Here is a 113,445-nt window from a genome sequence, read left to right on the forward strand (position 1 = left end):
GGCGAACGGCACCAGCGCACCGGCCTGCACGTTCTGGTTACGATACTTGGCGCGCGTGTAGCTGCCGTTGATCAGGAAGCCCATCTCGCCGATGCCGGTTTCCCAGCGATCGCTGACCAGCAGCGCCACGTTGGGATTAAACTTGTCGGCCAGTTCGCTGTAGACGCCGCGGGCGAGGCCCGAGATCGTGAAACCGTCGAAGTCGAACGGACGGCGCGTGGCGACGTCGATCTGGCCGGCAAGGCCGAATTCGAGCTGGTCGGCCGAACGCGTCTTGTAGACGTCGATCTTGCGCACGAGGTTCGAGGAAATGTCCTGCAGCGCAAACGAGGTTCCCGCCGCCGTGAAGATGTTGCGACCGTTCCAGGTGGTGACAGGATCGGACAGGCCGCGGATCGTGATCGTGCCGGTTTCACCGCCCGCACGGTCGGTCACCTGGATGCCGGTCACGCGCTGGAGCGCCTCGACGACGTTGTTGTCGGGCAGCTTGCCCACGTCTTCGGCCACGATCGAATCGACGATCTGGATGTTGTTCTTGCGGCTATTGAGCGCGCCGACGATCGACGCGCGCACGCCGGTCACGATGATGTCTTCGGTGCTGGGTGCAGCGGCATCGTCGGCAACGGCCTGCGGTGCGGTGTCCTGAGCCTGGGCAACGCTGGCGAGGCCGAGCGCGAGAACGGATGCCGTGCAGAAAGCAAATGGCTTGAGCGCCATGGATCAACCCTCCCATGTGGGGCTGGCCCATACCATGCCCCTTAGATTACTCAGACTAATTATTAGTCGGACTAATCTCACGCAAGCGGAAAAGCAAAAACGCTGCAAAAATGATGAAATAAGTGTGGCACATTTAACGCACATGGCCCGGAGCAACCACAGAAAAGCCCCGCGCGGCGGCTGCCGGGCGGGGCTCTCGTTTGCTTCTGGTCTGAGTTTATGACGCGCTTTCAGCGCGTCAGTCGACCTTCCATGCGCTCGCGGCATCCTGGCCCGGCGCCAGCCGCAGACCGTCCGGTGCCACCGTCAGGGCCTTGGCCGGATCGCTCGCCGAAACGAATCGCACCGCGCCCCCGCCTGCCGCCACGCGGCGGAACTTCTGCCCGGGCGCGGCCGAGCGCGGCGCCACGGCAACGCCGCCATCGTCCGACGCGGTAAGGCAATGATCGGACAGGAGGATCGGCGAGAGCGTCACCGTGCCCTCACCCGCATCTTCCACACGGAACTGGGTCTGCGGCAGCGCCACCCTGGCGCTGGTCATGCGGGTGCCCTCGTGCGCCATGTAGGTGCCCGGGCGGGCGACCGAGACGAAGCGGTCCGGCATCGCGCCATTGCCCACCGGCACGCCGAAATCGGGCATGCCCTTGTCGTCGAAATAGAGGCGCTGGACGCGGGTGTGGCGGTCCGGGTTGAACAGCGGATCGCCCTGGATCGCCTCGTAGTCGCGGCCATGGTAGACCAGCAGGGGACGGCCCTGCTCGTCTTCGGTGAAGCTGTTGTGGCCGGGGCCGTAGACCGAGGTTTCGCGGCAGGTCACGAAGACCGGCTCGGGCGACTTGGTCCAGGCCTTGGCGTCCATCAGGTTCGCCTCGGCATCGATCGACAGCAGGCCGAGGCAGTAACGCGCATCGGTGGCACTGGCCGAGTAGGTCATGAACAGCTTGCCGGCGTGCTCGATCACCGCCGGGGCCTCGTTGACCTTGTAGCCGCGGATTTCCCAGTCGAGCGTCGGCACCGAAAGCCGCGTCGGCGCGGCCGAGAGCGTCAGCGCGTCCTTCATCGGGGCGATGTAGAGGTTCGAGTTGGTCTCGATGCCCGGCTCACGCTGCGCCCACGAGAAGTAGCGCACGCCGCGATGGATGAAGCTGGTCGAATCGAGGTTGAAGCTGTCCCAAGGCGCCTTGAACTCGCCCAGAACGCTCCAGTTGCCGGTCATCGGGTCGGGACCGTCGCAGACCACGGCAAAGGTGCGGATGCGGAACACGTCCTCGCCGCCGCCGCTCGGTCCGGCGGCGAAGTACATGACCCAGCGGTTGTCGATCAGGTGCAGTTCGGGCGCCCAGAGGAAGCCGGACATCGGGCCGGTCTTCTCATGGCGCCACAGCACGCGTTCCTCGGCGGTGGCGAGACCGGCGACGGTCTTGGAACGGCGCAGCACGAGGCGGTCGTACTCGGGCACCGAGCCGGTCAGGTAATAGTTGCCGTCGTGATGACGGAAGACCTGCGCGTCGGCGCGCTGGCGGACCAGCGGATTGACGGGGACGGGCGTAGCCGAGGGCGCCGCGCTCGATCCGAGCGCGCCCTTTCCGGCAGAAGTGCAGGCCATCGGCAGCATCGCGGCTCCGGCAGCGAAGGCGCGGCGCGAAAGGGGCAAATTCATGACGGTCCTCTTCCGTTATCGGGTTTCATTCTGGTGTCCCGGATCGCTCCGGGGAAAAGGACACCCCGGCACAGGGGCCGGGGTGTCAGCTGGTGGGTCTCAGTATTGCGCCGCAGGCCAGCCGTCGGCGCCCCAGACGATCGGCGCGATGCGCAGCGTCGGGCGGCCTTCGGCTTCCTTGTCGTAGGCGTGGTAGACGAGGTAGGTCGTACCGTCCTTGTCGGTGAAGGCGCCCGCGTGGCCGGGGCCGCGGAAGCGCTGCTTCTCCTCCAGATCGGCGCGCAGCAGGATGGTGCCGCCGCCCTGCATCATGTCGCTGCCGTCCTTGCCCTTGTAGGGGCCGGTGATCTTCTTCGCGCGCGAGACGACCGTGTAATAGGTGCTGTTCACGCCCTTGCAGCAATAGTCGTAGCTGGCGATCAGGTAGTACCAGCCGCCGTGCGGGATGATGAACGGCGCCTCGATCGGGGCCGGGCCACCTGCCGGAGCGGGGCGGCGGGCGATCGCGTAGGGTTCGGTGCCGGGCGCCACCTTGCCGGTCTTCGGATCGAGCGGGAACAGCTTGATCCCGCTCCAGAAGCTGCCGAGCGAGAGCCACTGGCGGCCCTGATCGTCCTGCACGAAGTTCGGGTCGATGGCGTTGAAGTCATCGTCATGGGTGGACATGACGACCAGCCCCTGATCCTTCCAGCCATAGCCCTTGGCCTTGGGATCGAGCGTCTTGCTGGTCGCAAGGCCGATCGCCGAACGGTTCGAGCCGAAAGTCGAAACCGAGTAATAGAGCCGGTATTCGCCGTTCACGTAAGAAATGTCCGGCGCCCAGATGCCTTCGGTGCCGGGCACGGCCTGCCTGGCCCATGCCGGAATCTCGGCAAAGACGGAGCCTGCATCCTTCCAGGTCTTGAGGTCCTTGGAAGTCTTGATGCCGACGTAGCGGCCCACCGTGGAGAAGACGTAGTAGGTGTCGCCCTCGCGGATGATGACCGGATCGTGGACCACGAGGTCCCCGGACATCTGCGCGTTCAGCGTCGGCGCGCCATCGGCCTGCGTCGGCCGTTCTTGGGCACCGACGCTACCGGTCAGGCCCAGCGCGGCGAGACCGAGCAGGAACGAAAACTTGCGGATCATGCTCAGCCCCCGGCCGCGTTCCATGCAGCGACCAGTTCGGCCGCCTTGGCGCCGACCGTCGCGGCATCGAAGCCGGGCTTGTAGAGGCTGCCGCCGACGCCGATGCCGTAGACGCCCGCCGCGCGGTATTCCGCGACATTGGCCGCGCCCACGCCGCCGACCGCCCAGACGCGGCTGGTCTTGGGGAGCACTTCGCGGATCGCCTTGATGTAGCTGCTGCCCAGCACCGAGCCGGGGAACAGCTTGAGGTCGCGGGCGCCTGCCGCCACGGCGGCAAACGCCTCGGTCGGGGTCAGGAAGCCGGGCAGGACGTCCATGCCGAGTTCGATCGAACGCGTGATGACGGCCGGATCGACATTGGGGGAGACCATGAACGTGCCGCCCACGCCCGCCAGCGTCTCGGCCAGATCGGTGCCGATCACGGTGCCGCCGCCGATCGCCGCGCGGTCGCCCAGCGCCTCTACCATGGCGCCGATCGAGCCCGCCGGATCGGGCGAGTTGAACGGCACTTCGATGATGCGCACACCGGCTTCCACCAGCGCTTCGCCGATTTCGACCGCCTCATGGGTCTGGATGCCGCGCAGGATCGCCACAACGGGTGCATGGCCTGCGGCCAGAACGTCTTCGATCTTCATGCCTTCTGTCCTTTCGCGATGGCGAGCCCGGCGAGAACCGCCGCATCGCCATCGATCTTGCGCGAGGTGCAGCCACGGGCCGCCAGCGCGCGATCATAATGCGCCACAAGCGCCTGGTCGCCGATCAGCACCACCGAAATGCCTTCCGGCACTTGCGCGGCGACTTCGCCGCCGATCAGCAGACCGGAGATATAGCCGCGCGACCAGTCTTTCGAGCGTCCATCGAGCATGCGCGCGGCGCGGGCCTCGAACAGGGCGCCGGTCAGCGGTTCCTCGCAGCGTTCGACGCCGCGCGCGAAACCGTCGTCGAAGCTCCCCTGCCCCGGCGTATCCGGTCCGGTCAGCGTCGACTGGCCGGCCAGCAGCGCAAACAGTTCGCCGGTCGGATGGGTACGGAAGCCGACGATCGTGCCGTTCACCACCGAGACCCACTTGCAGTGGGTGCCGGGCAGCGCGATCAGATGCTCGCCCACCGCCAGTTCGGGATGGAGCGCGAGGGCGCCGAAGACTTGCGCCTCCTCGCCCCGCATCACTTCGGGCACGCCCTCGGAATCCTTGCAGCTCAGCCCCGGCAGCACCGAGACCGGGATGCCGGCCACTTCCAGCCGCGTGCGCGAGGACAGCCAGTGGGCCGCGTCCGCCGGGCAGGCCGCGTAGCCTGCCGCGACGAGCGCACCCGGAGCGCCGGCCATGCCGCAAAGCACGACTTCGGACAGCGCCCCTTCCGCCTTCCAGACGTCCAGCCTTTCGGCCAGCGCGCCCTCGGCATCGCCGGCGAGCGCGCCCGGCCCATCGAGCCGGGCGTCGACATCGCCGCCGTCCATACGGAACAACCTCAGGCGCGTGGTGCCCCAGTCTCCGACGACGTGCTTCACGCTCATTGCAGTTCGAGCACCACGACCGACTTGGCCGGCAGGGTGACGACAAGGTTGCCGCCCTGCACCACGGCGCCCGAGAACGCCTCCGGCTTCACCACGCCGGGTGCGTCGAAAGTGTTGTGCGAATTGATCGCCGGGGCCGTCAGGATCTTGCCGGTGACAGCGCCCGCCGTAGCGCCGTCGAGCTTGATCGTCACGGTGTTGGGCTGGTTGGGATCGAGGTTCGACAGGCCGACATGGATCTTGCCGTCCTTGGCCTTCACCGCCGAGCCACTGACGGCCGGCATCGTGAACTGGTCCTTCGAGTACCACGGCGACTTGATCTCGATCGGCAGCACCGTCGCGTCCTGCCACGGCTTGTACATGTCGAAGACCCAGTAGGTCGGCGTCAGCACCATCTTGTTGCCGTCGGTCAGGATCATCGCCTGCAGCACGTTCACCATCTGGGCGATGGCGGTCATGCGCACGCGGTCGGCATGCTTGGCGAAGATGTCGAGGTTGATCGAGGCGATCAGCGCATCGCGCAGGGTGTTCTGCTGGCGCAGGAACCCGGGATGGGTGCCCGGATCCTGAGCGTACCACGAGCCCCACTCGTCGACCGCGAGGAAGACCTTCTTCTCGGGATCGTACTTGTCCATGATCGCCGAGTGCTTGGTGATCAGTTCGTCCATCCGGCGCGCTTCGTTCAGCGTATCGGCCCAGCCGTGCTCGTCGAAGTTGACCGGATCGGCCTTGGGCGGCCAGCCGCCTTCGGGCAGGGTATAGTAGTGGAGCGAGAGGCCGTCGACGTTGCCGCCGGCGACGCGCATCATCGTCTCGGTCCAGTTGTAGTCGTCGACGTTGGCACCCGAGGCGACCTTGAGGATCTTGGTACCGGCAGGCGCCTTCACGAAGGTCGCATAACGGCGCGTTTCGTCCGCCGCGAACTCGGGACGCATGTTGCCGCCGCAGCCCCACAGCTCGTTGCCGACGCCGAAGTAGGCCACCTTCCACGGCTCCTTGTGGCCGTTGCGGGCGCGTTCGTCGGCCAGCGAACCGGCGGGCGCGGTCATGTATTCGACCCATTCGGCCATTTCGCGCGGGGTGCCGTCACCGACGTTGCCGGCGATATAGGCTTCCGCGCCGACCTGACGCAGCAGTTCGAAGAATTCGTGGGTGCCTACCGCGTTGGGTTCGGTCACGCCGCCCCAGTGGGTGTTGACCTTGACCGGGCGCTTGGCAGGCGCGCCGATGCCTTCACGCCAGTGGTATTCGTCGGCAAAGCAGCCGCCGGGCCAGCGGATCACCGGCACCTGCAGTTCGCGCAGCGCCGAGACGACGTCGTTGCGGAAACCGTTGGTGTTCGGAATCTTGCTGTTCTTGCCGACCCACAGGCCGCCGTAGATACCCGTGCCGAGGTGCTCGGCGAACTGGGTGAAGACTTCCTTGTGGTAGACCGGGCCGGGCTTGCCGGCTTCGATCGTCGCGGTGGTCGGCTGGCCGTTGGTGTCGGCCTGAGCCGTGCCTGCGAGCGCGGTGGCGCTCAGCAGGACGGCTGCGGTGGTGAGGCGAAGCGCCTTCAACATTTCTTGTCCTCTCCCGGAAATATCAGTCGTGGAATTCTTCGACCAGCGCACGCTTGCCGCGCAGGAAGGCGTCGGCCACGAGGCGCAGCGGGGCGATGTCGACATCGCTGCGGCCGCCCCGGATCAGGTTGGCGAAGCGCGCGTAGAGGCCCGGATATTCCATGTCCTCGTTGTGCTCGGTGCCGCTGGGCAGGGTGAGCACGGCGCCGCCATTGGCGAGCTTGAGCGTTCCGGCATCGGTCTCGACGATGATGTCCCACGACTGCGGGCCGGTCTGGCGCCAGTCGAGGTCCATGTGGATCTCGGCCCCGGCGGTGTCGCAGAACTCGATGTCGGCGGCGATCGGCGCGGCGCGGTTGGCGGGCAGGCTGAGCGTCGCTTCCTTGAGGAAGAACGGGCGCGGCATGATGTGGGTGGCGATCGAGAGGGCATTGATGCCCGGATCGAACACGCCAAGGCCGCCCGGCTCCCAGATCCAGTCCTGGCCCGGATGCCAGACGCGCACGTCCTCGCGCCAGACGATCTTGGCGCTGAGGATGGTACGCTCGGCCAGCCAGGCACGGGCAGGCGCGACACCGGCGGCGTAGCGCGAGTGCCACGAGGCGAACAGGGTGACGCCCACCTTCTCGGCGCGGCTTTCCAGCGCGGCCACTTCGGCGAGCGTCGCGCCCGGCGGCTTTTCGAGGAACACGTGCATGCCCTTCGACAGCGCCAGCGCGGCCAGGTCGTAACGGACCTGCGGCGGGGTGCAGAGCGCCACCGCGTCGATCGCCGGACCTTTCTCGATCAGCTCTTCAAGGCTGCTGAAGTGCGGGATGCCTTCGGGGCCGCGATGGTTGGGGCTGACGGTGGCGCCGATGCTGAAGTTCGGGTTGCCCTCGATCGCGGGGATGTGCTGGTCGCGGGCGATCTTGCCCACGCCAACGATGGCAATGCGGATCGGATCCATGGCTCAGAGTGCCTTCACGGTCATGGTCGCCGCAGCCGGAGCGGCAGCGCGGGCGAGCGGGTTGGCGACCGGCAGGGTGAACGGCGCGGCCGAGATCTCGAACACGTCGCCTTCCTGGGTGGTCACGCCGTCGCTGAACGAGAGCGTGGCGGTGCCGAAGAAGTGGACATGCACGTCGCCGGCGCGGCGGAACAGGTCGTACTTGAAGTGGTGGTGCTCAAGGTTGGCGAACGTGTGCGACATGTTCGCCTCGCCCGAGAGGAAGGGCTTTTCCCAGATCGTTTCGCCATCGCGGACGATCTTGCTGGTGCCCTCGATCTTCTCCGGCGGGGTGCCGAGCAGCAGTTCCGGGCCAAGCGCAGCCTGGCGCAGCTTCGAGTGGGCAAGCCAGAGGTAGTTGTGACGCTCGGTCACGTGGTCCGAGAACTCGTTGGCGAGCGCGAGGCCGAGGCGGTACACGGTGCCGTCTTCACCGACGATGTAGATGCCGGCGAGTTCCGGCTCTTCGCCGCCGTCCTTGGCGAACGCAGGCATGGTCAGCGCTTCGCCGGGGCCGACGAGCAGCTGGCCATCGCCCTTGTAGAACCATTCCGGCTGCTGGCCTTCGGTGCCGGCCGCGGGCTTGCCGCCTTCGAGACCCTCAAGGAACATGCGCATGGAATCGGTGACGTTCTCACCCGAGGCGGCGGCGGCGTGCATCTTGTTGCGGCCTTCGGCCGAACCGAGGTGCGTGAGGCCGGTGCCGGTCAGCAGCAGATGGGCGGAATCGTCGTGGTCGATCGGGGCCAGCAGGGTGCCGGCGGCGAATTCGGCGGCAATGTCGACCGCTTCGCCCGCGGTGCAAGCCTTGGCAGCCTCGGACAGCGTCACACCGTCGGCAATGGCGCGCAGCGCGAGTTCGCGGGTGGTGGTGACGCCCTGCAGGAAGTGGGCGGCATCGCCCTCGGCAAGGATGACGGAGCGCACGCCGTCGGGCGCGCGATGCTGGAGCAGGCGAAGGTAGGTCATGGAGATCTCTCCCGGATCCGCGGCGCGCCTTCTTGGGGGAGCGCGCCGCGGCAGTTGGGTTGGCAGATTAGAGGGTAAGCGTGCCGTCGATCAGGCGCGGCGCGCCGTCACCGTAGGCGGCGTCGCGCAGTTCCGCCGGAAGCAGGCCCTGCGCGAAGTTCTGGTAGCTGACCGGACGCAGGAAGCGGTCGATCGCCAGGCTGCCGACCGACGTGGTGCGCGGGTCGGTGGTCGAGGGGAACGGGCCGCCGTGCACCATCGCGTGGCACACTTCGACGCCGGTCGGCCAACCGTTGACGAGGATACGGCCAACCTTGCGCTCCAGCACCGGCAGCAGGCGCGAAGCAGCGGCTTCGTCGGCCTCGTCCATGTGCAGGGTGGCGGTCAGCTGCCCTTCCAGGCCTTCGAGCAGGCCGGCGAGTTCGGCTTCGTCCTTGCAGACGACGACGATCGACGCGGCGCCGAACACTTCGTGGCCGATCGCCTTGTCGGCGAGGAACTGGGCGGCCGTGGTCTGGAACAGGATCGCACCGCCGGTGGTCTTGCTGCCTTCCTCGCCCTTGGCGATGGTCTCGACGCCCGCGTTGCCTTCAAGCGCTTCGACGCCCTTGGCATAAGCGGCGGCGATGCCGGTGGTCAGCATGGTCTGCGGCTTGGCTTCGGCAACACCGCCGGTGGCGGCAGCGACGAAGGCGTCCAGGCCTTCACCCTCGACGGCCAGGATCAGGCCGGGGTTGGTGCAGAACTGGCCGGCACCCATCGTCAGCGAACCGACGAAAGCGCTGCCAAGGGCTTCACCGCGCGCCTTGAGCGCTTCGGGGAGCAGCAGCACCGGGTTGATGCTCGACATTTCGGCATAGACCGGGATCGGCACTTCGCGGGCCGCGGCCAGCTTGGCCAGGGCAAGACCGCCACCGCGCGAACCGGTGAAGCCAACCGCCATGATGCGCGGGTCCTGGACGAGCGCGGCGCCGAGTTCGTTCGACGGACCGACGAGGTGCTGGAACACGCCTTCGGGCAGACCGGCATCCTTGACCGCCTTGGCGATCGCACCGGCAATCAGGCCACCGGTGATCGGGTGGGCCGGGTGGCCCTTGACCACGACCGGGCAACCGGCGGCGAGCGCCGAAGCGGTGTCACCGCCCGCGGTCGAGAAGGCGAGCGGGAAGTTCGAGGCGCCGAACACGGCGACCGGACCGACCGGGATCATGCGCAGGCGCAGGTCGGGACGGGGCAGCGGAGCGCGGTCCGGCATGGCCGGATCGATGCGCAGCTGCTGCCACTGGCCCTTGCGCACGACATCCGCGAACAGGCGCAGCTGGCCCATGGTGCGGCCACGCTCACCTTCACCACGGCCGCGCGGCAGACCGCTCTCGGCCATGTAGGCCTCGATCAGCGGCTCGCCGATGGCGAGGATCTCGTCGGCGATTCGCTCCAGGAACGACGCGCGGGTTTCACGATCGGTGGCGCGGTAGGTATCGAAGGCCGCGGCGGCTGCGGCGCAAGCGGCAGCGACATCGGCAGTGCCGTTCACGGCCAGCGGTTCACCCTGGGGTTCGCCGGTTGCGGCCACGATGGAACGGAATTCGGTCATTTGGGGTCTCCCTATTTACTCCGACATATTCCGAGCGAACGCGAAACGCAATGTTTGTCGTTCCTTCGCGCGGAAAGGGCTGTTAGGTTCCTGAGGGGAGGTGCCATTAACAGTGTCAGAAGCCAATTTCGTGAACGAAGAAGAAAGTGCAAGGCCGGCCGACGAGGCCCGGGGTCCGGGCCGCCGCCTGCACGGCGCCATCGCCCATAAACTGGGAACGGCCATCTTGTCCGGCAAATATGCACCCGGAGACATTCTTTCTGGTGAAGTGGCCTTCGCCGAGGAGCTGCAAGTCTCGCGCAGCGCCTATCGCGAGGCCATTCAGGTGCTCACCGCGAAGGGTCTGGTGGCAAGCCGCCCCAAGGCCGGCACGCGCGTGCTGCCCCGCGACCGGTGGAACCTGCTCGATCCCGAAGTGCTCGGCTGGGCCTTCGCGGGGGAGCCGGACATCGAGTTCGTGCGCAGCCTGTTCGAACTGCGCGCCATCGTCGAACCGGCAGCCGCCCGCCTTGCCGCGCAGCGCCGCGACAAGGACGACCTCAAGGCGATGAAGGAAGCGTTGACGGCGATGCGCCGCCACACCCTCACCACCGAGGCCGGACGGGCGGCGGACCGCGACTTCCACAATGCGATCCTGCAGGCGACCCGCAACGACGCCCTGCTGGTGCTCAGCGCCTCGATCGGCGCGGCGGTGAACTGGACCACCCAGTTCAAGCAGCGCGCCCGCGCCCTGCCCCGCAACCCGATCCCGGACCACGTGCGCGTCTACGACGCCATCGCCGCCGGGGACGCGGCGGGCGCGGCAGAGGCCATGAACGTACTGGTCGACCTGGCGCTCGAGGATACCCGCACCGCGATGGGGCAGCCGGACGGGGTGTGACCGCCCCTCCTGCAGACGCATAAGAAAAAGGCCCCGGCGATCGCTCGCCGGGGCCTTTTTCGTTATGGCTCGAAGCCCGTGTTACCCGGCCGCTTCGGGAACCAGGTCCGGCTCCGCATGCGTGGTCTTGCTGCCCCAGAGCGCATAGAACAGCACATAGAGTTCGCAGATCGCGGTGAGCAGGAACGAGGTCTGGAGACCGTAGGTATCGGCCAGCCAGCCCTGCACCACCACCAGCGCGCCGCCGGCAATCGCCATCACGAGCAGGCCCGAGGCTTCCTCGGTCAGCGGGCCAAGGCCCTTGATGCCGAGCGTGAAGATGGTCGGGAACATGATCGAGTGGAACAGGCCGACGAGGATCAGCGACCACATGGCAACCGGGCCATGCGCAAAGACGGTGATCATCATGACCGCGAAGGCGCCGACCGAGAAGAACGCCAGAACCTTGCCCGCATCGAAGCGCTGCATGATCGCCGAGCCCGCGAAACGGCCCACCATCATGCCGCCCCACAGGAAGCTGAGGTACTTGCCTGCCTGCTCGTGCGTCAGGTTGGCAATGTCGGGCTGGCTGACGAAGTTCACGAAGAGGTTGGCAACGCCGATTTCCGCGATCAGGTAGATGAAGATCGCAGGAATGCCGAAGACCAGGTTGCGGTGCTTGAACAGCTCCGGATTGATCAGGCCCGAACGCTTCGCCTTGTCGGCGGGCGAGGCGGACTTCATCGCCGGCAGCGGGAACTTGGCGATGACGACGGCCAGGATCACCAGCACCACCGCAACGAGTGCGTAAGGCAGGATCACCGAGTGCGCGTCAGCCAGACGATCGGCCTCGCTCAGCACGGTTCCCGCAGCGGCCGTGCCGCTCTTCGAACGGCCGAGAATGAGGTAGGCGCCGAACATCGGGGCGAGCATGGTGCCCATCGAGTTGAGCGCCTGCACCAGATTGAGGCGCGAGGAAGCGGTCTCGGGCTTGCCGACGACGGCGACGTAAGGGTTGGCGGCGACCTGCAGCAGGGTGATGCCGCTGGCGATCACGAAGAGCATCACCAGAGTCACGCCGTAGGACGGAATGCTGGCGGCGGCCATCATGCCCACGGCGCCGGCCGCCATGATCAGCAGGCCGATCACCAGCGACTTCTGGTAGCCGATCTTCTCGATCAGCTTGGCCGAGGGAATCGAGGCGAAGAAGTAAGCGATGAACCAGACCGATTCGATCAGCGTCGTCTGCGTGTAGGACAGCTCGAACACGCTGCGCAGGTGCGGCAGCAGCGTGTTATTGATGACGGTGATGAAGCCCCACATGAAGAAAAGGCTGGCAAGCAGCGCCAGCGCGGGGCCGTAGCGGACACCCGCCTGCGGCGTGTGCGCCACGGGGGCATCGGCAGATGATACCACTGGGGGCATGTCTATCCTCTCGTAACAAAGCTGCCGGACCGCGATTATCCAATCTGGGGCAAACCGGCTTGCGCTCTTTCTATTTGTCGGACTATATGCGCGAAACGGCCTCGTCAATGCCTTGTGCATGGGGCGACAGCCACGCCCACAACGAGATTCGTCCTCACACAGAAATCAAAATGGGAGCTACGGGAATGAGGATTCTGCGCAAGGCTTTTGTGACTTCCACCGCACTTTCTCTTGCCTGCGTGATTCCGGGTGCCGCTCTGGCTGCCGACGCTTCGCAGGCCCCTGCCGGCACGCTGTCGAACGGCAGCCCGGTCACCGCCGTGACGCTGAAGGCCGCCAACGGCGTTTCCGCCACCATCCTGAGCTTCGGCGCCACCTTGTGGAAGCTCGACGTGCCCGACCGCGACGGCAAGGTCGCCGACGTGCTGCTCGGCTATGACGACATCGCCAGCTACGAGAAGCGCCCGAACTACTGGGGCGCCACCATCGGCCGCTACGGCAACCGCATCGCGAACGGCCAGTTCAGCCTCGATGGCAAGACCTACCAGCTTCCCCAGAACGACCACGGCCAGTCGCTGCACGGCGGCGGCAAGGGCTGGGACGTGCAGAACTGGAAGGTCGAGCAGGTCAAGTCCGGCCCCGTCGCCACCGCCGTGTTCACGCTGGTCAGCCCCGACGGCGATTCGGGCTACCCCGGCACCGTGAAGACCAAGGTCACCTACTCGCTCGACGAGAAGGGCAATCTGCAGATCGTCTTCGAGGCGACCACCGACAAGCCGACGGTCATCAACATGACCAACCACGCCATCTTCAACATGGCGGGTGAAGGCGCGCCCCGCGACGCAATCCAGGAACTGCTGACGATCCCGGCGGGCCACTACACCCCGGTGAACGACAAGCTGATCCCGACCGGCGAACTGCGCGACGTGACCGGCACCGCGTTCGACTTCCGCAAGCCCCGCGTGGTTGCCGAAGGCATCCGCGACGGCAAGGACGAGCAGATCGTCATGGGCCGCGGCTACGACCACAACTTCGCGCTCGACAAGGGCGTGACCAAGACGCCGGAGCTTGCCGCGCGTCTTGAAGATCCCGTTTCGGGTCGCGTCCTCGAACTGCTGACGACCGAACCCGGCGTCCAGTTCTATGCCGGCAACTTCCTCGATGGCACCTTCATCGGCAAGAACGGCCACCTCTATCGCATGGGCGACGGAATCGCGCTGGAACCGCAGAAGTTCCCGGATTCGCCGAACCATGCAAACTTCCCGTCCACCCGCGTCGATCCCGGCAAGCCCTACAAGCATGTCATGATCTACCGCGTGTCCACCTCTTCGCGCTGACAGAACGAAACGAACGCCCCATGACCGAAAAGACTGCACCCAAGCTGCGTTCGCGCGCCTGGTTCGACAATCCCGACAACATCGACATGACCTCGCTCTATCTGGAGCGATACCTGAACTTCGGTCTCAGCCTGGAAGAGCTTCGCTCGGGCAAGCCGATCATCGGTATCGCCCAGACCGGCAGCGACCTGTCGCCGTGCAACCGCCACCACCTGGTGCTGGCCGAGCGCATCCGCGAAGGCATCCGCGAGGCCGGTGGCATCGCCATCGAGTTCCCGGTGCACCCGATCCAGGAAACCGGCAAGCGCCCGACCGCAGGTCTTGACCGCAACCTCGCCTACCTCGGCCTCGTCGAGGCGATCTACGGCTACCCGCTCGACGGCGTGGTGCTGACCACCGGCTGCGACAAGACCACCCCGGCGCTGCTGATGGCGGCCGCTACCGTGAACATCCCGGCGATCGCCCTGTCGGTCGGCCCGATGCTCAACGGCTGGCACAAGGGCGAGCGTACCGGCTCGGGCACGATCGTGTGGAAGGGCCGCCAGATGCTGGCGGCGGGCGAGATCGACGACGAGGGCTTCATCAAGCTCGTCGCCTCGTCGGCCCCCTCGACCGGCTACTGCAACACCATGGGCACGGCGACCACGATGAACTCGCTCGCCGAAGCGCTCGGCATGATGCTGCCCGGTTCGGCCGCGATCCCCGCGCCCTACCGTGACCGCCAGGAATGCGCCTATTACACCGGCAAGCGCATCGTCGACATGGTGCACGAGGATCTCAAGCCCTCGGACATCCTGACGCTGGAAGCGTTCCACAACGCCATCGCCGTCAATGCCGCCATCGGCGGTTCGACCAACGCCCCGATCCACCTTGCCGCCATCGCCCGCCACATCGGCGTGGAACTGCCGCTCAAGGACTGGGAAACCGTCGGCCACAAGATCCCGCTGCTGGTGAACCTGCAGCCCGCCGGCGAGTACCTCGGCGAAGACTACTACCGTGCCGGCGGCGTGCCCGCCGTGGTCGCCCAGCTGATCAAGCAGGGCCTGATCCACGAGGGCGCGATGACCGTCAATGGCAAGACCATGGGCGACAACTGCCGCGATGCCACGATCGAGGACGAGCGCGTCATCAAGACCTTCGACACCCCGCTGGTCGAGGAAGCGGGCTTCCTGGTGCTGTCGGGCAACCTGTTCGACGCCGCGATCATGAAGACCAGCGTGATCTCCAAGGAGTTCCGCGACCGCTACCTGTCGAACCCGGCGGACCCGGATGCCTTCGAAGGCCCGGCCGTGGTGTTCGACGGTCCCGAGGACTACCACCACCGCATCGACGATCCGGCCACCGGCATCACCCCCGACACCCTGCTGTTCATGCGCGGCGCCGGCCCGATCGGCTATCCGGGCGCGGCGGAAGTCGTCAACATGCGTCCGCCGGCCTACCTCATCACCGAAGGCGTCACTGCGCTTCCCTGCATCGGTGACGGCCGCCAGTCCGGCACTTCGGGCAGCCCCTCGATCCTCAACGCCAGCCCCGAAGCGGCGGCGATGGGCGGTCTGGCCCTGCTCGAAACCGGCGACCGCGTGCGCATGGACCTCAAGAAGGGCCGCGTGGACGTGCTCATTTCCGACGAGGAACTGACCGCCCGCCGCGAAGCTCTCGAAGCCAAGGGCGGCTATGCCTACCCGGCCTCGCAGACCCCCTGGCAGGAAATCCAGCGCTCGGTCGTGGGCCAGATGGACACCGGCGCAATCCTCGAAGGCGCCGAGAAGTACCAGCGCATCGCCCAGACCAAGGGTCTGCCGCGCGACAACCACTAAGCTCTGTTCCGGGCCGAAGCGTTTGTTTCGGCCCGGACATTGCACCGAATTGCCCGGGTTTCCGGGCGGGTCCCGGCCCACTCTCCCACTGGTCCTGCCACCGAGTCTGCATAAGGCAGGGGGCTGGTGGAAGAGTGGGCCGGAACCGTATCCATCACCGCGAACCGACGATTTGGGAGACTTGGGATGACACTCTGGCGCAAGATCGATCGCGACGTCCGCGACACGCTGGGCGAAGGCGCCTTGTGGTGCGCACGGGATAACGCCTTCTACTGGGTGGACATTCTTGCCCCCGCGCTCAACCGCCTGAGCCTGGCCGACGGCACCGTCAGCCGCTGGGACATGCCCGCCCGCCTCGGCTGGGTCGCCGAGCATGCGCAAGGCGGCCTCGTCGGCGGCTTCCAGGACGGCGTCGCGCGCATCACGCTCGACCCGCTGACCATCTCCGAGCGCAACGATCCCGAACCCCACCTGCCCGGCAACCGCATGAACGACGGCAAGGCCGACCGCCATGGCGCGATCTGGTGCGGCACCCTGGAAATGGCCGAGGAGAACGCCATCGGCACGCTCTACCGGCTGTCGCCGTCCGGCGAATGGCAGGTCGTCGATTCGGGCTATGTCGTGCCCAACGGCCCGGCCTTCTCACCCTGCGGCGAGTGGCTCTACCACACCGATTCGGCGCTGAGGACGATCTACCGCTTCAAGCTGGGTGCCGACGGCGCGCCCGACAGCGCGCATGACCGCGAGGTCTTCATCCGCTTCACCGAGGAGGACGGCTACCCGGACGGCATGACCACCGATGCCGAGGGCTTCCTCTGGGTCGCCCACTGGGACGGCGGCCGGATCACCCGCTTCGCCCCCGACGGCACCCGCGTCCGGTCGATCGAACTGCCCGCCCGGCGCATCACCAACATCGCCTTCGCGGGTGAAAACCTCGAACGCATGTTCGTGACCTCTGCCGCCAAGGACCTGCCGGATTCGGAATTCGACGGCGCGCTGTTCGAGGTGGAAGCGGGCGTGACCGGCAACCCCGCCGGCATCTACCACGGCTGACATCGAGGAAAGGGGCGGGGGCGGGCGCGGTCGCCCGCCCCTTTTCGGCCCTCTCACAGAATATCCGCCACCCCTTCCAGACTCTCCCGCAACTTGCCGAGTGCCTGCGCCTTCAACTGGTGCACGCGCGGGATCGAGACCTGCAGCACCCCCGCGATCTCGGCGAGGTTGAGTTCCTCGACAAAATAGAGCTGCACGATCAGCCGCAACCGCTCCGGCAGATCGGAAATCGCCGCCACCACCGCCCGCCGCTGCTCCTCGCTGGCAAGCAGTTCAAGACTGTCCGGACCGGCATCGGCAAAGGCCATGCTCTGGTCCGAATAGGTCTCCTCGATCGAATCGAAGCGCAGCGGATGGCTGGAATCGCGCAAGGCGGCGAGGTCCGCCTCGTCGATGCCCATGGCCGCGGCCAGTTCGTGCGGCAGCGCCTCCCGGCCGAGATCGCCGCGCAGTTCCTGCTCCTTGAGCGCCAGTTGCCGCCGCCGCTCGCTTGCCCCGCGCGACATCGGCACGGTGCGGCGGATGAGGTCCACCATCGCCCCGCGCACCCGCATCTTGGCATAAGCCGCAAAGCCGTCCTCGCCCGGCCCCTGGTGTTTCTGCGCGCACTCGGTCAGCGCCACCAGCCCGGCCTGGATGAGATCCTCCACCTCGATCCCCGGCCGCCCGGAGCCATGGACATGCCAGGCCAGGCGCCGCACCATCGGCAGGAAACGCCGCACCCGGTCGGCGATGTCGCCCTGATAGGCGCCCGCGACGCGGCTGGCGTAGGCTGCGGCTACGAAGGCCCTCTGGTCCTGTTTCATGCGGCCATGCTTTCGGCTGGATCGTTGTCGGAATCGGGCTGGGGAAGACCGGGCACCGCCTGCTCGGCCAGCGGCGCGCCGACCACGTCGACCACCTCGATCGGCTGGGTCGGCGGCAGTTCGGAGATCGAGAGCACCAGGCAATGGGGCGCCCGCAGCCGCAGCAAGGCCGCCAGCGCCCGCCGCGCCCGCGGCTGGACCACCAGCGTCAGCGGCACCGCGCCGCTCCCGCGTTCGGCCCCCAGCGCGGCAATGCGCTCGCCGATCATGCGGGCAAGGTCCGGCTCGATCACCGGCTGGCCGCTGGCCGGATCGACCATGCCCTGGATGATCGCCGTCTCGAGGGCGACATCGAGGGTGACGACCGGCAGCCGCTCGTGCGGCGGGCAGATGCGCCCGACGATCAGCGCACCGAGATCGGCCCGCAGCAGGTCCACCAGCCGTTCGTGGTCGAGCGTCTGCTGCACCGCGCGGCCGATACTGGCAAAGATCGGCAACGGGTGGGCGATCGGGATGCCGTCCTCCAGCAGGGCCCGCAGCAGGCGGGTGAGCGCCGCCAGCGACAGCGGCTGGGGATGCACCGTCTCGATCAGCCCGGCCGAATGGATCTTCAGCGCATCGACCAGCGCCTTGACCTGGTCCGGCCCGAGCAGGTCCTGCGCGCGTTCGGTCAGGAGCTGGTTGAGGTGGGTGGCGATGACCGTACCGGCATCGACGGTGAGGAACCCTTCGGCGATGGCATGATCGCGCGCGGCGGGATCGATCCACAGCGCCGGGCAGCCGAAGCTGGGATCGTGGGTCGCCTCGCCGCGCAGGGTATGGCCGGGACGCGCCTCGCCCGCGTCGATGGCGAGGATCCGATCGGCCCGCACGACCGCCCCGCCGAGATTCACGCCCCCCAGGAGCACCCGGTACTCGTGCGGCGGCATGTCGAGCGCGTCGCGCACGCGGAACTGCGGAACGATGAAGCCGAACGTCTGGCTGAGCTGCTTGCGCACCCCGGTCACCCGGCTGACCAGCGGCGAGCCGCGCCGTTCGTCGACCAGCTGGACCAGCCCGTAACCCAGCTCGATGGTCACCAGCGTGTGGTCGGATACGTCCTCCAGGTCGATCCGCGCGGGGTCGACCTCGGGCGGCGCCTCCACCACCGGCACGGCGGCAAGCGCCTGGCGCCTGCGCATCGTGCGCCAGATCCACAGGGCCAGTCCGGCGGCGGGCAGGAACACCGACTGCGGCATCGCCGGGATCAGGCCGATGGCGGCCAGCACCACCCCCACCGGCAGCCAGGTGGACGGCGCCGCGAACTGGCCGCCGATCTGCGCGGCAAGGTCGCGCCCCTCGCCCTGGCGGTCGTCGGCGACGCGGGTGACGATCACCGCGGCGGCAATCGAGAGCAGCAGCGCGGGCACTTGCGCCACCAGCGCATCGCCGATCGCCAGCGTGATGTAGGTCTGCGCCGCGGCGCCCGCCGAAAGCCCGTGGCTGATCATGCCAAGGCAGAAACCGGCCACGATGTTGACCCCCAGGATCAGCAGCGCGGCGATCGCGTCGCCCTTCACGAACTTGGAAGAGCCGTCCATCGACCCGTAGAAGTCCGCCTCGGTCGCCACCTCGCGGCGGCGCGCCTTGGCCTCGTCGGCGGTCAGGAGACCGGCGGCGAGGTCGGCGTCGATCGCCATCTGCTTGCCCGGCAAGGCATCCAGCGTGAAGCGCGCGGAGACTTCCGAAACGCGCCCGGCACCCTTGGTCACCACCACCAGGTTGATGATGATGAGGATCAGGAAGACAAAGATCCCGACCGCGAAATTGCCCCCGATCAGGAACCTGCCGAAGCTTTCGATCACCTTGCCGGCGGCTTCCTCGCCCTCGTGGCCATGCACCAGCACGACGCGGGTGGAGGCGACGTTAAGCGCCAGGCGCAGCAGCGTGGCGAACAGCAGGACGGAGGGGAACGAGGAGAAGTCGAGCGGCTTGCGGGCATTCATCGCCGCCATCAGCACCGCCAGCGACAGCGCGATATTGAGCACGAACGAGACGTCGAGCACAAAGGCCGGCACCGGCACGATCATCAGCACAATCAGCGTGAGGATCCCCCCCGGCAGCGCCGCCGCCGCCGGATTGCCGAGGCGGGCGAGGAGGGGGGCGCGGGCTCCGGCGGTCACAGACCCAGCCCCGCAAGCCGGGCATAGGCGGCGCGGACATTGGCCGGTGCGGCAACCCCGCTGGCGCTGAACATGCTCTGCAGCGTATCCGCCATCGACGCGCCGCTCCCGCCCGCTGCCGACGCGGGCTGCGCGGCGCGGGCATGAAAGGCGCGGGCGACCGGCCCGCCCGCCGTGGCGGCGCCCGCCGAATCGCCCGCCGTGGCCACGCCCCCCATGGCGACGCCAGACGATTCGGCGGCGACCGCCTCGTAGCCGATGCGCGGTGACGCCGACGCGGCCAGGGCACCGGGAGACGGGATGGCCTCCCACTCCCCTTCCCCCTGCCGCATCGCGCCGTTCACCTTGCCGCGCATCAGCGCCATGACCCCTTCGAGGCTGCGCGCCCCGCCATCGGCGTAGAAGATCGCCGGGTTGGCGGCAGCGGCGCGCGGCAGCACCGAGGCGGCGCTGCGGGTAGGGTCGCGCGACAGCGCCGAGAGGAACTGGCCGGCACCGCCGATGCCGAGGAAATGGGCGAGGTAGAGTTCGGTCGAATCGGGTTCGCGGCCAAGCTGGGCAGTCAGCCCGGCCTTGTTGTCGCTGGCAAGTTCGGCGGCCATCAGCGCCGAGGCATCGGCATCGTAGCGCAGCCCCAGGACTTGCGCGCGCATGGCCGGATCGCCGCCGGCAATGGCCTGCTGCACCCAGGCCATGCCGTGGTCGCCGCCGTGCCGCCCGAGGGTCTGGAGCCAGGTGCCGTCGGTGAACTGGAAAAGGCCGGTCGCACTCGATGTGGCGGCACGGGCGGAGGGGTCGAGGCTGGATTCGAGCCTGGCCTGCGCCAGAAGGTAGTTGAAATCGACGCCGGTGGCCTGCGCCGCCCGGGCGATCGCCGCCTGGACCGCGCTTCCCTTCGCCGGATTCCCGGCCGTGACGGTGGCGCCGACGCCCCCCGTGCCATTCGCGCCGGTAACTTGTCCTGAGCTCAACGCCTCGCTCCCGATCCGGATGGTTCCGGGAGCGTTTCAGCAAGAGCCGTGCCAGACGGGGCAGCGGAGCCGGTCTCGTCCTGCCCTCCCGCCGAGGCTGGCGCGCTCCGCCCCGCGTTCAACCGCGCCCGGTGACGATGGCCGCACCGGCCAGCGTGTAGCTCGCCCCGGCGCGATAGAGCCGGGAACTGCCGGTCAGCACGTCCAGGCGCTTGGCGACATTGGCCGCGATGATGTTGCGCACCTGCCGGTTCACCTCGTTGAGCCGCCGCGCGGTTTCGAGCATGCCCCGGCATTCCTCGTCGAGCTCTACGATCCCGGCGCTGTCCAGGGTGCCGCAGAGCCGGTCCTTCGCCTGGGTCACGCCAACGATGGCATCGAGGTCGAGGCCGGCAAGCGCCTGCCGCTCGCATTCCAGAACGGCAAGCATTTGCCGCAGGGCTTCGTGCAGTTCCGGCGGCGGGGCCAGGCTGATGTCGGACTGGGTCATCCCTCGTGGCTCCACAGCAGCACCTGGGCTGCGATCATGGCATCGGCGATCTGGGTCGGGATGACCGGGTAGGTCCCCGCCTGGACGGCCTTGCGGATCAGTTCGACCCGGTCGGTGTCGACCGGGATCTGTCCCGGATCGAGCGCCGCGCTGGCTTCGACCGCGGTGCTGGCCGCAGGCGCGGTCGCCCGCGCGGCGCTGGCTTCCGAACTGACGGTGACGCCGTTTGCGCCAGACGATGATTCACCGGCCGCCGTGCGGGCAAGCCGTGCACTGGCGGCGCCGACCGCGCCCGCAGGTCCCACTTCGATAGGTGGCATGGTGCCGCTCCTTCACAAATTCCACAGCGAAGAACGGTGCGGCGCACAAAGTTTTAAGTCCCCCGCCCGCAGCGGCTCCGGGTATCTGCGCAGAGGCGGCGAAAGGGGTGCCATTTCAGGGAATTGGCAGCGAGACCGTGCCGGGCGAAGTGATTTGCGCCCGCAGTTCCTGGCCGCGCCCCGCCGCACTCGCCGCCGCCAGCGGCCGCACCCGGATCCAGTCCCCCGGCCCGCCCGCTTCCAGGGCCATGCCGGGCTGGGTCACGGTGAACCCTTCGCCGGCAACCGCAATGGCCACCGCATCGCCGCGCCGGATCAGCGGCGCGATCGGGACATCGGCAGGCGCCGCCGCCAGACGGCGCACCGGCACGAACAGCCGCCAGCCTCCGACATCGCCGCATTGCACGACCACGCTGTCCTGCCCGCCATCGCGCGCGCTTCCCCGCCACGACAGCGCCATGCCGCTATGGCAGGGTGCCAGCCGCAAGCGGCGGTCGACCGGCCCGAGGGCGCCGCCGATCTCGCCGATCGGCATGCCGGTAAAGGCCGCGACCTGGCGGTCGATCGCATCGAGATCGGCAAAACCGCCCGAGGCGGCAGCGGCAAGGGCAAGCATGGCAAGGGTCATCGTGGCGGGCGTCCGTGGCTGGTCTGCTCTCCGGCGCGACGCAAACTTCGTGCCACCCCTGGCCGCGCCTCCATAGGAGGCGATTGTCCCGATTGCGCCTCCACAGGAGGCGCATCGAAGGCGAGTGCCGCGCGCAAGGGCGCCACCCCAAGCCCCGGGCCCGGTTCGATGACGATGCGCGCCGAAGCCAGGGAACCGCCCTGCTCCCGCACCAGCGCCGCAGCCGTTTCCAGCGCCTTCGCCTCGGCCCCGGGACCATAGGCCAGGGTCACGGTCAATTGCTGGCGGGGATCGCGCGGCTGGCTCTCCAGCCAGCGCGCCAGCGGCGGCGCCCCCGGCGCGGCGATATAGAGCGCCAGAGGCTCGCCCTGCGCGGATGGCGCCTGGGGGTGGGCGGTATCGGGGCGAGCGGTTTGGGTTTTCGCTTCCGTGCGCGGCGGCACCGGCCGATGCGCCAGCGCCGCCGCCATCAGCATGAACAGGATCAGCGAGAGATCGGCCAGCGAGGTCTGCCAGCTCGTCGCGGTGCGCGCGCTCACCAAGGCCATTCTCCGCCCGGCCGGCTTTCCTCGCCGTCCTCCAGTTCCACCTCGGCGGCCGGTTCGGGCGCACCGTCCGGCACGGCCTCCATCGCCGCTGTGCCCTGCGAAGCCCGGGCGGGCCGCGCGCTGCTGGGCAGCGCGTCGATCACCTGTGCCTCCAGCCAGTCGAGCACGCGCTGACGCTCGTGCTCTTCCTCCACCGCCCGGCGCGCAACCATCCGGGCCAGCGGGGCAAACACGATATTGCCCAGCAGCAAGCCGTAGAGCGTGGTCAGCACCGCCAGCGAGATCGCCCCGGTGAAGTCCCCCTCCGCCGCCGCGCCCGTCGGCAACTGGCTGAGCGAGACCAGCGTCCCCGCCAGCCCGAACACCGGTGAAAGATCCGCCGCCTGATTGAGCGAACGCACCGCCCGCTGGGTCGCTTCGACGCGGCGCTGCTTGTGAAGCGCATGGGCGACATGCAGCGCCTCGATCGAGCGCTTGCCGATCAGCAGGCTGGTCGCCTCGTCGAACTCGGCATCGCCGGTCCGGTAGGGCTCGGTGCGGATCACCCCGTCGCGCTGCATCTCCTGGATGTGGACGGCGAGGCCGGTCCGCGCCCGCGCCGCCGAGAAACGGCGCCGGAACAGCCCGCGCAGCGCCCTGCAGGCGGCCAGGCTATCGGCAATCCCGCACCGCAATACGGTCGCCAGCACGGTGCCGCCGACAACGATCACCGCGCTGGTGGTGTCGAGCAGGTCCTGCGGATCGATCACGCGCCCATTCTCCCTTCGAGGCAAAGAACGGCACGCCCCGGCAGATTTCAGGCGGAGGCGGCGATTTGCCGGAACCGGCAAGCGCTTGCCGCCCCGCCGCCGGGCACGCGCCTCGGCCGCTGCCGGAATCCCCCGATCCGGCAACTGGCACAGCCCTTGCTGGGAACGGGGCCCATGCCTTGAGGAGCCAGTCACGATGCCGCAGGACCTGTTCGGGATTCATGCCGAGGCGCTGGAGCTACGCTCCCGACGCATGGGCCTGATCGCCTCGAACATCGCCAATGCCGCCACGCCCGGCTACAAGGCGAAGGACATCGACTTCACCGCCGCGCTGAAGTCCGCCGAAACCGGCAGCGACCTCGACGTGGCCGCCGGACGCGCCACGCAGTTCCGCGTCCCGGTCATGCCCTCGCTCGACGGCAACACGGTGGAACTGCAGAACGAGCAGATCGCCTTTTCCGAAAACGCGGTGGGCTATTCGGCCACGTTGCAATTCATCCGCGCCCGCGTCGACACCGTGACGCGCGCCTTGAGGGGTGACTGACGGTGGCGGGCGACCAGCAGCCGATGACGATGTTCTCGCTCGCGCAGCGGGCGATGTCGGCCCAGCTCGTGCGCATGAACGCGGCGGCCTCCAACCTTGCCAACGCCGGTTCCATCGCGGCCAGCGAACAGGGCGCCTACAAGCCGATCCGCGCCGTCTTTGCCGAAGACCTCGACAGCGCCAGCGGGCTGGCCTCGGTCGACGTCCAGGCCGTCCAGCGCGAACAGGCCGCCGCGGTGCGCCAGCACAGCCCCAGCCACCCGCTGGCCGATGCCAATGGCGACGTCTGGGTCGCCCCCGTCGACGAGAACGCCGAGATGGTCGAGATGCTCGAAGCCTCTCGCCAGTACCAGAACCTGGTCGAGGCCCTCTCGACCGCCAAGCAGCTCATGCTCGACACCGTGAGGATGAAATGACCGTCACCACCATCACCACCACCAGTTCGGCCGCCTCGACCGCGAAGGCAAAGACCTCGCTCGCCGATCTCGATCAGGGCGATTTCCTGAAGCTGATGATGACCCAGATGCAGCAGCAGGATCCGTTCAACCCGATGGACCAGACCGAGATGCTGGCGCAGATGGCGCAGTTCTCCTCGCTCGCCTCCACCACGACGATGGCGGACACGCTGAGCACGATCTCGTCCAAGCTCGACGCCCTGGTCTCCGCCCAGACCGCATCGCAGGACTCGCTGGCCGACCTGGTCAGCGCGGTGACCGGAAGCGGAGACGCCGGCCCTGCCGAGAGCACGTCCGCCGATACGGCTTCGCCCACGGCCTGATCCCCCTCATTCCAGGAGACCTCGATGTCCTTCTACACCTCCCTCACCGGGCTCAAGAACGCCCAGACCGACCTCAGCGTCATCGCCCACAACATCGCCAACTCGGAGACCGACGGTTTCAAGAAGAGCAATGCCTCGTTCTCCGACATCGTCTCGGCCTCGATCCTGACCGACCCGGCGCTGACCGTGGGCATCGGTGCCCGCGTATCCTCGATCAAGCAGGAGTTCTCGCTCGGGCCGATCGAGCAGACCGGATCGGCGCTCGATGTCGCGATCAACGGCGAGGGCTTCTTCACCGTGGTTTCGCCCACTTCGGGCCAGACCGAATATACCCGCGCCGGCTCGTTCTCGGTGGACGGCAACGGCTACATCAAGAACGCCCAGGGCGCGCGGCTGCAGGTGTTCCCCGTCGATTCCACCGGTGCGATCACCTCGACCACGCTGCAAAGCGCGCAGATCCCCTCCACCAATGCCTCGGGATCGGAATTCGCCGGGGTGACGATCAGTTCCACCGGCGATGTCGTGGCGACCTATGCCGATGGTTCGAACACCTCCATCGGCGTGCTCGCGCTGGCCTCGTTCATTGCCCCCACCGGGCTCAAGCAGCTGGGCGATGCCAGTTGGAAGGCCACCGGCATCTCCGGGGCGGCAAGCTACGGCCAGCCGGGCTCGGGACTCTACGGCTCGCTGCTGGCAGGATCGCTCGAACGCTCGAACGTCGATCTTGCCGAGGAGCTGGTCTCGCTCATCACCGCGCAGCGCGATTTCCAGGCCAATGCCAAGGCCGTCGATACCGCCACCCAGATCTCCCAGACGATCATCAACTTGCGCACCTGACGCGGGGCCGCTGAACCATGGACCGCCTGATATATACCGCCGTCTCCGGTCTCAACGCCTCGCTCAACCGCGAGCGGGTGACCGCCAGCAACATGGCCAACGCGCAGACCATCGGCTTCAAGTCGGAGATCCTGCAGGCAACGCCGATGACGCTGGAGGGCCCGCAACTGGAAGTGCGCGCGCTGTCCGGCACCGCCGTCACCGGGGCCTCGATGAAGCAGGGCGAGATCAACCGCACCGGCCATCCGCTCGACGTCGCACTGCAGGGCGAGGCACTGCTGGCGGTACAGGCCAGCGACGGTCAGGAAGTCTACACCCGCCGCGGCGACCTCTCGATCACCGCCACCGGGGTGCTGCAGAACGGCGACGGCCTGCCGGTCATCGGCGATGCCGGGCCGATCTCGATCCCCCCCGGCGGCGAAGTGACGATTGCCGAGGACGGCGGCATTCTCGTCGCCGATCCGGCCACCCCCGACCAGCCGCCGCAGCGGGTGGACCGGCTGAAGCTGGTGAGCCCCACCGGCAGCCAGATCGCCAAGGACCTCGACGGCAATTTCCGCGTGATCGGCGGCGCCGGAACCACCGGCGGCGCCCTGCCGCTTGACGAGAACGCCCAGGTAATTCCCGGGGCCCTCGAACAGTCCAACGTCAACCCTTCGGAGGTACTCGTCGACATGATCTCGGCGCAGCGCCTCTTCGAAATGCGCACCAAGCTGGTCGAGACCGCCCGTCAGGTCGACGAGGGCGGTGTCCGGCTCATGCGCATCGACAGCTGAGGATAAGTAAGCCATGCCCAGTTCCGCACTTCAGGTCGCCCGTACCGGTCTCGAGGCCCAGGACACGCGCATGCGCGTGATCGCCAACAACCTCGCCAACGTCTCGACCACCTCGTTCAAGCGCGATCGCGCCAACTTCGCGACGCTCGCCTACCAGAACGCGCGTGTCGCCGGCGCCCAGTCGTCGACCGAGACGGTCTATGCCACCGGGCTCAACCTCGGCACCGGCGTCGCCGTGCAGTCGACCTCGCGGATCGACACGCAAGGCTCGCTGCAGACCACCAACAACACCTTCGACCTTGCGCTCGACGGGGACGGCTACTTCCAGATCAGCCTGCCCGGCGGCCAGCTCGCCTATACCCGCGCCGGCAATTTCACCCGCTCCTCCGAAGGCCAGCTGGTGACGACGCAGGGCTATGTGGTCCAGCCGCCGATCACCGTCCCCGAGGGCGCGACGTCGGTCACCGTCTCGCAGGACGGCACCGTCTCGGCGCAGCTCGCCGGACAGAGCGATCCCAGCCAGCTCGGCCAGATCACCATCGCCAGCTTCACCAACCCGGCAGCGCTCCAGGCCGCCTCGGACAACTTCCTGCTCGAGACCGCCGCCAGCGGCCCGGTCCAGCTGGGCATCGCCGGGCAGGACGGGCGCGGCCAGATCCGCCAGGGCATGCTGGAAGCCTCGAACGTCAACGTCGTCGAGGAACTGGTCGACATGATCGAGACGCAGCGCGCCTACGAGATCAACTCGAAGATGATCTCGGCGGTCGACGAGATGCTGCGCAACGCCAACCAGACGCTGTGACGATGGCCGCGCGCGCCCTCCTGCTGGCCGCATCGGCGCTGGCCCTGCTGGCCGCTCCGCCCGCCCTTGCCCGCAAGAAGCCCAGGCCGAGCGGATTCGAAGCGACCCTGCCGCCCGCCACTCTGCCGGCCTCCGCGCTGCCCTCGGCCATGCCCGGCGAGGCGAGCGGCGGCATCTTCAACGTCTCTGCCGGCTACGCCCCGCTCTACAGCGGCACCCGCGCCGCGCGCATCGGCGATCCGGTAACAATCCTGCTGGTGGAGACGACCACCGCCGCCAAGACCGTCAGTTCCAAGAGCCAGAAAGGCGGCAGCGCGGCGATCACCCCGCCGACCGCGGGGCCCTTGTCCTTCCTCAATCCCAACGCGCTTAACGCCGCCTCCACCTCGTCGTTCAATGGTCAGGGCAATGCCGCGCAGACCAGTACGCTGGTCGCCACGCTGTCCGTCACCATCGCCGAAGTGCGTGCCAACGGCACCGCCCTCGTCAAAGGAGAGAAGAAGATGCTGGTCAGCCAGGGCAACGAATGGGTCCGCTTCTCGGGCATCGTGCGCCTCGCCGACATCGACGCGGACAACCAGGTTGCCTCGACCCGGGTGGCCGACGCGCAGATCGAATATACCGGCAAGGGCGCGATCATGCGCGCCGGGCGGCAGGGCTGGCTCGGCCAGTTCTTCAACATGATCTCGCCGTTCTGATGCTCCACGATCCCGATCTCCCCCCGATCCCGCCCAGCCGGCTGGTCACCGTGTCGGTGCCGGTGCTGCTGCTGCTCGGCATGATCGCGCTGATCGCCTTCCTCGCCCCCGTCCACGCCCATGCCGAGCGGGTGCGCGACCTCGGCCAGTTCCAGGGCGTGCGCCAGAACCAGCTGACCGGCTACGGCATCGTGGTCGGCCTGCCCGGCTCGGGAGACGACAATCTCGAATACCTGACGCAGGCGATGAAGGGCGTGTCGGGCCGCATGGGCCTGACCCTGCCCGCCGGTGTCTCGCCCGGCCTCAAGAACGCCGCCGCCGTCATGGTCACCGCCGACCTGCCCGCCTTCGCCAAGCCGGGCCAGCGCATCGACGTGACCGTCTCGACCATCGGCAAGGCCAAGTCGCTGCGCGGCGGCGCGCTGATCATGACCCCGCTCTACGGGGCCGACGGCCAGATCTACGCGATGGCGCAAGGCAACCTCGCGGTGGGCGGGCTCGGCATCTCGGGCAAGGACGGCTCCAACGTCACCGTCAACATCCCGACCGTGGGCCGCATCGCCGAGGGTGCCAGCGTGGAGCGTGCGGTGGCCACCGGGTTCGACAGCAATGCGGTGCTGCGCTGGAACCTGTTCGATGCCGACTTCCTCACCGCCGCGCGGGTGCGCGATGCGATCAACCGCCGCCTGCCGGGCACGGCCTCGGTCGAGGACGGGGTGACTCTGGCCCTGCGCCTGCCCCCCGAACCCGACACCCGCGCCAGCGTCATGGCCGCGATCGAGATGATCGACGTCGACCCCGCCGAGACCCCGGCGCGAGTTGTCGTCAACAGCCGCACCGGCACGGTCGTCATCAATTCCGCCGTTCGGCTGTCGCCTGCCGCGATCAGCCACGGCAAGCTCACCGTCCGGGTCGAGGAACGCCCCACCGTCGTCCAGCCCGCGCCCTTCAGCCAGGGCAAGACGGCGGTGGAACAGAACTCCACGCTCTCGGTCGACGAGGAAAAGCGCGCGGTCATGCTGTTCAAGGGCGGCGCCTCGCTGGCCAAGGTGGTCGATGCGCTGAACCTGCTCGGCGTCACCCCGTCCGACCTCGTGGCGATCCTCGAAGCGCTCAAGCAGGCGGGCGCGCTCAAGGCGGAGATGGTGGTGATATGAGCATGATCGCGGCCCCGCTTTCCGGTCTCACACCGCCTCCTGCCGCCAGCGACCGCGACACGCTGGCCGCCACGGCGAAGCAGTTCGAGGCGATGTTCGTGCGCCAGATGCTGGCCGCCGCGCGCAAGGCCGATTTCGGCGGCGACGACCTGTTCGGCAGCCAGGCGCTCGACACCTTCCGCCAGATGCAGGACGAGCATTTCGCCGACGTCACCGCGCAGAGCGGCACGCTGGGCCTCGCCGCCATTCTCGAGGCGCAGATGGCGCGGTTCCTGCCCGCCACGGAGAACGGCGCCGCCCCCATCACCCCATCCCCATCCACCGGAGAGGGAGCCGCATAAGCCATGGCCGCCAACCTCATCTCCATCGCCAACTCGGGCGCCCGCGCCGCCCGGGCGGCACTCGACATCACCGCGCAGAACATCTCGAACGCCTCGTCCGACGGTTATGTCCGGCGCAGCGTCTCGCTCGCCGAACTGGCGGTCAATTCGGTCAGCGCCGCGCCCACCGCGATCAACCTGGCGGGGGTGCGGGTTGCCGGCATCGTGCGCAACGCCGACATGTTCCGCCAGTCGGAAGTGCGCCGCACCGGCGCCGATGCCGCCCGCGCCGATGCCGAAGTGCAGGGGCTGGAGAACGTCGAGGCCGCGGTCGAGCAGACCGGGGTCTATACCTCGATCGTCGATTTCGAGGCGGCGCTGAAGCAATTGCTGTCCGATCCGGTCGACGGTTCGCTGCGCGCCTCCGCGCTGGAACAGGGGCGCACCCTGGCCCAGACCATCAACACGGCCGCCTCCAGCCTCGATGCCGCCGGCGACGGGCTGCGGTTCGAGGCGCAGGACGGGGTCGACCAGGTCAATACGCTGGCCGCCGAACTCGCCCGCGTGAACTTGCGCCTCTCGCGCGCGTCGGATTCGTCGAGCGACCAGTCGAGCCTGCTCGACCAGCGCGATTCGCTGCTCGAGAAGATCAGCACTTACGTCGATACCTCGACGACTTTTGCCAGCGACGGCACCGTCGTGCTGCACCTGGGCGGCAGCAGCGGTCCCGACCTCGTCAACGGCGGCACCGCCACCAGCCTGGCCATGGCGACGGCCAGCGACGGCACCCTGACCTTCACGCTCGGCGGGACAGCGGCGGGTATCGCTTCGGGTTCGATCGCCGGCAAGAACCAGGCTCTGGCCGAACTCGCCAATGTGCGCGGCCAGCTCGACACCATCGCCGCCGGCATCATCACCGCCGTCAACGGCGCGCAAGCCTCGGGCGTGGACCTGAGCGGCAATGCCGGCCAACCGTTGTTCTCCGGCAGCGATGCCGCCAGCATGGCCATCGCCCTCGCCAGCGGCAGCCAGATCGCCACCGCCCCGGCCGGCGCCGGCGCCAACAGCCGCGATGCATCCAACCTCGAGGCCATGCGCAGCGCCCTCGACAGCGCCGACCCCGCGGGCGGCATGAACACGCTGCTGTTCGGCATTTCCAGCGCGGTTGCCGGGCGCAGCGTCACCCGCGATGCGCTCCAGTCGATCGCCGGCAGCGCCAAGGTCGCGCTGGAAGCGCAGTCCGGCGTCGATCTCGACCAGGAAGCGGTCAACCTCACCCGCTTCCAGCAGGCCTACCAGGCCAATGGCCGGGTCATGCAGGTGGCCTCCGACATCTTCGATTCCATCCTCTCGATCCGCTAGCCCGACCGGAGCCCGTGCCATGTTGTTCACGTCATGACGATCGTCTCGACCAGCACCGCCGCCTTCTTCGAAAGGTCGCGCCGCGACATCAAGGACTTGCGCACCCAGGCCGAGAACTACCAGTCGCAGCTGTCGAGCGGGCAGAAGATCGATCGCTCCTCGGACAACCCGGTCGCCGCCTCGCGGCTGCGCACGCTGTCGCGGCTGGAGGCGCTCTCGACCATCGACCAGAGCAATGCCCAGCGCGCCAATGCCGACCTCTCGCTGGCCGATTCGGCGATGTCGGACATGTCGGACGCGCTGATCCGCGCCCAGGAACTGGCGACCCAGGCTTCGAACTCCACTCTGTCGGACGACCAGCGCGCCTCGATCGGTGCCGAACTCGACCAGATCTTCAGCAACCTTCTCGCGCTCGCCAATGCCCGCGATTCCAACGGCCATGCCCTGTTCGGCGGCGCCAGTTCGGGCGATGCCTACTCGCTCGATGCCGCCGGCAACGCGGTCTATGTCGGCACCGCCAGCTCCGGCACCCTGCCGCTGGGCGAAGGGCAGAGCGTCACCCGCTCGATGACCGGGCCGGAATTCCTCTCCTTCACCGGCTCCGCCGGCAGCCCGACCGACCTGCTCGCGGTGGTCAGGAACCTCGCCGACGCGCTCCAGGGCGCCGCGAGCGATCCGACCGGCGCAGCCAGCGCCGCGCTCACCGACCTCAAGACCGGGCTCGATTCGCTGACCACGGGGCAGACCGTGGTCGGTACCCGTCTCGCCTGGATCGAGGTGACCGGCGATCGCCGCACCGACTTGTCGGCGCTGCGATCGACAGAGGAATCCGACATCGGTTCGGCGGACCTCGCCACCACCATTGCCCAGTTGCAGGAAACCATGACCGTGCTCGAGGCCTCGCAATCCACGTTCGGCAAGCTCGCCTCGCTCAATCTCTTCAGCCAGCTCGGCTGATCTCACGACCCGGCCAGCGGGGATGGCCGGGTTTCCTTTCGGGGGGACACGTTAACCATGTTTGCAATCATCGGCGTCGTCATCCTGCTGGTGATGGTCTTCGGCGGCTTTGCCATCACCGGCGGCGCGCTCGGCCCGGTCATGGAGGCGATCCCGCACGAGATGCTGATCATCGGCGGCGCCGCCATCGGCGCGATCGTCACCGGCAACTCGATGCACGAGATCAAGGCGCTGGGCGGGGGCCTGGGCAAAGTGTTCAAGGGCCCGCGCCACAACAAGCAGGACCATGTCGACGCCATCATCCTCACCGTCAGGCTGATGAAGCTGCTGCGCTCGGAAGGTCCGGTCGCGCTCGAAAGCCATGTCAACGAACCGCAAAGCTCCACGCTTTTCGCCGAGTTTCCCCGGCTGCTGGCGAACGACGCGCTGGTCCACCTGATCTGCGACACGCTGACCCTGATCGTCGTCTCCTCGGGCACGCTGGAAGTCCACGCGGTCGAGGATGTCATGGACAATGCGATGAAGACCCATTTCCACGAGCATCACGAGCCGCAGCACGCCTTGCAGAACCTGGCGGATTCGCTGCCCGCGCTCGGCATCGTCGCGGCCGTGCTGGGCGTGGTGAAGACGATGGGCTCGATCGACAAGCCGCCCTCGATCCTGGGCGGAATGATCGGCTCGGCGCTGGTCGGCACGTTCATGGGCGTGCTGCTGGCCTATGGCATCGTCGCGCCGATGGCGGGCCGCCTCAAGCAGATCAACGAGCAGGACGAGCAGATCTTCCACGCCGTGAAGCAGGTCATCATCGCCAGCCTCCACGGCTGGCCGCAGCCGCTGGTGGTGGAATCGGCGCGCTCGGGGCTGGGACATGCGTTCCGCCCGGGCCTGTCCGAACTGCTCGACGCCATGCGCGGGCGCTGAGAACACGAGATGGCCAGCAAGAAACCCAAGGAAGCCCCCAAGCCGATCATCGTCAAGAAAGTGACGGTGGTGGCCGGCGGCCATCACGGCGGCGCCTGGAAGGTCGCCTATGCCGACTTCGTGACCGCGATGATGGCATTTTTCCTGCTGCTGTGGATCGTCGGCGCCACCACCGAAAAGCAGCGCAAGGGCATTGCCGACTATTTTTCGCCGACGCTGGTGAAAACCAAGCAGGGCAGCGCGGGTTCGGGCAACGGCCTGCTCGGCGGCTCGTCGCTGACCGAGAAGGACAACCTGCCCCATGCCGGGGGCACCGGCACCAAGACCATCACCGTCCCGCGCGACACCACCGGCGGCAACCGCGAGGGCGGCACCAAGATCAAGCGGGTCTCGCGCGCCAAGGAGGCGCTGTCGCGCAAGCTCCAGTCGACCGAGGCCCTGCGCCGTCTCGCCAAGAACCTGCGCATGGTCGACACCACCGAGGGCGTACGGATCGACATGGTCGACGATGCCGACTTCTCGATGTTCCGGCTCGGCACGACGATCCTGACCCCGCAGGCGCTCGAACTGCTGACCGCGATCAGCGAGGCGGTGGGTCCGGACGGCGGCGCCCTGACGATCCGCGGCCATACCGATGCAATCCCCTATCGCGACGGTGTACCGGGCAACAACTGGTCCCTCTCGGCCGGGCGCGCGGAAGCCACCCGCCAGCAGCTCATCCGGGACGGCGTGCCGGCGGACCGTTTCAAGCGCATTGAAGGGGTCGCCGACCAGGAACTGCTGATCCCGCAGGACCCCCACGACCCGCGCAACCGCCGCATCTCGATCACGCTGGCCAATTGAGGCACACGAGCGGACGAAGGCTAGAGCGTTTTCCGATCTGATTGAATCAGATCGGGCTCTCCAGATTCTTTGTTCTCCGCGTTTTTCCGAGTCACTGCGTGTTCCACTCCGTTCGAAAAACGCTCTAGACCGCTTCCAGCACCATGTTGAACGGCCCTTCCGTCGCCCGGCGCACGCTGCCGAAGCCCGCCTCGCGCATGAGCGCGGCGATGCGCGCCTCACCCGCCTGCGCGCCCAGCCCCTCGCCCACTTCCTGATCGAGCGAGGTCGGCACGCAGATCATCGTCGAGGCATTGTAGTAGAGCCGCCCGACCGGGTTGAGGTTCTGCTCCGGGCTGTCCCCGGCGATCGGCTCCACCACCATCCAGTGCCCGCCCGGCGCCAGCATGCCGCGCACGTGCTGCGCGCAGCCGCGCGGATCGCCCATGTCGTGCAGGCAATCGTACATGGTGACGAGATCGAACCCGCTTTCGGCGATTTCCTTGGCCGGCGCCACCTCGAAGCGGACGCGGTCCTCCATGCCGTGCGAACGGGCATGGCGCCGCGCCTCGGCGATCGAAGGTTCGTGAAAATCGAAGCCGACGAACCGGCTCTGCGGCCAGGCCTCGGCCATGAGCAGGGTGGAGAAACCGACCCCGCAGCCGACGTCCGCCACTTTGGCCCCGGCCTGCAGCCGCGCCTCCACCCCGTCGAGCGCCGGAATCCAGTTCTGGACGATATTGTTGACATAGCCGGGGCGGAAGAAGGCCCCGGTCGCGCAGAACAGGCACCCGGCATGGTCGCCCCAGCGCACCCCGCGCCCGTCCCGGAAGCACTGTTCGACGCGCGGTTCGGCCTCGATCATCGCCGCGACCAGTTCAAAGGCTCCGGCAAGGTAGACCGGGCTGTCCTTGGCGACAAAGACCATCGCCTGTTCGCTCGAGAGACTGAAGCGCTCGCTCGCGGGATCGTAGTCGACATAGCCGCCCGCCGCCTGGGCCAGCGCCCATTCGCGCACGTAACGCGGATGCAGCCCACCTGCGCGTTCGGCCAGTTCCTGCGCAGTGGCGGGCGATCCGGCCAGGGCCTCGAACAGGCCGAGCCTGATGCCGATTCGCACGGTCGGCACGCTCATCGCACCGCCAAGGTCGCCAAGCATCTTGCCGATGAAGGCGTGCAGCTTCGCTTCGTCGATCCCGTCAGACATGGTGGTTTCCCTCTCGCTTGCGGTTTTCACCGAGGCCCACCCCACGCCCGCGAGAGTACCACGGGATCGCCGCCGCCGCGAATCGCCCGAAAGGGCCCGGCGGCAGGGGAACGCCCGCCGGGCCCTGGGCAGGCCGGTCCGCGGGGACCGGCCCGGTTCGCGAAGGCTTAACGCAGCAGCGAGAGCACGTTCTGCTGACTCTGGTTGGCCTGCGCGATCATCGCCGTCGAGGCCTGACTGAGGATCTGCGCCTTGGCCATCTGCGTGGTTTCGCTCGAATAGTCGGCATCCTCGATTCGCGACCGTGCGTCCGACAGGTTCGTCACGTTGTTGGTGAGATTGTTGATCGCCGATTCGAGACGGTTCTGACCGGCACCGAGCGAGGCGCGGGTGGCGTTGACGTCGGCCAGCGCCGCATCGACGTTGTCGATCGTCGTCGAGGCGGCCGAGGCGCTGGTGACATCGAGCGCGGTGGCATCGAGATTGGTCCCGTCGATCGCCGAGGAGGTCAGCGTGATCGTCTCGCCCGAATTCGCACCGGTCTGGATGTCGAACGTCACATCGCTGCCCGAAGTGGTCGAAAACAGCGCGTTGCCGTTGAACTTGGTCTGCGAGAGGACATCGCTGATCTGGTTGGTGAGCGCGGTGACTTCCGACTGCATCGCCGTGCGGTCCGAGGACTGGTAGGTGCCCGAAGACGACTGGACCGCCAGTTCACGCACGCGCTGGAGCATGTTCGAGACTTCGGAAAGCCCGCCTTCCGCGGTCTGCGCCAGCGAGATGCCGTCATTGGCGTTGCGGATGCCCTGGCTCATGCCGCGAACCTGCGCGGTCATCGAGGTGGCAATCGCCAGACCGGCGGCATCGTCCTTGGCGGAGTTGATTCGCTTGCCGGTCGACAGGCGCTCCATCGCGGTACCCAGCATCTTGTTGGCCGAGTTGGATGCGTTCGACGCCTTGATGGCGCTGATATTCGTATTGATAACAGACATGTAGATGCTCCCGTTGCGTGTCCCGAAGTTTGAAACAGCCCTGATGCCGGCCCATCCGGCACGGCTGTCGGACCCTAGACCGGCAAGCGACCGGCAAAATTAAGCCGCCTGCTTGCCGATGCTTGCCGCAGGCCGGCAAAAAGACCGGCGATCCCGCCGCTTCGCGGGGCAAAACTACGGGGGGCTACGGGGACTTAAATTTTCGAAGGGTTCGCCGTTTGGGACCCATACCATCCCTTGGAAGAACATTAATTCCATGGGGAAACCGGAGACATGGCCGAACAGGCTTTCGACACCGAATTCGAGCGTCGCCACGGCCCTCTGGCACGCCGTGCGGCGATCATCACGGCCTCGCTGCTGGACCCTGCCGGGGTTGTCCTGAGCGACGCCGCGACAGGAACCGGGCAGCGCGAGGCGGCGACAGTCCCCGGCGCCCGCCAAGTCCGCCTGACACGGGGACAGGCCCCCGCCTTGTCGCGCGCGGCATCCGGCGCCATCGCCGTGACGTATGCCGACCCGGTGAGCGAGGCCTCGCTGGCGATGCTGCTGGCGGCGATGTCCGGCCCCGACGAGCCGATCGCCGCCGATCCGGCCAGCCTTTCGATCTTTGCCCTCGCCAGCCGCCTGGCGGCGAGCGACATCCCGGTGCTCATCAACGGTCCCACCGGCACCGGCAAGGAAGTACTCAGCCGCTTCATCCATGCCCGCAGCAGCCGTGCGGGCGGGCCGTTCATCGCGGTCAACTGCGCGGCGATGCCCGAATCGATGCTGGAGGCCATGCTGTTCGGCCACCAGAAGGGCGCCTTCACCGGCGCCACCCAGTCGAGCGAGGGCTTCATGCGCGCGGCCGACGGCGGCACCCTGCTGCTCGACGAGATCGCCGAGATGCCACTGCCGCTCCAGGCCAAGCTGCTGCGCGCGCTGCAGGAACAGGAAGTGGTGCCGATCGGGTCGACCCGGCCGATCAAGGTCGACATCCGGGTGATCGCCTGCGCCAACCGCGACCTGCCCACCGAAGTGGCCGAAGGGCGCTTCCGCGCCGACCTCTACTACCGGCTCAACGTCTTCCCGCTGATGCTCGATTCGCTGCGCGAGCGGCCCGACGACATTGCCCCGCTCGCCTTCGCGATGGCGCTGCGCCATGCCCCCGATCCGGCGCGGGTGCCGTGCCTGTCCGACTGCGCGATCGCGATGCTCAAGCTCCATGCCTGGCCCGGCAACGTGCGCGAACTGGAAAACGTCATGCGCCGCGCGCTGCTGCTCGCCCACGGACGGCCGATGATCACCCCCGAACACATCGTGTTCGACTGTCCGGCCCGCCTGCTCGGCCCCGCCCTGCACGGCGCATCCATCCCCGGGGGGCCCATCCCCGGCGTGCCGCTCATCGCCGACGACGGCGAGGGCCCGCGCCGCCTCTCCAGCATCGTCCAGATCTCCGAGGCCCGCGCCATCGTCGAGACGCTGGAAGCCTGCGGCGGCAGCCGCATACGTGCCGCCCGCGCGCTGGGCATTTCCGAACGCACCTTGCGCTATCGGCTGGCCTCGCTGCGCGAGGCCGGCATCGAGATCGGCCGCGGCGTGGTGACACCGCTGTCCGGCGTGATCGCCAGCCGCGCCGCCGGAGGCGGCAGATGAGCGCGATCTCCGGCCTCGTCGGCGCGGCCACCGGCAATGCCGGCGGCATCCAGCAGATCATGGCGATGCGCCAGCAGATCATCCAGCGCAGCGACCTGCTGCAACAGATCCACGCCGCGCAGGAAAGCACCCAGACCGGCACCGCCAGCGGTTCCATCCCGCTCGACAGCCCCGCCAACGGCTTTGCCCAGAGCCTGCACAACGCGCTCGACGGCGTGAACGGCGTGCAGTCCAGGGCCGAGGCCCTGACCGACGCCTACCAGAAAGGCGAAGTGACCGACGTCGCCAAGGTCATGCTGGCACGCCAGGAGGCCGGGGTCGCCTTCGAGGCCACGCTGCAAGTCCGCAACAAGCTGCTGTCCGCCTACCAGGACATCATGCGACTGGGGGTCTGACTGAACCATGGCCGATCCCGCCGTTCCCGACATCTCCGGCGCCGCGGGCGGGCCTGCGACTTCCGGGCAGCTGCCGGCTCCGCAATCGCTGTTTGCCCCCTTCGCCGATCCCCAGGGCGGGCCGGTGCTGACCCGCATCGGCTCGTTCACCGCCCAGCCGGCGGTACGGCGGATCATGCCCGCCTTCGTCGCGCTGGCGGCGGTCGGCGGCGCCCTGCTGACCTGGGACGCGATGGCCCCCTCACCCCAGCGGATCCTCTATTCCCAGCTTGGCGATGCCGACCGGGCCGGCGTCGCCGCCGCGCTCGACCAGGCGGGCATCGGCTACCGCATCGAAAACGAGACCGGCGCGCTGACCGTAGCCGAGGGCGATTATTACCGCGCCCGCATGCTGGTCGCCTCGGACGGGGCACTGGCCACGCCGGAAAGCGGCGACCAGTTGCTCGACAAGCTGCCGATGGGGGCCAGCCGCACGCTGGAGGGCGAACGCCTGCGCGCCGCACGCGAACACGACCTGCAACTGACCATCGCCGAGATCGACGGCGTCGAAGGCGTGCGCGTGCATATCGCCGAAGCCGAGAAATCGGTCTTCGTGCGCGACAACGTGGCGCCCTCGGCCTCGGTCATGGTGCGGCTGAAGCCGGGACGGCAATTGGCGGACAGCCAGGTCTCGGCGATCATCAACCTCGTCGCCGGATCGATCCCCGGCCTGTCGCCCGACGCGGTGCGGGTGGTGGACCAGCATGGCCGGTTGCTGTCGCAAGGTGGCGGCGCCGATTCCGACCGGCTCGACCTGCAATCACGCATGGAGGCAAAGCTGCGCGAGCAGGTCAGCCAGTTGCTGACCCCGATGCTGGGCGAGCCCAACTTCACCACCCAGGCCCAGGTCGAACTCGACATGGCCGACGTGACCCAGGCGCGCGAGAGCTACGACAAGAACGGCGTCGTGCGCTCCGAAACCCAGCAACAGTCGCAGCAGACCGGCTCCGGCCCCGCCGCCGGCGTACCCGGCGTGCTGTCCAACACCCCGCCGCCGCCCACCCAGGCCCGGCCGGGCGCCCCCCAGGGCAATGCCCCTGCACCGGCCGCCTCGGCCACGCCGCCGACCAACGGCGAGAGCTCCTCCAGCCGCATGTACGAACTGGGGCGCGAGGTCTCGGTGTCGAACTCGCGGCCCGGCGGGGTGAAGCGGATCTCGGTCGCGGTCGCGATCAGCGCCGCCGTGCTCAAGAGCGCCAAGCCGCAGGACATCCAGGACATCCAGGCGCTGGTCAGCGCCGCGGTCGGTGCCGATCCGCAGCGCGGCGATCAGGTCAAGGTCGTCATCCGCGCCTTCGATGCCGCCGCCCCCGCCGACAAGCTGGCCTTCTACGAGACCCCGTGGTTCGCGATGCTGGTGCGCAACGGCGCCGCCGTGCTGGCGGTACTGCTGGTCCTGCTGATCGGGGTACGGCCGATGGTGCGGGCACTGCGCGGCGAGCGCGCGGGCGGCGCCAAAGGCAAGCGCAAAGGCAAAGCCGCCAAGGGCAAAGCCGCCGACGACGACGAGGATGACGACGGCGAGGTCGACATTCTCCCGCCCATCGAAGGGGCCCGCCCGCTCGGCCGGCAGGCGATCCCCGAAGCCGGGGTGATCGACATGGACAGCGACCTGTCGCGTTCCGACCTGCTGGCCCGGCAGGTCGACCTCGCGCAGCGCCTCGTCGCCGAAAAGCCCGACAGTGCGGTGGCCGCCTTGCGCCAGATGATCAACGATCCCGGCGGCGAAGAGCCCAAGGCCGCCTGATGAACGAGCCCTCCTCCCTGCTGCCCGCCGACAATGCCGCGGTGATGATGATGCTGCTCAACGACGAGCAGACCTCGCACATCCTCGCCGAGCTAGACCCTGACGAACTGCGCCGCCTGGGCGAGAAGATGTGCGCGCTGGGCGAGATCGGCCCCGAGCTGATCGCCGAGGCCATTGCCGGTTTCATCGAGAAGACCGAGGCGCTCGGCCTCGTCGCCCACGACCGGGTCGGACAGGTTCGCACGATGATCACCCGCGCGGTCGGCGAGGTGAAGGCCGAGAACCTGATGAGCCGCATCGTCCCCGAGGCGCCGCGCCACTCCAGCCTCGAACTGGCGCGCTGGCTGACGGCGGATTCGCTGATCCCGCTGGTGCGCGACGAGCATCCCCAGGCGCTGGCGGTGCTGCTGGTCCAGCTCGACCCGGACATCGCCGCCGCCGTGCTCCATGCCCAGCCCGAACCGGCCCAGTCCGAGATCGTCCACCGCATCGCCACGCTCGGCCCGATTTCGCCGCAGGCGCTGGTCATGCTGGAGGAACTGCTGGCGCGGCGGATCACCGAGTGCCACGGTCAGCGCCCCTTCGAGGTCGGCGGCGTGCGCGAGGCGGCGGGCATCGTCAACGGCGTCGGCAAAGTCGTCGAGAAGCGGGTCATGGGCGAACTGGTCCGCCGCGACAAGGTGCTGGCCCGCCAGATCGAGGACGAGATGTTCAAGTTCGAACACCTCTTCGTGCTCGATCCCAAGTCGATGGGCACCCTGCTGCGCGACGTGCCCAGCGAAGTGCTGATCGATTCGCTCAAGGGCATCAGCGAGGAAGAGCGCGACGTCTTCTTCCGCGCCATGTCCTCGCGCGCGGCGGACGGCGTGCGCGACGAGATCGCCGCGCGCGGCCGCACCAGGCTGGCCGACGTGGTGATCGCGCAGAAGGAAGTCGTGACGATCGCCCGCAAGCTCGCCGCCGACGGCGCGATCGTGTTCGGTTCGGGTGACGACGACTATGTCTGACCTCGGCTTCTCGCTGAAAGGGTTTCCCGGCGCGGACGAGGCGCGCACCGCAGGCTCGGTCGCGCAGCTCTTCGCGGCGCTGGCCCGGCCGGCCGCCTTCCGTCCCGATGCCCGCTTTGGCCCGACTGGCCCGGGCGCCCCGGAACCCGCCGCGCCGGAACCTGCCGCCGAACCGGAAGCTGACCGGCCCGACCCCGTCGCCGAGGCCTTTGCCCAAGGTTTTGCCGAGGGCCACCGCCAGGCCAGCCTCGAGGCCGGGCAACGCGCCGAGATCGACGCCCGCGCGCGGGCGGATCTGTCCCTTGCCTTCGCGCGGATCGACAGCGAGCTGGAAGAGGACTTGCGCCTGCGCCTGCGCGACACCGTGATCGCGCTGTGCGAGGCCGCGATTGCCCCGCTCGCGCTCGACGCCGAGGCGCTGGCCCGCCGGGTCAGGACTGCCGTGGCCATGCTGGCGCGCGCCGACGACGAGCGGGTGATCCACCTCCATCCCGACGATCTGGCCGCCATCGCTCCCCGGCTCCAGGCCGACTGGACGGTCGTGCCCGACCCGGCGCTCGAACGTGGCACCGTGCGCATCGAAACCGCCAGCGGCGGGGTCGAGGATGGCCCGGCGACCTGGCGCCGCGCCATTGCCGAAGCGCTCGACCAGTGCTGAGACTGTTCGATTCCATCCTCTCCGACCTTGCTGCAGAGCCGGTGGACCTGGCGCCGCGCCGGTTCGGGCTGGTTGCCGCCTGCGACGGCGGATTGCTCGAAGTGAGCGGGCTCTCGGTGCCGGTCGGGGCGATGTGCCGGGTCTCGCATGGCCCCCGCGCCTCGCTGGCCGCCGAAGTGATCGGCTTTCGCAACGGGCGGACGATGATGATGCTGCTGGGCGATACCATCCTGCTGCGTCCCGGCGCGCGGGTCTGGGCCGAGGGACGGCCCGGGCTGCTGCCGGTCGGCGAGGCGTTCCTCGGCCGCGCGGTCGATGGCGAGGGGCTGCCGATCGACGGCGGCTATCCGATCCACACCCGCAAGGAATGGCCCGCCGGCGGCGTGCGCACTTCCGCGCTGGACCGCAGCCCGGTCCGCCTGCCCTTCGATACCGGCGTGCGCGCGCTCAACGCGCTGACCACCTTCGGCGTCGGCCAGAGGATCGGCATCATGGCGGGATCGGGGGTCGGCAAGTCGGTGCTGATCGACATGATCGCGCGCGGCGCGGCCCGCACCGGCGGCGCAGACGTGGTGATCGTCGGCCTGATCGGCGAGCGCGCGCGCGAAGTGTCGGACTTCGTCGAGCGGCACATGCATGCCGAGAAGAAGGAGCGTACCGTGGTCGTGGCGGTTCCCGCCGACCATGCGCCGAACCTCAGGCTGCGCGGCGCCCTGCTGGCGACCGCGATGGCCGAGCATTTCCGCGCCAAGGGCCTTCGGGTGCTGCTGATCATGGACAGCCTGACCCGCGTCGCCCACGCCGCGCGCGAGATCGGCCTGCTGTTGGGCGAACCCGGCGCGGCCCGCGGCTATCCGCCCTCGGCGCTCGCCACGATCACCAAGCTGGTCGAGCGCGCGGGCAATTCGGCCGCGAGCGGCGGCTCGGTGACCGGGCTCTACACGGTGCTGGCCGACGGCGACAACCAGGACGACCCCGTCGTCGACACCGCCCGCTCGATCCTCGACGGGCACATCGTGCTGTCGCGCGATCTTGCCCAGCGCGGGCAATATCCTGCGGTCGACATCGCCGCCTCGCTGAGCCGGGTGATGAACGACATCGTCCCACCCGACCATCAGGCGCTGGCCCGCCAGTTCCGGGCGTTGTCGGCGAGCTACGAGGCCAATCGCGACCTCGTGCTGATGGGCGCCTACCGCGCCGGGGCCGACCCGCAGCTGGACCGCGCGATCGCCATGCACGGCGCGCTCAGCGGTTTCCTCGGCCAGCCCGCCGGGGACGTCGTCGACCTGCGCGCCAGCACCGCGCAGCTTGCCCATCTGCTGGCGGCATGAACGCCGAGCGCCAGCGTCTGCTGCGCCTGCGGCGACTCGAGAAGATCCGGGCCATCGCCAGGCAGAATGCCGCGCTGGAGGCCGCACAGGCTGAAAGCACGCTGACGCAGCTGCGCGGGCTCTGCGAACGCACCCGGCGACTGGCCGAGGACTACGGCCAGCGCCGCGAGATGGCCGACGGCGCCGCGCTGCACCAGGTCGGGCGCTTCGCCAGCGGGCTGGCGGCGATCTCGCGCAGCACCCAGGGCGACGCGCAGCGTGCGCAATCGATTGCGGACGCCAAGCAACTGCAACTGGCCGAGGCCGAACGGCGCCGCGCCGCCATCGAGGAACGCGCCGCCTTGCAGGAACGGATGATCGCCAAAGCCGGTCAGGTTCCCTCGCTGGCGGCGCGTCGCCCATCTGGCACGGGACTTGAATAGTCCCCGGCAGCGCATCCGCTCGCGCGACTGGAGGACTTTACCGGCATGACCCCGCTTTCCGCCCCTACCGCTTCCGGCGGCGCCACCGCCAGCCTCGGCACGCGTGCCGGACCGGCCCCCGAAAGTGGCGGTTTTGCAGCCATTCTGGGCGGCGCGCAGGCCAGCCGGGAGGCGATCGGAGGCCAGGCGACAGCGGGAGATCCGCAAGCCGGAGCCGGCGCGGTTAGCGGCATCGGGGGCGGCATCGAGGGCGGCAAGCCGACCGGCAAGGATTTGCCGGTCCTGCCAGCAAAAGCGGCTGCAAGAGGGACCGCAAACGACGACACCCTGGCGCCAGGCGAGGAACCCGGCGCGCGGGAAAGCGGCGCGGTGCAAGACACGCTCCGCCCCGAACCGCTACCTTCCGATCCGGTGGCCACCGATCCATCCCCGCTGGCGGCCGTGATCGCCGCGCTGGCCCTGGTGCCGAACCTTGCCGCGACCGGCGCTTCCACGGCCCCGCAAGGCAACGACGCGGGCGCGATCTCGCCCTCGCCCTCGCCCACGCCCTCGCCCGAGTCCCGGCCTGTCGCCGCACTGGCAGTGCCCTCGCTGCCTGCCGCCGTGCCTGCCGGGACACCGTCGTTGAACAACCCGGCGCTTGCCCCGGCAACGGGCGAGAGCGCCTCGGCAACGGGTAGACCCGCCCCGGTCGAACCGAAGGATGTGGCCCTCGCGGCGATCGCACTGGTTCCCATCGATGCGGCTGCGGACGATCCGGCCGCCGCCCATCCGGCAATGGGCAAACCCACCGCACCGCCAGATGTCCTGGATGAGGCCGCCTTGCCGGCGGACAAGGCCCCGGTGGCCGCCCCGAGTCCGGGCATGAACGCCCGGATAGTGCCTGCTCTGCGCCCCTTGCCCCTTGCCGGACAGGCCTCCGGCAGCATCGGCGCCAGTGCCTCCGCCGATCGCGCGCCGGCATCGCTTTCCCTGGCGGCAGACCCGGCCGCGCCCGCCGCGGGCGATGCCGGCACTCCCGCCTTGGCGCCGCCCCCGGATTTCGGCGCCCGGGTGGCCGAGGCCCGCCGCTGCGCCGCAAATCCCTCTGGCGATCCCTCTGGCGATCCGCTGGCAGATCAACCCGCGCTCCCGGCCGCGCCGGTGACACTGGCGCTCAGTGCCCCGGACACCATCGCCATCGGCGCCTCCGGCAGCAGCGCGGCCGCCCCTCCCACGTCCGTATTTACGGCCCCTGCCGGCGGCACCGGCGAAACCGCGCAAGGCCCGCAGGACTTCGCCACACTGGTGAGCAAGCTCGGCGAGGCGCGCGAGGCGGCCAGCCCCCATCTCGTGCGCACGGCGATCACCCATGGCGAATTCGGCCCGGTATCGCTGCAGTTCCGGCATGAGGGCGGCGCCCTCAGCGTCACCATGGCCAATGCCGATCCGGCTTTTGCCAGCGCGGTCCAGACCGGCCTCGCCGCCACGCTGGCGTCGGGCGCCGGCAATGGCGCCCAAGCGGACGGCAACGGTGACGGCGCCCGCGGCGAGGCCCGGCAGGCCTGGCAACAGGCGTCCGCCAGCCATGCCGGGCCGGGGGCGACTGGATCGTTCGGGGCGGATTCGCGCCAGAATCACGATCGAGCCGCTGCGCAGCCCGGGGCAAGGGACGAGGAGCGCGCCCGCCAGGGCAGCCCGGCGCCCCTCGTCCAGGCCTCCGGCGAGGCCAGCGGGAGCACCCAGCCCCCGGCCGCCAGACCCGGCCGCAGCGGCATCTACGCCTGATCCGACCAGCGACGAGGGGCAACCATTGTGAGCAAAAAGGCAGCAAGCGAGGGCGAAGGCGACAAGAAATCCAAGGGCAAGCTCGGCTTGATCCTGGTCGCCGTAGGCATGCTGGCAGTGGGCGGCGGCGGCGCCTTTGCGCTTTTCGCCACCGGCGTGATCGGCGGCGGCAAGGCCGAAGTGAAGGAGGACAACCGCCCGAAACTGGTGCGCAAGGGTGAGGCCGACCCCTTCATGCCCAAGCAGGAAGGCGGCGAAGGCGAAGGAGGCGGCAGCGAGGAAGCCGAGGGCGACGGCGGCGATCCCTATCGCACCGCCTACTACACCTTCACCGACGACTTCACCTCGAACCTCAAGGAATCCGACGCCCTGCTGCAGCTGAGCCTGGCCTGCTCGACCCGCTACGACGGGCGCGTGCTGCAGTGGATCAAGAAGCACGAACTGGCGATCCGCTCGGCGCTGCTGGCGATCATGGCCGATACGCCCGAGGACGACATCTACACGATCGAAGGCAAGGGCCGCCTGCAGAAGCGGATGACCGATGCGATCAACCGGGTGCTGCTCCAGAAGGAAGGCTTCGGCGGGGTCGACAACGTCTATTTCCGCAACTTCATCATCCAGTGACCACAGCCATGGCCTCTTCCGCAATCACCGGCATGTCAGACGCTTACCGCAAGGCCGCGCATTGCACCGAGCTGCTTGGCAAGCCGCCGAGCCTGTCCGAGCTGGTGCCCGCGCTGTCGCTGGTCGGCGAGCGACTGAGCCGCACGCTGGCCGCGGCGCTGGCCGGGCTTGCGGGCGGCGATCCGCCGGTGGTCTCGGCCGGCATGCCGATGGACGGCACCCTGGCCAGCCTGCAGGGCGACCTCGAGGGGCTCGCCGCGCATACGCTCATGGTGCTTGAACCCGGCGGCTTGCCGGTGCTGGCGACGTTCGAGGCCGAGACCGTGTTCCGTCTGGTGGACCGCACCTTCGGCGGCCGCGGCGCGCTGCCGGACCCGATCCCCGAGGCCTTCCCGCTCTCCGCCCTGCTGCTGATCGACCAGATCGAGACGTGCCTGGGCCAGGCGCTTGGCGCGGCGCTGGAAGGGCCCGCCCCCTATCTTGCCCGCAGTCTGCGCCGCGACACCAGCCTGCGCCAGCTCGATCCCTTCCCGCGCGGGGAGGAGCTGCTCATGCTGACCCTCGAGGTCGAGGAACCCGGCTTTTCCCCCTGGTCGCTGCGGCTCTCCTTTCCGGTCGCGACGCTGGCCGCGGTGACCATGCCGCCGCGCCGCCCCGCCGCCCGCAAGTCCCGCTCCCATGGCCGGGTGCCTGCGCGCCCGGATGCCCGCCGCGAGCCGTTTGCCTCGATCCCGGTCGAGGTCACCGCGCTGCTGGTCGACATGACGATGCCGATGGCGCGCCTCTCCGCGCTCAGCCCCGGCGACGTGCTGCCGGTGGCGGTGGCCCGCAGCGTGCCGCTGCAACTGGGCGGGCGCACTTTCGCAACCGGAGCGGTCGGCGAACTCGACGACCGTGTCGCCGTCCAGATTCAGATCGCGTTCTAGAACGGAAAGCCAAGCCCCATGAACATCCATCCCCGCAGTCTGGACTTCCTGCGCGACGTCGATGTCCGCCTATCGGTGGAACTCGGGCGGACCCACCTGACACTGCGCGAAGTGCTGGCGCTGGGGCCCGAGAGCCTGGTCGTGCTCGACCGCATGACCGACGAACTGCTCGACGTCATGGTCAACGGCAAGGCGATCGCCAAGGGCGAGGTGATCGCCCACAATGGCCGTTTCGGCCTCAGGATCGTCGAGATGACCGGGCACGAAAGCGACGGCGCGGCGGCAGGCGGTGGCCATTCGGGCGGCGCAACGGGCGATGCCGTGCTGCCCGATCCCGCCGCCTCGGATGCGGAGTAGGCAGCGATGGTCTGGTATCTGCTCAAGCTGATCCTGCTGCTGCCGCTGATCGGCGCCATGGCCTGGGGCTGCCTGTGGCTGGCCCGGCGCCTGCAGGAGCGGGCCGGTAGTCCCGCCGCCGGGCGCTCGCTGCGGGTGGTGGAGACGCTGATGCTCTCGCCGACGCTGCGGCTGGCGGTGATCGAGTTCCATGGCCGCGAGATCCTCGTCTCCGCCTCGCGCCAGGGGCTGACCACGCTGGCCGAGGCCCCCGCCCGCCCTGCGCCCGCCCCGGAAGTTGCCACAGGAGTTGCCGCAAGGGTTGCCGCCGGGTGTGCGGCAGAGGTCGCGCCATGAAGCGGATCGCGGTCCTGTGCGCGGCGCTTGCGGCGCTGCTGCTGCCGCTGGCGGTCCAGGCCCAATCCGCCGTGCAGTCCGCGGTTCCTTCTGCCGTTCCGGGCGCGCTCGACCGTGCCCTGGGCGCCATCGGCGGAACCGGCTCCGGCCCCGGCGGCCCGGGCATGAGTCTCTCGCTCCAGCTCCTGCTGATCATGGGGCTGCTGACCCTGCTGCCCACGCTGGTGCTGATGATGACCAGCTTCACCCGCATCCTCGTGGTGCTGGCGATCCTGCGGCAGGCGATCGGGCTCCAGCAATCGCCGCCCAACCAGGTGCTGATCGGGCTGTCGCTGTTCCTCTCGCTGTTCGTCATGTCGCCCACGCTGGAACGGGTCAACACCGCCGCCATCGCCCCTTATGCCGCCGACCGGATCAATGCCCAGCAGGCGATCGCGGCGGCGGGGCGCGAATTCCACGCCTTCATGATCCGCCAGACCCGTGAGCGCGACCTCACCATGTTTGCCGACATGGCGCACAGCACCAGCGCGAACCCCGCCGGTCCCGGCGGCGGCCCGCGCTTTGCCAGCACCGCCGAAGTGCCGTTCTCGATCCTGCTGCCCGCCTTTGTCACCAGCGAGCTGAAGACCGCCTTCCAGATCGGCTTCATGCTGTTCCTGCCGTTCCTGGTGATCGACCTCGTCGTCTCCTCGGTGCTGATGAGCCTTGGCATGATGATGATGAGCCCAATGGTGGTCTCGCTGCCGTTCAAGCTGCTGCTCTTCGTGATGGTCGATGGCTGGGCCTTGCTGATGGGCTCGCTGGCGGCCAGCTTCGGCTAGCGGGGAGAGCGGCCATGGAAGACATCAGCGCCCTGCTCGACCTTGCCGACAAGATGCTCTGGGTGACCGCGCTGGTCGCCGCGCCGGTGCTGCTCGCCTCGCTGGCGGTGGGGCTGGTGGTGGGGGTGGTGCAGGCGGCGACCTCGGTCAACGAACAGACGCTGACGTTCGTGCCCAAGCTGGCGGTGACCGCGCTGGTGCTGGTCGTGCTGGGCGGTTCGATGATGACGCTGATCGGTGACTTCACGCAGGAGGTCTTTGCCCAGGTCGCCCGCACCGGGCAGGCCGAGCAGGTTTCCCCGTGATCGCCCTCGACTTCGGGTTCGGCCCGCTCGAGGGCGAATTCTGGCGCCTGCTCTTCGTGATGACGCGGATCGGCGCCGCCCTCGTCGCCGCACCGATGTTCGGCATTGCCGGGGTGCCCGCGCAAGTGCGGGTGATCGTCGCCGGGGCGGTGGCGGTGCTGGTCTGCGCCTGGAGCCCGGTCGCCGCGCCCCCGGCGCTGCTGTCGCTGCCCGGGCTGCTGGCGGTCGGCGGCGAGGTCTCGGTCGGGCTGGCACTGGGGTTCGTGCTACAACTGGCCTTTGCCGCGCCGATCCTCGCCGCCGAAGTGGTGGGCGGATCGATGGGCATGAACATGGCGGTCGCGGTCGATCCCAATTCCGGCACCCAGTCCCCCGCGCTCGGCCAGTATTTCGCGGTGGTCATGACCATGGTGTTCCTGGCGCTGGGCGCCCACCTGCAATGGTTCGCGCTCCTGGTCGACAGCTACCGCGCCTTCCCGCCCGGCCAGACCTGGCTGGGGCCGGAACGCTTTGCCCTCGTCGCCTCCTTTGCCGCACGCACGTTCGTGACCGGCGCCGCCATCGCCCTGCCCGCCTGCCTCGTGCTGATGGTGGTGCAGGTCGTCACCGGAGTGCTCGGCCGCTCGGCCCCGGCGCTCAATCTCTTCGCGCTCGGCCTGCCGGCCGGCGTGCTGGGCGGCCTTGCCGCGCTGCTGGTGAGCGCCCCGGTGCTCACCGACCTTGTCGCCCGCCTCTCCGCCATGGCCATCGACCAGGCCGCCCTCGTGCTGCAGCCATGAGCGACGATGGCGGCGAGAAGAGCTTTGCCCCCACCGCCAAGCGGCGAAAGGACGCCGCCGAGAAGGGCGACGTCATCCGCTCGCGCGAGATGGCGACGGCGGCGGGCATGGCGGTGGGCGGGGCCTGGCTGCTGCTCGCCGGTCCCTGGGTGCTCGACCGGCTGCTGCGCGCCTTGCGGGCGGGTTTCACCTGGAGCCGCGCCGACCTCGATGACTTCACCCCCGGCCAGCGCCTGCTCGACGTGCTGCTGGCGCTGCTGCCGCCGGTGCTGGTGCTGGGGCTCGGCGTCATGCTGGTCTCGCTGATCTCGCAGCTCGGGTTCGGCGAGGGGCGCTGGGTCGGCGGCAACATGCTGCCCAAGGCCTCGCGCATCAATCCGCTCTCCGGCCTCAAGCGCATGTTCGGGCCGACCGGGGCCATCGAGATGGCCAAGGGGCTGGCCAAAGTGTCGCTGCTGGCGGTGATCACCTGGTTCTGGGCGCGCGGCGAACTGGCCACCCTGGTCCAGCTTGGCCGCGGCGAACTGATCGGCGAGGCGGCGCGGGCCTGGGGCACGATCACCCACCTGCTGTTCTGGCTGGCCGGCGGGCTATTCGTGATCGCGATGTTCGACCTGCCGGTACAGATCGTGCGGCGGATCATGCGCCTGCGCATGACGCTGCAGGAACTGCGCGACGAGAACAAGGATGCCGAAGGCGCGCCGGAAAAGAAGGCCGCGATCAAGGACCGCCAGCGCCGCATCGCCATGGGCGGGCTGGTGCCGGCAATGCAGGAAGCGCAGTTCGTCATCACCAACCCGACCCATTTCGCGGTCGCGCTCGCCTACGATCCGGGCAAGGCGCCCGCCCCGATCGTGCTCGCCAAGGGGCGCGGCGACAAGGCGCTGGCCATGCGCGAACTGGCGGCCGAACACGCGGTGCCGGTGCTGTCCTACCCCGCGCTGGCCCGCTCGGTATTCTACACCACCCGCGAGAAGCGCATGATCCGCGAGGAGCACTATGTCGCCGTCGCCGCGATCCTGGCCTTCGTGCTCTCGCTCAAGCGCGGCGAGCGGCGCGCGGCGCCGGAAATCTCGGTGCCGGTCACCGTGCGCTTCGACGCCGATGGCCGTCCCGACCCTTCAAGCCTGTAGGCGGACTTGCCATTTTTGACGTGAATCATGGCGCAGATCGCATGTGCCCTGCACCGCTTGCGCTCCTATCTTCCAAGCCCCGGACAAATCGATGGAGCCCCGCGCGATGACCCATGACCTGATAATCGTCGGCGGCGGACCGGCCGGTCTGGCGCTGGCGGCCGCGCTCGCCGACACCGCCCTGCGGATCGCCATCGTCGAGCGTCAGCCGCTCGAGACGCTGATCGAACCGGCGGTCGACGGCCGCGAGATCGCGCTCACCCATCGCTCCGTCCGCGCGCTGCAAACGCTCGGCGCCTGGGGCTGGATCGACCCGCGGCAGGTCTCGCCGCTGCGCGAGGCGCGCGTGCTCAACGGCGGTTCGCCCTTCGCCCTCTCGTTCGGCGCCGACGGCAGCGGCGAGGACCGGCTGGGCTGCCTCGTCTCCAACCACCGCATCCGCCGCGCGCTGTTCGCCGCCTGCGAGGCGCAGGGCAATCTCGAGATCCTTGCCGGGCAGGCGGTCTCCGCGCTCGGCACCGACCGCGAGCGGGCCGAGGTCGAACTGGCCGACGGCACCCGGCTGACCGGCCGCCTGCTGGTCGGCGCGGATTCGCGCTTCTCCTTCGTGCGCGAGGAACTGGGCATCGGCGCCCAAGTGAACCGCACCGGCCGCGCCATGATGGTCTGCCGCATGGCCCACGATCTCGATCACGAGGGTGTCGCTACCGAATGGTTCGACCATGGCCAGACGATCGCCATGCTGCCGCTCGGCGGCCGGGAGTCCTCCGCCGTGCTGACCCTTGCCGCGCCCGAGATCGAGCGGCTGGCCGCGCTCGATGCCGACCGCCTCGCCGCCGAGATCACCCGCCGCTACGAGGGACGGCTCGGGCGCATGAGCCTGATCGGCAAGGCCCATGTCTACCCGCTCGCCACGACCTACGCGCGCCACTTCGCCGCGCGCCGCGCCGCCCTCATCGGCGATGCCGCGGTCGGCATGCACCCGGTGACCGCGCATGGCTTCAACCTCGGCCTTGCCAGCGCCTGCACGCTGGGGCGGCTGATGGCCGAAGCCCATCGCGGCGGCCGCAGCGATGCCATCGCCTCCTCGCTGCTGCTGCGCCGCTACGAGGCCGCGCACCGCCTTGCCAGCCGGCCGATCTATACCGCCACCAACATGATCGTCGGCCTCTACACCGCCGAGCGCCCCGCCGCCCGCGCCGCCCGCCACCTCGGCCTGCGCGCCGCCGCACGGATTCCGCTGCTCTCGCGCAATGTCAGCCGCATGCTGATGCAGACCTGAGAGCCTGTCTGGAAAATGCCCGAATGGGCGGTCGGGGGACTTAAACAAGCGCCCGCGCTGCCGTTCTCCCCGCCCATGGTTACCAGCACCGCCTCGACGACCAGCACCGCGTCCACGCTCACCACCAGTTCGCTGGTGACCGCGCTCGGCGGCGGCAGCGGCGTCGATATGACGGCGCTGGCCAACAACCTCGCCGTGGCCCAGTTCGCCAGCCGCAACGACCGGCTGACCACCAAGGCGGAAAAGCTCAACACCCAGATCTCCACCGCCTCGAACATCAAGTCGATGCTGCTGGCGATCGATACCTCGCTCGGCACGCTGGTGCGCAGCGGCGACCTCGCCCGCACCCCCAGCATCGCCAACAGCGCGGTGGCCAGCGGCGCGCTGACCGGCTCGACCACGCCCACCGGCACCTATTCGCTGGAAGTCAGCAAGCTCGCCTCGGGCCAGCAGCTTGCCAGCAAGGCCTATGCCGCCAGGACCGACCTCGTCGGCGCCGGCACCCTGACGCTGCGCTTCGGCACCGTCTCGGGCAGCAGCTTCACCGCCGACACCGCCCATGCCGCGCTCGACCTCACCATCGGGGCCACCGACACGCTGGCCGACGTCGCCAGCAAGATCAACGCCGCCAACGCCGGGGTCAGCGCCTATGTCGCCCAGACCACCAGCGGCGCCCAGTTGGTGATCAAGGGCGCGGAAGGGGCCCAGAACGGCTTCACCATCGAGGCTGCCGAGGACAGCGCCAACCCCGGTCTTGCCGGCCTTGCCTGGAGCCCCGGTTCGACAAACGCCACCCTGCTCGCCAGTGCGAGCGACGCCGCCTACAAGGTCGACGGCCTGTCGATGACGGCAACCTCGAACACGCTGACCGACGTGATCCCCGGCGTGAAGCTCACGCTCAAGGCCACCAATGCCGGCGCGCCGACAACCGTGAGCTTTGCCGATCCCACCACCTCGATCGCCGCGTCGATGCAGGATCTCGTCGATGCGCTCAACGAAGTGACCAGCGCGCTCGGCACCGCCACGGCCATCGGCGGCGACCTTGCCAACGACGCCGGCGCCCGCGCGCTCAAGCGTTCGCTCTCGGCGCTCGCCGGCACCCAGATCATGCCCGGTGCCACGGGCGCCGCCAGGACCCTGGCCGACCTCGGTCTCAAGACCCAGCGCGACGGCTCGTTCACGCTCGACACCACCCGCCTCAACGCCACCCTCGCGGCCGACCCCGACGGCGTCTCAGCGATGTTCACCAATGGCATCAACGGCGTCTTCGCCAGCATCGACAAGATCTACCGCGCCGCCAGCTCCACCACCGACACCGGCTCGCTGGGCGGTTCGATCAGCCGCTACACCAAGCTGCTGGCCAAAGTGACCACCGACCAGAGCGACCTCGCCACCCAGCAGGAAGCCCTGCGCGCGCGGCTGGTCTCGCAATTCACCGTGTCGGAAACCCGCATCGGCACCTCGAAATCGACACTGACGATGCTGCAGAACCAGATCGCCCAGTGGAACAAGACAAGCTAGGTCGAAACCGCCCATGCGTCGCCAACAGAACCCGCACGAAGCCTATCGCCGCGTCGACTTCGACGCCCGCGTCAACGGCGCCAAGCCGGCGGACCTCGTGCACTTATGCTACGAACACCTGGTGAGCGCGCTCAGCACCGCTGTCCATGCCCACGGCATCGGCGACAATGGCCTGCGCAGCCGCTCGCTCACCCGGGCGCTGACGGCGATCACCGCGCTGCAACTGGGCATCTCGGGCGAAAGCAGCATGGCCGGCGCGCTGACCCAGCTCTACGCCGCCGCCCAGCGCACGATCCTCGACAGCGCGGTGGAGTTCGAGCCGCGCCGAATCGAGACGCTCCGCACCGATTTCGCGGAGATCGGGCGCGCCCTGCAAGGCGGCTGAACACCGTCGCCCCCGCTAGCTGCTTCCATTTTGGTTACCGGTTTCCTGCCGTTTGTACGGATCCTTCCCCGATCGGCCCGCCCGGTACCTCGGTTTCGGATCAGGTGCCCGGCTCCCTGCTCCGAAACATGGGTTATCTCCCCTAGGGCAGATGCCGAATAGGGAGGATACCCGTGGAGCGGATTTCGAACCTTATCCTTATCGACAACAACATGCGACGCCGGGCTGCGATCAGTCATGCGCTGTCCAGCGGCAATATCCACGTCGAACCGTTCGAGAACATTAGCGAACTGTCCAGCACCTGGCCCCGTTCGGGCGTGATCCTGATTCACGACGAAGCCGGGGTCATCGATGACCTGATCGAAGCCATGGCCCACCACGGCGAATGGTTCCCGATCATCGCCTTCAGCGAGGACCCTTCCGCCAACCGCATCGTCGAGGCCATTCTGGACGGCGCGATCGACTATATCGCCTGGCCCATCGGCGCCGCCGAGCTCAACGAAACGCTGGCCCGGGCGATTGCCCGCGCGGAAACGGTGGGCAACGCCAAGCTGCGCGAAGTCATGGCTCGCGCCCGGGTGGAACGTCTGACCCGCCGCGAACGCGAAGTGCTGGGCGGCGTCGCCAGCGGCCTGTCCAACCGGCTGATCGGCGAAAAGCTCTCGATCAGCCCGCGCACGGTGGAAATCCACCGCGCCAACATGCTCAACAAGCTGGGCGCCAACCACACCTCCGATGCCATCCGCATCGCCATCGAGGCGGCGCTGGTGAACTGACCGCCCGCCGACCGCCAGTGCCCCGTGCCAGTGCCAGCGCACGGGACCAGTGCCTCGTGCCGGCCTGACCGCGGAGCAGCGGGCAAAGCGCGGGCCATGCCTCCCGGCCGCCATGGCCGGGGCCATCTACCCTTCCGGCTGGGCCAGAGCATCTCGGCCCCGGAAGTCTCCGGGAGCGGCGCCAATAAAAACCGGCACTGCAAGGCACCGCTCCCGGAAACCCCGTCGCCTGGAACAGCGCCGAGCGCGCATGCCGATCCGAACCGACCGGATCCAGCCCCCATGCACAAACCGCGCCCTCCAGCACGGCCCCGCTCCGATCACTGGCGCACCGCTGGATCGGCGCGAGAGGCAGCAAGACAAGACAAGACAACGCAAGCGGGCCGCTGCGATGCCCCCAACCATGGCCCCCACCCGCAAGCCCCAAGGGTCATGCGGCGCAGGTAGATCCAGTCCTCGACAAGGGGCCGGTTTGGGCCGGTAGGAGACTGTCAGCTTCAGAAGCGCGTCGATGGGATAGCGGCCTTTTGCAGGCCATCAGCTACCAGCCAAATCCAGTCGCTAATCTAACTTGCGGGAAAAGTCCGACTTTGGTGAAGGTGACAGTGCTATGGAAGCTCTATCGCGCTGATTGCATGCGAATTTTGGGCAAAACGTCAAATAAAATCGCTTGGCAAAACCAGCCGATCTTCGCCATAGGGACGCGGAAGACATCAGTCATGCAGTTCATTGAATGCCCTTATGTCCGGAGGCTTTGTGACAGATCAGATAAATTTAAACCACTCGATCAGCCTCTATGACATTCTTGATCAATGCTCCAATGAAGAACTAGCTCCAATCGTCGAGTTTCTGGTCGATTCGCCATTCAGCTATCTCAAGCATGCGCGCTCTTATTTGCGCCATCAACCCGACCATAGTATCTATCGGGATCAGATCGCCGATGACATTTATCGCCTCGGATTTTTTCTAACAGAAAGCTTTTCGACCCAGACAGGTAGCATGGCGGATGAAAAGCACAGCTATGACGACCTGCTTGCTGTAGTCTGCAAGAAAATCGGCATTCCCACTGCCGGGAACGATGTCGCCCAGAATGAGGCTATCCTCATTAACGCGTTCACCAAGCAGCATCTTTTGACTGCGGAGCCCGAAGCTCGGGCTGCGCTCGTCAAAGAGGCTGCAACTGCGGCTGGCAAGACGGCGGCGGGCGTGCTGAATACCGGCGCTTGGTTGCCATTTGTCTCGGCCTTGATTGAGATTGCCTACATGCGTGGGATCATCGTCTCAGACGGGCGACTGCCTAGCCCTGACAACCGGGGGCTTATGCTTCGTCCTGAGCCTGAGGCCGAAATCAGCGTCGTTGGGGATGATGGCCAGCCCGCTTTTTCGCTTGCGGCGATCCCAGAGGAAAAGGCGCAGAATTGGTCATTCATGGTCCCTGATGGACGTACGCGAAGCCAACTGACGCCATTTTTGACAGCATTACAGCCTTTTTTCAGCGCAGACCAAATGCTCGCTGGGAAGAATATCTACAGTTCGAAGATCCCTCTTATCTTTAGCGAAAAAACGGGCGGCTACATCGCGAATGCCAGTGGCAAAAAGGGATTCGTCCCCTTGAAGAATGTCACTGCTATCGGCATTTCTGGCCCTGCCGTGCTCTTAACCGCCGCTACCGCGATTGCCGAGCAACAGCAGATGCAGCGCATTGAGGAGGCGCTCGACGAAATCAAGGCGATGCTTGCCGAGGTCTCGCGGTTTCAGCAGGACGAGCGTCGTTCGGTGCTAACCGGGGCCATTCGCTATTTCCGCCAGGTTGCACGGGCGGTTCTCTCTGGTGAACTCGCACCCGAAGTGTCTCACACAATCGAGTATCATGAGGCTGAACTGAACAAGGTCTATGACCACCTCGTCAAAGATCTTCGCGTTGCGACCGAAGCAATGCGAGCGGTGAAGAAGGATACATTCGGTTCAAGTAAATACGTCAAAGCGCTTGAGGATGCTCAGGCGACCCTCATGACCTGCTATGATGACCTGCTTCTTTGTCTGCGTGCACGTGCTTGCGGCTTTCAGCTGATGTCTGCTTATCCGGGGCGCGAAGCAGGAAAACAGGCGCGATACGAGGCGATCATTGAGGATTTCCGTCCGTTTCTACCCAAAGGTGAGGCTACGATGGCGATCGATCGAACTCTGCGAGAGAAACTGCAGGTTGTATCTTCATACGAGAGCAAAGCGTCTTTGCTGGCTCGTGAAAATGCTCTGTTTGACAACCTCATGGTGGGCGACCGCGCCATTACGGCAGCGATTGCGCCTGCATTGACTCTGGCAAAACATGCAGATGATTCCCTCGTGCTCGATTTTCAGGTCGAAGCAGGCGAAATTGTCGGTGTGCGCCTCGGTTAGTTACTCCTGTGCCTGATGAATGGGGTTTTCGGAGACGACGGTAATGCACACCCCGCACCGTTCAGAAATGTGCCTCCTCAACTGGTGCGGCCATTGCTGTCTTTAGCCGCCGATTGGAAAAGGAGCTGTGAACGACGGCTTCTTCTCAACCCATCAGCATTATATGACCGCTTACGCGCGCACTGAAACAACCGCTGAACGGCCGACTAGGGCGCAAAGACGTCGCCTGCATGCGTGAGTCCGATGGCATCAACGTCGAGGGCCCCTGTCTCGCCTTGGCGATCCGCCCCGGAATAGACCTTAGCATGCCGCCCACGAACATTTAGCGAGTGCTGCGTTAGATAACCGAACGCCGGCACGCCACCTGATTACTCCGCCGGCACTGGTCTCGCACCTGCGGTTTCCGCCCGGGGCGAGGCGGCAGGCCTTGACACCCTCCGGGCCGGAACCGCCGCGAGACCCCATGACCCCGACTGGCGGCGCATCCGGTCTTCGTGCGCCCCCCCGGATGCGCCGTCCCATTCACCCCTCACACGATGCCCCCGATACGCCTCCCCCGCCAGCCGCCGCCCGGCGGGACAGAGTGGGTGGCCAGAGTGGGTAGCAGCGTCAGTGCAACCGGACGCCTGCGGGCATCGTAAACGTGCTGACGGCCTCATCCTCCCGCTCGGCACCGGCCAGCAGCATCGAGACATAGGCCGCCAGCAGCGCCAGCGCGAACGTGGAGCCTTCGCAGATCACTTCTTCCGAACCATCCGCCAGCACCAGCGTGGCCAGGCACGAACCGGCGCTCCCGCGCGAGATCATGCAGTTGAGGTCCGGCCCAAGGATCGCCAACACCGCGCTTTCCCCCGCTCCGCAGGCCAGCATCGCCGCGATCGCCGCCGGTTCGAAGGAATGGCCCACAAGCCCGTCGGGATCATGCAGCAGCAGCACCGCCTCGCGAATGCGATCGTGCTCCTCCGCCGGGGCGCTGCCCGCGCAGTCGTGGAGAAAGTCGCGCAGGCGCGCGGTCCATACGTCGGTTTCGGAAACTCGTTCGATCACGGAACTCGCCATCGTTGCTAACCCGGTCCATGCGGATGCGCCAAAGTCCCCAAGTGGGCCCGACTGTCAATCCGCACAAACAACGTGGGCTTTCACCCCGTATCAGGTTGCTACAGGCTCTCCGTTCATGGTGAAACCTGTATTCACACTTCTGCAGCCGCACTTTCCACGGCAACCGCCTCCATTATCGAGTTAATTTTCCAGCCGGGCGATCGCATCGCGTTTTTCGCAGACCCATTCGGGCTCGGTCAGCATGAGATCGTGCCCGGTATCGATATCCCATACCCGCCCCTGCGAGCGCTCGGTGACTAAGGACATGTCCCGAGCAGGAATGGTTGATGTGCAGATGAGATGGCTCTCGGGAATCGCCCGCATGGCCGATTCGTTGGTGAAGACGATCTTCTGCGCAAAGCATTTCCACGGCTGCCGGGTCAGCCGCGCATCGGTCTAGGCGGCGTGGACCGGATCGATCACACCGAAAAAGGCGGCAAACCCCGGTGCCGGTTCGAGCACCGCCTCGCTGCCGCCCACTTGCCGCATCGTCTGGCGGGCCTGATCGATCATCGCGAAGGCATGGTCGTGCAGCGATTCGCCGTCGCACGGACAGGCCGCGCCGAGATAGACGCGGTGCCCCACCCGGCCCGACTGGCGATCCGCAGCGCCGGTGATGACCATGCCACCATAGCTGTGGCCGCTCAGCGAAGGCGCATGGACCTCATGCCCCAGCGCCCTGAGGCCTTGCGCCACCGGCTTCGGCGAGCGCGAACGCGGTCACGTCGCCGATTGGTTCACCCGCTGCCTCGAAGCCTTGCGCGGCTGACAGACCGCTTGGAAATTCGCGAGACGCGAATTTTGCGCCGCCAGCCCACTCCCCCACAATGCCCTCCCGGGCATTTTTCAAACAGTCTCCGCGGCCTATTCGCAGGCCACCCCGTCGCCGTCACGGTCCAGCCCGGCGCGATAACCGGGGCTGCCCCGCCGCAACGGCGCCGCTCCGGCCGCGCGCGCGGCCGCGCAATTGGGGTAATAGCCGGAACCGGACGGAGGTATGCGCTGCGCCCGCGATGATGACGATGACGGGCCATTCGGCGATGACGACGCGGCGCTTCGGGCGCCATGACAATGGTAGCCGCCGGTCTTGCGATTGGTGTGGCACCCGGCGGCATCGAGCCCGCCGGGATGGGCCGCGGCAGGCGCGATCAGCATCAGGGCCGCAAGACAGGTGCAGATCGGGAGCGCCGGGACTATGGCCTCGCCATACCGCAAGGCTTGCAGGAATTTAACCGCAATCAGGCCCTGCCCCGAAAGCCGCCGGAGGAAGATGTCGGCAGCGGGCCGGAGGCGGACTTTCGAAGCTCGTCCTCAGAGCGCCGCCGTCTCGCGCCGGATCATGCCGAAACCGTAGAGCAGATGTTCAAGCTGTCCATCGGGCACCGGCGGGAAGGCCAGCGTGTCGCCACCCTCCCGAATGGTGACGATCTGCTGTGCCACTTGCTCCAGCGACCAGTCCTTGCGGAAGGCGCCCGCGTTCTCGGTCACCCGGGCCCGCGCCAGACGGCCGCCCATGGCGACGAACATCTCGCCCGAGGCCATGCAGCTTTCGTGGCAGAGATAACCGACCATCGGCGCCACCTGCTCGGGCTCCATCGGCGGGAACTGGCTGGTATCGATGCCTTCGGACATGCGGGTGACGGCGGCGGGCACGATCAGGTTGGACTTCACGTTGGCGTGCTGCCCCTCGATCGCGGCGGTGTTGGACAGGCCCATGAAGCCCGCCTTGCACATCGCATACGTCACATTGTCCGACTTGCCGTAGAGCCCGTTGATCGAGCTGGTGAGCACGATGCGCCCGTAGCCCTGCGCCATCATCAGCGGGAACGCCTCGCGCACGACGTGGTAAGCGCCCTTGAGATGGACATCGAGGACGCTGGTGAAATCCGCATAGGAAAGTTCGCAGAGGCTGCCGCGCCGCACGTTGCCCGCCGAGTGGATCAGCACATCGATCCGCCCGAAGGCATCGAGCGCCGCGCCGATGATCGCCTTGCCGCCTTCGGGGGTGGCGACACTGTCGGTATTGGCCACCGCCTCCCCGCCCATGGCGCGGATCTCGGCGGCCAGCGCCTCGGCGGGCCCCTCATCGGTGGCATCGCCTGCCATCGAGACGCCGGGATCGTTGACCACCACCTTGCAGCCCCGGCTGGCCAGCAGGAGCGCATGCGCGCGGCCCAGACCGCGTCCGCCGCCGGTGATCACGGCAACACGGTCATCGAAGCGCAGGTCGGCCATCCAGAAATCCTCTCGAGTTCTTTACGCCAGCCTTGCCCGAAGCACCGCCTCAGGCAACCACTCCGGCGCGGCGCAGCTGCGCAATTCGCTCCGGCGAAAGATCGAGCACCTCTTCCAGAATGGTATCGGTATGCTCGCCCAGCACCGGCGGCGCGCTTGGCACCGGCTGCGGGGCATCGGTGAAGCGGATCGGACGATTGACGATGGGGATCGGCCCCAGCGTCTTGTGCTGCGTTTCCACCACCATCTCGCGTGCCGCCGCCTGCGGCTGCGCCAGCGCCTCGGTGACGCCCAGGATCGGTGCATGCGGCACTTCATGCGCGGTGAAGATCGCCACCAGTTCGTCCACGCTGCGGCGCTCGGTAAAGGCGGCAACGATGGCGTTGACCTCGGCCCGCGCGTCGCGGCGCTTTTCCAGCGTGTCGTAGCGCGGGTCTTCGGTCAGTTCCGGCCGTTCGATCGCGCGGCAGATCCGGCTCCAGAACCCCGGCGTCAGGCAGGCGATGACGATGGAGCCCTCACGCGCCGGAAAGATGCCATAGGGCACCAGATTGGGATGCTGCGAGCCGACGCGGGTGGGATCGCTGCCGTTGAAGAAGGCGAGCTGGGCGATGTAGCCGAGCATGCCGATCAGCCCGTCCATCAGGCTGACGTCGATATGCCGCCCCTTACCGGTCCGCTCACGCTCGTAAAGGGCGGAGAGAATGCCGATCGGTCCGTTGATGCCGCCGACCAGATCGCCCAGCGGAATGCCCAGCTTGGTCGGCAGCCCGTCGGGCTCGCCGTTCATCGAGAGCGCGCCGGACATGGCCTGGAGCACGATGTCGAAACTGGGCCGGTCCCGCAGCGGGCCGGTCTGGCCGTAGCCCGAGATCGAGCAGTAGATCAGCCGCGGATTGATCGCCGCGATCGCCTCGTAACCCAGGCCGAGCCGGTCCATCACCCCGGGGCGGTAGTTCTCCACCAGCACGTCGCACCGGGCCGCCAGATCGCGCACCAGCGCCAGCCCCTCCTCGCTCTTGAGGTCAACGACGATGGACTTCTTGCCGCGATTGACCGCGAGGTAGTAGTGGCTCTCGCCCTCGCGCATGGGCGGAAACGTGCGCGTCTCGTCGCCGGTACCGGGCGGTTCGATCTTGAACACTTCGGCGCCCAGGTCGGCCAATGCCAGACTGGCGGCAGGCCCTGCCAGCACGCGGGTGAAATCGATCACCCGCACCCCGGCGAGCGGCCCCGCCCAAGGCGTTTCAGAGCTCATCGGCCCAGGTTCTCGCGAAAGAGGGAAAGGATCGCGGCCACCGCATCGCGCCCTTCAGGCCTGTGGAGGCCGTAATGATAGCTCTGGCCCATGCTCTCTCCCGTTGCATTTCGCAGCCTTCCTACGACACGGCCCGGACCTTGCGCAAAGGTCCGGGCCGAAATCGCTCCCCCGTTGTTCGGGGCTTCAGACCATCAGGCCTTGCCGGGCAGCTCGGCCACGGCCGTGCCGAAGGCCGAAAGCTCGCCGCGATGGGTCGTCGCCTTCTGCGCCACTTCGACGTATTTCTTGCCGCCTTCCTCGAACTTGCGCGTCACTTCGCCGGTGATGATGATGGCGTCGCCATCGGGGTTGTGGCGGCGGATCTGGCAGTTCGACTTGTGGAGGAAGCCGTCGTCGCCGATCCAGTCGGTCATGTGGTGGGTCAGCCACGAGCAACGCTCCGGGCCGTAGTCGTAAGCGCCCGGCGCGCCGACTTCGAGCGCGAAGGCTTCGTCCCAGTGCACGCGCTCGGGGCAGTCGGGCACGTTGAAGCGGTTGCGGATGCCCAGGCCCGGGTGCGCCTTCTGCATCTTGTAGGCCAGCTTGTTGGCGCGGATGTAGAGGCCGCCCCAGCCCTGCGCGTAGCAGATGAAGCCGGTGACGGTCATCGGGCCCTTCATCATCGGCGGCAGCTTGTCGCCGACGTTGACGTCCTCGAAGTAGCGCGGGGCGGCGCCGCGGATCTCTTCCTGGTCGTAGATGTCGTAGAACTCGTCGAGCTGGGCCTGGGTGAAGGGCTCCACGCGGCCGCGCGCTTCCGTGTACTTGGTGCCGCGTTCGCGCGCCTCGTCACGGTCGGTGCGAAACACCCACGAATCCGCGCCGGCAACCTGCTCGCCGTTCTGGTTGTAGAAGTCGACGTGGTAGATCTGCTGGAACGAGCGGCCCGCGAACTTGGTCTGATGCTCGACCAGATCCTTGAGGTAGGCGACGGTGGTGATGGTGTCGCCGCGCAGCACCGGCTTGTGCCAGGTCCAGTCGGCACCGGCCCACATCGCGTGAACGCCCGAAAGGCCGCCGCAGTAACCCGAGACGATGCGGCTGGTGGTGAACAGGAACGAAGGCAGCGCGACGAGCGAGCCGTACTTGGTCTTCGCGGCATATTCGGGGTCGCACCACAGCGGGTTGTCGTCGCCGATGCCGTGGGCATAGTGGCGGATCGCGTCGCGGGTGGCCTCGTAGTTCCACGGCTCGACGGTGTTCTCGATCTTCACGCCGATGCGGGCGCGCAGGTCGTCGAGACCGGCCTCGGTGATCTTGGGGAACTTGGTGGTAGGCTCTGCTGTCGTTGCCATTTCGGTACTCTCCTGAATTCTTGGGATAGGTTTCAGCCGACCGCTTCAGCCGCTTTCGCGGCCTCGCGGTCGCGCAGCATCTTGCGGTGGACCTTGCCGGCCGGGTTCTTGGGAAGCTCGTCCACAAACTCCACGATGCGCGGGAATTCGTGCTGGGCGAGGCGTTCGCGGGTGAAGTCCTGAAGCTCCTTCACGAAGCCATCGTCGCCCGCGCGGTTGGCGACGACGAAAGCCTTCACCACTTGCCCGCGCTTTTCGTCGGGCACGCCGATCACGCCGCATTCCAGCACGTTGTCATGCCGCAGCATGGTGTTCTCGATCTCGACGGCGGACATCGTCCAGCCGGCCGAGATAATCACGTCATCCGCGCGGCCGCAGTGGTAGAAATAGCCCTCGTCGTCGATCTTCGCGCGGTCCTTGGTGGTCATCCACCCGCCGCCGCGCCACAGCATCAGCTCACCGATCTCGCCGGGCGCGGTGGGGGTGCCATCGGGGCGCTGGACTTCCAGCTTCTGCCCCGGAACCGCCTTGCCGAGCGAACCCGGCTTCACCGTGAAGTCCGCCGCGCCGGGGTAGTTCACCAGCACCACGCCGATCTCGGTGGTACCGTACATCGAACAGACGGGCACCCGGAACGTCTCGTCGATCCATTCCAGCGTCGCCGGATCGATCGGCTCCCCGGTGTAGGACAGCTTGCGGAAATGGAAGGCATAGTCCCCCGCCGCGCCGCTGTTCTTCATCATGCGGTAGTGCGTCGCCGCCGCCGACATATTGGTGATGCCGTAATCGTCCAGCGCCTTCATCAGCCGCACCGGATCGAAGCGCCCGGCAAAGGTGCCGGTGGTGACGCCCAGCCCCAGCGGCGCCAGCGTGCCGTGCCACAGGCCATGCCCCCATGCGGGCGAGGAGGGGCAGAAGAACTCGTCGCCTTCCCCGCTTGCGTTCCTGGGCCTGATCCCGGTGCCGTAGAGCGCCGCGAACATCAGCGTGACCAATGCCTTGTGGGTGTGCTTCACCGCCTCGGGCAGTTCGCGCGTGGTGCCGCTGGTGTACTGGAACACCGCGAGGTCGCCCGCCTTGGTCTTGGGCGCGTAGGTCGCCGGGAACTTCGCGATCTCGTCCAGCAGGCCCTCGTCCGCGACGATCACGCGCAGGGCGTTTTCTGCCGTCACCGCGCCGCGTGCAAGCTCCGCCTTCTCGGCATTGGTGACGAGGATCGAGGGCTTGCAGTCGTCGATCCTGAGCTTGAGCGCGTCCGGCCCGAACAGCGTGAACAGCGGCACCGAGATCGCCCCGGTCTGCATCGCCCCGAACAGGCAGACATAGAACGGCAGCGAGGGTTCCAGCATGAAGGCGATGCGCTCGCCCGGCTGCACGCCTTCGGCATCGAGCCAGTGGGCAAAGCGCGCGGCGCCGGCGGCGATCAGGTCGAAGCTGAGGATTTCATCGCGGCCGTCCGCGTGGGCGATGCGCACCGCCGCCCGGCCCGAACCATCGGCATGACGGGTGATGCATTCGTGCGCGATGTTGAGCACGTCGCGGTCACCGTCGAACAAGTCCCACAGCGCCGCCGAGGAGGCATGTGCCTGCGCATCGGCATAGCTCGAAAGATCGGTCAACTTCACCATCGCTCATCCCGCTTGCCCGTCGACACGACTCGCGCATCGACTTTTTGTCCTTGTGTTCAGCGATGGTGATGAAACGCGCTTGTTTTGTAAATATTGAATGTTATTCTATATATTGAACAATGAGCCAGACAGACCCTCTCGAAGACGCCGTGCGCGCCAGCAAGGCCCCCGCCATCGCCCGGGCGGCTGCCGTGCTGCGCCTGCTGGGCAAGCGCGGATCACCAATGGGGGTGCAGGCCGTGGCCCGCGAACTGGGCCTCGTGCCCAGCACCTGCCTCTATGTCCTGAGGGCGCTGGTGGCCGAGGAATTCGTGGCTTTTGACCCCGACACCAAGCGCTACGCGCTCGACGCCGGCGTGCTCACGCTGGCCCGTGGCTGGCTCAAGCGGGACCAGTTCAACGACCTTGCGCAAGGCCCGCTCGACCGCATCTCGCGCGAGTTCGGGCTGACGACATTGGGCGTGCAGGTCTTCGGGCTCGACCACATCATCGTCACCGCGATGGCTGAGGCGAGCGAGGCGTTCCAGCTCTCGACGCAAGTGGGCAGCCGCTTCCCCGCGCTCGTCTCCGCCACCGGCCGCTGCATCGCCGCCTTCGGCACGCGCGACCTCGAAGGCTTGCGCCCGCGCTTCGAGGCGCTGCGCTGGGACCTTGCGCCGTCATGGGAAGAATGGTGCGCGCAAGTGGCCGAAGCGCGGCAGACCGGCGTGGCAGTGGACGAGGGCCACTACATCGCCGGCGTCACCGTAATCGCCGCGCCGGTGTGGAAAGGCGGGCGCGGCAATGGCGTGCCGACCCACGCCCTCGTTGCCATCGGCATCGGCGCCACCCTGCGCGGCGAGATGGAGCGGGTGAAACAGGCGCTGGTCGGCGCGGCGCGCTCGCTCAGCGACCATCTGGCAGGCTGAGCGCGCCGCCGATAGGGCTCTTCAGTCCCCGATCCGGGCCGCCAATCCGTCGCGGGCGGCACGGGCCTGGCGCACTTCGTCATCGGTCAGCTCGAGGCGATCAAACGCCTCGTCCAGCATGATCGGGAGGATCGCGCCGGGATGGAGCGCCGCCAGCGCGAAAGTCTCGTTCTGCGCGGGATCGTAATGCATCCACGGCGTCTCGGCCTTGGTGAACAGCGTGGGTATCGCCATGCCCTTGCGCAGCCCGGTGACCGGGAAATAGGTGATGCGGTTCCTGCCGCCGCCCCAACCCCAGCCTTTGCCTTTTCCGCGCAGGGTGATGCGTGCCCAGACCGGCTGCAGCACCGCCGGCTGCCTGAACGCCTTCACCGCGGCGGAGACATGGATGAAGCGCCGCGCCATCAGGATCGCGGTCCAGCCGAGCAGCACGACGATCGCCAGTGAGCCTAGGAAGCGGTTCCACAGCTCGTCGATCGCCAGCGACAGGGTGATGTTGTCGGGATGGCCGCGCTCGGCAACCACGGTCGTTTCGAAATCGCCGCGATCGAGGCTGATGAACGAGAATTCGACCGAACGGATCTGTGTCTGTCCATCGCGCGGATAGGCGATGCCCGCCTTGCAATTGACGCTGATGTTCTTGGTCTTGCACTCGCTGCTGGCGAGCGAGGCCTCTGGCACCTCCACCGGGTTCTGCCTGATGCGATAATCGGCATAGAGACCAGGCCAGACGACAACCACCGTGCCGATCGAAACCAGCCCCAGGACGATGCTGATGAACAGCAGGCGATAATGGTCGGCAAATCCATGCCGCCGGATCACAACCGCCCTCTCCGGCAGGATGTGCCCCGGATCGGGGAGCCGATAAGCAGACTTCATCTTGGTAACCTGTATGTCGATGGTTGGGGAATGGGGCGAAAGCCATTGCCACCCCGTTCACACGGGATCATTCGCGCTATCTAAGCATAAGCAATTACAAGATTTTATCGAGAGGACAGGGTAATCGTAACCCCGCGCCTGCGGGCAGCGGGTCGACATGTCCCGATTGACGCACAAGTGACCGCATCGCCATGTCCCGTACTGGTGTCAGAACCCGGCGACATCGTCGAATGGCGGAAATACATTCTCAATCAAAATGGTTGCCAATTAGCACCAATACGCTATCTTGGCGCCGTGGACCAGAGACACCCCCAGGGCGATCCAATCCGGCCTGAATCCAGGCAAGAACGCCCATCCTCTCGGTCCGCTCCACCCTCCTTACGGGTTATCCAGATATGAGCGACGCATCGAACGTCCACGCCGACGGGCTTGCCCGCCGCGCGCTCGATATTCACGCGAAACTTCTCACCATGCAGATAGTACCTCCCGGCACGGAGGCCGATTTCACAAACAGGCTTTCCGCAGAATATGGCTGGTCTTCGACACGCGCCGAACGCGTATACGGTGAATACCTGCGATTTCTGGCACTGGCATCAACGACGCCGTCGATGGTCGTTCCGTCAGACGATATCGATCGCGTCTGGCACCTCCATCTTCTGCACACGCGCCATTATTGGCAGGTGCTGTGCCCGACGATTCTCGACACCGACCTCCACCACGAACCTTCACTCAGTAGCGCAGAAGATGCTGGACGACACCGCGACGCCTATCTTGAAACCCTGAGGCGTTACGAAGCGACGTTCGGCCAGACTCCGCCAGTCGCCATCTGGCCGCGACCTTGCGTCGTAAACGCTGCCCCGCGTTTCCCCCTGGCACGGCGATCCGCGATACTCGCACTGAACCCGATCAGCCCGCTTCTGGTCATCTGCCTGATCCTGGCCATCGGCCTCGCCTCGCAAGGCCTTGCCGCCCTTGCCATGGGGATAGTCGTTTCCGCCGTCGCGCTTCTCGCTCTCACTCTTTTCGTAAGCCATCTGGAGCAAAACCCCGCGCGTCCGAAAAACCGCCAGAATGACGGGGGGAGTTCCTGTGGGACAACGAGTTGCTCCTCCTCCGGCAACGACGACGCCTCGCATGGTCACGGTTGCAGCGGCTCTCACGCATGCGGTTCTTCGTGTGGAAGCTCTTGCAGCGGCGGCTGTGGAGGCGGTGGTGACTAGAGACAGAGCTTCGCCCGGTTCAGGGAGCGCGAAGGCGATGGCCCTCGCATTTTCCCCTCGTTCTTAGCCGAAAGGAAAGGCGTTTTCGTACACCGCCCCGCGCTGGCATGATCCCGCGCGAGGCGGTCTTTGACATGGTGAGAAGAAGGGCGCGGTGCTTCACAAAGTGACAGGCACCAGCGGAAGGTGTCACCTTGCGCGGCCACAAGTTGAAGGTTCTCCCCGCAAGGGGCCACCCTTCATGGCCCGGAGGCGGGTTTTCCCTCTGGACCGTGTCAACTGTGTCAACCGGGTCGGATCAGGCGTCTCGTTTCTTGAGGAGGACGGTACGCAGCATCGACAGTGCGGTCTCTCCGCGCTGGTTGGTCAACTCGTGCTTGAACACGACGATGCCCTGCGTCGGGCGCGACTTGCTCTCGCGCATTTCGACCACTTCGGAATGGCAGGTAAGGGTATCGCCGATGAAGGTGGGCTTAGGCGTCACCACCTTGTCGAAGCCGAGGTTGGCGACGAGCGTCCCCACGGTGGTATCCGCAATGGAAAGGCCGACGGCGAGGCTGAAGGTGAAAGTGGAATTGACGAGGATCTGCCCGAACTCGCTCTGCTTCGCGAACTCGGCGTCGAGATGGAGCGGCTGCATGTTGTGCGTCATCGCCGAGAACAGGAGGTTGTCGGTCTCGGTAACGGTGCGGCTGGGCTGGTGGGTGATGCGCTCGCCGAGGGTCCATTCGTCGAAAAACTTGCCGGGCATTATGCGCTCTCCTCGATCCGGGCGAGCAGGGTTTCGACCTGCACTTGCGCTCCAGCAGTGGCGTTGAGTTCGGCGACCACGCCATCGAACGGCGCGGTGAGCGTATGCTCCATCTTCATCGCTTCGAGGGTGAGCAGCTTCTGGCCCTTGGTCACGGTCTGCCCTTGGGCGACCTCGACGGCGATCACCTTGCCCGGCATCGGCGCCAGGATCGCGCCGGAGGCATCCGCACCGCCATGCACGCCGTCACGGCGCCAGGGGGAGAGCAGCCAGGCCTGGCCCTGCTCGGTGACGAGCACGGCATCATCGGGTTCGTCGCTCCCTTCGCCGGTCAGCGCGATCTCGACCTTCTCGCCGTCGAGCGAGAACCACGCTGACCGCGCCGATGCAGCATTGAGACGGAAACCGGCGAGCGAGGTGATGGGCACGAGCGAATTGGCGGCCGCCTCCAGCACTTCGTCCGAGGGCATGGGCGCCTCGGCCAGAGCCTCGCCATCGCGGCCGATCAGGCCGGTGTCGACCTTGCCCGCCGCAAAATCGGGATGCTGCAGGGCCTTCACGAGGAACGAGGCATTGGTGCGCACCGGCCAGACGGCGGTGTCCTCCAGCATCTCGCCCAGCGCCCCGCGCGCCTCGTCGCGGTCCTCGCCCCAGGCGATGACCTTGGCGATCATCGGGTCGTAGAAGGGCGAAACTTCGGCGCCTTCGTATACGCCGGTGTCGATGCGGCCGCCCTCGGCCTCGCCGAACTCGAGCAGTTCAAGCGTGCCGATGCTGGGCAGGAAGCCCTTGGCCGGGTCCTCGGCATAGAGGCGCGCCTCCATCGCCCAGCCATGGATCTCGAGATCCTGCTGCGCCTTGGGCAGCGGCTGGCCGCTGGCGACGAGCAATTGCCATTCGACGAGGTCGACCCCGGTAATCTCCTCCGTCACCGGATGCTCGACCTGCAGGCGGGTGTTCATTTCCATGAACCAGATGCGGTCGGCCGAAAGCGGGCCAGAACCGTCGGCAATGAACTCGATGGTGCCGGCACCGACATAGTCCACCGCCTTGGCCGCACGCACGGCGGCGGCGCAAAGCGCCTCACGCGTCGCCGCATCCATGCCGGGGGCGGGGGCTTCCTCGATCACCTTCTGGTGGCGGCGCTGCAGCGAGCAGTCACGCTCGAACAAGTGGACGACGTTGCCGTGGCGATCGCCAAAGACCTGCACCTCGATGTGGCGCGGGCTGGCGATGTACTTCTCGATCAGCACATGGTCGTTGCCGAACGAGGACGCCGCCTCGCGCTTGCACGAGGCCAGCGCGTCGACGAAGGCCTCGGGCGCCTCGACCAGCCGCATGCCCTTGCCGCCACCGCCGGCCACCGCCTTGATCAGCACCGGATAGCCGATCTTCTCGGCCTCGTCGGCCAGGAACGCGGGGGCCTGGTTCTCGCCCATGTAACCCGGCGTCACCGGAACCCCGGCCGCAGCCATGAGCGTCTTCGCCGCGTCCTTCAGGCCCATCGCAGTGATCGAGGACGGGTTCGGCCCGACCCAGACCAGCCCTGCGTCGATCACCGCCTGCGCGAACTCGGCATTCTCGGACAGGAAGCCGTAGCCGGGGTGGATCGCCTCGGCCCCGGTCGCCTTTGCCGCGGCGAGGATCTTCTCACCGACAAGATAGCTCTCGCGCGCAGGCGACGGACCGATATGCACCGCCTCGTCCGCCTCGCGCACATGGAGCGCATCGGCGTCCGCGTCCGAATAGACGGCAACCGTGCGGATACCCATCTGGCGGGCCGTGCGGATGACGCGGCAGGCAATCTCGCCGCGATTGGCGATGAGCAGCGACTGGATCATGGATGACGCTCCGGAAAGCCGTGGCGGCTATGCAGCGCCGCAAGGACGCCCTCGATATCGCCCGCAAATCCGCCCTCGGCGAAGGCAAGCGCGGGCAGGTTCTGGTTCTCCTCGCCCAGCTGGGCGACGACTTGCGCCCGCGGCCGCGGCCAGCCGACACGCACGACCTCGATATTGCCCGCCCGCTCGGGGAACAGCGCCAGCAGGCCCTCGACCGTCACGCAGTCCTTGCAATAGAACCGGCGCTCGCCCCCGAGAGCCGGATCGGCATAATCGAAATCGAGTACAAAAAGAGTATCCTTGGCCATCGCCATCACATCCTGAACACGCCGAACTGCGGCTTCTCGGGGATCGGTGCCTCAAGGCAGGCGGCCAGCGCAAGGCCCAGCACATCGCGGGTCTGCGCCGGATCGATCACCCCGTCGTCCCACAGCCGCGCGGTGGCATAGTAGGGGTTGCCCTCGTCCTCGTACTTCTGGCGGATCGGCGCCTTGAAGGCTTCCGCCTGCTCCGGCGACCACGTCGCGGCATCACGGTGGACGGTCGCCAGCACCGAGGCTGCCTGTTCGCCGCCCATCACCGAGATACGTGCATTGGGCCAGGTGAACAGGAAACGCGGATCGTAGGCACGCCCGCACATGCCGTAGTTGCCCGCGCCGAACGAGCCGCCGATCAGCACGGTGATCTTCGGCACTGTGGCGGTGGCGACAGCCGTGACGAGCTTGGCCCCGTGCTTGGCGATGCCCTCCGCCTCGTACTTGCCGCCGACCATGAAGCCGGAAATGTTCTGGAGGAACAGGAGCGGGATGCGGCGCTGGCACGCCAGTTCGATGAAATGCGCCCCCTTCTGCGCACTTTCCGAAAACAGCACCCCGTTGTTGGCAAGGATCGCCACCGGGTGCCCGTGGATATGCGCGAAACCGCAGACAAGGGTCGCGCCGTAGAGCGCCTTGAACTCGTGGAATTCGGAGCCGTCGACGATGCGGGCGATCACCTCATGCACGTCATAGGGCGCGCGCACGTCCTCGGGTACGATCGCGTAAAGCTCTTCCGGGTCGTACTTGGGCGGGCGCGACGCGCGCAGCGGCTGGTCGTGGCGATGCTGCGGGCCGAGGTGGCTGACGATGTCGCGCACGATGGTCAGCGCGTGCTCGTCATTGTCGGCAAGGTGGTCGGTGACGCCCGACTTGCGGCTGTGCAGATCGCCGCCGCCAAGGTCTTCGGCCGAGATCACTTCGCCCGTCGCCGCCTGCACCAGCGGCGGACCGGCGAGGAAGATCGTGCCCTGCTCCTTCACGATCACCGATTCGTCGCTCATCGCCGGGACATAGGCGCCGCCCGCGGTGCAGCTACCCATCACGCAGGCGACTTGCGGGATGCCCCTCGCGGACATCTGCGCCTGGTTGAAGAAGATGCGGCCGAAGTGGTCGCGGTCCGGAAACACCTCGGCTTGATGCGGCAGATTGGCACCGCCGCTGTCGACCAGATAGATGCACGGCAGATTGTTTTCCTGCGCGATTTCCTGCGCGCGGACGTGCTTCTTCACGGTGATCGGGTAATAGGTGCCACCTTTCACGGTGGCATCGTTGCAGACGATCATGCAAGGACGACCGGAAACCGTGCCGATGGCGGTAATCAGCCCCGCACCCGGAATGTCGTCCTCATAGAGCCCTTCCGCGGCAAGCTGCCCCAGTTCCAGCAAGGGCGAGCCGGGATCGAGCAAGCGCTCCACGCGCTCGCGCGGCAGCAGTTTGCCGCGCGCGACATGGCGTTCGCGCGATTTCTCGTTCCCGCCGAGCGCGGCCTTGGCGACTTTACCGCGCAGTTCGGCCACCAGCGCGCGGTTGTGGCGATCACGCGCCTGCGCTTCGGAGCTGTCGAGATTCAGGCTGGTCTGGAGCACCGGTGCGCTCATGCTTGCTTCTCCGGTCGGGCCATCGGGGGCCTCTTCCCACGTTCGATTGATTTGCCCTGCCTATGTAGCCAAGCCGAAACGCCAGCGGAAATTGAAAGTTTCCGCCCTTCGTAATAGATAGCATCTATGATCGACCAATATCTGCTGCGCTATTTCCTCGCCGTGGCCGAAACCGGCAATTTCAGCCGCGCGGCACGGGCGGTCAGCGTCACCCAGCCGACGCTTTCCGCCGGGATCGCCAAGCTGGAACGCGAACTGGGCGCACGGCTGTTCGACAGGGATCGCCAGCGCGTTGCCCTGACCCCGGCCGGAAGCCGCTTCCTCGTGCGCGCCCGTCGCATCGCTGCTGAATATGAGCACGCACTGGTCGAACTGGCCGAGCCTGCCGAGCCCAGCCTGCTGCGCATCGGCGTGCTGAACACCATCCCCACCCGCGTGATCGGCCGCGCCCTGGCCGCACATCGCGCCGAGGCACCGGGCGAGGCGCTGGAACTGCTTGACGGCAGCGAGCGCGATCTCGCCGAGCGACTGGAGCGCGGGCGGATCGACGTGGCCTTGACGGTCGTTCGCCCCCACCACGCCCGCTACCGGCCCGAAGTCCTCGCCCGCGAACGCTACATGATGGTGCTGCCGCCCGGTCATCCCCTGGCCGCAGAGCACGAAATTCTCGCCGAGCAACTGGCGCAGGACCGCATGGCCCTGCGCCGCCACTGCGAGGCTCTGCCCGAGATCAACCGCTTCTTCACCCAGCGCGGCGTCCGCCCGCGCTTCGTGCTCAAGACCACCAGCGACGAGCGCGTGCTCGCCGTGATCCGCAGCGGCGCCGGGGTCGGAATGATGCCGCAAGGGTTTGCCGACGGCTCGGTACGGTTCGTGCCGGTGCGCGATTTCGAACTCACGCGCGAGGTGGGCCTGCTCCGCGCCGGAAGTGCAAGGCGGAGCGCGTTTCTGGAAATCTTGCGAGGAATCTACCGGGAAGAACAGGAACAAGCAGGCGATCCGCCGATGGTGCTGGAAGGCCCCGCACTCGCAAGGGCCCTTACGTCCCTTCCTTAAGACGCGGCATCGTTGCTTCCAGCAGCTTGAGGCTTTTCCAGCCCTCCTCGGGAGAAAGTCCGCCCAGCAAAGGCTGGAAACCGACATGGCCGCCCGCCCCCATGCTGCGCACTTTCTCCACGAGCTGGTCCGGCGTCCAGACCGCGAACATACCCGCCTGGCGCAGCACCGCCGGATCGGTAAGCCCCTTGAACGGCGAGTTCGAACCATCGCCTTCCTGCTCGGCCCACTTGGCATATTCGGTGATGACATGGACTGCGTGGGGCGCGATGGCTTCCCAGCCCGCATCGGGGTCCTCGCAAAGATGGATGGCCAGCGGCATCCCCGGCGTCGGGCGGAAATGGGTGCGCGGCGCGTGGCCGAGCCGCTCGCATTCGGCGAGGTAGAGGTCGACGAGTTCGGGTTTCATCGGCCCGAAGCCGACGCCGAACTTCGCCGCACGCCTGGCCGATGCAGGCACCCCGCCGCCGACCATGACGATGTCCTCCGGCGCCTGTACCGGAAGCGGACGGACGTAGATCGGGCGGCCGTCGAACTCGAACCTTTCGCCCCGCAGCGCGCGCAGGATCACCTCCAGCCCTTCGTCCATCAACCGCGCCCTGTCCTTCAGGGACTTGCGGAACATGGCGAATTCAGACGGCACATAACCGGCGCCAAAGATGACATTGAGCCGTCCGTTCGACATCTGGTCGACAATCGCGATCTGCTCGGCCAGTTCAACCGGATCGTGCAGCGGCAGCACCACCGCACCGAGCATGAAACGGATACGGCTGGTCACCGCCGCCATGCCGCCCGCCAGCGTGAACGGCTGCGGCAGGTAGCCGTCCTCGGAGCCATGATGCTGCATCAGCCCGATCTGGTCCGCCCCGATCCTGTCGACAAAGGCGGCCATCTCGACCGCCGCGCGGTACAGTTCGTGCGTCGGCGTTGCCCAGCCCGGCGAGCGCATGTCGAACGAGACGTTGATACGAATGGCATTCACGGCCTGATCTCCAGAGCGGCATAAGAGGGATCCCCGCGGTCCCTGCGTGCGTGGGCATGGCTTTTCATCGGGGTGACTTCGCGGATGGCATCGAACTCGATCACCGCCTCGCGGCGGTCGATCGCCCAATGCCCCCCGCGCTTCGACCAACGGTCGCAATAGCGCGCATGGGTCTCGATCTGCATGACCTTGCCCGCGCGCGCCATGCGCAGCGTGGCGGTGACGTAAGTCTCGCTGCCGGCACGGTCTCCGTCGAGTTGGATCAGCACGTTGCCCGCCTGATGCATGTGGTGGAGCAGGTCGGCGTGTGCCGCGCAGATCCAGTCGATCGCGCCGCGTCCGCTACCGCGATATCCCTGCTGGCCGTAGTCGGCCTCTGCGTCCTCGTGAAACACTGTATACCCGAGCGCGACATCGAGGCGGTCCACGCTGCGGCAATAGCGATGGATCTGGTCAGCAATCGCCTGCCGGTCCGCCAGATCCGCCAGATCCGCCAGCAATTCGTTCACCGCACGGCTCCCGCATAAGCAGCGGACATTGCCGCAACATGCCGGATCCGCTCGCGCCGCTGCGCCGCCGATGTCGCGGACATGCCCGCAACATCATCGGCCTCGCCCCAATTGCAGACTGGCCCGTGGGGCAGGCGCTCCAGACCGATTCGCGCGACGCTTGCCGGGTCCGCCAGACCTTCCGGCATCGCCATGCCGCGCGCGGCCATGAGTTCGCGGTGCGCAGGCGTGTCGGTCCGGCCGATCACATAACTCAGGACGTCGACACCGTACGGCTCCAGTTCCGCCCAGAGCGCCTCGCACAGCACCAGATCGAACGCCTTGCTGGCCGCATAGACGCCAATCCCCGGCAAGCCGCCATAACAGGCCCCCGAGCCCACCACGAGCAAGCCGCCGCGCCCGCGCGCGCGCATCGGCCCGGCAAACCGGTAGAGTGCCTGCATCGTGGTCATGACATTGCGCGCAGCGAGCAGGTTCCAGTTGTCCAGCGGCCTATCGAGGAAAAGCGCGCCATTGGGATCGGCCCCGGCATTCAGCACCAGCAGCCCGGTTTCGCGCTCCGCCGCCAGCGTCATGAGCGCATCGGCGGCATCCTCGCGCGCAAGGTCGATCGAAGCCGTCACGCACGCGATGCCATGGGCATCCCGAAGCGCATCGGCCAGCGCTTCGAGCGGAGCTTCACGCCGGGCGACAAGCATCAGGTTCAGGCCCGCGCCGGCCAATTGACGGGCGAACTCGGCGCCGGTGCCTTCCGAAGCCCCGGCGACCAGTGCCCAGGGGCCGTAGCGCGCCGCGAACTCTTTTGCCTCCATCCATCCTCCCCGCCCGCAGGCGCGGGTCTGCATTCATCAATGCCCCGAAACGGTGCGGGAAAACGCGATGGGGAGCAAATCCTCAGCGTTACATACCGCCACGGCGTCACATCAGGCGAAGGCCTGCTGCGGCTCCTGCCGGGCGCCATCGAGCTTGGCCCGCAGCACCGCGACTTCTGCACGATAGGCCGCGACCCCGGCCTCCTTGACGGGACCATAGCCCGCGATCAGCGAAGGCCTTGCCGCCAGTTCGATCGCAACCGGCATGGTCTCCGCACTCACTTTGACGACAATCTCGCGCACGAGATCACGGTACTCGCCGATCAGCGCACGCTCGGTGCGACGTTCGGCAGTATGGCCGAAGGGATCGAGCCAGGTGCCGCGCAGGCCCCTGGCCCTGGCAACCAAGGCAAACACCGGCAGGATCCAGCTGCCAAAGGCGATCTTGCGCGGGCGCCCGGTCTTACGGTCCTTGCGCAAGTCGAGAAGCGGCGGGGCCAGGTGCAGCCTGAGGCGAGGCCTGCCAGCAAACGTGTCCGCCAGCCCCGCGCGGAAGGCCGGCGCGCTGTAGAGGCGGGCCACTTCGTATTCGTCCTTGTAGCTCATCAGCCGGCCAAGCTGGCATGCGATCTCGCGCAGCAGAGGCTCACTCTGCTCCAGCCCACGCGCCGCCAACGCGTCTGTAATTTCATCAAGAAACTGGAGATAGTCCGCAGCGTGAGCCGCGTTCTGCCAATCGGTCAGCAGGCGTGCATAACTGGCCGTCACAGCCGCCAGATCGCGGGGCGGTTCGCTCACCCGGGGCGCAGCATCGGCAAGTGCGAACAGGTCCTCCCCGCCCGCCGCCGCCAGCCTTCCCAGCGACAGCGCCGCCAGGTTCGCGCCCACCGCCACACCGTTCAGCTGCACCGCGTCCGCCACCGAGGCCAGCCGTACCGGCAGAAGGCCTTTCTGCGCGGCAAAACCCAGCATCATCAGGTTGGTGAAGATCGAATCCCCAAGCAGCCGCGTCGCCAGCGAACCGGCGCGCAGCGAGGCGATCATCGCCGGATCGACCCGCTTGCCGATGGCGCGAAGGAAGCGGCTGGCGGTAAGATCGAGATTGCGGTCACGCTGGAATTCACCGGTCGGCACCACATCCTCGTTCGCCAGCACCCCCGTGTCCGACCGCGCCAGCGCCAGCACTTCGGGCGAGGAAGCCACGACCAGATCACACGCAACCACCAGGTCCGCCATGCCCGCCCCCAGCCTTGCGGAGGGGATCGCCGCAGCAGCGGTGCCGATCCGGACATGGCTCGCCACCGCGCCGCCTTTCTGCGCCATGCCGGTCTGGTCCAGCACTTTGGCGGCCTTGCCCTCGAGCTGCGCCGCCATCGCCAGCACCGCGCCGACCGTCAGCACCCCCGTCCCGCCGATCCCCGCCACCACGATGGCCCAAGCCCCGCCCGGCATGGCCGCAACCTCCGGTTCGGGCAAGGCGGCCACCATGCGCGTGAGTGCAGCATCGTCGATGCTGCGCTTTCTGAGCGAGCCGCCCGCGACCTCGACAAAGCTCGGGCAAAAACCCTTGATGCAGGAAAAGTCCTTGTTACAGCTCGACTGGTCGACGGCACGCTTGCGGCCGAACTCGGTCTCGATCGGCACGACCGAGAGGCAGTTCGACTGCACCGAACAGTCGCCGCAGCCCTCGCAGACCGCCGGGTTGATCCAGAGGCGCTTGTCAGGATCGGGATAGGCTCCCTTCTTGCGGCGGCGGCGCTTCTCGTTGGCGCACGTCTGCTCGTAGACCAGGGCGCTGGTTCCCGGCATTTCGCGCAAGCTGCGCTGCACCGCGTCCAGTTCGTCGCGGTGCAGCACCCGGGTTCCGGCGGGCAGGTCGGATGCAGCAAAGCGCCCCGGGTCCTCGCTCACCAGGACCACCGGATGAACACCTTCCACCACCAGTTCCCGCACGATCTGCTCGGGGCTGAGCGCGCCTTCGGCGGGCTGTCCGCCGGTCATGGCAACGGCATCGTTGTAGAGGATCTTGAAGGTCACCCGGCTCTTTGCCGCCACCGCCGCGCGGATCGTCAGCAGTCCGGAATGGGTATAAGTCCCGTCGCCCAGGTTCTGGAACATGTGCGGTGTATCGACAAAATGCTGCGCGCCAATCCAGGGCATGCCTTCCTGCCCCATCGACACCGTCTGCATCGTGCGGCGTTCCGACATGTAATGGGCAAGGCCATGGCACCCGGTCGCCCCCATTGCCGCAGAACCTTCCGGGACCAGGGTCGAGGTATTGTGAGGACATCCCGAGCAGAAGAAGGCGGGGCGGATCGCGGTGCGTTCGAGCGCGGCGGCCGAATCCTCCCGCGCGCGCAGCATGGCATCGCGCGTGGCCAGATGAGGCTGCAGCATGCCGAGCGCCGCCATGCGCTCCAGCAGCGCGCGGCGCACCGCCGAGGCGTCAAGCACGCCCACTTGCGAGAGCAGCGCAGCGCCATCGGGCGCGGTCTTGCCTGAAAGCGCCGGGGCATCGGCACGGCCATAGAACAGGCGAGCGACCTGATCCTCGATGACGGGCCGCTTTTCCTCCACCACCATGACCTCGGCACTGCCCCTGCAGGCCTGCCGCACAAACACGGCATCGAGCGGCCAGACAAGACCAAGCTTGACGACCCTGAGCCCCAGCGCCGCACATCCCTCCTCGTCCAGCCCCAGATCTGCCAGCGCCTGGCAGAGATCGAGCCAGGCCTTGCCCGCACTCACCACCGTCAGCCGCGCTCCGGCTGCAGCATGACTGACGCGGTCGACCGGGTTGAGTGCGGTGAACATCGGCACGATCGGCAGCCGCCGCTCGATCACCATGCGCTCCTGCTCCAACGCCGACATTGCAATACGCAAGTTCGGCGAAGGTCCGGCGGCGATCTCCGGCTGGACGATCGGAAAGTCATGCCCCGGCAGCGTGACGGTCGTGGTCAGATCCAGCGTGTCGGTCACCGCCTTCATCGCCACATAGAGCCCGCTGGCCCGCGACAGCGCCCAGCCGAACTGGCCGAAGCTGAGAATCTCGTCGGTCGTCGCCGGGTAGAGCACCGGGACCATCGCGGTGATCAGCACGTGTTCGGACTGGTGGGCGGTCAGCGAGGACTTGGCCGCATGATCGTCCCCGCAGAGCAGCAACGCGCCGCCGCGGGGGTGCGTGCCTTCCAGGTTCGCCGCCTTGATCGCCTCGCCCGCACGCTCGACGCCAACGCCCTTCGCGTACCAGAGCGCAAAGACCCCATCGACATGGGGCTTGCCGTACCACCCCAGTTGCTGAGTTCCGCGCAGCGAGGTCGCCGCCAGTTCCTCGTTCAGGCCGGGCTCGAAACGCACGCGATGTTCGCTCAGCAGCTTTTCGCAGGCCCAGAGCTGCGCATCGAGCGTGGTGATCGGGGAGCCGCGATAGCCGGTGACATAGCCCGCCGTATTGAGGCCTCGCGCACGGTCCCGTCGCGCTTGATCGATCAGCAGGCGCACCACGCCCTGCAGCGCCGAGAGCATCACCTGCCCGTCGGCCTGCCTGTACTTGTCTTCCAGCGTGACGACCGTCCTGGTCACTTGAATCCCCGGCTTTCCTGTTCTTTCTCGCGGCCTTCCAGATGGCGCGCGGGGGGGCAAGCGGGGAGCGCACGGTGCGCCGCAGGGGTCAATTGGGGGTACGGTTGGGGGCGAGGAAAGGACCCAGGCAGGGGAACCCGTCACGCACGGTTTGCGCACGGCCAAGACATGGTGCGGGCCTGGGGCCTGTCGAGCGGCACCGGCCCCTTTCCCTGTCCTTCACGCCGACTGGCGCAGTGCCTCGACCAGCCTTGGCACATCCGCCAGTGCGCGCAGGGCGTCGTTGAGATGCGTGCAGCCTTCCGGGCCACGCAGTATTTCCAGCACATCCTCGCGAACCTGGCCAAGGCTGCGCCCGACAAGACGCGCAACGTTATGAACCGCGCCGGGACACTCGCGGAAGGGCAGAATGCGCGCTTCGGGCTCGAGGGTCAGCACTTCTAGTGTTTCCGCATCGACGGTCGCGCCAAGGTTGTATTCATGGATGGCGACGCGTCCGCCTTCGCGCAGCCGGGCGCTATCCTGAAAGGCAGAAGCGATGCGGATCAGGCCGCCGTCCCCTCCGTTCCTGTCCACCGTCACATCGATGCGACGAGCGCGGCGAAACCCGGGACCATCGTGTTCAAGAAACGCGTGCCAACCTTCGGGATCGGCCGGGTTGCGCAGATGCCCGGCGTCCGCGTCCGCCACGTTTTCCAGCGCCGCGCCTCCGGTGACCCCGCTGTTGCCCTCGGCAAGCCCCCAGCAGACATTGGTGCGCTGGGCCAGCACCGGGTTGTCCTCGCCGCTCCCGCCCAGCCGCTTCTTGAGCAGTTCCATCCGCTCGGGAAACCATTGCCCCCAGGCAAACGACGAAACCAGCGCGGTGCCCGAAAGGTCGTCGAGCAGGAGGTAGAGCGGATCGGCCCGGGCAATCAGATCGGGCATGATCTCGCGCAGCGCCAAGCGCAAGTGCCCGCCCGCCCGCGCGCCGACAAGTTGACCGATGCTCGGCGGCGCAGGCTCGGCGGCAATCCGGGTGATCGTCTTGTCCTCGCTCATCCGCAGCGAGAATTCGCCCGTGGCGAGCGTGCAGCCCTGCCCGTCCGGCCCGGTCAGATAATCGCGCGCGCGGCCGACAAAGAGGCGCTGCCCATCCACGCCATCGGGCCAGGCGACATCTATGCTGGAAGTGCGGCGCAGCGAGTTCGCCGAGCGCAGCGGAGCAGGATTGGCGGTCTGGCGCGGCGGCGGCGGGTAATCAACCGTCATGGTGGCATCCTGTGATTGTGTTTTCGCCGGTCAGCCTGACACCTTCACCCGTCGCTTGCCTAGGCCGTAAACTCATAAACGGCACCATCGAGGCGTCCAAATGGCAAACAGATCGGGCCGAAGCGGCTGCCGGGCGGGCTGGTTGCCCGTCCAAGGCCGCTTCGGTTCGAGATGGAAGCCATTTGGACGCCCCTTCGGGGTTTGAAGCAAAATGGTCCATCGCTGCGTCAGGAAGCCTGGAAATATCGACATATTCCGTCGTCTTCCTTCCTCACGCTGAACCATTTTGCCTCAAACCTCGATGGTGCCGTTTATGAGTTTACGGCCTAGATCGGTGATGCCAGAAAACACCCCGGCGAAAGCCTCAGGGGCAGCATCCAGCCCTTCGACCACGGCTTCAGCACGCAGGACAGCGAATGCGCCCCTCGCCCATCGGCCTTGCCCGGCGCGACGACGCTCGCATCGGACGGACCGAGCACCGCGAACGCCGAGCCCTGCCGGGCCACGAACGCGCCGCCGATGAAGACTGCGTCATCCAGCGGCCCACCCCGAAATCATTCGCTTTTGCGAATTTCTCTTCGAAAGAGACTGTCGGCGCAAATGGGCCGCGTCAATCGCGAGGGCGCTGGCTGGAACCGAACGGCCCGCCGGCGGTTGCCTCGCTATCCTGTGCTGCCTATCTCCGCGGCAGCCCGCAGCCTCAGGAATGTGGCGCGCACGCAACCAGCGAGGACCTGCACGACCATGGCTTTCACCCAATTTCTCCGTCAGCAGTGCTACATCGATGGGGCATGGTGCGACGCCGACAGCGGGGCCACGTTCGAAGTGACCGACCCCGGCAGCGGCGCGGTGCTGGGCACGGTGCCGAAGATGGGCGCGGACGAGACGGGTCGCGCCATCGATGCCGCCGAACGCGCGCTTCCCGCATGGCGCGCCAAGACGGCGGGCGAACGCTCGAAACTGATGCGCAGGCTCTTCGACCTGATGATCCAGCATCAGGATGACCTCGGCGAACTGCTCACCCGCGAACAAGGCAAGCCGCTGGCCGAAGGGCGCGGCGAGATCGCCTATGGCGCCAGCTTCATCGAATGGTTCGCCGAAGAGGCCAAGCGCGCCTATGGCGACACCATTCCCGGCCATGCCGCCGACCGCCGCATCGTCGTCATCAAGCAGGGCGTCGGCGTTGTCGCCGCGATCACGCCCTGGAACTTCCCCAATGCGATGATCACCCGCAAGCTCGGGCCCGCGCTGGCTGCGGGCTGCACGATCGTCATCAAGCCCGCCTCGGCCACGCCCTATTCCGCGCTCGCCATCGCGCATCTGTGCGAACTGGCGGGCATTCCCAAGGGCGTTGTCAATGTCGTGACCGGCAGCGCCGGGCAGATCGGCTCGGCGCTCACCGCAAGCCCCAAGGTCGCCAAGCTGACGTTCACCGGCTCCACCGAGATCGGCCGCGACCTGCTGCGTGAATGCGCCGGGACGATCAAGAAGACCTCGATGGAACTGGGCGGCAATGCGCCGTTCCTCGTGTTCGACGATGCCGATGTCGATGCCGCGATCGACGGCGCGATGATCTCCAAGTTCCGCAACGGCGGCCAGACCTGCGTGTGCACCAACAGGTTCTACGTGCAGGACGGTGTCTACGACGCATTCGTCGAGAAGCTGGCGAAGCGCGTCTCCGCCATGAAAGTCGGCTACGGCATGGATGCGGGCACCGAAGTCGGCCCGCTGATCGACGAGAAGGCGGTCGAGAAGGTGGAGGAGCATCTTCAGGATGCCATCGCGGGCGGCGCCAGCGTGCTGGCGGGCGGCCAGCGCAACGAACGCGGCGGCTCGTTCTTCAACCCCACCGTGGTGGCGGGCGTGAAGCCGGACATGAAGCTGGCGCGCGAGGAGACGTTCGGGCCGCTGGCGGGCGTGATCCGCTTCACCGACGAGGCCGATGCCATCCGCATGGCCAACGATACCGAGTTCGGCCTGGCCAGCTACTTCTACGCCCGCGACCTCAGCCGCGTCTGGCGCGTGGCCGAGGCGCTGGAGGCGGGCATGGTGGGCATCAACACCGGGCTGATCTCCACCGAAGTGGCGCCGTTCGGCGGGGTCAAACAGTCCGGCCTCGGGCGTGAGGGATCGCACTACGGCCTGGATGACTACATGGAGGTGAAATACCTCTGCATGGGCATCACGCCGGCTTGAAGAACGAAGGATTAAGCAGGGTAGACCCAGTGGCTGCGCCGCAAAGGGCGCACCACGGATAGGCTGGGCACATCGTAGACATTATGCGGGTCTGGGGGGGATCTTCCCCCCGGAATCCTTCCCTTTCTTCTCTTCCCCTACGCCCCCGCGAAATTTGAACAAACGTTCAAACTTACTCTTCCCGTCAAGCCCCCTTTCCGTTTAGCCCTGTTCCCAACGAGGCGCGCCATGCGCCGCATGGGAGAAAGCAATGTCCTACAAGGTTGCCATCGTCACCGGCGCCGCCGCCGGGATCGGCGCGGCCTGCGCGAAGCGGCTGGCGAAGGAAGGGGTAGCCGTGGGCGTGCTCGACCTCGATGCCGAGCGCTGCGCCGACACCGTCAAATCCATTCGCGAAGGCGGCGGCACCGCCATCGCGCTGGGCGCGGACGTCTCCAGCCGCTCATCCGTCAAGGCCGCGCTGGACCAGGTGCGCGAGGCGCTGGGCCCGGTCTCGATCCTCGTCAACAATGCCGGCGTCACCGATTTCACCCCGTTCGAGGAACTAACCGACGAGCGCTGGGACTTCATCTACGCCGTCAACGTGCGCGGCCTGTTCATCATGACGCAGGAATGCCTGCCCGACATGAAGAACGCGGGCTGGGGCCGCATCGTCAACATCTCGTCCTCCAGCGCCCAGACCGGCGCAGTGAACATGATCCCCTATTCCTCATCGAAGGGCGCGGTGGTGACCATGACCCGCTCGATGGCGCAGGAATTCGGCCCTTACGGCATCACCGTGAACAACATTCCGCCCGGCTCGGTGATGGGCACGATCATGTCCGAGGCCAATCGCGAGCGTTTCCAGGTCCCCACCGAAGTGCTGATCCAGGCGATCCCGGTGCGCCGTATGGGCGAGCCGGACGACATCGCCAATGCCTGCGCCTGGCTCTGCGACGAACGCAGCCAGTACGTCACCGGGCAGACCATCGGCGTCAACGGCGGCCGCGTGGTGAGTTGATCCCAGCCTTCACCGTGCTGAAAAACGGCTCTATGGAAAAGGGCCGGCGGATCACTCCACCGGCCCTTCCTTCACATGGGGTGTGAACTTGTAGTGGCTCAGGCCTTCGCGGCCTTGTCCGCCTCGTAGCGCTCGATCGCCTCGATCACGATCTGACGAGCTTCCTCGGCGCCGCCCCAGGTGCCGATGCGCACCCACTTTTCGGCCTCGAGGTCCTTGTAGTGGGTGAAGAAGTGTTCGATCTGGCTGAACACGATCGGGGGCAGGTCGCCCTTTTCCGACACGTCCGAGTAGTACGGGAAGGTCTTGTCGTCGGGCACGCAGACCAGCTTCTCGTCGCCGCCATGCTCGTCCTCGAGGTTGAGGACGGCGATCGGACGCACGCGCACCACCGAGCCGGGGACGAAAGGCGAGCGGGCCACGACCAGCGCGTCAAGCGGGTCGCCGTCGGGCGAGAGGGTGTGCGGCACGAAGCCGTAGTTGGCCGGGTAGCGCATCGGCGTGTGCAGGATGCGATCCACGAACAGCGCGCCCGAATCCTTGTCGAATTCGTACTTTACCGGCTCACCGCCAACGGGAACCTCGATGATGACGTTCAGGCTCTCCGGCGGGTTCTTGCCGACAGGGATCATGTCGATGCGCATGTTGGTCCTTTTCAACGGGCACGATTTGAGCGGCGCGACAAAGCCTGCGCCGCATAGAACTTTGACGGCGGGGCTTAGCGGCACGGTTAATTCATCGCAACCGCCTTCTCGCACGTGCAATGCAAGGATCGCGGCTCCGCTGCGGCCGCGATACACGACATTGGTCGAACTTGCCTCGGCCATGGCCACGGTCCAGATGCGCCGTTTGGTCCTCTGCGGTCACAAAAACGGGGCCGGACTGTGAAGTCCGGCCCCGCTCGCAATAATGCCAGATGCAGGCTTACTTGGTACGCGGTGCCAGCAGGCGGTCGAGCCCGTTGAGCTTGCCCGGCGTTGTGCTTTCCAGCCAGGGGAACCGCAGGCCGCCGTGGTAATCGACGGTGACGGTGTTGAAAGCATCGCCGCGCTTCACCAGCAGGCTGATAGGCTCCTTGGCCGTCTTCGCCGCGGTGATCGCGTCCTTGATCGTCTCGCCGCTATAGGCCTGGCCGTTCACCGCCACGACCTTGACGCCGCCGACGAGACCGGCGTTGTAGCCCACGCTGTCCCACACCGAGGCGGTGACGGTGCCCTCGTTGTCGAGCGACACGCCCAGCGAATAGCTGAGGTCGAGCGACTTGCGCGAATCGCCGATGCCCTTTTCGTAGCCGTTCTGCGTATCCTTCCAGACCAGCTTGTAACCGGCCATCTCGATGCCCTTGGTGGGCGCGGGCTGGTTGGTGTCATAGATGCGGGTCTTGAGGAACGAGGCCCAGTCATAGGGATAGACGCCGTTCAGCGTCTTCACGACTTCGTCGAAATCGTAGGTCAGTTCACCCCAGTCGCCATCGCGCACGCCGAAGAAGGCCTTGGCGAAATCGTCGAGCCCCTTGGCGCCCTTCGTGCCCTGCCGGATGATCTGGTCGGCTTCCAGCCAGGTCAACGCGCCCTCGACATAGTAATCCTCGGTGCGGGTGACCGAAGTGTACGGCAGCGGGCGGCGCATGTTGAGGATCGGTGCGTGGGTGGTGTCTTCCACGGAACGCCAGCCGCGGCCCGGCGTTGCCTCGGCATAGCGCGCGACGGCGCCGGCGAGCGTGTCGAGGATCGTCTGCTTGGTCTGCACGCCCGAGCGCGCGGCGAGGATGTAGCCCCAGAACTGGGTCTGACCTTCGTAGACCCAGAGCAGCGTGTTCTGCATCGGCTGCTGGTAGTCCGGCGTCCACAGGTCGGCCGGGCGGCGGTACTTGCCGTTCCAGCTATGGGTGAACTCGTGCGGGATCACGTTGCGATCCCAGTCCATCTTCTCCCACTCGGTCCAGACCTTGGGCTCCATCTGGTTCTCGCTCGAACGGTGATGTTCAAGGCCGATACCGCCCATTCGGTCGGTCAGGCCCAGCAGGAAATCATAGTGGTCGAAGTGGCGCGCACCGAAAGTGAACAGCGCCTGCGAGACGAGATTGCGGTATTTCTCGATGTTCTCGGGCTTGATGCCGAGCAGCTTGGGCTCATCCGCGACCACATCCATGCTCACGCCGTGTCCAAGATCCCAGCGCTGCGCATACTTGCCGGCAAAGATCGGCGAATCGACGAGGCGTTCGTAGTCGATCGGGTTCCACGTCACCGTGTCGCCCTGCTGGCTCTTGCCGTCGAGCGCGGTGTAAACGGTCCAGCCCGCCGGGACCTTCACGGTCGGCTTGTAGGTGATGCCGCGCGTGTAATAGCCCGCCGGGTAGAGGCTCATCTTCTCCCACTGGAGATTGAGCATTTCCTGCGTCATGCTGATGCGGCCTTCCCTCGACTGCACCGGCGAGGTGTGGACAAGCTTCACCGTCACCATCTGCGTGCCGGCGGGCAGGTCGAGGTGGAAGGCGTTCACGGCAACGGTGTCGCGCTCCCACTTGATCTCCTTGCCATCGGCGAAGAAGTGGATCTGCGCCAGCAGCGCGAAAGGACCGGTGGGCGAGTGGTTGCCGGGCAGCCAGCTCGGCTGGATCAGGGTCAGCTTGGTGGTGCCGGGCGCGACCGGAACCTGCTGGGTCACGCGGTAGACGCCGTGCACCGTATCGGTGGCATCGATGTCCAGCGCGATGGTGCCTGCATAGGGCTTGTCCTGCGCGGCGGGCAGCGGCGCGGGCAACGCGGGCGCCATCGGCGTCGTGCGCGTATTCGACTCCTGGGCCGATGCAAGCGCCGGAGTGGAGACGGAAAGAAGGGCGAGGAGCGTGACGACCGCGTTACGATATTTCATTTCAGCATTCTTTGCGGCTGTTGCTGGATTTGGCAACCATCCAATTCACGCAGGCGCGCCGGGCCAGAGGTCGGGGTAACTTTCGATCATTCCCGACAGGCATGATGCACGGCGATGACGCGGAGCGCACCGCAGCCACTTTCCCCGCCGCCGCAATCGGGCTAAGCGCGCGCGTTATGAGCACGACATCGACCAAAACGCCTCAGGCGATCCGCGGAACCCAGGATATCTTCGGCCCCGACGCCGAGGCGTTCGCCCATGTCGTCGAAACCTTCGAACGTGTCCGCAAGCTGTATCGCTTCCGCCGCGCCGAGATGCCGGTCTTCGAGAAAACCGAAGTGTTCTCGCGCTCGATCGGCGAGACCACCGATGTCGTCTCCAAGGAAATGTACTCGTTCGAGGATCGCGGCGGCGAATCGCTGACCTTGCGCCCCGAATTCACCGCCAGCATCGCCCGCGCCTATCTCACCAACGGCTGGAAGCAGTTCGCTCCGGTCAAGATCGCCACGCACGGCCCGCTGTTCCGTTACGAGCGTCCGCAGAAGGGCCGCTATCGCCAGTTCCACCAGATCGACGCCGAACTGATCGGTTCGCCCGAGCCGATTGCCGATGTGGAACTGCTGGTCATGGCGGATCAGCTGCTCAAGGAACTGGGCATTTCGGACGGCGTGACGCTGCAGCTCAACACCCTGGGCGATGCCGAAAGCCGCGACGCCTGGCGCGGTGCGCTGATCGAATATTTCCGTGCCCACAAGGCCGAACTTTCGGAAGATTCGCAGGATCGGCTGGAGCGCAACCCGCTGCGCATCCTCGATTCCAAGGACCCGCGCGACAAGGTCTTCGTCGGCGATGCCCCGAAGATCGACGACTTCCTCTCAGCCGAGGCGCAAGACTTCTTCGCGGCGGTCACGGCCGGCCTCGATGCCGCCGGTGTCGCCTACGAGCGAGCGCCCTCGCTGGTGCGCGGGCTCGACTATTATCGCCACACCGCCTTCGAATTCGTCACCACCCGCCTCGGCGCGCAGGGCACCGTGCTGGGCGGCGGCCGTTATGACGGGCTGATGGAAAGCCTTGGCGGCCCCGCCACCCCGGCGGTGGGCTGGGCGGCAGGGATCGAGCGCCTGTCGATGCTCGTCGCCGATGCCGGCGTAATGGCGGAAGCGCCGCTGACCGTGGTTCTCGCCGTCGAGGACGACGCCGCGCTGGCCTATGCCCAGAAGGTCATCACCGCACTGCGTTTCCAGGGTCTTGATGCCGAGATGGTCGCCACCGGATCGGCCCGCAAGCGCTTCGACAAGGCCGTGAAGATGGGCGCCAAGGTGCTCGTCTCGTTCGGCACCAAGGACGGTGTTCCCGTCGCCAACTTGCGTGCGGCTGAGCCGACCGCCGAGTATCTCGCGGTCGAGCAGGTTCTCCAGTCGGTCCATCCGTGAGCGTTTCCGACGCCCGTCTGGCGCAGATCGCCGCGCGTTTCGCGGAGCTGGAGGCACGCCTTGCCTCCGGAACGCTCGAAGGCGACGCCTTCGTCACCGCCAGCCGCGACTATGCCGAACTGGAACCGGTGGCGCGCGTCGCCGCCGAGGTCGTGTCGATGCGCGGCGAACTCGACATGCTCCAGACTCTGGAAGACCCGGACCCCGACATGCGGGCGCTGGCCGAGGAGGAAGTACACCGCATCAAGGCCGAACTGCCCGAGGCCGAGCGCCAGCTTGCCGTGGCCATGCTGCCGCGCGATGCGGCCGACGTGCGCCCGGCCATGCTGGAAATCCGCGCCGGCACCGGCGGTGACGAGGCCGCGCTGTTCGCCGCCGATCTCTACCGCATGTACGAACGCTATGCCGCTGAACAGGGCTGGCGGGTCGAGATGATCAGCGTGAACGCCAATGACCTTGGCGGCTTCAAGGAAGTCGTCGCCAACGTCGCAGGAGCAGGCGTCTTCGCCAAGCTGAAGTTCGAGAGCGGCGTCCACCGCGTGCAGCGGGTGCCGGTCACCGAATCGGGCGGGCGCATCCACACTTCGGCGGCAACCGTCGCGGTGCTGCCCGAACCCAGCGAAGTCGATGTGCAGATCGAGGACAAGGACCTCAAGATCGACATCTTCCGCGCGTCCGGCGCGGGCGGCCAGCACGTCAACACCACCGATTCGGCCGTGCGCATCACCCACTTGCCGACCAATCTGGTCGTGATCTGCCAGGACGAGCGTTCGCAGCACAAGAACAAGGCCAAGGCCATGCAGGTGCTGCGCGCGCGCCTTTACGAGAAGATGCGCGAGGAAGCCCACGGCGCCGAGGCCGAAGCGCGCAAGGCCATGGTCGGCTCGGGCGACCGCTCGGAGCGCATCCGCACCTACAATTTCCCGCAAGGCCGCGTCACCGATCACCGCATCAACCTGACCCTGCACCGCCTGCCCGAGATTCTCGAAGGCCCAGGCCTTGCCGAACTGGTCGATGCCCTGATCGCCGAGGACGAGGCCAAGCGCCTTGCCGCCATGGATGCCTGACCGGACTGTCGGCGAAGCGATCCGCGAGGCGGCGGAACGCCTCTCAGTAACCAGCGACACTGCAAGGCTCGATGCCGAAGTGCTGATGGCCCATGCGCTGAGCTGTTCGCGCTCGGCGATGCTGCTCTCGCGGATGCGCGACGCCGCGCCAGATGGGTTCGCGCTGCTGGTGGATCGCCGCGCCGAGCATGAACCGGTCGCCTATATTACCGGCCATCAGGAATTCTTCGGAATGCCCTTCGCGGTCGGCCCTGAAGTGCTGATCCCGCGCGGCGATTCCGAAGTGCTGGTCGAAGCCGCCCTCGCCGCCCGTCCCGATGCCCGCAGGGTGCTCGACTGTGGTACGGGATCGGGCGCGTTACTGCTGGCGGTGCTGGCCAACCTGCCGGATGCAACCGGCGTGGGCATCGACAGTTCCCCGGGCGCCCGCACCGTCGCGGCCGCCAATGCGCAGGCGCTGGGCCTGGCCAACCGCGCCCGCATCGCCGCCGCCGACTGGCACAACCCCGGCTGGGACGAGCCGCTTGGCGGCCCGTTCGACCTCGTTCTGGCCAATCCACCCTATGTCGAGACGACCGTCGCCCTCGATCGCTCGGTCGCCGCATTCGAGCCGGCCAGCGCGCTCTATGCCGGTGAGGAAGGCCTGGACGACTACCGGGTGCTGGTGCCGCAACTGCCCCGGCTGCTGGCTCCGGGCGGAGTCGCGCTGGTCGAGATCGGCTACCGCCAGGCCGAGTCGGTTGCCGCGATCGGACAGGAAGCAGGCCTTTCCAGTCGCTTGCATCGCGACCTTGGAAATCGTCCACGCGTGCTCGAGTTTTCAACAATTGCGTAAGATTCCTCTTGGAATCCCGCTCCGGAATGCCTAAGGATTAACGCGAAGCGGCACATGGATGGAATTTCCCATGCGGACGCTTCATCTCCATCATTTGCATGACCATCGCGGCGAAAACGCGCTGCGACTCGGCAACGATGGAGATCACGGCACTCGGGGGCGATCCGTGATCATGTGACGTGTGGCAGATCGGCCCGAAAGGATCCGGCCGATGCCCTGGGTTTTGAGGAAATAAATCCTTGAATAATAATCGTGGTAACAACCGTCGGCGCGGCCGCGGTAACAATCGCCAGCAGGGCGGCCAGCAGACCAACCGGATCGACAGCAGGGCTCGCGGCAACGCTCCGCAGCTGCTGGAGAAGTACAAGAAGCTGGCCCATGACGCGCATCTCAACGGGGACCGTGTGACGGAGGAATACTACCTCCAGTTCGCAGACCACTATTTCCGCGTGATCGCCGACCAGAAGCAGCGTCAGGACGAGGCTCGCCAGCCCCGCCGCGACGACCGCTCGCCCGATTATTCGGACGATTACGGCGACGATTACGGCGACTACGACGCCGTGCCCGAACGCAGCCAGGAACGTCCCGAACGTCAGGAACGCGCCGAGCGTCAGGACCGTTCGGAACGCGGCTATGACCGTTCGGAGCGCCAGCCGCGCCAGGAACGCGCACCCCGCGCCGAAGCGCCGGCCGACGAATTTGCCGAATCCGAGGCCGCAGCCCAGAGCGACCAGGTCGAAGCCGACGGCAACCGTTCGGTCTACGAACCGGCCGAGAACCCCTTCGTGCGCGACGCCCGCAGCAACCGTGGCCTGAAGCCGCGCAAGCCGCGCCGCGATCGCCACGAGGACGCTGACGGCGCCGAGACGGCACCTGCCGCCCAGGCCGCACCGACCGAGGCCGTCCTCGACCCCGCCTCACTGCCGCCCGCCATCTCCGCCAAACCGGAGAAGAAGGAAAAGAAGCCTGCCGCTGCCGCACCCGTCGACGAAGCGACCGGCGAGGAAAAGCCCCGCCGTCGCCGCACCCGCAAGGCCGCTCCGCCAGCCGACGAAGCCGGTGACAGCACGCTGGAGGCCGTGAACTCCTAAGAACGGGCCGCAAGCCCGTGATCGCAACGGCCCGCATACCGCCTCGAGAGGCAGTATGCGGGCCGTTTCGTTTCCAGCTTCCCGCTTGCGTCTCGAAAGGCTTGCCGACATAGCCGCGCAGGACCCATTCCTTTGCCCCGCGAGGCCCTGCCGTGACATCCGCGCCGTGAAATCCGAACCGGCCCTTCCCGGCCGCACCGTCTTGTCCCGGCGCCCCCGCCCTGCCAGCGGCGCCCTTGCCAGCGGCACCCTTGCCATTCTCGCCGGCGGCGCAGCAGCCTGCGGATTCCAGCCGCTCTCGCTCTGGCCGCTGACGCTCATCGGCGTGGCGGTCCTGCTCGAACTCGTCGCCCGCGCACCGGGCTGGCAGCGCGCGTTCCTGATCGGCTGGAGCTTCGGGCTCGGCCACTTCACGCTCGGCAACAACTGGATCGCGACGGCCTTCACCTATCAGGCCAACATGCCGGCATGGCTGGGCATGGTCGCAGTGGTGCTCCTTTCGCTCTACCTTGCGATCTATCCCGCGCTCGCCGCACTTGGTGGCTGGCTGGTGCTGCGCCGAGCCCGCCAGCCCGGCGGCCCCGCCGTGTTCGCCGCGCTGGCCCTGGCCACGGCGGGGTGCTGGATCGTCGCGGAATGGCTGCGCGCCTGGGTCTTCACCGGATTTGCCTGGAACCCGCTCGGCATCGCCCTGCTCGGCGGTTTCGAGACCCGCGGACTGGCACTGGCGGCGCCCTGGATCGGCACTTATGGCCTTTCCGGCCTGCTGGTGCTGCTCGCCGCCCTGCCCGGACTGTACCTGCGGCTGAGCCGGGCCGCGCCGTCAACGCGCCATCGCGCCCGGCGCTGGGCCTGGGCGCTGCCGATGCTGGCGATCTACGCCGCGCTGAGTGCTGCGATGTCCCTGCCCGACCGCTGGGCCCAGCGCGAGGAAGGCGCCGTACGCTTCACCCTCGTCCAGCCCGACATCCGCCAGGAATTCATCGACGATCCGCGCAATTTCGAAACCAATTTCATCACCCTCGCCCGCCTCTCGCTGCCCCGGCGCCCGGGCGAGAAGCGCGTGGTGTTCTGGCCGGAATCAGGCCTTGGCGACTATGTCCGCGACGGCTATCCGCCCTACCTCTACCGCATCTACACTTATGCCGGTGACCCGGTGCTCGCCCGCCGTCGGATCGGCCGGGTGATCGGCCCCTACGGGCTGCTCATGACCGGCGCCGTCGACGTGGTGATGAAGGACGAGGAGGAAATCGCGGCCCGCAATTCGGTCAGCGCGATCGATGGCGACGGCAACCTCATCGCCTCCTATTCCAAGGCTCACCTCGTGCCTTACGGCGAATACCTCGCGCTGCGCTGGCTGCTGGAGCCGCTAGGCGCGACCCGCCTCGTACCCGGTGCGCTGGACTTCCTGCCCGGCCCCGGCCCCCGCACGATCGACTTCGGCGACTGGGGCAAGGCAGGGGTGCAGATCTGCTACGAGATCGTCTTCAGCGGCGAAGTGGTCGATCCGCGCCTGCGCCCGGACTACATCTTCAATCCGTCGAACGACGGCTGGTTCGGCGCCTGGGGCCCGCCGCAGCATCTGGCGCAGGCCCGCCTGCGCGCAATCGAGGAAGGCCTGCCAGTCATGCGCTCCACCACCACCGGCATCAGCGCGGTGATCGATGCCGACGGCATCGTGCGTGCCCATGTGCCCTGGCACCAGGCTGGACGGCTCGACGGACTGATCCCGCCGTCCCATCCTCCCACCCTTTTCGCACGCTGGGGCAACCTGCTGCCGCTTGCATTTGCCGCACTTCTGCTGGTGATTGCGGTTTCTGGCATTGCGCTCCGCCGCCGGGGGGAGTAGACGCGAACCCACATAAAGATTTCTTTATATGTGGTGTCCCGATGCGCAATAACTACGTCTTCACCTCCGAGAGCGTCTCCGAAGGTCATCCCGACAAGGTTTCGGACCAGATTTCCGATGCCATCGTCGACCTGTTCCTGTCGAAGGACCCGGAAGCACGCGTCGCGTGCGAAACGCTCACCACCACCCAGCGCGTGGTGCTGGCCGGCGAAGTGCGCGGCAAGGGCATGATCGATACCGCCGGCCACTGGGAACAGGGCGCGCAGGAAGAAATCCAGACCGTCGTGCGCGAGACCGTAAAGCGCATCGGCTACGAACAGGCCGGTTTCCACTGGCAGGACCTCGTCTTCGAGAATCACCTGCACCCGCAGAGCGCGGACATCGCGCAGGGCGTCGATTCGAGCGGCAACAAGGATGAAGGTGCCGGCGACCAGGGCATCATGTTCGGCTTTGCCTGCGACGAGACGCCGGACCTCATGCCGGCCACGCTCGACTACAGCCACAAGATCCTCGAACGCCTCGCCGCCGACCGTCACTCGGGCGCTGCGCCGTTCCTCGAACCCGACGCCAAGAGCCAGGTCACCCTGCGCTTCGAGAACGGCGTGCCGGTCGAAGCGACCGCCATCGTCGTCTCGACCCAGCACAAGCCCGGCTACCACGAAGGCGCCAAGGACGCCGAGCTCAAGGCCTACGTGAAGAAGGTCGTGAGCGAACTGCTGCCCGCCGGTTTCGTCACCGAGGCTACCAAGTTCCACATCAACCCGACCGGGAAGTTCGAGATCGGCGGCCCTGACGGCGATGCCGGCCTGACCGGCCGCAAGATCATCGTCGACACCTATGGCGGCGCCTCGCCGCACGGCGGCGGTGCCTTCTCGGGCAAGGATCCCACCAAGGTCGACCGTTCGGCGGCCTACGTCACCCGCTACCTCGCCAAGAACGTGGTCGCCGCCGGCCTTGCCAAGCGTTGCACGATACAGGTCTCCTACGCCATTGGCGTGTCCGAGCCGCTTTCGCTCTACGTCGACACCCATGGCACCGGCACCGTTGCGGATGCCGACCTCGAAGTGGCGATTGCCAAGGTCGCGGCGGACAAGCTCGGCGGCCTGACCCCACGCGGCATTCGCGTCGGCCTCGGGCTCAACAAGCCGATCTACGGCCCGACCGCCGCCTATGGTCACTTCGGCCGCAAGCCCGAAGGCGACCTGTTCCCCTGGGAGCGCACCGACCTGGTCGAGGACCTCAAGGCCGCGCTGGCGACTGCCGTCGCCTGAACGCGCCACAAGGCCTGAAAAATCGAAGGGGCGAGGCCGGAAGGTCTCGCCCCTTTCTGCGTTTTGCGCCCCATCGCTCCATCTCGACCGTAATCGCGCTTCAAACCCTGACCGGGAACGCCTATAGGGAGCGCCATGTCTTCCGTACGTCCCTGGCGCGACATCGAGCGCCGCAAGAGCCGCCAGATCATGGTCGGCAATGTCCCCGTCGGCGGCGATGCCCCGATCACGGTCCAGACCATGACCAACACGCTGACGTCCGACGCGAAGGCGACGATCGACCAGATCCGCCGCTGCGAGGATGCCGGCGCCGACCTCATCCGGGTTTCCTGCCCGGACGTGGAAAGCACCGCGGCGATGAAGGAGATCGTGCGCGCCGCCCGCGTACCGCTGATCGCCGACATCCATTTCCACTACAAGCGCGCGCTCGAGGCCGCCGATGCCGGTGCCGCCTGCCTGCGCATCAACCCCGGCAACATCGGCTCGAACGACCGCGTGGCCGAAGTGGTGCGTGCGGCCAAGGCCAACGGCTGCGCGATCCGCATTGGCGTCAACGCCGGCAGCCTCGAGAAAGACCTGCTTGAAAAGTACGGCGAGCCTTGCCCCGAGGCGCTGGTCGAATCCGCGCTCGACCATATCAAGCTGCTGCAGGACCACGATTTCCACGAATACAAGGTGGCCGTGAAGGCCAGCGACGTGTTCCTCGCCGACGCCGCCTACCAGGGGCTGGCCGAGGCGGTGGACTGCCCGCTGCACCTCGGCATCACCGAAGCGGGCGGGCTCATCGGCGGCACCGTCAAGTCCTCGATCGGCATGGGCATGCTGCTGTGGTCGGGCATCGGCGACACCCTGCGCGTCTCGCTCTCGGCGGAGCCGGAAGAGGAAGTGCGCGTCGGCTTCGAGATGCTGAAGGCGCTCGGCCTGCGCACCCGCGGCGTCCGCGTCGTCTCCTGCCCCAGCTGCGCCCGCCAGGGCTTCGACGTGATCCGCACGGTTGAGGCGCTGGAAGACCGCCTGCAGCACATCAAGACGCCGCTCTCGCTCTCGGTGCTCGGCTGCGTCGTCAACGGGCCCGGCGAAGCGCGCGAGACCGACATCGGCCTGACCGGCGGCGGCAACGGCAAACACATGGTCTACCTTTCGGGGGTGACCGATCATGTCGTGCAGTCGGAAGACATGCTGGATCACATCGTCAGGCTGGTCGAGGCCAAGGCCGCCGAGATCGAAGCTGCCAACGCGGCGGCGGAGGCTCAGGCCGCCGAATGAGCCGCCTCACCCGCGAACTGGCCGGGCTCGGCGTGACGCTGCGCGATTCGGTGCGGCTCTGGCGGCTCGCCCCGCTGGTGCCGCTCGTCGCGGTGCTGCCCGAACTGGCCCAGCACGCGGTCGAGATCCGGCTCGGCATGTTCGCCAGTCAGGAGGCTTTCGCCAGCCTGGCACTGGATCCGCAGCGCCTGGCGCTCGGCGGGATCAAGATCGCCGCGCTGGTGCTGGCGGTGCTCGCAGGCGCACGGTTCTGGGCCAATCGCACCGCCGGTCTGCGCGGCTGGAGCCTTGCCGGGATTGCCTGGAAGCAGGTCCTGCTGGGGCTCGGCGTCCAGATCGTCGTCTCGCTTCCGGCCCTCCTCGACCTGCGGGTGGCCCCCATGGTGCAGCTCACGCTCAGCTTCGTGCTGACGCTTGCCAGCCTGCCCGGGCTGGTGCTAATGGTCGGCGGACTGCTGGGTGACAACGAGACCGGCCTCCTGGCGATCTACCGCAGCGGCTGGACCAAGGCCCTGCGGATCCTGCTGCACATCGGCCCGGTCTGGCTGCTGCTGCAGGTGCTGCACCGCGCCGACCATATTGCCGCGCTGGACCGCCCGATCTGGCTGGTCTGGCTGCTCATGGTGCTCGATGCTCTGGTGGTGGGGCAAATGGCATCGCTTGCCGCCACCGGCCTCCACCATGGCTACCGCGGCGAAGAAGCCTGCACGGAATCGTTAAACCTTTACGCCTAGGGTCAGGCCCGATGCGTTCGGGCCCTCTTTTCCTGCTGATTGCCGCACTGGGCGGCGTTGCCTGGCTCGCCCCGCACCTTGATGCGGGAACCGGCTCCTCTCCCTCAGCCCCTGCGTCGATCACCCCCGGCGATGAAGGCGGCACCCGGGCGGCATGGCTGGCCGGAGAGATCGAACTGCCCCGCGCCGCCGACGGCCACTTCTACGCCGATGCCAGCGTCGAGCAGCACAGCACCCATTTCCTGATCGATACCGGAGCCTCCCTCGTGGTGCTGACCGGCAGCGATGCCCGCGCCGCCGGACTGAGCTGGAGCGACAATGACCTCGCCCCGATCGGACGCGGCGCCACAGGCCCGGTCTACGGCGTGCCGGTCACACTCTCCAGCGTCGAACTGGGCGGCATGACGGCGCGCGACGTGCCCGCGGCCATCGTCCCCGAAGGGCTCGACGTCTCGCTGCTCGGCCAGTCATTCCTCTCGCAAATAGGCGATGTCCGGATAGAGGGTCAGCGCATGACTCTCGGGAGCGCCAAACCCTGAAGGCTCAGACCGTCCCGCCCCATGGTCCAGCGCCAAATCCCGCAAGACCATACCAGACCACAAAAGCCGTCATCACGGCGGCCGAGAGGTAAGAGGCCCGGACGACTTTCGATACAGGGGAGTCCATGCGCGTATGGCCTTGCGGGAACGGGGGGTACGCCCTCTATCGCCCGTTCCGCCGCGCAAGGCCATGTCGCCGGTCGGCGCGCGTCAGCCGCCAGTCGAGACGCCCGTTCCCTGAATCGCCTTGCGCCCGACGGTCGAAGTGAAGGCGGGGATCGCGATGCGCCCATCGCGCGGGGCGATCGGCGTGCGGATCGTGCTCACCTCGAAGTCCGGCGGCAGCCCGGCATTGACGAGATCGTAGGGCGAGATCCGGGTACGCGTGCAAAGGCCGCCATTGCCGTCGTTCACCAGCGTCTTCTCGAAGGCGACCCCCAACTGCTCGCCGATGGTGCGGCGCACCGTCGCCACCTCGAGCTGGCCTTCGCCGAAATAGAGCACGAAGCGCGTGCCGAGCGGCACGTCCTCCAGCCCGTCGATCAGCGCGCCGGTGGCTGAGAGATTGCGCAGCACGGCCGGATAGTAATGATCCTCGTGGATCGCGCCGATCCAGCGGAACATCGAAATTCGCTCGTCGCGCTGGCGGGCAGGTCCGCTCGGCACGATGCCCCAGTGCGGCTGGCCGGCGGCAGCGAGGAATTCCGCCGCCGGCATCGCCTGGGCATAGACAAAGCCCTGGACATGACTGACGCCCAGTTCATGCATCATCGCCAGCTGGTCGAGCGTCTCGATGCCCTCGGCGGTGGTTTCCATGCCTATGGCCTTGGCCATGGCCACGATCGCGCTGATCAGTGCCTTGTTGCGCGCGCCCGCCTCGGCGGTGCCGCGCACGAAGCTCTGGTCGATCTTGATCTTGTCGAAGGGCGCCGTACGCAAGTAGCCGAGCGAGGAATAGCCGGTGCCGAAATCGTCGAGGGCAAGCCGCACCCCTAGTGCCTTGAGCGTGTGGAAGCGGGCATCGGTATCCGCCCCTTCGGCCAGGAACACGCCTTCGGTGATCTCCAGCTCGAGGCGCTCCGCCGCCAAGCCCGAGGCTGCAAGCGCGCTTGCCACCACCGCAGGGAACCCCGGATCGGTGAACTGGCGCGGCGAGACGTTCACCGCCACGCGCAAGTCCCCCGGCCACTGCGCCGCATCCTCGCAAGCCTGGCGCAGCGCCCATTCGCCGATCTGGCAGATCATCGGCGATTCCTCGGCGATGGGGATGAACTGGGCCGGACTGATCACCCCTTTGGCGGGGTGGTTCCAGCGCATCAACGCCTCGGCGCCGGATACCGCGTCGCTGCCCGCCGCGACGATCGGCTGGTAATGGAGTTCCAGTTCGCCGCGAGCCAGCGCATCGTGGAGGTGTTCCTCCAGCATCCGGCGGTCTTCCGCCGCCGTCAGCAGATCGCGTGAGAAGAAGCGGAACCGCCCTCGCCCGCCGTGCTTGGCGGCATAGAGCGCAAGATCGGCGTTGCGCACCAGTTCATCAACATCCTGGCCATCGAACGGGGCCACGGCAATGCCCACCGAGGCGCCGATGATGCAGCGATTGCCCTCCACCGAATAGGGCTGCGAAAGCATGGCGATGATCCGCTCGGCGAGATTACCGAGATCGCCCCGATCCTCCACATCGGGGACGAGGATCTGGAATTCGTCGCCGCCGAGCCGGCAGATCCGCTCGGCCTGGCCGACGATCGTCACCAGACGATCGGCAACCTGCCGCAGCAGGGCATCGCCGGTCGAATGGCCCAGCGTATCGTTGACCTGCTTGAAACGGTCCAGATCGATGAGCAGCGTCGCACAGGGGCGTTCCTGCACGCGGTAGGCCGAGAGCGTGCGTTCCAGCGCCCGTGCCATCTCGCGCCGATTGACCAGCCCGGTCAGCGGATCGTGCAGCGCATCGCGCGAGTTCTCCTCGGCGACCCGGCGCTCATCGGTGATCTCAACGCAGAGCCCGCAGAAGCCCTCGAACCCGCCGCCTGGCCCGAACTGCGCCTCGCCCGACAGCTGCCACCAGCGGCGCTGATCGCCATCACCGGTGCAGACGGTCAGTTTCTCGAAGCGCGAGCGGCGCGACAGCACGAAACGCAGACTGCGTCCCGATCCGGCACCGTCATCACGAGTCTCAAAAACATCGGTCAGCGGCTGGCCAAGCACGGACTCGGGCGAGGACAGCCGACCACGCGCCTTGTCCGACAGATAGCGGATCGCGCCCTGCGCGTCGGATGCCCAGAAGCCGATACCGTCAATGCCTTCCACCGCCCGGCAGAAGCTCTGCGCTTCTTCCGCACCCAGCAGCGGGGCCTGCCGGGATGCCGCGCGCGCGGCCAACCTGTCTGAACGTCCGAAATTCCAGGCCATCGACCCTGTCCTGCCAGCATCTCAGGACAAGTGCTTAGTCGCGCGAGAGTTACTTTCCCGTAACCATGACAAGGCCCCCAAAAGGCCAAATCCAAGAAAAAACCCCGCCGGATCGCTCCGGCGGGGTCTTTCATGGAGCTACGAAGCCCGGTGGAAAACGAAGCTTACGCTTCGCCTTCACCTTCGGCCTGATCGTCACCCTTGATCAGGTAATCGCCGGCATCGGCGTCCAGACCATGGGTTTCACCTTCGACGATCGCCAGCGGATCGTTGCCGATCGCCGCTTCCGGGCCCTGGGCCAGTTCGGCGGCATGCTCTTCTTCCGCCGAGTTGGCAGCGATCAGAGCTTCCTGCATGCGGCGGTACGAAGCACGCAGGGCAGCGTCCCTGCTCGAAGCGGCGACGCGCATGCGGTTCATGCCGGCACCGGTGCCCGCCGGGATCAGGCGGCCGACGATGACGTTTTCCTTCAGGCCGATCAGAGTGTCCTTCTTGCCTTCGACCGCCGCCTGCGTGAGCACGCGGGTGGTTTCCTGGAAGGACGCGGCCGAGATGAACGAACGGGTCTGCAGCGAGGCCTTGGTGATGCCGAGCAGCACCGGCTTGCCTTCCGCGGGCATCTTGCCCTCGGGAAGCTTGCTGTTGATCTCGAACATCTCTTCGTAGTCGACCTGTTCGCCCGGCAGCAGCGTGGTGTCGCCGCCCGCGGTGATCTCGACCTTCTGCAGCATCTGACGAACGATCGTCTCGATGTGCTTGTCGTTGATCTTCACGCCCTGCAAGCGGTAGACTTCCTGGATTTCCGCCACGAGGTATTCTGCCAGAGCCTCGACGCCGAGGACTTCCAGAATGTCGTGCGGATCGGGCGAACCCGAGATCAGGTTGTCGCCCTTCTTGACGAAGTCGCCTTCCTGCACGTCGATCACGCGGCTCTTCGGGATCAGGTACTCGATCGGATCACCCTCTTCCGGAATGATCGCGATCTTGCGCTTGGCCTTGTAGTCACGCACGAACTCGATGCGGCCGGAAACCTTGGCGATGATCGAGTTGTCCTTCGGCTTGCGGGCCTCGAACAGTTCGGCAACGCGCGGCAGACCACCGGTGATGTCGCGGGTCTTGGCGGCTTCGCGGCTGGCACGGGCGATGATGTCACCCGCTTCGACCGCCTGGCCGTCCTCGACCGACAGCGTGGTGCCCGGCGCCATCATGTAGCGCGCCGTCTCACCCGACGAATCGTCCAGAAGAGTGATGCGCGGACGCAGGTCTTCCTTCTTCTTCGCGGTGCGCGACGAACGGTCTTCCGTCACGACGCGGCTGGTCATGCCGGTCGCATCGTCGACGTGCTCAGTCAGCGTGCGGGTGTCGATCAGGTCCTGATACTTCACCACGCCCGAGGTTTCGGTGATGATCGGCAGCGAGAACGGGTCCCACTCGGCCAGGCGTTCGCCTTCCTTCACCGAAGCGCCGTCGGTGTGGAGCAGCACGGTACCGTAAGGCACGCGGCTGATTGCACGTTCGCGGCCTTCGCTGTCGAACACCACGATCTCGCCGTTGCGGGCCAGCGACAGGCGGCGACCGCGCTTGTCGACGATGGTCGGGATGTCGCGGTACTCGACGCGGCCGTCGCAGATCGCTTCCAGGTGGCTGGTTTCGTTGAGCTGCGCGGCACCGCCAATGTGGAAGGTACGCATGGTGAGCTGGGTGCCCGGTTCACCGATCGACTGCGCGGCGATGACGCCGACAGCTTCACCGATGTTGACCGGAGTACCACGGGCCAGGTCACGGCCGTAGCACTTGCCGCAGACGCCCTGCTGGGCTTCGCAGACCAGCGGCGAACGGATGCGGGCAGCCTGCAGGCCGGTCGCCTCGATCGCGGCCACGGCGGCTTCGTCAAGGAGCTGGCCCTTGGCGGCAACCGTGTTGCCTTCCTTGTCGAGGATGTCCTCGGCCAGGGTACGGCCCAGGATACGCTCGGCCAGCGAGGCGATGGTCGAACCACCCTGCACGATCGAACGCATTTCCAGCGCACGCTCGGTACCGCAATCCTCGATCACGACAACGCAGTCCTGCGACACGTCGACCAGACGGCGGGTCAGGTAACCCGAGTTCGCCGTCTTGAGCGCGGTGTCGGCCAGACCCTTACGGGCGCCGTGGGTCGAGTTGAAGTATTCAAGAACGGTCAGACCTTCCTTGAAGTTCGAGATGATCGGCGTTTCGATGATCTCGCCCGACGGCTTGGCCATAAGGCCGCGCATGCCGCCCAGCTGCTTCATCTGCGCCGGGCTACCACGCGCACCGGAGTGGCTCATCATGTAGATCGAGTTGATCTGGGCCATGCGGCCGGTCTCGGGATCGATCGGCTGAGCCTTCAGCTCTTCCATCATGGCGTTCGCCACCTGGTCGCCGCAACGGCTCCAGGCGTCGATCACCTTGTTGTACTTTTCCTGCTGGGTGATGAGGCCGTCCTGGTACTGCTGCTCGTAGTCGGCAACCAGTTCCTTGGTCTCGTTCACCAGGGCTTCCTTCGAATCCGGGATGATCATGTCATCCTTGCCGAAGGAGATGCCCGCCTTGAACGCGTTGCGGAAGCCGAGCGACATGATGGCGTCGGCGAACAGCACCGTGTCCTTCTGGCCGGTGTGACGGTAGACCTGGTCGATGACGTCACCGATTTCCTTCTTGGTGAGAAGGCGGTTGACGACGTCGAAGGGCACCGTGTGCGACTTGGGCAGGCATTCACCCAGCAGCATGCGGCCCGGCGTGGTCTCGAAGCGCTTCATGTACTGCTGACCGTTTTCGTCGGTCTGCGGCACGCGGGCCTCGATCTTCGAGTGCAGCGTGACGGCACCGACGTGAAGCGCCTGGTGCACTTCGGCCATGTCCGCGAACTTCATGCCTTCGCCCGGCTCGCCGGTGCGGTCCATCGACAGGTAGTACAGGCCGAGAACCATGTCCTGCGAAGGAACGATGATCGGCTTGCCGTTGGCGGGCGAGAGGATGTTGTTGGTCGACATCATCAGCACGCGCGCTTCCAGCTGGGCTTCCAGCGAGAGCGGCACGTGGACGGCCATCTGGTCACCGTCGAAGTCGGCGTTGAACGCCGAGCAGACGAGCGGGTGCAGCTGGATCGCCTTGCCTTCGATCAGCACCGGCTCGAACGCCTGGATGCCCAGACGGTGCAGCGTCGGCGCGCGGTTCAGCATGACCGGGTGCTCGCGAATGACTTCGTCGAGGATGTCCCAGACTTCCTTGCGTTCCTTCTCGACCCACTTCTTGGCCTGCTTCAGGGTCATCGACAGACCCTTGGCGTCCAGACGGGCGTAGATGAACGGCTTGAACAGCTCGAGCGCCATCTTCTTGGGAAGACCGCACTGGTGCAGCTTGAGCTCCGGACCGGTCACGATGACCGAACGGCCCGAATAGTCGACGCGCTTGCCGAGCAGGTTCTGACGGAAGCGGCCCTGCTTGCCCTTGAGCATGTCGGACAGCGACTTCAGCGGACGCTTGTTGGCGCCGGTGATGACGCGGCCGCGGCGGCCGTTGTCGAACAGGGCGTCGACGGCTTCCTGCAGCATGCGCTTTTCGTTGCGGACGATGATGTCCGGCGCACGCAGCTCGATCAGGCGCTTCAGGCGGTTGTTGCGGTTGATGACGCGGCGATAGAGGTCGTTGAGGTCCGAGGTCGCGAAACGACCACCGTCCAGCGGCACCAGCGGGCGCAGTTCGGGCGGAATGACCGGGACGACTTCAAGGATCATCCATTCAGGACGGTTGCCCGAATCGATGAACGATTCCACGACCTTGAGGCGCTTGATGATCTTCTTGGGCTTGAGTTCCGACTTGGTCGTCTCAAGTTCCTGGAGAAGGTCCGCACGCTCCTGCTCGAGGTCGAGGTTGATGAGCATGTGCTTCACCGCCTCGGCGCCGATGCCGGCCGAGAAGGCGTCTTCGCCATACTCGTCCTGGGCGTCGAGCAGTTCGTCTTCGGTGAGCAGCTGGTACTTCTCGAGCGGGGTCAGGCCCGGCTCGATGACGATGTAGCTCTCGAAGTAGAGGACGCGCTCAAGCTGCTTGAGCTGCATGTCGAGCAGCAGGCCGATGCGCGAGGGCAGCGACTTGAGGAACCAGATGTGCGCGACCGGAGCGGCCAGCTCGATGTGGCCCATGCGCTCGCGGCGCACCTTGGTCACGGTGACTTCGACGCCGCACTTCTCGCAGACGACGCCCTTGTACTTCATGCGCTTGTACTTGCCGCAAAGGCATTCGTAGTCCTTCACGGGACCGAAGATGCGGGCGCAGAAGAGGCCGTCACGCTCGGGCTTGAACGTACGGTAGTTGATGGTTTCCGGCTTCTTGATCTCGCCGAAGGACCAGGAGCGAATACGCTCGGGGCTCGCGAGACCGATCTGGATCTGATCGAAGGTCTCGGGCTTCGCCATCTGGTTGGTGAACTTGGTCAGGTCGTTCATGGTTCAATCCCTCTGGGGGTGAATTCTCTAATCGGACGGAAACTGGGGCGGGCGGAGCGCGGCGGCTCCGCCCGTGATCCCGTTATTCCGCCGCCAGCGCCGTGCCGTCGTCCTCGTTGTCGTCATGGCTCGTAAGCTCGACGTTGAGGCCCAGCGAGCGCATTTCCTTGACGAGAACGTTGAAGCTCTCCGGAATGCCGGCTTCGAAGGTGTCGTCGCCCTTGACGATCGCTTCGTAGACCTTGGTACGGCCGACCACGTCGTCCGACTTCACCGTCAGCATTTCCTGCAAGGTGTAGGCGGCGCCGTAGGCCTGGAGGGCCCAGACCTCCATTTCACCAAAGCGCTGGCCGCCGAACTGCGCCTTACCGCCCAGCGGCTGCTGGGTGACGAGCGAGTACGGACCGATCGAACGGGCGTGGATCTTGTCGTCGACAAGGTGATGCAGCTTGAGCACGTACTTCATGCCCACGGTGACCTTGCGGTCGAAGCAGTCACCGGTACGGCCGTCGTAGAGGTTCACCTGACCCGACTCGTCGAGACCGGCGAGCTTGAGCATGTCGGAGACATCCTTCTCGATCGCGCCGTCGAACACTGGCGAGCCCATCGGCACGCCCTTGCGGACGGACTGGGCGAACTCGACGATCTGCTCGTCGCTGCGCGAGTCGATATCGGCGGTGTAGTTGTCGCCGTAGATCTCCTTGAGCAGCTCGCGAACGGCTTCCGGCGGCTGGCCGGCAACCGGGTTCGGGTTGGCGACGCGCCATGCGTCCAGCGCTTCGCCGATACGCGCGCCCAGACCGCGAGCGGCCCAGCCAAGGTGCGTTTCGAAGATCTGGCCGACGTTCATGCGCGAAGGCACGCCGAGCGGGTTCATCACGAAGTCGACGGGCGTGCCGTCCTCGAGGAAGGGCATGTCTTCCAGCGGCAGGATGCGGCTGATGATACCCTTGTTGCCGTGACGGCCGGCCATCTTGTCGCCCGGCTGAAGCTTGCGCTTCACGGCAACAAAGACCTTGACCATCTTGAGCACGCCGGGCGCGAGTTCGTCACCGCGTTCCAGCTTCTCCTTGCGGTCCTCGAACTTCTCCTGGATCGCCTTGACGGTGATGTCGTACTGGGTCTTCACCGCTTCGAGCTGCGACTGCATGTGATCGTCCGCAACCGCGAACTTCCACCACTCGTGGCGCTCGACCTCGGCCAGCACGTCCTCGGTGATCTCCACGCCCTTCTTGAGGCCCTTGGGTGCCGAAGCGGCAACCTGGCCGAGGAGCATGTCCTTCAGACGGTTGTAGGTGGCGCGGTTGAGGATCGCACGTTCGTCTTCGCGGTCCTTGGCGAGGCGTTCGATTTCCTCGTTCTGGATCGCGCGGGTACGGTCGTCGACCTCGATGCCGTGACGGTTGAACACGCGCACGTCGACGATCGTGCCCGAAACGCCCGGCGGCAGACGCAGCGAGGTGTCACGGACGTCCGAGGCCTTTTCACCGAAGATGGCGCGCAGGAGCTTTTCTTCCGGCGTCATCGGGCTTTCGCCCTTCGGGGTGATCTTGCCGACCAGGATGTCGCCCGGGTGCACTTCGGCACCGATGTAGACGATACCCGCCTCGTCGAGGTTGCGCAGGGCTTCCTCGCCGACGTTCGGGATGTCGCGGGTGATGTCTTCCGGCCCCAGCTTGGTGTCGCGGGCCATCACTTCGAACTCGTCGATGTGGATCGACGTGAACACGTCGTCCTTCACGATCCGCTCGGAGATCAGGATGGAGTCTTCGTAGTTGTAGCCGTTCCAGGGCATGAACGCGACGAGCACGTTGCGACCCAGGGCCAGTTCGCCGAACTCAGTCGACGGGCCGTCGGCGATGGTATCGCCGGCCTGGACCATTTCGCCCACCTTCACCAGCGGACGCTGGTTGATGCAGGTCGACTGGTTCGAACGCTCGAACTTCTGCAGACGGTAGATGTCGACGCCCGACTTGCCGGGTTCGATGTCGCCCGAGGCGCGGATGACGATACGGGTGGCGTCAACCTGGTCGACGATGCCGGCGCGCAGCGCCGAGATCGCCGCGCCCGAATCGCGCGCAACCGTCTCTTCCATGCCGGTGCCGACGAACGGAGCGTCCGCCTTCACGAGCGGCACGGCCTGACGCTGCATGTTCGAGCCCATGAGTGCGCGGTTGGCGTCGTCGTTTTCCAGGAACGGAATGAGCGAGGCGGCCACCGAGACGAGCTGCTTGGGCGAGACGTCCATCAGCGTGACCTGGTCGCGCGGGCTCATCACGAATTCGCCGTTCTGGCGAGCCGAGACGAGTTCCTCGACGAACGAACCGTCGGCATTCAGCTCGGCCGACGCCTGCGCGACGGTGTGCTTCTGCTCTTCCATCGCCGAAAGGTAGACCACGTCCTTGGTCACCTTGCCGTCGTTGACCTTGCGGTACGGCGTTTCGATGAAGCCGTACTTGTTGACGCGGGCGAAGGTCGACAGCGAGTTGATCAGACCGATGTTCGGGCCTTCCGGCGTTTCAATCGGGCAGATACGGCCATAGTGGGTCGGGTGAACGTCGCGGACTTCGAAGCCGGCGCGCTCACGGGTGAGACCACCCGGCCCGAGCGCCGAGACGCGGCGCTTGTGGGTGACTTCCGACAGCGGGTTGGTCTGGTCCATGAACTGCGAGAGCTGCGAGGAACCGAAGAACTCGCGAACGGCAGCCACGGCGGGCTTGGCGTTGATGAGGTCGTTCGGCATCACGGTCGAGACGTCGACCGAGCTCATGCGCTCCTTCACGGCGCGCTCCATGCGGAGCAGGCCGACGCGGTACTGGTTTTCGAGCAGCTCGCCCACCGAACGCACGCGGCGGTTGCCGAGGTTGTCGATGTCGTCGATTTCGCCCTTGCCGTCCTTGAGGTTCACCAGCTCCTTGACCACGGCGAGGATGTCCTCGACGCGCAGGGTGGTGACGGTGTCCTCGGCATCGAGGCCCAGACGCATGTTCATCTTGACGCGGCCGACGGCCGAGAGGTCGTAGCGGTCGGCGTCGAAGAACAGGCCTTCGAACAGCGCTTCGGCGGTTTCCTTCGTCGGCGGTTCGCCCGGACGCATGACCTTGTAGATCGCTTCCAGCCCCATGTCGCGGTTCTCGGCCTTGTCGGCCTTGAGCGTGTTGCGGATCCAGGGACCGGTGTTGATGTCGTCGATGTCGAGCAGGTCGATCTGGTCGATGCCGGCGCGGTCGAGCGCGTCGAGGTTTTCGGGCGACACTTCGTCGCCGGCCTCGATGTAGATGCGGCCGGTCGACTCGTCGATCAGGTCCTTGGCCGAATAGCGGCCGAAGATTTCCTCGGTCGGGATCAGCAGTTCCTCAAGACCGTCCTTCTGCGCCTTGTTGGCGGCGCGCGGCGAGATCTTGGTGCCGGCGGGGAACACGACTTCGCCCGACTTGGCGTCGACGATGTCGAACGCCGGCTTCGCGCCGCGCCAGGCTTCGGCCTGGTAGGGCAGCTGCCAGCCGCCCGAACCACGCTTCCAGGTCACGGTCTCGTAGAAGTGGTTGAGGATCGCTTCGCTGTCGAGACCAAGGCCGAACAGCAGCGAGGTGACCGGCAGCTTGCGCTTGCGGTCGATACGCACGTTGACGATGTCCTTGGCGTCGAACTCGAAGTCGAGCCACGAACCGCGGTACGGGATCACGCGGGCCGCGAAGAGATACTTGCCCGAGGAGTGCGTCTTGCCGCGGTCATGATCGAACAGCACGCCCGGCGAACGGTGCATCTGCGAGACGATCACGCGCTCGGTGCCGTTGATGAAGAAGGTGCCGTTCTCGGTCATGAGCGGCATGTCGCCCATGTAGACGTCCTGCTCCTTGATATCGAGGACCGAGCGGGTCTCGGTCTCGGCATCGACTTCGAACACAATCAGGCGCAGCGTGACCTTCATCGGGGCCGCATAGGTGATGCCGCGCTGGCGGCACTCGGTCACGTCGTACTTCGGCTCTTCCAGCTCGTAGTGCACGAAGTCGAGTTCGCTGGTGCCCGCGAAGTCGCGGATCGGGAAGACCGAGCGCAGGGTCTTCTCGAGGCCGGAGACATAACCGGTCGCCGGGTTCGAACGCAGGAACTGTTCGTAGCTCTCGCGCTGCACCTCGATGAGGTTGGGCATCTGGACGACTTCGTGGATGTCGCCGAAGATCTTGCGGATGCGCTTCTTTGCAGAGCGTACGTGTGCGGGCTTGGTGGCCATGAGCTGGTCTTTTTGCCTCTTCGGTTCGGAGCCGATTCGCGATGAACGACCCCTTGGAAATCTCGTCTGCGAGGACGTAATCCCTGCTGCGAAAGCAGGGCACCCGAAACGCCAAAAGGCCGCCCGGCACGCGCGGAATCCCTGAGGAATCGCCCATTGCGGCCAGCAGCCTGATGCATCGGATGAAATCCCGAAGGCCTCCTTCCCGGGCATACCCCCGCGCATGGGCAGCCTTGCTCGAGGCCATCGAGCGAGGCGCCCATATAGGAGCCGGGCCACCCACTGTCAATTTGACCCATCGGGATCCGCCACCTCCCACCCCAGTGCACACCCCTCCCGCCAACGCCGCATTTTCGAAAAACAATCATGAGCATATCGTTTTTCAATATTATTGATTGACGATAAGAACGAATCGGATTATCGAATATCGATATCAAGCATATCGGAGAACGACCAATGACCCAGTCGCAGATGCACAAGGCTTCCCGCCCTCTCGCCGTGGCACTGGCCACGCTGCTCACCACGGCCTTCTGGCTGCCGACGGTGTCCACCCCGGCCGAAGCGGCGGACCACCGGCCGATCAGCGCTGAGGCGAGCGCCAACCTCACAATCGTCATCGCCGCGCCCTCCGCGCCGGTGCTGATGTAATCCTGCCAGAAGAGGGGCGAGCAACCATGACTTCCACCATGCAATCGATCACCCGCGACCCGCTGCTGGCCGTCGCCAAGGGCCTCCTGTGGTTCCTGATGGCGAGCATGGTCATCGCCGTCGGCGCCTGCCTCATAGCCATTCCGCTGATGCTGTTCTTCCAAGACGACATCTCGGCGCAGATGGCCAAGGACATGCCCCTGGTGATGCCGCAGTTCTTCTGGGTGGTCAGCGCGATCCTGGTCTTTGCCGCCCTCCTGTGCGGCATCCTGTTCCGGATGTTCCAGCTCCTGAAGCGCATCGTCGGCACCGTCGGCGAGGGCGATCCCTTCGTCCCCGACAACGCCCGGCGCCTCACCCAGATGGCCTGGCTGACGCTGGCCGTGCAGCTGATCGGCATCCCGCTCGCCGGCCTTGGCGCGATGATCAACAGGATCGGCGAGGGCCACACCCGCATCGACACGATCGGCGGCATTTCCGGCAATGGCCTGCTGCTCATGCTGATCCTGTTCATCCTCGCCCGCGTCTTCCGCAAGGGAGCGGAGATGCGCGCCGACCTCGAAGGAACCGTGTGATGGGCGATGACAGCACCGAAGGAGGCAATATCGTGGTCAAGCTCGACGACCTGCTCTACGCCCGCCGCATGACGCTGACCGAACTGGCGGAGCGCATCGGCATCACCCTTGCCAACCTCTCGATCCTCAAGACCGGCAAGGCCAAGGCGATCCGCTTCTCCACCCTCGAGGCGATCTGCCGGGAACTCGGCTGCCAGCCGGGCGACCTCCTGGGCTACGATGCCCCCGGCGAGGAACCGGCCGCCGCGCCCCAACAGGCGTGAAATCCCGGCCCCGCTCCCGACCATAGGGCCGGAACCGACTCACTTGACTCCGAGGGCGCTTTCCGGCAAAGGCGCCCTCGAACCGTTGGGCCCCGGCCCATCGTTCATCCGTCCGAGACAGTTGGTGCTCCCGATTTGCGGGCGCTTAATTTCCAGCCTAGACGGGGAACAGGAAATTTTCCGGCCCTCGCTCCTTGTGGTGCGTGGTGCCCTATTCGGGTTTCACCCCGAAGAACTCCTTCCCCATCGCCAACGGACCCGCTCGAAGCGCATCAGCGCTTCGGACAAACGTAGCCGGCCGTGCGGAACGCAAGTTCCAAACGGTCACATGTGAAGGAGTAAGGCATGGATCGTTTGCAGAAAGCCGATTCGGTCGCCCAGCTCAACGCGGTCTTCAACGAGGTCGGCGTGGTGGTCATCACCCGCAACCTCGGCATGTCGGTGGCCCAGTCCACCGCCCTGCGCGGCAAGATCCGTGAAGCCGGTGCTACCTACAAGGTTGCAAAGAACAGTCTTGCCAAGCTTGCCATCGCGGACACCGACTACGTCGGTATCGGCGACTTCCTGACCGGCCCGACGGCCATCGCCACTTCGGTGGACCCCGTCGCAGCTGCCAAGGCCGTCGTCGACTTCGCCAAGACGACCGACAAGATCGAGATCGTCGGCGGCTCGATGGGTTCGCAGGTTCTGGATGCGGCTGGCGTCAAGGCTCTCGCCTCGATGCCCTCGCTCGACGAACTGCGTGCCAAGCTCATCGGCCTCGTTCAGGCTCCGGCGACCAAGATCGCCCAGCTGCAGACCGCTCCGGCGGCCAAGCTGGCGCGCGTCTTCGCTGCCTACGCCGACAAGGCTGCTTGAGTTCAAGCTTAAGCAATTCATTTCGTAACGATTTATCCCGGCGGACCGCATCCAGCACCCCGGGACCACAGATCAGGAGTTATTATCATGGCCGATATCGCCAAGCTTGTTGAAGAACTGTCGCAGCTGACCGTCCTCGAGGCCGCTGACCTCGCCAAGGCTCTCGAAGAAGCATGGGGCGTGAGCGCCGCTGCTGCCGTTGCCGTGGCTGCTGCCCCGGCCGGCGAAGCCGCCGCTGTTGAAGAAAAGACCGAATTCGACGTGATCCTCACCGGCGACGGTGGCAAGAAGATCAACGTCATCAAGGAAGTCCGCGCCATCACCGGTCTGGGCCTGGCTGAAGCCAAGGCTCTCGTCGAAGGCGCCCCGAAGGCCGTCAAGGAAGGCGCTTCGAAGGCTGAAGCCGAAGAAATCAAGAAGAAGATCGAAGAAGCCGGCGGCACCGTCGAGCTCAAGTAATCTTCTTCTCGGACATTCTTCCGAGCAGAAAAAGGAAAGGGCGGCCTCTCGGGGCCGCCCTTTTCGTTTGTGGCTTCCCGAAATGCCCATCAGGCATGATCATGTCCGCTTGACCCGGCACGACCATTTCCATAACGTGATATATAACTCGATATGGAGATTATCATGACCGACGTCGTGGCCCGGTTGGGCGGCATTCTTCTCGGTAGCCGCATGAAGCGCCTGGCCGAACGCCTCCAAGGCGATGCGGCGCGGATCATCGAGGACACCGGCCTCGGCATCCAGCCCAGCCAGGTCCCCCTGCTCACCGCACTCGACGACGGCGACATGACGGTGGGACAACTGGCCGATGCGGTCGGCTCCAGCCAGCCCGGGGTGACACGCGCGATCGGCCAGCTTGCCGAACTCGGCCTGGTCGAAGCCAGGTCGGGCGCGGACCTGCGCCAGCGGCTTCTCTCGCTAACCCCGGCCGGGAAGTCCGCGATGGCGCGGGTCAAGCTGCAGGTCTGGCCCGGCATCGGCCGCGCGGTGGACGAGATGTGCGAGGGACACACCGCCGAACTGCTGCAGCACATCGCCCGGATCGAGATGGCCTTGAGCGAATCCTCGATGGTGGAGCGCCATGCCCGCCTCGGCCAACCGCGCCTGACGGTTCGCGAATTTTCCGACCAGCTCGCCCCCGAATTCCACGACATCAATGCCGAATGGATCGAGGCGATGTTCCGCCTCGAACCCACCGACCGCGAGGTCCTGGAACACCCTCGCGCGCGCATCCTTGATCCGGGGGGCACGATCCTGTTCGTCGAGGCAGAGGGGCTGGGTATCGTCGGCACTTGCGCGCTCCAGAAAACCGGCGAGCACTCCTTCGAACTGACCAAGATGGGTGTGCGCTCCAGCGCGCGCGGCCTGAAGGCGGGCGAGTTCCTGCTGGGCGCAATGATCACCCGGGCCCGCGAGATGGGCGCCGATCCGCTCTACCTGCTCACCAACAGGAAATGCGAAGCGGCGATCCATCTCTATGAAAAACTGGGCTTCCGCCACGATGCCGGAATCATGGAGCGTTACGGAGCGCGCTACGAACGCTGTAACGTCGCAATGATCCATCCGCTGTGAAACGGGTCATCCGGCGTTCAGCTTACCGGTAGCAGCTTGGGTCCGGTACAGGACGAGTCACGAAGGAGCTTGCCCTCTCATGCGAATGCGCTCGAACACGATGCGGACGAAGAAGCTCCGGGCGAGAACGTACCTGCCGGGCGCTGCCGCTCTGGTCATTCTGGGCGCAGGCACAGCCGAATCCGCCGCTGCAAGACTGCACGCGATGAACGTCAATGTTCCTGACGGCTCGGCCGTGCAGGTCCACTATTCCGGCAATGACGCTCCCAAAGTCGAGGTCGTTCCCGCCACCACGATCTGAAACCCGCGATCATCCCCGGCCTCGCCATCCCCTACCCCCGATGAGGTCCGGAAGAGAGGGCGCCACCGCATCCCCCCGCGGCGGCGCCCTTTTTCCTGTGCGCTCCGGCTACTTCTGCTTTTCGAGGTAATCGATGATCTCCGCACGCTTCACGGGATCGGGTACCGCGATCACCATGCGTGTGCCCGGCACCATCTTCATCGGCCCCTGCAACCAGGTGTCGAGCGCCTGGCGATCCCAGGTTATGCCGGACTGGCGCAGCGCCGAACTGAACGGGAAACCGGCCACATCGCCGGCCTTGCTGCCAACGATGCCGTGCAGCGTCGGCCCGACGCCGTTGCGCCCGGCCTCCACCGAGTGGCACGACCGGCAGACCGCGAATGCCGGGGGCGCCGTATCCGCGCTGCTGGCCGCCGCAGGTTCGGGCTGCGCCGTCGTGGCAGGCGCCGCCGACGGCTTTTCGTTCCCCGACGCACTGCCGGACTGGCTGCCCGATTGACTGGCGGAATCCCCGCCCGATCCTCCACAGGCCGCCAGCAGCGCAAGCGGTGCGATGGCGATCATCGACTTCAGTTTCATGCGGAAGCTCCAAAACCTGGCCTGACCTGTCGGTCCTTTTCGGCGACGTTCCGTATTATGTCGGGGCCTTGAAGGGAAGTGACTGATCCAGCGCAAATCCGCTTTCGTTCATGGTCCCAAACGCCTATCGCCCGGCGACCATGGCGACACGTGACCTGCCCTCGACCTTCCGCACCGAACTGGCGGCCACCCTGCGCCTCGCCGGACCGCTGGCGCTTGCCAACCTGCTGCAGATGGCGGTCTTCGCGACCGACGTGATCTTTGTCGCCCGGCTTGGCCAACTGGCACTGGCCGCCTCGAGCCTTGCCGTTGCCATCGTTGCGCTGCTGGCGATGGGGCTCAACGGCGTTACCGGCGCGGTCGCCCCGCTGATCGCCGCAGAAATCGGTCGCCGCCACAACTCGGTGCGGGAGGTGCGTCGCTCTACCCGCATGGCGCTGTGGATCGCAGTGCTGATCGGTGCGGCCTGCGTCGGTCTGTGCTTTTTCGGCGGTGCCTTCATGCGACTGACCGGGCAGGCCCCCGAAGTGGTCGCCCTGTCCGGCCACTTCATCCGGGTGATCGCGATCGCGATCGTGCCGATGGCGGTGGCCAACGTGCTGCGTACGTTTGTCTCCGCGCTGGGACGGCCGTTCTTCGCCACGGCGATCACCGCCTTGTCCATCCTCGTCAACGTGCTGGGAAACTACACGCTGGTCTTCGGCCACTTCGGCCTCCCGGCGCTCGGCCTGACCGGCTCGGCGCTGTCGAGCATTCTCACCGCCTGCATGACCGTCATCGCCTATGCCCTGGCGATCTCGGCCGACCGCAAGCTGCGCCGCTACCACGTGTTCGGCCGGATGTGGCGGATCGAAACCGAACGCATGCGCCAGATCCTCGCGCTCGGCCTGCCGATCGCCGCCACGCTGATCGCCGAGGGCGGCCTGTTTTCGGGCGCCGCCTTCCTGATGGGCCGGATCGGCGAGGCGCAACTGGCCGCACATACCGTTGCCCTGCAGATCGCCGCCTTCGCCTTCCAGGTGCCGTTCGGCGTCGGGCAGGCCGCTACGATCCGCGTCGGCTATCACTACGGCGCGGGCAACCGGCACGGCGTCGGCCATGCCGGTAGCGCAGCGATCGCCATCTCGATGGCGTTCATGATCGTCTCGGCCTCGACCATGCTGGTCTTCCCGCGCTTCATCCTCTCGGCCTATGTCGACGTGAGCGCCCCCGAAAACGCGGTGCTGGTCGCTTTTGCCCTGCAGTTCCTTTTCGTGGCAGCGATATTCCAGCTGACCGACGGCCTCCAGGCGGTTGTCGCCGGAGCCCTGCGCGGCATTCAGGATACCCGCGTACCGATGATGATCGCCCTGTTCGGCTACTGGGTGGCGGGCTTCGCGACGTCTGCCGCGCTCGGCCTGTTCACCCCGCTGGAAGGCGTGGGTGTGTGGATCGGCCTTGCGGTCGGCCTGACCGCGGCGGCCATCTTGCTGCTGGTGCGCTGGCACTGGCGCGAGAGGTTTCACCTCGCGCCGATGTGAGGTTGGAAGCGGGACCGTCACGCACTCGTCTCATCCCGCGCCTACACCGACCTGAAATTTTTTGGCGGGTCATCGCTTGACGAGACCCCGAGGCCGAACCATATCCGCGGCCATTGGCACTCTGCATGCCAGAGTGCCAATTCCAGTTTCTTGCCCTTTTAGTTCGTAGGATAAGGGAGAATCCCATGACTTTCCGCCCGCTGCACGACCGTGTTCTCGTGCGCCGCGTCGAGGCCGAAGAAAAGACGGCCGGTGGCATCATCATCCCGGACAGCGCCAAGGAAAAGCCGGCTGAAGGCGAAATCGTCGCCGTCGGCACCGGCGCCCGCGCTGAAAACGGCACCATCACCCCCCTCGACGTCAAGGTTGGCGACCGCGTGCTGTTCGGCAAGTGGTCGGGCACCGAAGTCAAGGTCGGCGGTGAAGACCTGCTGATCATGAAGGAATCGGACATTCTGGGCGTGATCGGCTGATCACCCGAATTT

At 66.8% G+C, this 113,445-nt stretch carries 105 protein-coding genes (1 of these 105 cut by a window edge); 61 read left to right on the top strand and 44 right to left on the bottom strand.

All coding sequences use genetic code 11. The features are described from left to right. From OKA11_RS11515 to OKA11_RS11555, 9 genes are all read right to left on the bottom strand, one after another. Positions 1-717, bottom strand: partial view of a TonB-dependent receptor gene (locus OKA11_RS11515; RefSeq protein WP_267220315.1) — the beginning only. It extends 2,118 nt beyond the left edge of the window; 717 of the gene's 2,835 nt are visible here — the first part of the coding sequence; it begins with the start codon at positions 715-717; the stop codon falls past the left edge of the window. Positions 718-955: 238 nt separating this feature from the next. Beyond that, positions 956-2,377, bottom strand: coding sequence for a family 43 glycosylhydrolase (locus OKA11_RS11520; protein WP_267220316.1), 1,422 nt, complete (start codon positions 2,375-2,377; stop codon positions 956-958). 99 nt (positions 2,378-2,476) lie between these two features. Beyond that, positions 2,477-3,505, bottom strand: a complete 1,029-nt coding sequence (locus OKA11_RS11525; RefSeq protein ID WP_267220317.1) for an arabinan endo-1,5-alpha-L-arabinosidase — start codon at positions 3,503-3,505, stop codon at positions 2,477-2,479. 2 nt (positions 3,506-3,507) lie between these two features. Continuing rightward, a complete protein-coding gene (locus tag OKA11_RS11530; protein WP_267220318.1) occupies positions 3,508-4,140 on the bottom strand; it encodes a 2-dehydro-3-deoxy-6-phosphogalactonate aldolase in 633 nt (210 codons plus the stop codon). Continuing rightward, the gene (locus OKA11_RS11535; RefSeq protein ID WP_267220319.1) at positions 4,137-5,021 is read right to left on the bottom strand and encodes a 2-dehydro-3-deoxygalactonokinase; all 885 of its coding nucleotides are present in this window, start codon (positions 5,019-5,021) and stop codon (positions 4,137-4,139) included. Before OKA11_RS11535 ends, OKA11_RS11530 begins: the two co-directional genes overlap by 4 nt. Next, positions 5,018-6,583 (bottom strand): alpha-N-arabinofuranosidase, encoded by a 1,566-nt coding sequence (locus OKA11_RS11540; protein WP_267220320.1) that lies wholly within the window; start codon positions 6,581-6,583, stop codon positions 5,018-5,020. The genes OKA11_RS11535 and OKA11_RS11540 overlap by 4 nt, the downstream gene beginning before the upstream one ends. A gap of 22 nt (positions 6,584-6,605) precedes the next feature. Continuing rightward, positions 6,606-7,532, bottom strand: a complete 927-nt coding sequence (locus OKA11_RS11545) for a Gfo/Idh/MocA family protein (RefSeq protein WP_267220321.1) — start codon at positions 7,530-7,532, stop codon at positions 6,606-6,608. 3 nt (positions 7,533-7,535) lie between these two features. Then, positions 7,536-8,540 (bottom strand): AraD1 family protein, encoded by a 1,005-nt coding sequence (gene araD1 / locus OKA11_RS11550; protein WP_267220322.1) that lies wholly within the window; start codon positions 8,538-8,540, stop codon positions 7,536-7,538. A gap of 67 nt (positions 8,541-8,607) precedes the next feature. Continuing rightward, complete coding sequence (locus OKA11_RS11555) at positions 8,608-10,134, bottom strand: aldehyde dehydrogenase (NADP(+)) (RefSeq protein ID WP_267220323.1); 1,527 nt, start codon at positions 10,132-10,134, stop codon at positions 8,608-8,610. 130 nt (positions 10,135-10,264) lie between these two features. Between OKA11_RS11555 and OKA11_RS11560 the strand changes: the two genes are divergently transcribed. Further along, positions 10,265-11,014, top strand: a complete 750-nt coding sequence (locus tag OKA11_RS11560) for a FadR/GntR family transcriptional regulator (protein WP_267220324.1) — start codon at positions 10,265-10,267, stop codon at positions 11,012-11,014. Between the two features lie 81 nt (positions 11,015-11,095). Here the strand turns inward: OKA11_RS11560 and OKA11_RS11565 are convergent, their stop codons facing one another. Beyond that, a complete protein-coding gene (locus OKA11_RS11565; protein ID WP_267220325.1) occupies positions 11,096-12,418 on the bottom strand; it encodes a sugar MFS transporter in 1,323 nt (440 codons plus the stop codon). Between the two features lie 194 nt (positions 12,419-12,612). On the opposite strand from OKA11_RS11565, the gene OKA11_RS11570 reads away from it, so the two are divergent. The 3 genes from OKA11_RS11570 to OKA11_RS11580 all read left to right on the top strand — a co-directional run bounded on the left by OKA11_RS11570 (position 12,613) and on the right by OKA11_RS11580 (position 16,625). Beyond that, on the top strand, positions 12,613-13,755 hold the full coding sequence (locus OKA11_RS11570; RefSeq protein ID WP_379489271.1) for an aldose epimerase family protein: 1,143 nt from the start codon (positions 12,613-12,615) through the stop codon (positions 13,753-13,755). 20 nt (positions 13,756-13,775) lie between these two features. Beyond that, positions 13,776-15,572 (top strand): IlvD/Edd family dehydratase, encoded by a 1,797-nt coding sequence (locus tag OKA11_RS11575; protein ID WP_267220329.1) that lies wholly within the window; start codon positions 13,776-13,778, stop codon positions 15,570-15,572. Positions 15,573-15,758: 186 nt separating this feature from the next. Next, positions 15,759-16,625, top strand: coding sequence for an SMP-30/gluconolactonase/LRE family protein (locus tag OKA11_RS11580; RefSeq protein WP_267220331.1), 867 nt, complete (start codon positions 15,759-15,761; stop codon positions 16,623-16,625). 53 nt (positions 16,626-16,678) lie between these two features. Here the strand turns inward: OKA11_RS11580 and OKA11_RS11585 are convergent, their stop codons facing one another. From OKA11_RS11585 to OKA11_RS11620, 8 genes are all read right to left on the bottom strand, one after another. Continuing rightward, complete coding sequence (locus tag OKA11_RS11585; protein ID WP_267220333.1) at positions 16,679-17,431, bottom strand: sigma-70 family RNA polymerase sigma factor; 753 nt, start codon at positions 17,429-17,431, stop codon at positions 16,679-16,681. Next, positions 17,428-19,500, bottom strand: coding sequence for a flagellar biosynthesis protein FlhA (locus tag OKA11_RS11590; protein ID WP_267220687.1), 2,073 nt, complete (start codon positions 19,498-19,500; stop codon positions 17,428-17,430). Before OKA11_RS11590 ends, OKA11_RS11585 begins: the two co-directional genes overlap by 4 nt. An 89-nt stretch (positions 19,501-19,589) precedes the next feature. Further along, positions 19,590-20,564, bottom strand: a complete 975-nt coding sequence (locus tag OKA11_RS11595) for a lytic transglycosylase domain-containing protein (RefSeq protein WP_267220334.1) — start codon at positions 20,562-20,564, stop codon at positions 19,590-19,592. A 118-nt stretch (positions 20,565-20,682) separates the two neighbouring features. Then, on the bottom strand, positions 20,683-21,054 hold the full coding sequence (locus OKA11_RS11600; RefSeq protein ID WP_267220336.1) for a flagellar protein FlgN: 372 nt from the start codon (positions 21,052-21,054) through the stop codon (positions 20,683-20,685). Beyond that, the gene (locus OKA11_RS11605) at positions 21,051-21,374 is read right to left on the bottom strand and encodes a flagellar biosynthesis anti-sigma factor FlgM (RefSeq protein ID WP_142637189.1); all 324 of its coding nucleotides are present in this window, start codon (positions 21,372-21,374) and stop codon (positions 21,051-21,053) included. The genes OKA11_RS11600 and OKA11_RS11605 overlap by 4 nt, the downstream gene beginning before the upstream one ends. A 115-nt stretch (positions 21,375-21,489) precedes the next feature. Beyond that, a complete protein-coding gene (locus OKA11_RS11610) occupies positions 21,490-22,002 on the bottom strand; it encodes a flagella basal body P-ring formation protein FlgA (protein ID WP_267220340.1) in 513 nt (170 codons plus the stop codon). After that, on the bottom strand, positions 21,999-22,550 hold the full coding sequence (locus OKA11_RS11615) for a hypothetical protein (RefSeq protein ID WP_267220342.1): 552 nt from the start codon (positions 22,548-22,550) through the stop codon (positions 21,999-22,001). The genes OKA11_RS11610 and OKA11_RS11615 overlap by 4 nt, the downstream gene beginning before the upstream one ends. Then, a complete protein-coding gene (locus OKA11_RS11620; RefSeq protein WP_267220344.1) occupies positions 22,538-23,299 on the bottom strand; it encodes a MotA/TolQ/ExbB proton channel family protein in 762 nt (253 codons plus the stop codon). Before OKA11_RS11620 ends, OKA11_RS11615 begins: the two co-directional genes overlap by 13 nt. A gap of 196 nt (positions 23,300-23,495) precedes the next feature. Here OKA11_RS11620 and flgB point away from each other — a divergent pair, with 196 nt between their 5' ends. From flgB to OKA11_RS11685, 13 genes are all read left to right on the top strand, one after another. Then, the gene (flgB, locus tag OKA11_RS11625; protein WP_267220345.1) at positions 23,496-23,843 is read left to right on the top strand and encodes a flagellar basal body rod protein FlgB; all 348 of its coding nucleotides are present in this window, start codon (positions 23,496-23,498) and stop codon (positions 23,841-23,843) included. Between the two features lie 23 nt (positions 23,844-23,866). Beyond that, complete coding sequence (flgC, locus tag OKA11_RS11630; protein WP_267220689.1) at positions 23,867-24,259, top strand: flagellar basal body rod protein FlgC; 393 nt, start codon at positions 23,867-23,869, stop codon at positions 24,257-24,259. Then, a complete protein-coding gene (locus OKA11_RS11635) occupies positions 24,256-24,621 on the top strand; it encodes a flagellar hook assembly protein FlgD (protein ID WP_267220347.1) in 366 nt (121 codons plus the stop codon). Before flgC ends, OKA11_RS11635 begins: the two co-directional genes overlap by 4 nt. Before the next feature lie 24 nt (positions 24,622-24,645). Further along, positions 24,646-25,458, top strand: coding sequence for a flagellar hook-basal body protein (locus OKA11_RS11640; protein WP_267220349.1), 813 nt, complete (start codon positions 24,646-24,648; stop codon positions 25,456-25,458). A 17-nt stretch (positions 25,459-25,475) separates the two neighbouring features. Beyond that, positions 25,476-26,234 (top strand): flagellar basal body rod protein FlgF, encoded by a 759-nt coding sequence (locus OKA11_RS11645; RefSeq protein WP_267220351.1) that lies wholly within the window; start codon positions 25,476-25,478, stop codon positions 26,232-26,234. Positions 26,235-26,247: 13 nt separating this feature from the next. Next, positions 26,248-27,036, top strand: coding sequence for a flagellar basal-body rod protein FlgG (flgG, locus tag OKA11_RS11650; protein ID WP_267220353.1), 789 nt, complete (start codon positions 26,248-26,250; stop codon positions 27,034-27,036). A gap of 2 nt (positions 27,037-27,038) precedes the next feature. Next, complete coding sequence (locus OKA11_RS11655) at positions 27,039-27,734, top strand: flagellar basal body L-ring protein FlgH (RefSeq protein ID WP_267220355.1); 696 nt, start codon at positions 27,039-27,041, stop codon at positions 27,732-27,734. An 80-nt stretch (positions 27,735-27,814) separates the two neighbouring features. Next, the gene (locus OKA11_RS11660; RefSeq protein ID WP_267220691.1) at positions 27,815-28,891 is read left to right on the top strand and encodes a flagellar basal body P-ring protein FlgI; all 1,077 of its coding nucleotides are present in this window, start codon (positions 27,815-27,817) and stop codon (positions 28,889-28,891) included. Beyond that, positions 28,888-29,232, top strand: a complete 345-nt coding sequence (locus OKA11_RS11665) for a rod-binding protein (RefSeq protein WP_267220356.1) — start codon at positions 28,888-28,890, stop codon at positions 29,230-29,232. Before OKA11_RS11660 ends, OKA11_RS11665 begins: the two co-directional genes overlap by 4 nt. Before the next feature lie 3 nt (positions 29,233-29,235). Beyond that, positions 29,236-30,573, top strand: a complete 1,338-nt coding sequence (gene flgK, locus OKA11_RS11670; protein WP_267220358.1) for a flagellar hook-associated protein FlgK — start codon at positions 29,236-29,238, stop codon at positions 30,571-30,573. Positions 30,574-30,606: 33 nt separating this feature from the next. Then, entirely contained in the window at positions 30,607-31,530 is a 924-nt protein-coding gene (gene flgL, locus OKA11_RS11675; protein WP_267220360.1) for a flagellar hook-associated protein FlgL, read from the top strand. Between the two features lie 57 nt (positions 31,531-31,587). After that, positions 31,588-32,451: a flagellar motor stator protein MotA gene (gene motA / locus OKA11_RS11680; RefSeq protein WP_267220362.1), complete on the top strand. Its 864-nt coding sequence runs from the start codon at positions 31,588-31,590 to the stop codon at positions 32,449-32,451. 9 nt (positions 32,452-32,460) lie between these two features. Next, a complete protein-coding gene (locus OKA11_RS11685) occupies positions 32,461-33,294 on the top strand; it encodes a flagellar motor protein MotB (RefSeq protein ID WP_267220364.1) in 834 nt (277 codons plus the stop codon). Positions 33,295-33,418: 124 nt separating this feature from the next. Here the strand turns inward: OKA11_RS11685 and OKA11_RS11690 are convergent, their stop codons facing one another. Together OKA11_RS11690 and OKA11_RS11695 are read right to left on the bottom strand one after the other, a co-directional pair. Further along, positions 33,419-34,480 carry a class I SAM-dependent methyltransferase gene (locus tag OKA11_RS11690; protein ID WP_267220366.1) on the bottom strand — a complete coding sequence of 354 codons (1,062 nt, stop codon included), beginning with the start codon at positions 34,478-34,480 and terminating at the stop codon, positions 33,419-33,421. Between the two features lie 167 nt (positions 34,481-34,647). Continuing rightward, positions 34,648-35,472, bottom strand: a complete 825-nt coding sequence (locus OKA11_RS11695) for a flagellin N-terminal helical domain-containing protein (RefSeq protein WP_267220368.1) — start codon at positions 35,470-35,472, stop codon at positions 34,648-34,650. A gap of 273 nt (positions 35,473-35,745) precedes the next feature. Between OKA11_RS11695 and OKA11_RS11700 the strand changes: the two genes are divergently transcribed. From OKA11_RS11700 to OKA11_RS11800, 21 genes are all read left to right on the top strand, one after another. Continuing rightward, a complete protein-coding gene (locus tag OKA11_RS11700) occupies positions 35,746-37,107 on the top strand; it encodes a sigma-54 interaction domain-containing protein (RefSeq protein ID WP_267220371.1) in 1,362 nt (453 codons plus the stop codon). Further along, a complete protein-coding gene (gene fliE, locus OKA11_RS11705; RefSeq protein WP_267220373.1) occupies positions 37,104-37,502 on the top strand; it encodes a flagellar hook-basal body complex protein FliE in 399 nt (132 codons plus the stop codon). The genes OKA11_RS11700 and fliE overlap by 4 nt, the downstream gene beginning before the upstream one ends. Positions 37,503-37,509: 7 nt before the next feature. Further along, positions 37,510-39,288: a flagellar basal-body MS-ring/collar protein FliF gene (fliF, locus tag OKA11_RS11710; protein WP_267220375.1), complete on the top strand. Its 1,779-nt coding sequence runs from the start codon at positions 37,510-37,512 to the stop codon at positions 39,286-39,288. Continuing rightward, entirely contained in the window at positions 39,288-40,295 is a 1,008-nt protein-coding gene (fliG, locus tag OKA11_RS11715) for a flagellar motor switch protein FliG (RefSeq protein ID WP_267220377.1), read from the top strand. Before fliF ends, fliG begins: the two co-directional genes overlap by 1 nt. Further along, positions 40,288-40,953, top strand: coding sequence for a FliH/SctL family protein (locus OKA11_RS11720; RefSeq protein ID WP_267220379.1), 666 nt, complete (start codon positions 40,288-40,290; stop codon positions 40,951-40,953). Before fliG ends, OKA11_RS11720 begins: the two co-directional genes overlap by 8 nt. After that, positions 40,947-42,284 (top strand): FliI/YscN family ATPase, encoded by a 1,338-nt coding sequence (locus tag OKA11_RS11725; RefSeq protein WP_267220381.1) that lies wholly within the window; start codon positions 40,947-40,949, stop codon positions 42,282-42,284. Before OKA11_RS11720 ends, OKA11_RS11725 begins: the two co-directional genes overlap by 7 nt. Further along, a complete protein-coding gene (locus tag OKA11_RS11730; RefSeq protein WP_267220383.1) occupies positions 42,281-42,706 on the top strand; it encodes a hypothetical protein in 426 nt (141 codons plus the stop codon). Before OKA11_RS11725 ends, OKA11_RS11730 begins: the two co-directional genes overlap by 4 nt. 45 nt (positions 42,707-42,751) lie before the next feature. Further along, positions 42,752-44,473 carry a hypothetical protein gene (locus OKA11_RS11735; protein WP_267220385.1) on the top strand — a complete coding sequence of 574 codons (1,722 nt, stop codon included), beginning with the start codon at positions 42,752-42,754 and terminating at the stop codon, positions 44,471-44,473. 27 nt (positions 44,474-44,500) lie between these two features. Continuing rightward, positions 44,501-45,097 carry a flagellar basal body-associated FliL family protein gene (locus OKA11_RS11740; protein ID WP_267220388.1) on the top strand — a complete coding sequence of 199 codons (597 nt, stop codon included), beginning with the start codon at positions 44,501-44,503 and terminating at the stop codon, positions 45,095-45,097. Between the two features lie 8 nt (positions 45,098-45,105). Beyond that, entirely contained in the window at positions 45,106-46,023 is a 918-nt protein-coding gene (locus tag OKA11_RS11745) for a FliM/FliN family flagellar motor switch protein (protein ID WP_267220389.1), read from the top strand. An 18-nt stretch (positions 46,024-46,041) separates the two neighbouring features. Continuing rightward, positions 46,042-46,380, top strand: a complete 339-nt coding sequence (gene fliN, locus OKA11_RS11750) for a flagellar motor switch protein FliN (protein ID WP_267220391.1) — start codon at positions 46,042-46,044, stop codon at positions 46,378-46,380. A 6-nt stretch (positions 46,381-46,386) separates the two neighbouring features. Continuing rightward, positions 46,387-46,716, top strand: a complete 330-nt coding sequence (locus OKA11_RS11755; RefSeq protein ID WP_267220393.1) for a flagellar biosynthetic protein FliO — start codon at positions 46,387-46,389, stop codon at positions 46,714-46,716. Continuing rightward, on the top strand, positions 46,713-47,537 hold the full coding sequence (gene fliP / locus OKA11_RS11760; RefSeq protein WP_267220395.1) for a flagellar type III secretion system pore protein FliP: 825 nt from the start codon (positions 46,713-46,715) through the stop codon (positions 47,535-47,537). The genes OKA11_RS11755 and fliP overlap by 4 nt, the downstream gene beginning before the upstream one ends. 14 nt (positions 47,538-47,551) lie before the next feature. Continuing rightward, complete coding sequence (locus OKA11_RS11765; protein ID WP_267220397.1) at positions 47,552-47,842, top strand: flagellar biosynthetic protein FliQ; 291 nt, start codon at positions 47,552-47,554, stop codon at positions 47,840-47,842. Beyond that, entirely contained in the window at positions 47,839-48,621 is a 783-nt protein-coding gene (locus OKA11_RS11770; protein ID WP_267220399.1) for a flagellar biosynthetic protein FliR, read from the top strand. The genes OKA11_RS11765 and OKA11_RS11770 overlap by 4 nt, the downstream gene beginning before the upstream one ends. Further along, positions 48,618-49,754, top strand: a complete 1,137-nt coding sequence (locus tag OKA11_RS11775; RefSeq protein ID WP_267220401.1) for an EscU/YscU/HrcU family type III secretion system export apparatus switch protein — start codon at positions 48,618-48,620, stop codon at positions 49,752-49,754. Before OKA11_RS11770 ends, OKA11_RS11775 begins: the two co-directional genes overlap by 4 nt. A gap of 106 nt (positions 49,755-49,860) precedes the next feature. Further along, positions 49,861-51,036, top strand: a complete 1,176-nt coding sequence (gene ubiM, locus OKA11_RS11780; protein ID WP_267220403.1) for a 5-demethoxyubiquinol-8 5-hydroxylase UbiM — start codon at positions 49,861-49,863, stop codon at positions 51,034-51,036. A gap of 75 nt (positions 51,037-51,111) precedes the next feature. Then, positions 51,112-52,557, top strand: a complete 1,446-nt coding sequence (gene fliD, locus OKA11_RS11785; RefSeq protein ID WP_267220405.1) for a flagellar filament capping protein FliD — start codon at positions 51,112-51,114, stop codon at positions 52,555-52,557. Between the two features lie 13 nt (positions 52,558-52,570). Beyond that, a complete protein-coding gene (locus OKA11_RS11790; RefSeq protein WP_267220407.1) occupies positions 52,571-52,942 on the top strand; it encodes a flagellar protein FliS in 372 nt (123 codons plus the stop codon). A 173-nt stretch (positions 52,943-53,115) separates the two neighbouring features. Then, entirely contained in the window at positions 53,116-53,718 is a 603-nt protein-coding gene (locus OKA11_RS11795) for a response regulator transcription factor (protein ID WP_267220409.1), read from the top strand. A gap of 756 nt (positions 53,719-54,474) precedes the next feature. Further along, positions 54,475-56,115, top strand: coding sequence for a hypothetical protein (locus tag OKA11_RS11800; RefSeq protein ID WP_267220410.1), 1,641 nt, complete (start codon positions 54,475-54,477; stop codon positions 56,113-56,115). Positions 56,116-56,724: 609 nt separating this feature from the next. Here the strand turns inward: OKA11_RS11800 and OKA11_RS11805 are convergent. The 8 genes from OKA11_RS11805 to OKA11_RS11840 form a co-directional block, all read right to left on the bottom strand. Further along, positions 56,725-57,162 (bottom strand): hypothetical protein, encoded by a 438-nt coding sequence (locus OKA11_RS11805; RefSeq protein ID WP_267220412.1) that lies wholly within the window; start codon positions 57,160-57,162, stop codon positions 56,725-56,727. Between the two features lie 192 nt (positions 57,163-57,354). Continuing rightward, entirely contained in the window at positions 57,355-57,537 is a 183-nt protein-coding gene (locus OKA11_RS11810; protein WP_267220414.1) for a hypothetical protein, read from the bottom strand. Between the two features lie 72 nt (positions 57,538-57,609). Continuing rightward, positions 57,610-57,909: a hypothetical protein gene (locus tag OKA11_RS11815; protein ID WP_267220416.1), complete on the bottom strand. Its 300-nt coding sequence runs from the start codon at positions 57,907-57,909 to the stop codon at positions 57,610-57,612. Positions 57,910-58,077: 168 nt separating this feature from the next. After that, positions 58,078-58,368: an excalibur calcium-binding domain-containing protein gene (locus tag OKA11_RS11820; protein ID WP_267220418.1), complete on the bottom strand. Its 291-nt coding sequence runs from the start codon at positions 58,366-58,368 to the stop codon at positions 58,078-58,080. A 156-nt stretch (positions 58,369-58,524) separates the two neighbouring features. Next, complete coding sequence (locus OKA11_RS11825) at positions 58,525-59,448, bottom strand: SDR family NAD(P)-dependent oxidoreductase (protein WP_267220420.1); 924 nt, start codon at positions 59,446-59,448, stop codon at positions 58,525-58,527. Positions 59,449-59,497: 49 nt separating this feature from the next. Next, a complete protein-coding gene (locus tag OKA11_RS11830) occupies positions 59,498-60,706 on the bottom strand; it encodes a CaiB/BaiF CoA transferase family protein (protein WP_267220422.1) in 1,209 nt (402 codons plus the stop codon). 194 nt (positions 60,707-60,900) lie between these two features. Further along, entirely contained in the window at positions 60,901-62,043 is a 1,143-nt protein-coding gene (locus OKA11_RS11835; protein ID WP_267220424.1) for an FAS1-like dehydratase domain-containing protein, read from the bottom strand. 32 nt (positions 62,044-62,075) lie between these two features. Further along, positions 62,076-63,671, bottom strand: a complete 1,596-nt coding sequence (locus OKA11_RS11840) for an acyl-CoA synthetase (RefSeq protein ID WP_267220426.1) — start codon at positions 63,669-63,671, stop codon at positions 62,076-62,078. A gap of 119 nt (positions 63,672-63,790) precedes the next feature. On the opposite strand from OKA11_RS11840, the gene OKA11_RS11845 reads away from it, so the two are divergent. After that, positions 63,791-64,579: an IclR family transcriptional regulator gene (locus tag OKA11_RS11845; RefSeq protein WP_267220428.1), complete on the top strand. Its 789-nt coding sequence runs from the start codon at positions 63,791-63,793 to the stop codon at positions 64,577-64,579. Between the two features lie 21 nt (positions 64,580-64,600). On the opposite strand, the gene OKA11_RS11850 is transcribed toward OKA11_RS11845, so the two are convergent. Then, on the bottom strand, positions 64,601-65,458 hold the full coding sequence (locus tag OKA11_RS11850; RefSeq protein WP_267220431.1) for a hypothetical protein: 858 nt from the start codon (positions 65,456-65,458) through the stop codon (positions 64,601-64,603). Positions 65,459-65,853: 395 nt separating this feature from the next. Here OKA11_RS11850 and OKA11_RS11855 point away from each other — a divergent pair, with 395 nt between their 5' ends. Continuing rightward, entirely contained in the window at positions 65,854-66,678 is an 825-nt protein-coding gene (locus OKA11_RS11855; protein WP_267220433.1) for a glycine-rich domain-containing protein, read from the top strand. A gap of 298 nt (positions 66,679-66,976) precedes the next feature. On the opposite strand, the gene OKA11_RS11860 is transcribed toward OKA11_RS11855, so the two are convergent. The 4 genes from OKA11_RS11860 to OKA11_RS11875 are packed head-to-tail and all read right to left on the bottom strand — an operon-like array spanning position 66,977 to position 71,185. Continuing rightward, positions 66,977-67,429, bottom strand: a complete 453-nt coding sequence (locus OKA11_RS11860) for a MaoC family dehydratase (protein WP_267220435.1) — start codon at positions 67,427-67,429, stop codon at positions 66,977-66,979. After that, on the bottom strand, positions 67,429-69,270 hold the full coding sequence (locus OKA11_RS11865) for an acetyl/propionyl/methylcrotonyl-CoA carboxylase subunit alpha (protein ID WP_267220436.1): 1,842 nt from the start codon (positions 69,268-69,270) through the stop codon (positions 67,429-67,431). The genes OKA11_RS11860 and OKA11_RS11865 overlap by 1 nt, the downstream gene beginning before the upstream one ends. Beyond that, on the bottom strand, positions 69,267-69,578 hold the full coding sequence (locus tag OKA11_RS11870) for a DUF3088 family protein (RefSeq protein WP_267220438.1): 312 nt from the start codon (positions 69,576-69,578) through the stop codon (positions 69,267-69,269). Before OKA11_RS11870 ends, OKA11_RS11865 begins: the two co-directional genes overlap by 4 nt. 5 nt (positions 69,579-69,583) lie before the next feature. Further along, entirely contained in the window at positions 69,584-71,185 is a 1,602-nt protein-coding gene (locus tag OKA11_RS11875) for a carboxyl transferase domain-containing protein (protein WP_267220440.1), read from the bottom strand. A 126-nt stretch (positions 71,186-71,311) separates the two neighbouring features. Here OKA11_RS11875 and OKA11_RS11880 point away from each other — a divergent pair, with 126 nt between their 5' ends. Next, on the top strand, positions 71,312-72,241 hold the full coding sequence (locus tag OKA11_RS11880) for a LysR family transcriptional regulator (protein ID WP_267220442.1): 930 nt from the start codon (positions 71,312-71,314) through the stop codon (positions 72,239-72,241). Here OKA11_RS11880 and OKA11_RS11885 read toward each other — a convergent pair. The 5 genes from OKA11_RS11885 to OKA11_RS11905 all read right to left on the bottom strand — a co-directional run bounded on the left by OKA11_RS11885 (position 72,225) and on the right by OKA11_RS11905 (position 79,377). After that, complete coding sequence (locus tag OKA11_RS11885; RefSeq protein ID WP_267220446.1) at positions 72,225-73,223, bottom strand: LLM class flavin-dependent oxidoreductase; 999 nt, start codon at positions 73,221-73,223, stop codon at positions 72,225-72,227. The two genes, OKA11_RS11880 and OKA11_RS11885, sit on opposite strands and share 17 nt — an antisense overlap. Next, on the bottom strand, positions 73,220-73,732 hold the full coding sequence (locus tag OKA11_RS11890; protein WP_267220447.1) for a nuclear transport factor 2 family protein: 513 nt from the start codon (positions 73,730-73,732) through the stop codon (positions 73,220-73,222). Before OKA11_RS11890 ends, OKA11_RS11885 begins: the two co-directional genes overlap by 4 nt. Then, positions 73,729-74,544 carry an SDR family NAD(P)-dependent oxidoreductase gene (locus tag OKA11_RS11895; protein ID WP_267220449.1) on the bottom strand — a complete coding sequence of 272 codons (816 nt, stop codon included), beginning with the start codon at positions 74,542-74,544 and terminating at the stop codon, positions 73,729-73,731. Before OKA11_RS11895 ends, OKA11_RS11890 begins: the two co-directional genes overlap by 4 nt. A gap of 111 nt (positions 74,545-74,655) precedes the next feature. Beyond that, on the bottom strand, positions 74,656-78,126 hold the full coding sequence (locus OKA11_RS11900; RefSeq protein ID WP_267220451.1) for an indolepyruvate ferredoxin oxidoreductase family protein: 3,471 nt from the start codon (positions 78,124-78,126) through the stop codon (positions 74,656-74,658). Between the two features lie 219 nt (positions 78,127-78,345). After that, entirely contained in the window at positions 78,346-79,377 is a 1,032-nt protein-coding gene (locus tag OKA11_RS11905; protein ID WP_267220453.1) for a DUF2889 domain-containing protein, read from the bottom strand. A gap of 744 nt (positions 79,378-80,121) precedes the next feature. Between OKA11_RS11905 and OKA11_RS11910 the strand changes: the two genes are divergently transcribed. Both OKA11_RS11910 and OKA11_RS11915 read left to right on the top strand, forming a co-directional pair. After that, a complete protein-coding gene (locus OKA11_RS11910) occupies positions 80,122-81,573 on the top strand; it encodes an NAD-dependent succinate-semialdehyde dehydrogenase (RefSeq protein WP_267220456.1) in 1,452 nt (483 codons plus the stop codon). A 250-nt stretch (positions 81,574-81,823) separates the two neighbouring features. Continuing rightward, positions 81,824-82,573: an SDR family NAD(P)-dependent oxidoreductase gene (locus OKA11_RS11915; protein WP_267220458.1), complete on the top strand. Its 750-nt coding sequence runs from the start codon at positions 81,824-81,826 to the stop codon at positions 82,571-82,573. Positions 82,574-82,671: 98 nt separating this feature from the next. On the opposite strand, the gene ppa is transcribed toward OKA11_RS11915, so the two are convergent. Both ppa and OKA11_RS11925 read right to left on the bottom strand, forming a co-directional pair. Further along, positions 82,672-83,217 (bottom strand): inorganic diphosphatase, encoded by a 546-nt coding sequence (gene ppa, locus OKA11_RS11920; RefSeq protein ID WP_142637072.1) that lies wholly within the window; start codon positions 83,215-83,217, stop codon positions 82,672-82,674. Positions 83,218-83,497: 280 nt separating this feature from the next. Further along, positions 83,498-85,447, bottom strand: a complete 1,950-nt coding sequence (locus tag OKA11_RS11925) for a M61 family metallopeptidase (RefSeq protein WP_267220461.1) — start codon at positions 85,445-85,447, stop codon at positions 83,498-83,500. Between the two features lie 176 nt (positions 85,448-85,623). On the opposite strand from OKA11_RS11925, the gene hisS reads away from it, so the two are divergent. The 9 genes from hisS to OKA11_RS11970 all read left to right on the top strand — a co-directional run bounded on the left by hisS (position 85,624) and on the right by OKA11_RS11970 (position 95,532). After that, positions 85,624-86,880, top strand: coding sequence for a histidine--tRNA ligase (hisS, locus tag OKA11_RS11930; RefSeq protein ID WP_267220463.1), 1,257 nt, complete (start codon positions 85,624-85,626; stop codon positions 86,878-86,880). Beyond that, positions 86,877-87,947, top strand: a complete 1,071-nt coding sequence (gene prfA / locus OKA11_RS11935) for a peptide chain release factor 1 (RefSeq protein ID WP_267220465.1) — start codon at positions 86,877-86,879, stop codon at positions 87,945-87,947. Before hisS ends, prfA begins: the two co-directional genes overlap by 4 nt. Further along, positions 87,940-88,782 carry a peptide chain release factor N(5)-glutamine methyltransferase gene (gene prmC, locus OKA11_RS11940; RefSeq protein WP_267220467.1) on the top strand — a complete coding sequence of 281 codons (843 nt, stop codon included), beginning with the start codon at positions 87,940-87,942 and terminating at the stop codon, positions 88,780-88,782. The genes prfA and prmC overlap by 8 nt, the downstream gene beginning before the upstream one ends. A gap of 239 nt (positions 88,783-89,021) precedes the next feature. Next, positions 89,022-89,873 carry a DUF4167 domain-containing protein gene (locus OKA11_RS11945; RefSeq protein ID WP_267220469.1) on the top strand — a complete coding sequence of 284 codons (852 nt, stop codon included), beginning with the start codon at positions 89,022-89,024 and terminating at the stop codon, positions 89,871-89,873. Positions 89,874-90,075: 202 nt separating this feature from the next. After that, the gene (lnt, locus tag OKA11_RS11950; protein WP_267220471.1) at positions 90,076-91,722 is read left to right on the top strand and encodes an apolipoprotein N-acyltransferase; all 1,647 of its coding nucleotides are present in this window, start codon (positions 90,076-90,078) and stop codon (positions 91,720-91,722) included. A 41-nt stretch (positions 91,723-91,763) separates the two neighbouring features. Beyond that, positions 91,764-92,993, top strand: a complete 1,230-nt coding sequence (gene metK, locus OKA11_RS11955) for a methionine adenosyltransferase (protein ID WP_267220473.1) — start codon at positions 91,764-91,766, stop codon at positions 92,991-92,993. Between the two features lie 135 nt (positions 92,994-93,128). Next, a complete protein-coding gene (ispG, locus tag OKA11_RS11960; protein ID WP_267220475.1) occupies positions 93,129-94,259 on the top strand; it encodes a flavodoxin-dependent (E)-4-hydroxy-3-methylbut-2-enyl-diphosphate synthase in 1,131 nt (376 codons plus the stop codon). After that, positions 94,256-94,993 (top strand): hypothetical protein, encoded by a 738-nt coding sequence (locus OKA11_RS11965; RefSeq protein ID WP_267220477.1) that lies wholly within the window; start codon positions 94,256-94,258, stop codon positions 94,991-94,993. Before ispG ends, OKA11_RS11965 begins: the two co-directional genes overlap by 4 nt. 11 nt (positions 94,994-95,004) lie before the next feature. After that, on the top strand, positions 95,005-95,532 hold the full coding sequence (locus OKA11_RS11970) for a retropepsin-like aspartic protease family protein (protein WP_267220479.1): 528 nt from the start codon (positions 95,005-95,007) through the stop codon (positions 95,530-95,532). A 210-nt stretch (positions 95,533-95,742) separates the two neighbouring features. Here the strand turns inward: OKA11_RS11970 and OKA11_RS11975 are convergent, their stop codons facing one another. The 3 genes from OKA11_RS11975 to rpoB form a co-directional block, all read right to left on the bottom strand. Next, complete coding sequence (locus OKA11_RS11975) at positions 95,743-97,941, bottom strand: putative bifunctional diguanylate cyclase/phosphodiesterase (RefSeq protein ID WP_267220481.1); 2,199 nt, start codon at positions 97,939-97,941, stop codon at positions 95,743-95,745. Positions 97,942-98,105: 164 nt separating this feature from the next. Continuing rightward, positions 98,106-102,410 (bottom strand): DNA-directed RNA polymerase subunit beta', encoded by a 4,305-nt coding sequence (rpoC, locus tag OKA11_RS11980; protein WP_267220483.1) that lies wholly within the window; start codon positions 102,408-102,410, stop codon positions 98,106-98,108. Between the two features lie 82 nt (positions 102,411-102,492). Beyond that, positions 102,493-106,644, bottom strand: a complete 4,152-nt coding sequence (gene rpoB / locus OKA11_RS11985) for a DNA-directed RNA polymerase subunit beta (protein WP_267220485.1) — start codon at positions 106,642-106,644, stop codon at positions 102,493-102,495. 456 nt (positions 106,645-107,100) lie between these two features. On the opposite strand from rpoB, the gene OKA11_RS11990 reads away from it, so the two are divergent. From OKA11_RS11990 to OKA11_RS12020, 7 genes are all read left to right on the top strand, one after another. Next, a complete protein-coding gene (locus tag OKA11_RS11990; RefSeq protein ID WP_267220487.1) occupies positions 107,101-107,292 on the top strand; it encodes a hypothetical protein in 192 nt (63 codons plus the stop codon). A gap of 26 nt (positions 107,293-107,318) precedes the next feature. Then, positions 107,319-107,867, top strand: a complete 549-nt coding sequence (locus OKA11_RS11995; protein WP_267220489.1) for a DUF2975 domain-containing protein — start codon at positions 107,319-107,321, stop codon at positions 107,865-107,867. Then, the gene (locus OKA11_RS12000; RefSeq protein ID WP_267220491.1) at positions 107,867-108,130 is read left to right on the top strand and encodes a helix-turn-helix domain-containing protein; all 264 of its coding nucleotides are present in this window, start codon (positions 107,867-107,869) and stop codon (positions 108,128-108,130) included. The genes OKA11_RS11995 and OKA11_RS12000 overlap by 1 nt, the downstream gene beginning before the upstream one ends. Before the next feature lie 345 nt (positions 108,131-108,475). Further along, complete coding sequence (gene rplJ, locus OKA11_RS12005) at positions 108,476-108,988, top strand: 50S ribosomal protein L10 (RefSeq protein ID WP_142637037.1); 513 nt, start codon at positions 108,476-108,478, stop codon at positions 108,986-108,988. Between the two features lie 87 nt (positions 108,989-109,075). Next, complete coding sequence (gene rplL / locus OKA11_RS12010) at positions 109,076-109,447, top strand: 50S ribosomal protein L7/L12 (protein ID WP_021232876.1); 372 nt, start codon at positions 109,076-109,078, stop codon at positions 109,445-109,447. A 165-nt stretch (positions 109,448-109,612) separates the two neighbouring features. Further along, positions 109,613-110,560 (top strand): bifunctional helix-turn-helix transcriptional regulator/GNAT family N-acetyltransferase, encoded by a 948-nt coding sequence (locus OKA11_RS12015; protein ID WP_267220496.1) that lies wholly within the window; start codon positions 109,613-109,615, stop codon positions 110,558-110,560. A gap of 79 nt (positions 110,561-110,639) precedes the next feature. Then, positions 110,640-110,861 (top strand): hypothetical protein, encoded by a 222-nt coding sequence (locus OKA11_RS12020; RefSeq protein WP_267220498.1) that lies wholly within the window; start codon positions 110,640-110,642, stop codon positions 110,859-110,861. 108 nt (positions 110,862-110,969) lie between these two features. Here the strand turns inward: OKA11_RS12020 and OKA11_RS12025 are convergent, their stop codons facing one another. Next, positions 110,970-111,440: a c-type cytochrome gene (locus OKA11_RS12025; protein WP_267220500.1), complete on the bottom strand. Its 471-nt coding sequence runs from the start codon at positions 111,438-111,440 to the stop codon at positions 110,970-110,972. Between the two features lie 140 nt (positions 111,441-111,580). Between OKA11_RS12025 and OKA11_RS12030 the strand changes: the two genes are divergently transcribed. Continuing rightward, the gene (locus OKA11_RS12030; RefSeq protein WP_267220502.1) at positions 111,581-112,960 is read left to right on the top strand and encodes an MATE family efflux transporter; all 1,380 of its coding nucleotides are present in this window, start codon (positions 111,581-111,583) and stop codon (positions 112,958-112,960) included. A gap of 185 nt (positions 112,961-113,145) precedes the next feature. Beyond that, a complete protein-coding gene (gene groES / locus OKA11_RS12035; RefSeq protein WP_086492655.1) occupies positions 113,146-113,433 on the top strand; it encodes a co-chaperone GroES in 288 nt (95 codons plus the stop codon). The last annotated feature ends 12 nt before the right edge of the window (positions 113,434-113,445 follow it).

The organism is Novosphingobium clariflavum (genome assembly GCF_026420865.1).
Taxonomy (GTDB): Bacteria; Pseudomonadota; Alphaproteobacteria; order Sphingomonadales; family Sphingomonadaceae; genus Novosphingobium; species Novosphingobium clariflavum.

Excerpts from the sequence above, each read along its gene's own strand:
- OKA11_RS11965 (WP_267220477.1), top strand. The coding sequence starts at position 94,256 with ATGAGCCGCCTCACCCGCGAACTGGCCGGGCTCGGCGTGACGCTGCGC.
- OKA11_RS11580 (WP_267220331.1), top strand. The coding sequence starts at position 15,759 with ATGACACTCTGGCGCAAGATCGATCGCGACGTCCGCGACACGCTGGGC.
- fliD (WP_267220405.1), top strand. The coding sequence starts at position 51,112 with ATGGTTACCAGCACCGCCTCGACGACCAGCACCGCGTCCACGCTCACC.
- fliF (WP_267220375.1), top strand. The coding sequence starts at position 37,510 with ATGGCCGATCCCGCCGTTCCCGACATCTCCGGCGCCGCGGGCGGGCCT.
- OKA11_RS11660 (WP_267220691.1), top strand. The coding sequence starts at position 27,815 with ATGATCGCGCTGATCGCCTTCCTCGCCCCCGTCCACGCCCATGCCGAG.
- rplL (WP_021232876.1), top strand. The coding sequence starts at position 109,076 with ATGGCCGATATCGCCAAGCTTGTTGAAGAACTGTCGCAGCTGACCGTC.
- OKA11_RS11720 (WP_267220379.1), top strand. The coding sequence starts at position 40,288 with ATGTCTGACCTCGGCTTCTCGCTGAAAGGGTTTCCCGGCGCGGACGAG.
- OKA11_RS12000 (WP_267220491.1), top strand. The coding sequence starts at position 107,867 with ATGGGCGATGACAGCACCGAAGGAGGCAATATCGTGGTCAAGCTCGAC.
- fliP (WP_267220395.1), top strand. The coding sequence starts at position 46,713 with ATGAAGCGGATCGCGGTCCTGTGCGCGGCGCTTGCGGCGCTGCTGCTG.
- rplJ (WP_142637037.1), top strand. The coding sequence starts at position 108,476 with ATGGATCGTTTGCAGAAAGCCGATTCGGTCGCCCAGCTCAACGCGGTC.
- OKA11_RS11975 (WP_267220481.1), bottom strand. The coding sequence starts at position 97,941 with ATGGCCTGGAATTTCGGACGTTCAGACAGGTTGGCCGCGCGCGCGGCA.
- fliG (WP_267220377.1), top strand. The coding sequence starts at position 39,288 with ATGAACGAGCCCTCCTCCCTGCTGCCCGCCGACAATGCCGCGGTGATG.
- OKA11_RS11905 (WP_267220453.1), bottom strand. The coding sequence starts at position 79,377 with ATGACGGTTGATTACCCGCCGCCGCCGCGCCAGACCGCCAATCCTGCT.
- OKA11_RS11775 (WP_267220401.1), top strand. The coding sequence starts at position 48,618 with ATGAGCGACGATGGCGGCGAGAAGAGCTTTGCCCCCACCGCCAAGCGG.
- groES (WP_086492655.1), top strand. The coding sequence starts at position 113,146 with ATGACTTTCCGCCCGCTGCACGACCGTGTTCTCGTGCGCCGCGTCGAG.
- OKA11_RS11850 (WP_267220431.1), bottom strand. The coding sequence starts at position 65,458 with ATGAAGTCTGCTTATCGGCTCCCCGATCCGGGGCACATCCTGCCGGAG.
- OKA11_RS11880 (WP_267220442.1), top strand. The coding sequence starts at position 71,312 with ATGATCGACCAATATCTGCTGCGCTATTTCCTCGCCGTGGCCGAAACC.
- OKA11_RS11910 (WP_267220456.1), top strand. The coding sequence starts at position 80,122 with ATGGCTTTCACCCAATTTCTCCGTCAGCAGTGCTACATCGATGGGGCA.
- OKA11_RS11590 (WP_267220687.1), bottom strand. The coding sequence starts at position 19,500 with ATGATCGTGCCGGTGCCGGCCTTTGTGCTCGACGTCTCGTTCGTGCTC.
- OKA11_RS11665 (WP_267220356.1), top strand. The coding sequence starts at position 28,888 with ATGAGCATGATCGCGGCCCCGCTTTCCGGTCTCACACCGCCTCCTGCC.
- OKA11_RS11870 (WP_267220438.1), bottom strand. The coding sequence starts at position 69,578 with ATGGCCAAGGATACTCTTTTTGTACTCGATTTCGATTATGCCGATCCG.
- OKA11_RS11830 (WP_267220422.1), bottom strand. The coding sequence starts at position 60,706 with ATGAGCTCTGAAACGCCTTGGGCGGGGCCGCTCGCCGGGGTGCGGGTG.
- OKA11_RS11970 (WP_267220479.1), top strand. The coding sequence starts at position 95,005 with ATGCGTTCGGGCCCTCTTTTCCTGCTGATTGCCGCACTGGGCGGCGTT.
- flgB (WP_267220345.1), top strand. The coding sequence starts at position 23,496 with ATGCCGCAGGACCTGTTCGGGATTCATGCCGAGGCGCTGGAGCTACGC.
- OKA11_RS11865 (WP_267220436.1), bottom strand. The coding sequence starts at position 69,270 with ATGATCCAGTCGCTGCTCATCGCCAATCGCGGCGAGATTGCCTGCCGC.
- OKA11_RS11585 (WP_267220333.1), bottom strand. The coding sequence starts at position 17,431 with ATGAAACAGGACCAGAGGGCCTTCGTAGCCGCAGCCTACGCCAGCCGC.
- OKA11_RS11615 (WP_267220342.1), bottom strand. The coding sequence starts at position 22,550 with ATGGCCTTGGTGAGCGCGCGCACCGCGACGAGCTGGCAGACCTCGCTG.
- OKA11_RS11765 (WP_267220397.1), top strand. The coding sequence starts at position 47,552 with ATGGAAGACATCAGCGCCCTGCTCGACCTTGCCGACAAGATGCTCTGG.
- OKA11_RS11825 (WP_267220420.1), bottom strand. The coding sequence starts at position 59,448 with ATGGCCGACCTGCGCTTCGATGACCGTGTTGCCGTGATCACCGGCGGC.
- OKA11_RS11535 (WP_267220319.1), bottom strand. The coding sequence starts at position 5,021 with ATGAGCGTGAAGCACGTCGTCGGAGACTGGGGCACCACGCGCCTGAGG.
- OKA11_RS11610 (WP_267220340.1), bottom strand. The coding sequence starts at position 22,002 with ATGACCCTTGCCATGCTTGCCCTTGCCGCTGCCGCCTCGGGCGGTTTT.
- OKA11_RS11565 (WP_267220325.1), bottom strand. The coding sequence starts at position 12,418 with ATGCCCCCAGTGGTATCATCTGCCGATGCCCCCGTGGCGCACACGCCG.
- flgL (WP_267220360.1), top strand. The coding sequence starts at position 30,607 with ATGACGATCGTCTCGACCAGCACCGCCGCCTTCTTCGAAAGGTCGCGC.
- fliN (WP_267220391.1), top strand. The coding sequence starts at position 46,042 with ATGAACATCCATCCCCGCAGTCTGGACTTCCTGCGCGACGTCGATGTC.
- OKA11_RS11735 (WP_267220385.1), top strand. The coding sequence starts at position 42,752 with ATGACCCCGCTTTCCGCCCCTACCGCTTCCGGCGGCGCCACCGCCAGC.
- prmC (WP_267220467.1), top strand. The coding sequence starts at position 87,940 with ATGCCTGACCGGACTGTCGGCGAAGCGATCCGCGAGGCGGCGGAACGC.
- OKA11_RS11555 (WP_267220323.1), bottom strand. The coding sequence starts at position 10,134 with ATGACCGAATTCCGTTCCATCGTGGCCGCAACCGGCGAACCCCAGGGT.
- OKA11_RS11540 (WP_267220320.1), bottom strand. The coding sequence starts at position 6,583 with ATGTTGAAGGCGCTTCGCCTCACCACCGCAGCCGTCCTGCTGAGCGCC.
- OKA11_RS11700 (WP_267220371.1), top strand. The coding sequence starts at position 35,746 with ATGGCCGAACAGGCTTTCGACACCGAATTCGAGCGTCGCCACGGCCCT.
- OKA11_RS12025 (WP_267220500.1), bottom strand. The coding sequence starts at position 111,440 with ATGAAACTGAAGTCGATGATCGCCATCGCACCGCTTGCGCTGCTGGCG.
- OKA11_RS11645 (WP_267220351.1), top strand. The coding sequence starts at position 25,476 with ATGGACCGCCTGATATATACCGCCGTCTCCGGTCTCAACGCCTCGCTC.
- ispG (WP_267220475.1), top strand. The coding sequence starts at position 93,129 with ATGTCTTCCGTACGTCCCTGGCGCGACATCGAGCGCCGCAAGAGCCGC.
- OKA11_RS11990 (WP_267220487.1), top strand. The coding sequence starts at position 107,101 with ATGACCCAGTCGCAGATGCACAAGGCTTCCCGCCCTCTCGCCGTGGCA.
- OKA11_RS11855 (WP_267220433.1), top strand. The coding sequence starts at position 65,854 with ATGAGCGACGCATCGAACGTCCACGCCGACGGGCTTGCCCGCCGCGCG.
- OKA11_RS11600 (WP_267220336.1), bottom strand. The coding sequence starts at position 21,054 with ATGACCCAGTCCGACATCAGCCTGGCCCCGCCGCCGGAACTGCACGAA.
- flgG (WP_267220353.1), top strand. The coding sequence starts at position 26,248 with ATGCCCAGTTCCGCACTTCAGGTCGCCCGTACCGGTCTCGAGGCCCAG.
- OKA11_RS11690 (WP_267220366.1), bottom strand. The coding sequence starts at position 34,480 with ATGTCTGACGGGATCGACGAAGCGAAGCTGCACGCCTTCATCGGCAAG.
- OKA11_RS12020 (WP_267220498.1), top strand. The coding sequence starts at position 110,640 with ATGCGAATGCGCTCGAACACGATGCGGACGAAGAAGCTCCGGGCGAGA.
- OKA11_RS11875 (WP_267220440.1), bottom strand. The coding sequence starts at position 71,185 with ATGAGCGCACCGGTGCTCCAGACCAGCCTGAATCTCGACAGCTCCGAA.
- OKA11_RS12015 (WP_267220496.1), top strand. The coding sequence starts at position 109,613 with ATGACCGACGTCGTGGCCCGGTTGGGCGGCATTCTTCTCGGTAGCCGC.
- OKA11_RS11840 (WP_267220426.1), bottom strand. The coding sequence starts at position 63,671 with ATGGTGAAGTTGACCGATCTTTCGAGCTATGCCGATGCGCAGGCACAT.
- OKA11_RS11845 (WP_267220428.1), top strand. The coding sequence starts at position 63,791 with ATGAGCCAGACAGACCCTCTCGAAGACGCCGTGCGCGCCAGCAAGGCC.
- OKA11_RS11790 (WP_267220407.1), top strand. The coding sequence starts at position 52,571 with ATGCGTCGCCAACAGAACCCGCACGAAGCCTATCGCCGCGTCGACTTC.
- OKA11_RS11860 (WP_267220435.1), bottom strand. The coding sequence starts at position 67,429 with ATGCCCGGCAAGTTTTTCGACGAATGGACCCTCGGCGAGCGCATCACC.
- OKA11_RS11525 (WP_267220317.1), bottom strand. The coding sequence starts at position 3,505 with ATGATCCGCAAGTTTTCGTTCCTGCTCGGTCTCGCCGCGCTGGGCCTG.
- fliE (WP_267220373.1), top strand. The coding sequence starts at position 37,104 with ATGAGCGCGATCTCCGGCCTCGTCGGCGCGGCCACCGGCAATGCCGGC.
- flgC (WP_267220689.1), top strand. The coding sequence starts at position 23,867 with ATGACGATGTTCTCGCTCGCGCAGCGGGCGATGTCGGCCCAGCTCGTG.
- ubiM (WP_267220403.1), top strand. The coding sequence starts at position 49,861 with ATGACCCATGACCTGATAATCGTCGGCGGCGGACCGGCCGGTCTGGCG.
- OKA11_RS11995 (WP_267220489.1), top strand. The coding sequence starts at position 107,319 with ATGACTTCCACCATGCAATCGATCACCCGCGACCCGCTGCTGGCCGTC.
- OKA11_RS11755 (WP_267220393.1), top strand. The coding sequence starts at position 46,387 with ATGGTCTGGTATCTGCTCAAGCTGATCCTGCTGCTGCCGCTGATCGGC.
- OKA11_RS11915 (WP_267220458.1), top strand. The coding sequence starts at position 81,824 with ATGTCCTACAAGGTTGCCATCGTCACCGGCGCCGCCGCCGGGATCGGC.
- OKA11_RS11745 (WP_267220389.1), top strand. The coding sequence starts at position 45,106 with ATGGCCTCTTCCGCAATCACCGGCATGTCAGACGCTTACCGCAAGGCC.
- OKA11_RS11655 (WP_267220355.1), top strand. The coding sequence starts at position 27,039 with ATGGCCGCGCGCGCCCTCCTGCTGGCCGCATCGGCGCTGGCCCTGCTG.
- OKA11_RS11545 (WP_267220321.1), bottom strand. The coding sequence starts at position 7,532 with ATGGATCCGATCCGCATTGCCATCGTTGGCGTGGGCAAGATCGCCCGC.
- rpoC (WP_267220483.1), bottom strand. The coding sequence starts at position 102,410 with ATGAACGACCTGACCAAGTTCACCAACCAGATGGCGAAGCCCGAGACC.
- OKA11_RS11810 (WP_267220414.1), bottom strand. The coding sequence starts at position 57,537 with ATGCGGGCGATTCCCGAGAGCCATCTCATCTGCACATCAACCATTCCT.
- OKA11_RS12030 (WP_267220502.1), top strand. The coding sequence starts at position 111,581 with ATGGCGACACGTGACCTGCCCTCGACCTTCCGCACCGAACTGGCGGCC.
- OKA11_RS11685 (WP_267220364.1), top strand. The coding sequence starts at position 32,461 with ATGGCCAGCAAGAAACCCAAGGAAGCCCCCAAGCCGATCATCGTCAAG.
- motA (WP_267220362.1), top strand. The coding sequence starts at position 31,588 with ATGTTTGCAATCATCGGCGTCGTCATCCTGCTGGTGATGGTCTTCGGC.
- OKA11_RS11730 (WP_267220383.1), top strand. The coding sequence starts at position 42,281 with ATGAACGCCGAGCGCCAGCGTCTGCTGCGCCTGCGGCGACTCGAGAAG.
- rpoB (WP_267220485.1), bottom strand. The coding sequence starts at position 106,644 with ATGGCCACCAAGCCCGCACACGTACGCTCTGCAAAGAAGCGCATCCGC.
- OKA11_RS11640 (WP_267220349.1), top strand. The coding sequence starts at position 24,646 with ATGTCCTTCTACACCTCCCTCACCGGGCTCAAGAACGCCCAGACCGAC.
- OKA11_RS11635 (WP_267220347.1), top strand. The coding sequence starts at position 24,256 with ATGACCGTCACCACCATCACCACCACCAGTTCGGCCGCCTCGACCGCG.
- OKA11_RS11520 (WP_267220316.1), bottom strand. The coding sequence starts at position 2,377 with ATGAATTTGCCCCTTTCGCGCCGCGCCTTCGCTGCCGGAGCCGCGATG.
- OKA11_RS11695 (WP_267220368.1), bottom strand. The coding sequence starts at position 35,472 with ATGTCTGTTATCAATACGAATATCAGCGCCATCAAGGCGTCGAACGCA.
- OKA11_RS11575 (WP_267220329.1), top strand. The coding sequence starts at position 13,776 with ATGACCGAAAAGACTGCACCCAAGCTGCGTTCGCGCGCCTGGTTCGAC.
- OKA11_RS11835 (WP_267220424.1), bottom strand. The coding sequence starts at position 62,043 with ATGGCAACGACAGCAGAGCCTACCACCAAGTTCCCCAAGATCACCGAG.
- OKA11_RS11605 (WP_142637189.1), bottom strand. The coding sequence starts at position 21,374 with ATGCCACCTATCGAAGTGGGACCTGCGGGCGCGGTCGGCGCCGCCAGT.
- ppa (WP_142637072.1), bottom strand. The coding sequence starts at position 83,217 with ATGCGCATCGACATGATCCCTGTCGGCAAGAACCCGCCGGAGAGCCTG.
- OKA11_RS11820 (WP_267220418.1), bottom strand. The coding sequence starts at position 58,368 with ATGCTGATCGCGCCTGCCGCGGCCCATCCCGGCGGGCTCGATGCCGCC.
- araD1 (WP_267220322.1), bottom strand. The coding sequence starts at position 8,540 with ATGACCTACCTTCGCCTGCTCCAGCATCGCGCGCCCGACGGCGTGCGC.
- hisS (WP_267220463.1), top strand. The coding sequence starts at position 85,624 with ATGAGCACGACATCGACCAAAACGCCTCAGGCGATCCGCGGAACCCAG.
- metK (WP_267220473.1), top strand. The coding sequence starts at position 91,764 with ATGCGCAATAACTACGTCTTCACCTCCGAGAGCGTCTCCGAAGGTCAT.
- OKA11_RS11895 (WP_267220449.1), bottom strand. The coding sequence starts at position 74,544 with ATGGAGGCAAAAGAGTTCGCGGCGCGCTACGGCCCCTGGGCACTGGTC.
- OKA11_RS11530 (WP_267220318.1), bottom strand. The coding sequence starts at position 4,140 with ATGAAGATCGAAGACGTTCTGGCCGCAGGCCATGCACCCGTTGTGGCG.
- flgK (WP_267220358.1), top strand. The coding sequence starts at position 29,236 with ATGGCCGCCAACCTCATCTCCATCGCCAACTCGGGCGCCCGCGCCGCC.
- OKA11_RS11925 (WP_267220461.1), bottom strand. The coding sequence starts at position 85,447 with ATGAAATATCGTAACGCGGTCGTCACGCTCCTCGCCCTTCTTTCCGTC.